This is a genomic window from Micromonospora sp. NPDC127501 (genome assembly GCF_040302185.1).
Classification (GTDB): domain Bacteria; phylum Actinomycetota; class Actinomycetes; order Mycobacteriales; family Micromonosporaceae; genus Micromonospora.
The window spans coordinates 171,287-282,234 of record NZ_JBEORJ010000002.1 but is presented as its reverse complement, the minus strand read 5'-3'; the positions used below and the strand labels follow the sequence as shown (position 1 = coordinate 282,234).

The 110,948-nt window shown below is 70.7% G+C and carries 112 protein-coding genes, 1 tRNA gene and 1 riboswitch (2 of these 114 running past the window's edge); of the genes, 64 read left to right on the top strand and 49 right to left on the bottom strand.

Annotated elements, in window-relative coordinates; genetic code table 11:
• Positions 1-164, bottom strand: partial view of a hypothetical protein gene (locus ABTW72_RS05295; RefSeq protein ID WP_350854572.1) — the 5' portion only. The gene continues 769 nt to the left of window position 1, outside the view; only the first 164 of its 933 coding nucleotides appear in the window; the start codon lies at positions 162-164; its stop codon lies beyond the left edge, outside the window.
• Entirely contained in the window at positions 158-724 is a 567-nt protein-coding gene (locus tag ABTW72_RS05290; RefSeq protein ID WP_350854570.1) for a hypothetical protein, read from the bottom strand. The genes ABTW72_RS05295 and ABTW72_RS05290 overlap by 7 nt, the downstream gene beginning before the upstream one ends.
• Before the next feature lie 797 nt (positions 725-1,521).
• On the opposite strand from ABTW72_RS05290, the gene ABTW72_RS05285 reads away from it, so the two are divergent.
• Positions 1,522-2,199 carry a prepilin peptidase gene (locus ABTW72_RS05285; protein ID WP_350855415.1) on the top strand — a complete coding sequence of 226 codons (678 nt, stop codon included), beginning with the start codon at positions 1,522-1,524 and terminating at the stop codon, positions 2,197-2,199.
• A gap of 136 nt (positions 2,200-2,335) precedes the next feature.
• On the opposite strand, the gene ABTW72_RS05280 is transcribed toward ABTW72_RS05285, so the two are convergent.
• Positions 2,336-2,965: a phosphatase PAP2 family protein gene (locus ABTW72_RS05280; RefSeq protein ID WP_350854567.1), complete on the bottom strand. Its 630-nt coding sequence runs from the start codon at positions 2,963-2,965 to the stop codon at positions 2,336-2,338.
• Between the two features lie 170 nt (positions 2,966-3,135).
• Between ABTW72_RS05280 and ABTW72_RS05275 the strand changes: the two genes are divergently transcribed.
• Positions 3,136-5,535 (top strand): glycoside hydrolase family 65 protein, encoded by a 2,400-nt coding sequence (locus ABTW72_RS05275; protein WP_350854566.1) that lies wholly within the window; start codon positions 3,136-3,138, stop codon positions 5,533-5,535.
• Positions 5,536-5,617: 82 nt separating this feature from the next.
• Here the strand turns inward: ABTW72_RS05275 and ABTW72_RS05270 are convergent, their stop codons facing one another.
• The gene (locus ABTW72_RS05270) at positions 5,618-6,082 is read right to left on the bottom strand and encodes a DUF8243 domain-containing protein (protein WP_112586282.1); all 465 of its coding nucleotides are present in this window, start codon (positions 6,080-6,082) and stop codon (positions 5,618-5,620) included.
• Positions 6,083-6,437: 355 nt separating this feature from the next.
• Between ABTW72_RS05270 and ABTW72_RS05265 the strand changes: the two genes are divergently transcribed.
• The 3 genes from ABTW72_RS05265 (at position 6,438) to ABTW72_RS05255 (ending at position 9,273) form a co-directional block, all read left to right on the top strand.
• The gene (locus tag ABTW72_RS05265; protein ID WP_350854564.1) at positions 6,438-7,598 is read left to right on the top strand and encodes a low temperature requirement protein A; all 1,161 of its coding nucleotides are present in this window, start codon (positions 6,438-6,440) and stop codon (positions 7,596-7,598) included.
• A gap of 27 nt (positions 7,599-7,625) precedes the next feature.
• Positions 7,626-8,522 carry a GNAT family N-acetyltransferase gene (locus ABTW72_RS05260; protein ID WP_350854561.1) on the top strand — a complete coding sequence of 299 codons (897 nt, stop codon included), beginning with the start codon at positions 7,626-7,628 and terminating at the stop codon, positions 8,520-8,522.
• Between the two features lie 139 nt (positions 8,523-8,661).
• Entirely contained in the window at positions 8,662-9,273 is a 612-nt protein-coding gene (locus ABTW72_RS05255) for a dihydrofolate reductase family protein (RefSeq protein WP_350854558.1), read from the top strand.
• 67 nt (positions 9,274-9,340) lie between these two features.
• Here ABTW72_RS05255 and ABTW72_RS05250 read toward each other — a convergent pair whose 3' ends face one another.
• The 4 genes from ABTW72_RS05250 to ABTW72_RS05235 all read right to left on the bottom strand — a co-directional run bounded on the left by ABTW72_RS05250 (position 9,341) and on the right by ABTW72_RS05235 (position 15,139).
• A complete protein-coding gene (locus ABTW72_RS05250; RefSeq protein ID WP_502892159.1) occupies positions 9,341-11,377 on the bottom strand; it encodes an ABC transporter permease in 2,037 nt (678 codons plus the stop codon).
• Entirely contained in the window at positions 11,374-12,810 is a 1,437-nt protein-coding gene (locus ABTW72_RS05245) for an extracellular solute-binding protein (RefSeq protein ID WP_350854553.1), read from the bottom strand. Before ABTW72_RS05245 ends, ABTW72_RS05250 begins: the two co-directional genes overlap by 4 nt.
• Before the next feature lie 450 nt (positions 12,811-13,260).
• The gene (locus ABTW72_RS05240) at positions 13,261-14,031 is read right to left on the bottom strand and encodes an IclR family transcriptional regulator (protein WP_350854550.1); all 771 of its coding nucleotides are present in this window, start codon (positions 14,029-14,031) and stop codon (positions 13,261-13,263) included.
• 205 nt (positions 14,032-14,236) lie between these two features.
• Entirely contained in the window at positions 14,237-15,139 is a 903-nt protein-coding gene (locus tag ABTW72_RS05235; RefSeq protein ID WP_350854548.1) for an SdrD B-like domain-containing protein, read from the bottom strand.
• A 645-nt stretch (positions 15,140-15,784) separates the two neighbouring features.
• On the opposite strand from ABTW72_RS05235, the gene ABTW72_RS05230 reads away from it, so the two are divergent.
• The 4 genes from ABTW72_RS05230 (at position 15,785) to ABTW72_RS05215 (ending at position 18,702) form a co-directional block, all read left to right on the top strand.
• A complete protein-coding gene (locus tag ABTW72_RS05230) occupies positions 15,785-16,039 on the top strand; it encodes a hypothetical protein (protein ID WP_350854546.1) in 255 nt (84 codons plus the stop codon).
• A 791-nt stretch (positions 16,040-16,830) separates the two neighbouring features.
• Positions 16,831-17,181, top strand: coding sequence for a hypothetical protein (locus ABTW72_RS05225; RefSeq protein ID WP_350854543.1), 351 nt, complete (start codon positions 16,831-16,833; stop codon positions 17,179-17,181).
• A 149-nt stretch (positions 17,182-17,330) separates the two neighbouring features.
• Positions 17,331-17,903 carry a barstar family protein gene (locus tag ABTW72_RS05220; RefSeq protein ID WP_350854540.1) on the top strand — a complete coding sequence of 191 codons (573 nt, stop codon included), beginning with the start codon at positions 17,331-17,333 and terminating at the stop codon, positions 17,901-17,903.
• 130 nt (positions 17,904-18,033) lie between these two features.
• Positions 18,034-18,702: a tyrosine-type recombinase/integrase gene (locus ABTW72_RS05215; RefSeq protein WP_350855412.1), complete on the top strand. Its 669-nt coding sequence runs from the start codon at positions 18,034-18,036 to the stop codon at positions 18,700-18,702.
• Positions 18,703-18,916: 214 nt separating this feature from the next.
• On the opposite strand, the gene ABTW72_RS05210 is transcribed toward ABTW72_RS05215, so the two are convergent.
• Both ABTW72_RS05210 and ABTW72_RS05205 read right to left on the bottom strand, forming a co-directional pair.
• Positions 18,917-19,090: a hypothetical protein gene (locus ABTW72_RS05210; protein WP_350854538.1), complete on the bottom strand. Its 174-nt coding sequence runs from the start codon at positions 19,088-19,090 to the stop codon at positions 18,917-18,919.
• Complete coding sequence (locus ABTW72_RS05205) at positions 19,087-19,305, bottom strand: flavin reductase (protein ID WP_350854535.1); 219 nt, start codon at positions 19,303-19,305, stop codon at positions 19,087-19,089. Before ABTW72_RS05205 ends, ABTW72_RS05210 begins: the two co-directional genes overlap by 4 nt.
• Before the next feature lie 371 nt (positions 19,306-19,676).
• Here ABTW72_RS05205 and ABTW72_RS05200 point away from each other — a divergent pair, with 371 nt between their 5' ends.
• The 4 genes from ABTW72_RS05200 (at position 19,677) to ABTW72_RS05185 (ending at position 24,445) form a co-directional block, all read left to right on the top strand.
• A complete protein-coding gene (locus ABTW72_RS05200; protein WP_203174052.1) occupies positions 19,677-20,078 on the top strand; it encodes a GntR family transcriptional regulator in 402 nt (133 codons plus the stop codon).
• A 1,367-nt stretch (positions 20,079-21,445) separates the two neighbouring features.
• The gene (locus tag ABTW72_RS05195; protein ID WP_350854533.1) at positions 21,446-22,480 is read left to right on the top strand and encodes a hypothetical protein; all 1,035 of its coding nucleotides are present in this window, start codon (positions 21,446-21,448) and stop codon (positions 22,478-22,480) included.
• Between the two features lie 664 nt (positions 22,481-23,144).
• Positions 23,145-23,963 (top strand): GTPase, encoded by an 819-nt coding sequence (locus ABTW72_RS05190; protein WP_350854530.1) that lies wholly within the window; start codon positions 23,145-23,147, stop codon positions 23,961-23,963.
• Complete coding sequence (locus ABTW72_RS05185; RefSeq protein WP_350854527.1) at positions 23,960-24,445, top strand: hypothetical protein; 486 nt, start codon at positions 23,960-23,962, stop codon at positions 24,443-24,445. Before ABTW72_RS05190 ends, ABTW72_RS05185 begins: the two co-directional genes overlap by 4 nt.
• 453 nt (positions 24,446-24,898) lie before the next feature.
• On the opposite strand, the gene ABTW72_RS05180 is transcribed toward ABTW72_RS05185, so the two are convergent.
• Positions 24,899-25,630 (bottom strand): hypothetical protein, encoded by a 732-nt coding sequence (locus ABTW72_RS05180; protein WP_350854524.1) that lies wholly within the window; start codon positions 25,628-25,630, stop codon positions 24,899-24,901.
• Between the two features lie 366 nt (positions 25,631-25,996).
• Here ABTW72_RS05180 and ABTW72_RS05175 point away from each other — a divergent pair, with 366 nt between their 5' ends.
• The 5 genes from ABTW72_RS05175 to ABTW72_RS05155 all read left to right on the top strand — a co-directional run bounded on the left by ABTW72_RS05175 (position 25,997) and on the right by ABTW72_RS05155 (position 31,478).
• Complete coding sequence (locus ABTW72_RS05175) at positions 25,997-26,881, top strand: DUF4747 family protein (RefSeq protein WP_350854521.1); 885 nt, start codon at positions 25,997-25,999, stop codon at positions 26,879-26,881.
• Between the two features lie 59 nt (positions 26,882-26,940).
• Positions 26,941-27,489: a hypothetical protein gene (locus tag ABTW72_RS05170; RefSeq protein ID WP_350854518.1), complete on the top strand. Its 549-nt coding sequence runs from the start codon at positions 26,941-26,943 to the stop codon at positions 27,487-27,489.
• Between the two features lie 1,009 nt (positions 27,490-28,498).
• Positions 28,499-30,067 carry a replication initiator gene (locus tag ABTW72_RS05165; protein WP_350854516.1) on the top strand — a complete coding sequence of 523 codons (1,569 nt, stop codon included), beginning with the start codon at positions 28,499-28,501 and terminating at the stop codon, positions 30,065-30,067.
• On the top strand, positions 30,064-30,261 hold the full coding sequence (locus tag ABTW72_RS05160) for an excisionase family DNA-binding protein (RefSeq protein WP_350854513.1): 198 nt from the start codon (positions 30,064-30,066) through the stop codon (positions 30,259-30,261). The genes ABTW72_RS05165 and ABTW72_RS05160 overlap by 4 nt, the downstream gene beginning before the upstream one ends.
• A complete protein-coding gene (locus ABTW72_RS05155) occupies positions 30,261-31,478 on the top strand; it encodes a tyrosine-type recombinase/integrase (RefSeq protein ID WP_350854510.1) in 1,218 nt (405 codons plus the stop codon). Before ABTW72_RS05160 ends, ABTW72_RS05155 begins: the two co-directional genes overlap by 1 nt.
• A gap of 20 nt (positions 31,479-31,498) precedes the next feature.
• Here ABTW72_RS05155 and ABTW72_RS05150 read toward each other — a convergent pair whose 3' ends face one another.
• The 3 genes from ABTW72_RS05150 to ABTW72_RS05140 all read right to left on the bottom strand — a co-directional run bounded on the left by ABTW72_RS05150 (position 31,499) and on the right by ABTW72_RS05140 (position 32,816).
• Positions 31,499-31,789: a DUF3349 domain-containing protein gene (locus tag ABTW72_RS05150; RefSeq protein WP_350854507.1), complete on the bottom strand. Its 291-nt coding sequence runs from the start codon at positions 31,787-31,789 to the stop codon at positions 31,499-31,501.
• Between the two features lie 101 nt (positions 31,790-31,890).
• Positions 31,891-31,962, bottom strand: a tRNA-Lys gene (locus tag ABTW72_RS05145).
• 353 nt (positions 31,963-32,315) lie between these two features.
• A complete protein-coding gene (locus ABTW72_RS05140; protein ID WP_350854504.1) occupies positions 32,316-32,816 on the bottom strand; it encodes a cupin domain-containing protein in 501 nt (166 codons plus the stop codon).
• Between the two features lie 715 nt (positions 32,817-33,531).
• On the opposite strand from ABTW72_RS05140, the gene ABTW72_RS05135 reads away from it, so the two are divergent.
• A complete protein-coding gene (locus ABTW72_RS05135) occupies positions 33,532-33,834 on the top strand; it encodes a hypothetical protein (RefSeq protein WP_350854501.1) in 303 nt (100 codons plus the stop codon).
• A 141-nt stretch (positions 33,835-33,975) separates the two neighbouring features.
• Complete coding sequence (locus tag ABTW72_RS05130) at positions 33,976-35,058, top strand: NAD-dependent epimerase/dehydratase family protein (RefSeq protein WP_350854498.1); 1,083 nt, start codon at positions 33,976-33,978, stop codon at positions 35,056-35,058.
• Between the two features lie 142 nt (positions 35,059-35,200).
• On the opposite strand, the gene ABTW72_RS05125 is transcribed toward ABTW72_RS05130, so the two are convergent.
• The 8 genes from ABTW72_RS05125 to ABTW72_RS05090 all read right to left on the bottom strand — a co-directional run bounded on the left by ABTW72_RS05125 (position 35,201) and on the right by ABTW72_RS05090 (position 41,826).
• Positions 35,201-36,385: a hypothetical protein gene (locus tag ABTW72_RS05125; protein ID WP_350855409.1), complete on the bottom strand. Its 1,185-nt coding sequence runs from the start codon at positions 36,383-36,385 to the stop codon at positions 35,201-35,203.
• Positions 36,386-36,400: 15 nt separating this feature from the next.
• On the bottom strand, positions 36,401-37,147 hold the full coding sequence (locus ABTW72_RS05120; protein ID WP_350854495.1) for a ZIP family metal transporter: 747 nt from the start codon (positions 37,145-37,147) through the stop codon (positions 36,401-36,403).
• Positions 37,148-37,201: 54 nt separating this feature from the next.
• Positions 37,202-38,392, bottom strand: coding sequence for a GNAT family N-acetyltransferase (locus ABTW72_RS05115; RefSeq protein ID WP_350854492.1), 1,191 nt, complete (start codon positions 38,390-38,392; stop codon positions 37,202-37,204).
• 68 nt (positions 38,393-38,460) lie between these two features.
• On the bottom strand, positions 38,461-39,153 hold the full coding sequence (locus ABTW72_RS05110) for a hypothetical protein (RefSeq protein ID WP_350854489.1): 693 nt from the start codon (positions 39,151-39,153) through the stop codon (positions 38,461-38,463).
• Positions 39,150-39,995 carry an ABC transporter ATP-binding protein gene (locus ABTW72_RS05105; protein WP_112698798.1) on the bottom strand — a complete coding sequence of 282 codons (846 nt, stop codon included), beginning with the start codon at positions 39,993-39,995 and terminating at the stop codon, positions 39,150-39,152. The genes ABTW72_RS05110 and ABTW72_RS05105 overlap by 4 nt, the downstream gene beginning before the upstream one ends.
• Positions 39,992-40,330, bottom strand: coding sequence for a PadR family transcriptional regulator (locus ABTW72_RS05100; RefSeq protein WP_112677569.1), 339 nt, complete (start codon positions 40,328-40,330; stop codon positions 39,992-39,994). Before ABTW72_RS05100 ends, ABTW72_RS05105 begins: the two co-directional genes overlap by 4 nt.
• A 103-nt stretch (positions 40,331-40,433) precedes the next feature.
• Positions 40,434-41,153: a PP2C family protein-serine/threonine phosphatase gene (locus ABTW72_RS05095; protein ID WP_112586332.1), complete on the bottom strand. Its 720-nt coding sequence runs from the start codon at positions 41,151-41,153 to the stop codon at positions 40,434-40,436.
• A 115-nt stretch (positions 41,154-41,268) separates the two neighbouring features.
• Entirely contained in the window at positions 41,269-41,826 is a 558-nt protein-coding gene (locus ABTW72_RS05090; protein WP_350854484.1) for a helix-turn-helix domain-containing protein, read from the bottom strand.
• 55 nt (positions 41,827-41,881) lie between these two features.
• On the opposite strand from ABTW72_RS05090, the gene ABTW72_RS05085 reads away from it, so the two are divergent.
• Positions 41,882-43,135, top strand: a complete 1,254-nt coding sequence (locus tag ABTW72_RS05085) for a benzoate/H(+) symporter BenE family transporter (protein ID WP_350854481.1) — start codon at positions 41,882-41,884, stop codon at positions 43,133-43,135.
• Positions 43,136-43,202: 67 nt separating this feature from the next.
• Here the strand turns inward: ABTW72_RS05085 and ABTW72_RS05080 are convergent, their stop codons facing one another.
• The 4 genes from ABTW72_RS05080 to ABTW72_RS05065 all read right to left on the bottom strand — a co-directional run bounded on the left by ABTW72_RS05080 (position 43,203) and on the right by ABTW72_RS05065 (position 45,436).
• Positions 43,203-43,574: a hypothetical protein gene (locus ABTW72_RS05080; protein WP_091395802.1), complete on the bottom strand. Its 372-nt coding sequence runs from the start codon at positions 43,572-43,574 to the stop codon at positions 43,203-43,205.
• A gap of 299 nt (positions 43,575-43,873) precedes the next feature.
• Entirely contained in the window at positions 43,874-44,125 is a 252-nt protein-coding gene (locus tag ABTW72_RS05075; RefSeq protein ID WP_030486188.1) for a hypothetical protein, read from the bottom strand.
• 81 nt (positions 44,126-44,206) lie between these two features.
• The gene (mscL, locus tag ABTW72_RS05070; protein WP_124823134.1) at positions 44,207-44,680 is read right to left on the bottom strand and encodes a large conductance mechanosensitive channel protein MscL; all 474 of its coding nucleotides are present in this window, start codon (positions 44,678-44,680) and stop codon (positions 44,207-44,209) included.
• 39 nt (positions 44,681-44,719) lie between these two features.
• Positions 44,720-45,436 (bottom strand): FadR/GntR family transcriptional regulator, encoded by a 717-nt coding sequence (locus tag ABTW72_RS05065; RefSeq protein WP_502892158.1) that lies wholly within the window; start codon positions 45,434-45,436, stop codon positions 44,720-44,722.
• Positions 45,437-45,615: 179 nt separating this feature from the next.
• Here ABTW72_RS05065 and ABTW72_RS05060 point away from each other — a divergent pair, with 179 nt between their 5' ends.
• Positions 45,616-46,767: an MFS transporter gene (locus tag ABTW72_RS05060; protein ID WP_350855406.1), complete on the top strand. Its 1,152-nt coding sequence runs from the start codon at positions 45,616-45,618 to the stop codon at positions 46,765-46,767.
• A 13-nt stretch (positions 46,768-46,780) separates the two neighbouring features.
• On the opposite strand, the gene ABTW72_RS05055 is transcribed toward ABTW72_RS05060, so the two are convergent.
• Positions 46,781-47,137: an STAS domain-containing protein gene (locus ABTW72_RS05055; RefSeq protein ID WP_091395791.1), complete on the bottom strand. Its 357-nt coding sequence runs from the start codon at positions 47,135-47,137 to the stop codon at positions 46,781-46,783.
• A 163-nt stretch (positions 47,138-47,300) separates the two neighbouring features.
• On the opposite strand from ABTW72_RS05055, the gene ABTW72_RS05050 reads away from it, so the two are divergent.
• Genes ABTW72_RS05050 through ABTW72_RS05025 form a run of 6 tightly spaced genes read left to right on the top strand, consistent with a single transcriptional unit; the run spans position 47,301 to position 52,898 of the window.
• Entirely contained in the window at positions 47,301-48,161 is an 861-nt protein-coding gene (locus ABTW72_RS05050; RefSeq protein WP_350854473.1) for an STAS domain-containing protein, read from the top strand.
• A complete protein-coding gene (locus tag ABTW72_RS05045; RefSeq protein WP_112586344.1) occupies positions 48,161-48,571 on the top strand; it encodes an STAS domain-containing protein in 411 nt (136 codons plus the stop codon). The genes ABTW72_RS05050 and ABTW72_RS05045 overlap by 1 nt, the downstream gene beginning before the upstream one ends.
• A complete protein-coding gene (locus tag ABTW72_RS05040) occupies positions 48,568-48,987 on the top strand; it encodes an anti-sigma regulatory factor (RefSeq protein WP_350854469.1) in 420 nt (139 codons plus the stop codon). The genes ABTW72_RS05045 and ABTW72_RS05040 overlap by 4 nt, the downstream gene beginning before the upstream one ends.
• Positions 48,984-49,997, top strand: a complete 1,014-nt coding sequence (locus tag ABTW72_RS05035) for a SpoIIE family protein phosphatase (protein WP_350855403.1) — start codon at positions 48,984-48,986, stop codon at positions 49,995-49,997. The genes ABTW72_RS05040 and ABTW72_RS05035 overlap by 4 nt, the downstream gene beginning before the upstream one ends.
• On the top strand, positions 49,994-51,355 hold the full coding sequence (locus ABTW72_RS05030; protein WP_350854467.1) for a sensor histidine kinase: 1,362 nt from the start codon (positions 49,994-49,996) through the stop codon (positions 51,353-51,355). The genes ABTW72_RS05035 and ABTW72_RS05030 overlap by 4 nt, the downstream gene beginning before the upstream one ends.
• Before the next feature lie 13 nt (positions 51,356-51,368).
• Positions 51,369-52,898, top strand: coding sequence for a SpoIIE family protein phosphatase (locus ABTW72_RS05025; RefSeq protein WP_350854464.1), 1,530 nt, complete (start codon positions 51,369-51,371; stop codon positions 52,896-52,898).
• 18 nt (positions 52,899-52,916) lie between these two features.
• Here ABTW72_RS05025 and ABTW72_RS05020 read toward each other — a convergent pair whose 3' ends face one another.
• Complete coding sequence (locus ABTW72_RS05020) at positions 52,917-53,744, bottom strand: DUF6597 domain-containing transcriptional factor (protein WP_350854461.1); 828 nt, start codon at positions 53,742-53,744, stop codon at positions 52,917-52,919.
• Positions 53,745-53,775: 31 nt separating this feature from the next.
• On the opposite strand from ABTW72_RS05020, the gene ABTW72_RS05015 reads away from it, so the two are divergent.
• From ABTW72_RS05015 to ABTW72_RS04990, 6 genes are all read left to right on the top strand, one after another.
• The gene (locus ABTW72_RS05015; RefSeq protein WP_350854458.1) at positions 53,776-54,360 is read left to right on the top strand and encodes a TIGR03086 family metal-binding protein; all 585 of its coding nucleotides are present in this window, start codon (positions 53,776-53,778) and stop codon (positions 54,358-54,360) included.
• Between the two features lie 258 nt (positions 54,361-54,618).
• On the top strand, positions 54,619-55,155 hold the full coding sequence (locus tag ABTW72_RS05010; RefSeq protein WP_350854455.1) for a PadR family transcriptional regulator: 537 nt from the start codon (positions 54,619-54,621) through the stop codon (positions 55,153-55,155).
• On the top strand, positions 55,152-55,853 hold the full coding sequence (locus tag ABTW72_RS05005) for an ABC transporter ATP-binding protein (protein ID WP_350854452.1): 702 nt from the start codon (positions 55,152-55,154) through the stop codon (positions 55,851-55,853). The genes ABTW72_RS05010 and ABTW72_RS05005 overlap by 4 nt, the downstream gene beginning before the upstream one ends.
• Positions 55,850-57,385: an ABC transporter permease gene (locus tag ABTW72_RS05000; protein WP_350854449.1), complete on the top strand. Its 1,536-nt coding sequence runs from the start codon at positions 55,850-55,852 to the stop codon at positions 57,383-57,385. The genes ABTW72_RS05005 and ABTW72_RS05000 overlap by 4 nt, the downstream gene beginning before the upstream one ends.
• Positions 57,386-57,490: 105 nt before the next feature.
• Complete coding sequence (locus ABTW72_RS04995) at positions 57,491-57,916, top strand: hypothetical protein (protein ID WP_350854446.1); 426 nt, start codon at positions 57,491-57,493, stop codon at positions 57,914-57,916.
• A gap of 2 nt (positions 57,917-57,918) precedes the next feature.
• Complete coding sequence (locus tag ABTW72_RS04990) at positions 57,919-60,036, top strand: bifunctional polysaccharide deacetylase/glycosyltransferase family 2 protein (RefSeq protein ID WP_350854443.1); 2,118 nt, start codon at positions 57,919-57,921, stop codon at positions 60,034-60,036.
• Between the two features lie 33 nt (positions 60,037-60,069).
• Here ABTW72_RS04990 and ABTW72_RS04985 read toward each other — a convergent pair whose 3' ends face one another.
• Together ABTW72_RS04985 and ABTW72_RS04980 are read right to left on the bottom strand one after the other, a co-directional pair.
• Positions 60,070-60,246, bottom strand: a complete 177-nt coding sequence (locus ABTW72_RS04985) for a hypothetical protein (RefSeq protein ID WP_350854440.1) — start codon at positions 60,244-60,246, stop codon at positions 60,070-60,072.
• Positions 60,247-60,266: 20 nt separating this feature from the next.
• Entirely contained in the window at positions 60,267-62,363 is a 2,097-nt protein-coding gene (locus tag ABTW72_RS04980) for a S9 family peptidase (RefSeq protein ID WP_350854437.1), read from the bottom strand.
• A 96-nt stretch (positions 62,364-62,459) separates the two neighbouring features.
• Between ABTW72_RS04980 and ABTW72_RS04975 the strand changes: the two genes are divergently transcribed.
• Positions 62,460-63,818: an FAD-binding oxidoreductase gene (locus ABTW72_RS04975; protein WP_350854434.1), complete on the top strand. Its 1,359-nt coding sequence runs from the start codon at positions 62,460-62,462 to the stop codon at positions 63,816-63,818.
• A 69-nt stretch (positions 63,819-63,887) separates the two neighbouring features.
• Here the strand turns inward: ABTW72_RS04975 and ABTW72_RS04970 are convergent, their stop codons facing one another.
• On the bottom strand, positions 63,888-64,319 hold the full coding sequence (locus tag ABTW72_RS04970; RefSeq protein ID WP_350854431.1) for a hypothetical protein: 432 nt from the start codon (positions 64,317-64,319) through the stop codon (positions 63,888-63,890).
• A 48-nt stretch (positions 64,320-64,367) separates the two neighbouring features.
• Positions 64,368-66,440: a SpoIIE family protein phosphatase gene (locus ABTW72_RS04965; protein WP_350854428.1), complete on the bottom strand. Its 2,073-nt coding sequence runs from the start codon at positions 66,438-66,440 to the stop codon at positions 64,368-64,370.
• A 291-nt stretch (positions 66,441-66,731) separates the two neighbouring features.
• Here ABTW72_RS04965 and ABTW72_RS04960 point away from each other — a divergent pair, with 291 nt between their 5' ends.
• Together ABTW72_RS04960 and ABTW72_RS04955 are read left to right on the top strand one after the other, a co-directional pair.
• Complete coding sequence (locus ABTW72_RS04960) at positions 66,732-71,102, top strand: HAMP domain-containing protein (RefSeq protein WP_502892157.1); 4,371 nt, start codon at positions 66,732-66,734, stop codon at positions 71,100-71,102.
• Positions 71,099-71,653: a response regulator gene (locus ABTW72_RS04955; RefSeq protein ID WP_091395745.1), complete on the top strand. Its 555-nt coding sequence runs from the start codon at positions 71,099-71,101 to the stop codon at positions 71,651-71,653. The genes ABTW72_RS04960 and ABTW72_RS04955 overlap by 4 nt, the downstream gene beginning before the upstream one ends.
• 14 nt (positions 71,654-71,667) lie before the next feature.
• On the opposite strand, the gene ABTW72_RS04950 is transcribed toward ABTW72_RS04955, so the two are convergent.
• A complete protein-coding gene (locus tag ABTW72_RS04950; RefSeq protein WP_007454492.1) occupies positions 71,668-72,003 on the bottom strand; it encodes an STAS domain-containing protein in 336 nt (111 codons plus the stop codon).
• A gap of 179 nt (positions 72,004-72,182) precedes the next feature.
• On the opposite strand from ABTW72_RS04950, the gene hemL reads away from it, so the two are divergent.
• From hemL to ccsB, 6 genes are read left to right on the top strand one after another with little or no spacing between them, the layout of a single operon-like run.
• On the top strand, positions 72,183-73,520 hold the full coding sequence (gene hemL / locus ABTW72_RS04945; protein WP_124854177.1) for a glutamate-1-semialdehyde 2,1-aminomutase: 1,338 nt from the start codon (positions 72,183-72,185) through the stop codon (positions 73,518-73,520).
• A 6-nt stretch (positions 73,521-73,526) separates the two neighbouring features.
• Positions 73,527-74,174: a histidine phosphatase family protein gene (locus ABTW72_RS04940; protein WP_091395739.1), complete on the top strand. Its 648-nt coding sequence runs from the start codon at positions 73,527-73,529 to the stop codon at positions 74,172-74,174.
• Positions 74,174-74,743: a TlpA family protein disulfide reductase gene (locus ABTW72_RS04935; protein ID WP_350854418.1), complete on the top strand. Its 570-nt coding sequence runs from the start codon at positions 74,174-74,176 to the stop codon at positions 74,741-74,743. The genes ABTW72_RS04940 and ABTW72_RS04935 overlap by 1 nt, the downstream gene beginning before the upstream one ends.
• Complete coding sequence (locus ABTW72_RS04930) at positions 74,743-75,561, top strand: cytochrome c biogenesis CcdA family protein (RefSeq protein ID WP_350854415.1); 819 nt, start codon at positions 74,743-74,745, stop codon at positions 75,559-75,561. Before ABTW72_RS04935 ends, ABTW72_RS04930 begins: the two co-directional genes overlap by 1 nt.
• Positions 75,561-77,204 (top strand): cytochrome c biogenesis protein ResB, encoded by a 1,644-nt coding sequence (gene resB, locus ABTW72_RS04925; RefSeq protein WP_350854412.1) that lies wholly within the window; start codon positions 75,561-75,563, stop codon positions 77,202-77,204. The genes ABTW72_RS04930 and resB overlap by 1 nt, the downstream gene beginning before the upstream one ends.
• Positions 77,204-78,175: a c-type cytochrome biogenesis protein CcsB gene (gene ccsB, locus ABTW72_RS04920; protein ID WP_350854409.1), complete on the top strand. Its 972-nt coding sequence runs from the start codon at positions 77,204-77,206 to the stop codon at positions 78,173-78,175. The genes resB and ccsB overlap by 1 nt, the downstream gene beginning before the upstream one ends.
• 36 nt (positions 78,176-78,211) lie before the next feature.
• Here ccsB and ABTW72_RS04915 read toward each other — a convergent pair whose 3' ends face one another.
• Entirely contained in the window at positions 78,212-78,430 is a 219-nt protein-coding gene (locus ABTW72_RS04915; RefSeq protein ID WP_350854406.1) for a hypothetical protein, read from the bottom strand.
• Positions 78,431-78,479: 49 nt separating this feature from the next.
• On the opposite strand from ABTW72_RS04915, the gene ABTW72_RS04910 reads away from it, so the two are divergent.
• Together ABTW72_RS04910 and ABTW72_RS04905 are read left to right on the top strand one after the other, a co-directional pair.
• Complete coding sequence (locus ABTW72_RS04910) at positions 78,480-78,818, top strand: Scr1 family TA system antitoxin-like transcriptional regulator (protein ID WP_350854403.1); 339 nt, start codon at positions 78,480-78,482, stop codon at positions 78,816-78,818.
• A complete protein-coding gene (locus tag ABTW72_RS04905) occupies positions 78,809-78,997 on the top strand; it encodes a DUF397 domain-containing protein (RefSeq protein WP_350854400.1) in 189 nt (62 codons plus the stop codon). The genes ABTW72_RS04910 and ABTW72_RS04905 overlap by 10 nt, the downstream gene beginning before the upstream one ends.
• Before the next feature lie 38 nt (positions 78,998-79,035).
• On the opposite strand, the gene ABTW72_RS04900 is transcribed toward ABTW72_RS04905, so the two are convergent.
• Entirely contained in the window at positions 79,036-79,512 is a 477-nt protein-coding gene (locus ABTW72_RS04900) for a MarR family winged helix-turn-helix transcriptional regulator (protein WP_091395717.1), read from the bottom strand.
• Positions 79,513-79,594: 82 nt separating this feature from the next.
• On the opposite strand from ABTW72_RS04900, the gene ABTW72_RS04895 reads away from it, so the two are divergent.
• Entirely contained in the window at positions 79,595-80,149 is a 555-nt protein-coding gene (locus tag ABTW72_RS04895) for a carboxymuconolactone decarboxylase family protein (protein WP_350854397.1), read from the top strand.
• A gap of 24 nt (positions 80,150-80,173) precedes the next feature.
• Here ABTW72_RS04895 and ABTW72_RS04890 read toward each other — a convergent pair whose 3' ends face one another.
• Complete coding sequence (locus ABTW72_RS04890; RefSeq protein WP_350854394.1) at positions 80,174-81,049, bottom strand: alpha/beta fold hydrolase; 876 nt, start codon at positions 81,047-81,049, stop codon at positions 80,174-80,176.
• Between the two features lie 71 nt (positions 81,050-81,120).
• Here ABTW72_RS04890 and ABTW72_RS04885 point away from each other — a divergent pair, with 71 nt between their 5' ends.
• The 3 genes from ABTW72_RS04885 to mqnP all read left to right on the top strand — a co-directional run bounded on the left by ABTW72_RS04885 (position 81,121) and on the right by mqnP (position 83,748).
• Positions 81,121-81,306, top strand: coding sequence for a hypothetical protein (locus ABTW72_RS04885; protein WP_350854391.1), 186 nt, complete (start codon positions 81,121-81,123; stop codon positions 81,304-81,306).
• 70 nt (positions 81,307-81,376) lie between these two features.
• The gene (locus ABTW72_RS04880) at positions 81,377-82,837 is read left to right on the top strand and encodes a menaquinone biosynthesis decarboxylase (protein ID WP_350854388.1); all 1,461 of its coding nucleotides are present in this window, start codon (positions 81,377-81,379) and stop codon (positions 82,835-82,837) included.
• Positions 82,837-83,748, top strand: a complete 912-nt coding sequence (gene mqnP, locus ABTW72_RS04875) for a menaquinone biosynthesis prenyltransferase MqnP (RefSeq protein WP_350854385.1) — start codon at positions 82,837-82,839, stop codon at positions 83,746-83,748. Before ABTW72_RS04880 ends, mqnP begins: the two co-directional genes overlap by 1 nt.
• A 21-nt stretch (positions 83,749-83,769) precedes the next feature.
• Here mqnP and ABTW72_RS04870 read toward each other — a convergent pair whose 3' ends face one another.
• A complete protein-coding gene (locus ABTW72_RS04870) occupies positions 83,770-84,756 on the bottom strand; it encodes a terpene synthase family protein (RefSeq protein WP_350854382.1) in 987 nt (328 codons plus the stop codon).
• 152 nt (positions 84,757-84,908) lie between these two features.
• On the opposite strand from ABTW72_RS04870, the gene ABTW72_RS04865 reads away from it, so the two are divergent.
• Complete coding sequence (locus ABTW72_RS04865; protein ID WP_091395700.1) at positions 84,909-85,538, top strand: UbiX family flavin prenyltransferase; 630 nt, start codon at positions 84,909-84,911, stop codon at positions 85,536-85,538.
• Positions 85,539-85,681: 143 nt separating this feature from the next.
• Here ABTW72_RS04865 and ABTW72_RS04860 read toward each other — a convergent pair whose 3' ends face one another.
• Positions 85,682-85,948 carry a BldC family transcriptional regulator gene (locus ABTW72_RS04860; protein WP_007454516.1) on the bottom strand — a complete coding sequence of 89 codons (267 nt, stop codon included), beginning with the start codon at positions 85,946-85,948 and terminating at the stop codon, positions 85,682-85,684.
• 270 nt (positions 85,949-86,218) lie between these two features.
• Here ABTW72_RS04860 and ABTW72_RS04855 point away from each other — a divergent pair, with 270 nt between their 5' ends.
• Genes ABTW72_RS04855 through cds1 form a run of 3 tightly spaced genes read left to right on the top strand, consistent with a single transcriptional unit; the run spans position 86,219 to position 88,683 of the window.
• The gene (locus ABTW72_RS04855) at positions 86,219-86,677 is read left to right on the top strand and encodes an Lrp/AsnC family transcriptional regulator (RefSeq protein ID WP_091395696.1); all 459 of its coding nucleotides are present in this window, start codon (positions 86,219-86,221) and stop codon (positions 86,675-86,677) included.
• Between the two features lie 51 nt (positions 86,678-86,728).
• Positions 86,729-87,559, top strand: coding sequence for an SDR family NAD(P)-dependent oxidoreductase (locus ABTW72_RS04850; RefSeq protein WP_350854377.1), 831 nt, complete (start codon positions 86,729-86,731; stop codon positions 87,557-87,559).
• A 32-nt stretch (positions 87,560-87,591) separates the two neighbouring features.
• Positions 87,592-88,683: an L-cysteine desulfhydrase Cds1 gene (cds1, locus tag ABTW72_RS04845; RefSeq protein ID WP_350854374.1), complete on the top strand. Its 1,092-nt coding sequence runs from the start codon at positions 87,592-87,594 to the stop codon at positions 88,681-88,683.
• A 122-nt stretch (positions 88,684-88,805) separates the two neighbouring features.
• Here cds1 and ABTW72_RS04840 read toward each other — a convergent pair whose 3' ends face one another.
• The 4 genes from ABTW72_RS04840 to ABTW72_RS04825 form a co-directional block, all read right to left on the bottom strand.
• Positions 88,806-89,426 carry a putative glycolipid-binding domain-containing protein gene (locus ABTW72_RS04840; RefSeq protein ID WP_502892167.1) on the bottom strand — a complete coding sequence of 207 codons (621 nt, stop codon included), beginning with the start codon at positions 89,424-89,426 and terminating at the stop codon, positions 88,806-88,808.
• Between the two features lie 102 nt (positions 89,427-89,528).
• On the bottom strand, positions 89,529-91,463 hold the full coding sequence (locus ABTW72_RS04835) for a DEAD/DEAH box helicase (protein WP_350855400.1): 1,935 nt from the start codon (positions 91,461-91,463) through the stop codon (positions 89,529-89,531).
• A 311-nt stretch (positions 91,464-91,774) separates the two neighbouring features.
• Positions 91,775-93,304, bottom strand: a complete 1,530-nt coding sequence (locus ABTW72_RS04830; protein ID WP_350854368.1) for a hypothetical protein — start codon at positions 93,302-93,304, stop codon at positions 91,775-91,777.
• A gap of 114 nt (positions 93,305-93,418) precedes the next feature.
• Positions 93,419-94,969, bottom strand: coding sequence for a C40 family peptidase (locus tag ABTW72_RS04825; RefSeq protein WP_350854365.1), 1,551 nt, complete (start codon positions 94,967-94,969; stop codon positions 93,419-93,421).
• Between the two features lie 239 nt (positions 94,970-95,208).
• Here ABTW72_RS04825 and mqnE point away from each other — a divergent pair, with 239 nt between their 5' ends.
• The 3 genes from mqnE to ABTW72_RS04810 all read left to right on the top strand — a co-directional run bounded on the left by mqnE (position 95,209) and on the right by ABTW72_RS04810 (position 97,224).
• A complete protein-coding gene (gene mqnE, locus ABTW72_RS04820) occupies positions 95,209-96,378 on the top strand; it encodes an aminofutalosine synthase MqnE (RefSeq protein WP_091395685.1) in 1,170 nt (389 codons plus the stop codon).
• A 23-nt stretch (positions 96,379-96,401) separates the two neighbouring features.
• Positions 96,402-96,839 carry a hypothetical protein gene (locus ABTW72_RS04815; protein ID WP_091395682.1) on the top strand — a complete coding sequence of 146 codons (438 nt, stop codon included), beginning with the start codon at positions 96,402-96,404 and terminating at the stop codon, positions 96,837-96,839.
• A gap of 73 nt (positions 96,840-96,912) precedes the next feature.
• Positions 96,913-97,224, top strand: coding sequence for a DUF4229 domain-containing protein (locus ABTW72_RS04810; RefSeq protein ID WP_350854361.1), 312 nt, complete (start codon positions 96,913-96,915; stop codon positions 97,222-97,224).
• Between the two features lie 95 nt (positions 97,225-97,319).
• On the opposite strand, the gene ABTW72_RS04805 is transcribed toward ABTW72_RS04810, so the two are convergent.
• A complete protein-coding gene (locus ABTW72_RS04805) occupies positions 97,320-98,657 on the bottom strand; it encodes a C39 family peptidase (protein ID WP_350854358.1) in 1,338 nt (445 codons plus the stop codon).
• Positions 98,658-98,867: 210 nt separating this feature from the next.
• On the opposite strand from ABTW72_RS04805, the gene ABTW72_RS04800 reads away from it, so the two are divergent.
• From ABTW72_RS04800 to ABTW72_RS04785, 4 genes are all read left to right on the top strand, one after another.
• On the top strand, positions 98,868-100,745 hold the full coding sequence (locus ABTW72_RS04800; RefSeq protein WP_350854355.1) for a M14 family metallopeptidase: 1,878 nt from the start codon (positions 98,868-98,870) through the stop codon (positions 100,743-100,745).
• Positions 100,746-100,879: 134 nt separating this feature from the next.
• Positions 100,880-101,021: riboswitch (cobalamin riboswitch) on the top strand.
• A 90-nt stretch (positions 101,022-101,111) separates the two neighbouring features.
• Complete coding sequence (locus ABTW72_RS04795) at positions 101,112-102,041, top strand: ABC transporter substrate-binding protein (protein WP_091395673.1); 930 nt, start codon at positions 101,112-101,114, stop codon at positions 102,039-102,041.
• A gap of 244 nt (positions 102,042-102,285) precedes the next feature.
• Positions 102,286-103,314, top strand: coding sequence for a FecCD family ABC transporter permease (locus tag ABTW72_RS04790; protein WP_238687154.1), 1,029 nt, complete (start codon positions 102,286-102,288; stop codon positions 103,312-103,314).
• Complete coding sequence (locus ABTW72_RS04785; protein WP_350854352.1) at positions 103,311-104,129, top strand: ABC transporter ATP-binding protein; 819 nt, start codon at positions 103,311-103,313, stop codon at positions 104,127-104,129. Before ABTW72_RS04790 ends, ABTW72_RS04785 begins: the two co-directional genes overlap by 4 nt.
• Before the next feature lie 16 nt (positions 104,130-104,145).
• Here ABTW72_RS04785 and ABTW72_RS04780 read toward each other — a convergent pair whose 3' ends face one another.
• The 5 genes from ABTW72_RS04780 to ABTW72_RS04760 form a co-directional block, all read right to left on the bottom strand.
• Positions 104,146-104,910 (bottom strand): VOC family protein, encoded by a 765-nt coding sequence (locus tag ABTW72_RS04780; RefSeq protein WP_350854349.1) that lies wholly within the window; start codon positions 104,908-104,910, stop codon positions 104,146-104,148.
• Between the two features lie 93 nt (positions 104,911-105,003).
• Positions 105,004-105,741, bottom strand: a complete 738-nt coding sequence (locus ABTW72_RS04775; protein ID WP_350854346.1) for an ABC transporter permease — start codon at positions 105,739-105,741, stop codon at positions 105,004-105,006.
• 10 nt (positions 105,742-105,751) lie between these two features.
• On the bottom strand, positions 105,752-106,711 hold the full coding sequence (locus ABTW72_RS04770; RefSeq protein WP_350854343.1) for an ABC transporter ATP-binding protein: 960 nt from the start codon (positions 106,709-106,711) through the stop codon (positions 105,752-105,754).
• On the bottom strand, positions 106,708-107,019 hold the full coding sequence (locus ABTW72_RS04765) for a transcriptional regulator (protein ID WP_350854340.1): 312 nt from the start codon (positions 107,017-107,019) through the stop codon (positions 106,708-106,710). The genes ABTW72_RS04770 and ABTW72_RS04765 overlap by 4 nt, the downstream gene beginning before the upstream one ends.
• On the bottom strand, positions 107,016-107,672 hold the full coding sequence (locus ABTW72_RS04760) for a transporter (protein WP_350854337.1): 657 nt from the start codon (positions 107,670-107,672) through the stop codon (positions 107,016-107,018). The genes ABTW72_RS04765 and ABTW72_RS04760 overlap by 4 nt, the downstream gene beginning before the upstream one ends.
• 135 nt (positions 107,673-107,807) lie before the next feature.
• On the opposite strand from ABTW72_RS04760, the gene ABTW72_RS04755 reads away from it, so the two are divergent.
• From ABTW72_RS04755 to ABTW72_RS04740, 4 genes are read left to right on the top strand one after another with little or no spacing between them, the layout of a single operon-like run.
• Positions 107,808-108,203 (top strand): type VII secretion target, encoded by a 396-nt coding sequence (locus ABTW72_RS04755; protein ID WP_112606247.1) that lies wholly within the window; start codon positions 107,808-107,810, stop codon positions 108,201-108,203.
• Positions 108,200-109,126 carry a WXG100 family type VII secretion target gene (locus ABTW72_RS04750; protein ID WP_350854334.1) on the top strand — a complete coding sequence of 309 codons (927 nt, stop codon included), beginning with the start codon at positions 108,200-108,202 and terminating at the stop codon, positions 109,124-109,126. The genes ABTW72_RS04755 and ABTW72_RS04750 overlap by 4 nt, the downstream gene beginning before the upstream one ends.
• 9 nt (positions 109,127-109,135) lie before the next feature.
• On the top strand, positions 109,136-109,480 hold the full coding sequence (locus ABTW72_RS04745; protein ID WP_112638726.1) for a YbaB/EbfC family nucleoid-associated protein: 345 nt from the start codon (positions 109,136-109,138) through the stop codon (positions 109,478-109,480).
• Positions 109,480-110,091, top strand: coding sequence for a hypothetical protein (locus ABTW72_RS04740; protein ID WP_350854331.1), 612 nt, complete (start codon positions 109,480-109,482; stop codon positions 110,089-110,091). Before ABTW72_RS04745 ends, ABTW72_RS04740 begins: the two co-directional genes overlap by 1 nt.
• Here the strand turns inward: ABTW72_RS04740 and ABTW72_RS04735 are convergent.
• On the bottom strand, positions 110,080-110,948 hold the end of the coding sequence (locus ABTW72_RS04735) for a HelD family protein (protein ID WP_350854329.1). 1,402 nt of this gene lie beyond the right edge of the window; only the last 869 of its 2,271 coding nucleotides appear in the window; its start codon lies beyond the right edge, outside the window; it ends in the stop codon at positions 110,080-110,082. The genes ABTW72_RS04740 and ABTW72_RS04735 overlap by 12 nt on opposite strands.

Here is a 110,948-nt window from a genome sequence, read left to right as displayed (position 1 = left end):
CCGGGCTCGTCGTCCCAGACGCTGCAGTCGGGTTGGTCGGGTGGGCAGCCCGCACCAGGGTCGGCACGCAGGGCGGCGGCCGGCGGGGCAGCACCGACTACCAGCAGGAGCGTGAGGCCGAGGCCCGCCAGCGCACGTCGGGTTGTCGCGCCCCGGCTCAGCACGGCTGGTCCCGGTGCGTCGCGCCGTAGTTGATCAGCCAGCGGCCGTCGGGATAGCGGGTCGCGGTGGCGGTGGACAGGTGTCTGCCGCCACCGCTGCCCGGGACCGAGCGCTTGTCCTTGGCGTAGACCAGCCGGTAGCCGGTCGTGTCCAGGCAGTCCTGGATCTCCACGGTCGCCGGCTTCGCGTCCAGGCTGACGGCGGTCACGGACGGGTCGGACTTGAACGTCCCGGTACGCATGGCACCGTGCTCCTTGGCCTCGCGAATGGACACCCGAACCCGAGTCAAAAGTGGATCACCGAGAAACCGGGACAGTTCCGGCGAACGCGGATCACTGCGCAGACCCGCCGTGCGCGAGGCCGCGAGATATCCGGAGTACGCGTCAAGTGCCGCCTTTTCGGCAGCCCGTCGTTCGACGTCGGAATCGGTCCCGGGTCCGTTGTCGCGGACTTCCGTCGGTCGTTCGACCGTTTCCCGTCCGCTGGCGCAGGCGGTGACCGGCATCGCCGCCACGCCCACCAGCAGGCAGATTGCCGCTCTTCTGAGCTGCCGTCCGCGCACCGTCGAGCCTCCTCGTGGTCGCCCGGGGTGGTGACGGTTCACCGCCGCCGGGCATGCGGAAGCGCGCCCGGATCAGCACATCCGGAGCTGTTCATCGCGCTTCTGCATTCACCGTTACGGATCTTTTACAAATTCGGGGTCCTGTGCCGTCCGATGGTGAAGGTGAGGCTTGCGTCACACCCAAGGGGCGAGCATAGGCTGACGCTCGCCGATGCAACAGAGGCAATTCAAGCGAACACTCAGCGTGATGACAGGTGGTGGTGGCGGGTGTCCACACTGCGCCCAGGGCAATGGGTGAGCGAACTGTCGTTATTGATGGGGCGTCGCCGGAGCGGATGCGTTCACCAAAGCTGCGCCACCGGTCGCGGGAGTGGGACATCGCGGTCTCATCCCGGCATTCGACCGACGTCGGCACCCTGTCGGCGGGTCGTCTCGTCCAGCGGCGCCCCTGACTCGGAAGCGGTCGAAAGCACCCGCGCGGGCTCGGGTCGGCAGGTCGCTTTCTGCGCCATCCGCTACACCGCAGCGAGCGTCCAATCACGATCCGTGTTCGCCTTCGTGGGGGAGCGGCTGGCCGCTACGGAGGCGACATGGCGCTGACCGGCCCCCCGGCGGCCATCCCCGGTCGGGAAGACCCACCCGATCGGAGCCCGGCACCCCCGCCGTCCGGTGCTGCGACGAAACCCGCAAACCAGGCAACGCCCGCTCCGCCGCGCGAACGACCGGCGGGCCTCGCCTCGGCGGTGGCACGCATCCGGGTCTCGACAGTGTTCGCGATCCTCGCGATCAGCCCGCTGATGCGGTTGGCCGCGCTGCGCTACGCCGTACCCCCGGATCTGCCCAGCCGGACCGGCTGCGACGCCTGCGCCGCGCCGGTCGGCCTGACCCGCCCCTGGCCGGCGCTGGGCCCGGCGGCCCGGTGCGGTCACTGCCGCGCCCGGGTCGGCCCACCGCCGGCCACCGTCGAGCTGGCAGTGCTCGCGGCGGCGGTGCTGCTGGCGCTCGCCGGTCCGCCGGGCGGAGCGCTGCCGGCGCTGATCTGGTGGCTCGGCTGGACCATTCCGGCGATCCTCGTCGACCTGGCCGTGCACCGGCTGCCGGATCGGCTCACACTGCCCGCGGCGGCCGGGACCTGGCTGCTGCTCGGCGTGGCCGCGCTCGACGCCGACCCGGGGCACTGGCTTCGCGCCGTCATCGGCGGCGCCGGGCTGGCGTTCTTCTTCGCCAGCACCGCGGTGCTGCTCGGCCGCCGCGGCTTCGGGCTGGGCGACGCCAAGCTGGCGCTCAGCGTCGGCGCGCTGCTCGGCTGGTACGGCTGGCCGGTGCTGCTGTTCGGGCTGGTACTCACCTTCGGGCTCTCCGCCCTGGTGAGTCTGGGCCTGCTGGCCACCCGCCGCGCCAACTGGAGCACCCACCTGCCGTTCGGCCCGTTCCTGCTGCTCGGCACAACGGCCGCCCTCCTACTGGCGACCTGACCCGCCCGCGCCGCTTCGCGTTCACCAAGATCGCGCTCGATCCAGGATCTAGTGGTGTCGGTCGCGATGGAGGCCACTACAACCAGGATCGAGCGCGATCTTGGTGGCGGGGACAAGGGGCGAGGGGCGTCGGTGGTCAGGGGCGCGAGCGGCTGGCCAGCTTGGGGACCGGGCTGTCGGGGCGGTTGGCCCGGCGGCGGAGGATCTCGCTGGTCGGGCGGGCCAGCAACGGGGTGATCAGCACGGCGACCAGGGCGCCGAACAGCACGCCCGCGATCACGTCGTGCGGGTAGTGCACGCCCACGAAGACCCGGGAGAACGCGCCGAGCGCGGCCAGGGGCAGCGCGATCAGGCCGAGTCGACGGGAGAGCAGCAGCGTGGTGACCGCCAGCGCCCCCGCGATGGTGGCGTGGTTGCTGGGGAACGACCAGTCGCCCGGGGGTGGGCAGGTGCCCGCGATGATCTCCCGAGCGATGGTCCGGCAAGGGCGTTCCTCGTCCACCACGGTCTTGAGGAACTCACTGCCCACGTACGCCAGGAGGGCCGGCACCGGCGCGATCAGGGCGAGTGCCCGGTCGTGCGGGCCGCCGGACCGGCGGCTCAGCGCGGCCATCACCAACAGCGCGCCGAGTAGCAGGATCACCCCCTCGGTGGCGTGTCCGACGAACCACTGCACCGGCTCTGGGCTGCTGGCGGCGGCGTCGACGACGTCGTGGTACCACTCGGCGCTGATCTCCGGAACGTCCATGCTGCTGTTGTCGAGCATGCATCACCTCACTTCACGTTCATACCCTGTTCACCTTGGGGACACCCTAGGAACGCGCCAGAGGGCATCGCTGCTGTCGAAGGTCAGTTGGTCTGTCAGACCTTCGTCCAGGATTCGCACAGCCGGCTCTGGTTGGCTGTTGCAGGACGTCGACATCGACAGGAGGTCTCGTGCAGACCGGTTCGGCCACCGATCAACCGCAGTCCACCGCCGCGACGGCGGATGACGAGACCTGGCGGATCCGGCGCACGGCGGCCGACGTGGACCGGCTCGGCGAAACCGAGTCGATCTTCGCGTTGGGCAACGGGTGGGTCGGCTGGCGTGGGGTGCTCGACGAGGGCGCACCGTGCGGGATGCCGGGCAGCTACGTCAGTGGCTTCCACGAGCGGCGCGAGCTGAGCTATCCCGAGGAGGGGTACGCGTTCCCGCCGGCCAGCGACACCGTCATCAGCGCGCCGAACGCCGCGCTGATCCGGCTCTGGGTCGACGACGAGCCGCTGGATCTCCGGACCGGGACGCTGCGCAGCCATGAACGGGTGCTCGACCTGCGTACCGGCGTGCTGCGCCGGGAGACCGAGTGGATTTCACCGGCCGGGCGGGGCGTACGCATCCGCAGCACCCGGTTGGTGTCCCTGCCGCGCCGGCCGGTGGCCGCCGTCCGGTACGAGGTCGAGCCCTTGAACACCGCCGTCGAGCTGCGGGTCTGCTCGGATCTACTGGCCAACGAGAAGGTGCCGGAGCGTTCGGACGACCCTCGGGCCGCCTCGGTGCCCACCGACCCGCTGACCGCCGAGACGTACCGTGCGACCGGCCTCGACGGGGTGCTGGTGCACCGCACCGAGCGCAGCGGCCAGCGCGTCGCGGTCGCGGTCAGTCACCTGTTGGAGGGCCCGGCCACGGTGACGACCAGCGGTGACTGCACCCCGGACCGGGTACGGCTGACCGTGACGGGTCGCCTGCACCCGGGGGAGCGGTTGCGGCTGACGAAGTTCGCCGCCTACGAGTGGACGTCGGTCGACGCGACGCCCGCCGACGAGTTGGCCGCCCTGGTCGCCGCCGAGGCGGACGCGGCGCGCGCGGACGGCTTCGACGCCCTGCTCACCGACCAGCGGGCCGCCCTGGACGCGGCCTGGCAGGTCGCCGACGTGCAGCTCGACGGCGATCCGGAGCTTCAGCAGGCCGTTCGGTTCGCGATGTTCCACCTGATTCAGGCCGGTCGCCCGGACTCCAACCGGACCATCTCGGCCAAGGGGTTGACCGGCAACGGCTACGACGGGCACGTCCTCTGGGACACCGAGAGTTACGTGCTGCCGGTGCTCACCTACCTGGCCCCGGCGGTGGCCCGCTCGGCGTTGAGGTGGCGGCACGCCCACCTTCCGGAGGCGCGGGAGCGGGCGACCGAGCTGCGGTTGACCGGCGCGACCTTCCCGTGGCGCACCATCGGCGGCCGGGAAAGCTCCGGCTACTGGCCGGCGGGCACCGCCGCGCTGCACGTCAACGCCGACATCGCCGACGCGGTGCTGCGCTACCTGGCGGCCACCGACGACCAGCGGTTCCTGGCCGAGGCGGGGCTGGAACTGCTGGTGGAGACCGCCCGGCTCTGGCACGGCTTCGGTCACTGGTCGGACGAGGGCGACTTCCACCTACACGGGGTGACCGGCCCGGACGAGTACGCGGCACTGGTCGACGACAACGTGTTCACCAACCTGATGGCGAAGCGCAATCTGCGCGGCGCGGCGGACGCCGCCGAGGCGCATCCCGAGCTGGCCGGCCGGCTCGGCGTGGACCGCGCCGAGGTGGCCGGCTGGCGGGCCGCCGCCGACGCGATGGCCATCCCGTACGACCGCGAGCGCGGGGTGCACCAGCAGGCCGCCGGCTTCACCGAACAGCCCGAGTGGGACTTCGCGAACACCGGCGACGACGACTACCCGCTGCTGCTGCACTTCCCGTACCTGGAGCTGTACCGCAAGCAGGTGGTGAAGCAGGCCGATCTGGTGCTGGCCATGCAGCTCTGCCCCGGTGAGTTCACCGCCGACGAGAAGGCCCGCAACCTGGCCTACTACCAGGCCCGGACGGTCCGCGACTCGTCGCTGTCGGCGGCACCGCAGGCCGTGCTGGCCGCCGAGGTCGGGCACCTGGATCTGGCGTACGACCTGTTCGCCGAGTCGGTCCTTCAGGACCTGGCCGACCTGGGCGACAAGACCGCCGACGGGCTGCACCTTGCCTCGCTGGCCGGCGCGTGGCTGGCGCTGGTGCAGGGCTTCGGTGGGCTACGCGACGACCGGGGGGTGCTCTCCTTCGACCCCCGGCTGCCGCGCCGGATCGACCGGTTGGCGTTCAGCCTGCGCTGGCGCGGCCACCGGCTGCGGGTCACGTTGACGCCGGCCGAGGCCCGCTACGAGCTGCCCGACGCCGCCGCGGATGCCGAGGTCGAGCTGTGGCACCACGGCGAGTCGCTGCGGATCACCGGCGCCGAGCCGGTCACCCGGCCGATGCCGCCGGTGCCCGACCCCGGCCCGGAGCCGCCCTCCCCGCCCGGCCGCCGCCCCACCCGCCGCTCAGCCGACTGAGCCGCCCCGACCGGCTCCGGGGCCGCCACGGCTTCGGCTCAGGTCGGCGCGGGCGCCGGCTCAGGTCGGCGCGGGCGCCAGCTCAGGTCGGGGCGGGACCGCCGGCCATCCGCTCGCGGACCGCCTCCAGCGCCTCGAAGGCGTACGCCCAGTTGTGGCACTTGAAGCTGCGCAGGCCGTCGATCGCGGTGTGACAGTCGGAGCAGCGCACCCCGGCGATCGCATCCGGGATCTCGGTGTTGACGTACTTGCGCTCGCCCAGGATGACCGTGGCGATCATGGCCTTGTCGTGCAGGCCGGAGAGCGCCGACGAGACGATGTCGTACCAGGTGACCCGCCGGCGGCACTTCGGGCAGTCGGGTTCGTCGCCGCTGACCCAGAGCGGGGCGCCGATGCTGCGTGCCGGCATGCCGAGCAGTTTCTCCAGCCGCCGGACGTCCGACTCGGGGGTGGTCCAGCGGTGTCGGCCGGGCAGTGATGCGGGCGAGTCGTACACGGCGCGGAACAGGTCGTGGTCGACCTGCACGGTCTCGCGCTGAGCCGTCATCGGCGTCCCTCCTCGTTGAGTCGGTGCCCCCACCGTGGTCAGCGGTGACCATGGGCGCAGCCGGATCAACGACACGAGGGGTCAGCGGGTCGTCGCCGGGGGTGCTGGACATCGAGTTTCGCGCCCGCCGCCGAAGGGATCCCGCACGACCGATCAGCCGTCACCTGATGTCACCACCAGACCCAACGTCGCCCGGACGTACGACTACTTCCTCGGGGCAGCCACAACTACCCGGCCGACCGGGCCGCCGCGGTACGCGGGGGTCGGCGTCCGCCGCTGACCTCGCTTTCGCCTCCGGTGGCCGGCCTCGGGTGGTACGACGGACGCAGGGCGTGCGCCAGCGGGAGGAGCGCCGATGGCGAGCAGACCCGAACGGCTGCTGCGGGGCGGTGACTCACCGCTGAGCGCGTCGTTCCTGGAGCTGTTCTTCGATCTGGCGTTCGTGCTCGCCCTCAGTCAGTTGGCCACCCACCTGCTGCACGACCTCACCCTGGCCGGCGCGCTGCGGACCGCCGTGCTGTTGACCGGGGTCTGGTGGATCTGGGTGCCCACCACCTGGTTCGCCGACTGGTACGACCCGGAGAGCCCGGCGGTGCGGTGGCTGTTGGTGGGTTCCGCGCTGGGCAGCCTGCTGACCGGGGTGGCGATCCCGCAGGCGCTGGACGGGCGTGGCCTGCTTTTCGCCGGGGCGTACGTCGCGGTGCACATCGCCCGGGGCGTGGTCACCGCCGTCGGGCTGCGAGGTCATCCGCGGCAGATCCGGACGCTGCGTATCCTCTTCTGGTTCAGCGTCTCCGCCGTACCGTGGCTCGCCGGTGGGTTTCTGCCGCAGTGGCGGGTGCCGCTCTGGCTGCTCGCCCTTGCCCTCGATCTCACCGGTCCGCGACTCCGCTGGCCCACGCCGGGAATGGGCCGGACCAGGCGGGAGGAGCTGCACCTGGCCGGTGAGCACTTCGCCGAGCGGTACCAGCAGATCATGATCATCGCGCTCGGCGAACTCGTTCTGGTCGCCGGCCTCTCGTACGCCGGCACCGACCTTGACGTCCCGCAGACTGTCGCGTTCCTGCTGGTCTTCGCCACCGCGGTGCTGATCGGTCTGCTCTACGTCACGCCCGCCGGCCAGCGCCTCGGCCCGGCCATCGAGCGCGCCGACCCGGCCCAGCTCGGCGTCATCACCGGATACCTGCACCTGGTGATGATCGCCGGGCTGGTGGTCACCGCCGTCGGGGCCGAACTGAGCATCGCCCACCCCATGGAGACCGGTGACACGACGGCGGTCCTGGTCATCCTGAGCGGCCCGACGCTGTTCCTCGCCGGGCGGATCCTCTTCTCGGCGGCGATTCACCGGCGATTCTCCTGGCCCCGGGTCGCCGCCCTGTTCGTGCTGGCCGCCGCGGCGGCCGTGCTGCGACTGCCGCTGGTGGTGGTCAGCGCGGTCGCCACCGGGGTGGCGCTCCTGGTGGTCGTTCTGGACCACGCTGGCATCGGGTCCTACCGCCGCCGAGCTGGCGCGTAGTCAAGAAGCCTGACTAAAGTCAGGTATATGGACTCGGCTCTCATCGCTGCGGTGCGGCGGTTCAACCGGACGGTCACCCAACGGGTGGGTGCGCTCGACGACGAGTACATGGCCCAGGGGCGCCCCCTGGGGCAGGCTCGTCTGCTCTGGGAGATCGGCCCCGCCGGTGCCGAGGTCGCCGCCCTGCGGGCCCGGCTCGGCCTGGACTCCGGATACCTCAGCCGACTCCTGCGCACACTGGAGAACGACGGCCTCATCGCCGTGGGGCCAGCCGACCAGACCGGCGGCGACGGCCGGGTACGTGTCGCCACCCTCACCGACGCCGGCCGGACCCAGTGGGCCGACCTCGACCAGCGGTCGGACGATCTCGCCGCCTCGATCCTCGAACCACTCACCGAACACCGCCGCGAACGACTCGTCGCCGCGATGGCGGAGGTCGAACGGCTGCTCATCGGCTCGATGGTCGTCATCGAGCCGTGCCCGCCGAGCGACCCGCGAGCCCGTGCGTGTCTGCGGGCCTACGCCCGCGACATCGCGCGACGATTCGACGACGGGTTCGACCCCGCACTGAGCAACCCGGTCCACGACGAAGCGCTCGTCCCGCCCAACGGGGTGCTCCTGCTCGCCACCCTCAACAGCGAACCGATCGGCTGCGGCGCTGTCAAACTCCACCCCGACGCGCCCGCCGAGATCAAACGCGTGTGGGTGGCGGACACCGTACGTGGGCTCGGCGTCGGGCGTCGGCTGCTGGGCGAGCTGGAACGGTACGCCGCCGAGCGCGGCGCGACAGCCGTCCGGCTGGACACCAACCGCAACCTCACCGAGGCGATCGCCCTGTACCGGGCGAGCGGTTACCGGGAGATCGAGGCGTACAACACCGAGCGCTACGCCCACCACTGGTTCGAGAAGCAGCTCAGGCAGTGAGGCGTCGCGCGGCGCTGGCGAAGGATCGAATGACCGAAGGTTTGTGGCCAGTTTTGATCTTGTAGCCGGGTGCCTCGCCGGGCAGGCTGATGGACGTCGTCGCCGAACAGCATCCGGCAGCCTGAACGAGGAGATCGTCGTGCGCAAGCTCGTGTATTACATCGCCGCCACCCTGGACGGCTTCATCGCCGGTCCCGACGGCGCCGACCCCACCGGCCCGGACGGCTTCTGGCCCATCCCGGACGACTACCTGCACCACCTCGTCTCGGAGTACCCGGAGACCCTCCCCGGTCCGGCTCGGCAGGCGTTCGGCATCACCGACCAGGGCAGCCGGTTCGACACCGTGCTGGAAGGGCGCCACTCGTACGAGGTGGGCCTGAAGGCCGGCGTGAGCGACGCGTACCCGCACCTGCGCCACCTGGTCTTCTCCCGCACGCTGGGCAGCAGCCCGGACCCGGCCGTCGAGGTCGTCGGCCAGGACCCGATCGCCACGGTACGAGAGCTGAAGCGGCACGACGGCAAGGACGTCTGGGTGATCGGCGGCGGCGCGCTGGCCGGTGCCCTCTACCCCGAGATCGACCAGCTGATCATCAAGCTTGCCCCGTTGACCATCGGCGCCGGCATCCCGCTCTTCGGCCGCGACGCCGTCTTCGCCCCGCGCACCTGGCGCCTGACCGACCACACCGTTCTGGACAGTGGCGCTCTCTTCCTCACCTACACGCGCACACAGACCGGAAACGAGTCCGCGTGAGCACGTACGTCAACTTCGAGCGGGCACTCACCATGGCCTGGTAGCGCGAGCGGTCGGCTGCCCCCGATCAGCCCTTCACCGCGCCCGCGGTGAGCCCTTCGGTCAGGAAGCGCTGCCCGAGGGCGTACATGATCACAACGGGGATGCTGACGAGCAGCGACGCCGCGGCGAGTTGTCCCTGCGGCACGACGTCTCCGGCGATCATCGATTGCATCCCCACCGGGAGCGTCTTGTACTCGTCCTTCGTGATGAACACGAAGGCGAAGAGGAACTCGTTCCAGGCGTTGGTCAGGGTGAAGAGCGCGACCGCCAGCAGCCCTGGCTTGGCCAGCGGCAGCACCACCCGGCCGAACGCCTGGATGCGGCTGCAACCGTCGACCAGGGCGGCCTCCTCCAACTCGATGGGGATCGACGAGAAGTACCCCACCAGCAGCCAGGTGGCGAACGGCAGCGTGAAGGTCGGGTACGTCACCACCAGGGACCACAACGAGTCGGTGAGCCGGGCGCCGATGAGCATCTGGTACAGCGGGATGAACAGCAGCGCGCCCGGCATCACGTAGGTGAGCAGCACCGTGACGGTGAAGCCCTGCGCCCCGCGGAACCGCAGCCGGGCCAGCGCGTACCCCGCCAGGGCGGCGCAGACCAGTGCCACAGCTGTCGACGCCGCGGACACCAGCAGGGTGTTGAGATACCAGCGACCGAACGGCTGGTTGTCGAACAGGGCGCCGAACTGTTCGAGCGTCCACGGCGTCGGCCACAGGTCGTCGGTACGCATGACGACCTGGCCTTCGGACTTGAAGGCCGTGACGGCGATCCAGTACAGCGGGCCCAGCACGAAGAAGAGCAAGCCGGCCAGAGCGGCCCAGGAACCCAGGCCCGACACCACTGACGACGAACGGCGACCACCTCGGGACTGAAGGGTCGAGACCACCCGGCCGACCCCCGCCGCGATCAGCAGAATCACACCGAGGACCACCGCCGCCTTCCAGAAGATCTGCGGTGACGCCCAGGCCAGCAGGCCGGTGACCAGCGCGGCGACGACCCACGGCAGCGCCTTCCGCGCCGTCTTGGCCCACCGCTGTGTCCCGACCCACCGCGCCGTCCGGCGTCGCCGGGGCAGTTTGATGTTGGTGTCCTGGCGCAACAACCGGACCAGGACGAACACCAGCCCGCCGATGATCGGCAGCATGACGAGCGTGACCGCCGCGCCCGCGCCGTACTGGAGCTGAAGGATGGCCTTCGAGTAGGCGATGAGCACGTACGGCGCTGTCACGTCGCCCGGGCCGCCCTGCGTCAGCAACCAGACCAGGTCGAAGTTGTTGAACGTCCAGATCGACGACAGGGTCACCGTCACGGTGATCACGTGGCGCAGTCCGGGCAGCGTCACGTGGGCGAACCGCTGCCACGACGAGGCGCCGTCGATGGTCGCCGCCTCGTAGAGGTCCGCCGGGATGGCCTTCAACCCCGCGAGGAAACACACGGTGAAGAACGGCACTCCCTTCCAGACGTTGACGAGGATCACCGACGGCATGGCCAGCGACGGGTCGGACAGCCAGCCCGCGGGCCAGCTGTCGACCAGGTGCGCGCTGGCCAGCAGTGGCCCGATCCCGGTGGCGGTGAGCAGCGTGTTGACGCTGCCGAAGATCGGGTCGAGCAGCGCGCGCCAGCTGAACGCCGTCACCACCGTCGGCACCACCCACGGCACCAGGAGCAACCCGGCCAGCACGGCTCGCCCACGGCGGCGATGGTGCAGCAGCAGGGCTGCGGCCAACCCCAGCACGACCTTGAAGACCTCGGCGTACGCGGTGAAGACGAACGAGTTCACCACGCCGGTGTGGAACTGATCGTCGCCGACGAGCGCGAGGTAGTTGTCCAGGCCGACGAAGACGCTGTCCTGCCCGTGCCGTTCCGTGGTGCTGGTGATGATCGACCGGGCGATCGGCACGAGAACGAGCCCGCCGACCAGCACGGCCATCGGCGCCAGGAACAGTGCCGCGAGTCGCCAGTCGCGACCCAGCCGCCGTTGGACCGCGGTGAGGGAGCCAGGTCCCGACGGCGGGGACTTCCTCGCCGTCGGGACCCGCGCAGGACGGACCGAGCTCACTGCGGCAGCCCCTGCTGGTTGAAGATCTGCACCATCTTCGCGTGGGCGGCCGTCACGGCCTGCGCCGGCGCCGTTCCCTGGACGACCTGCTGCATCATGTCGGTGAGGACGTAGGCCGACCCCACCGCCTGCTGGCCCGCGCTGGCCTTCTGCGGGAAGGCCAGGCCGTTCTTCGTGTTCAGCGGCAGCTTCAATTCAGTGATCTTGCGAAGCATGGGGAACGCCGGGTCGCCGCTGGTGAAGAACGGGTCGGCGTCCCAGACCTTCTCCCACGCGGGCATCACCAGGCCGGGTGCTTCCTTCGCCACCCCGAGCAGCGCGGGCGCGCTGACCAGGTACTGGGCCAGAAGCTTGGCGAGCGCGGGGTTCTTGGCGCCCTTGAAGACGACGAAGCCCTGCGACTGGCCGAGCAGCAAGGGGTTGTCGGTCGCCGGCCCGATGCAGTCGGAGAACACGTGGGTGTTCGCGTGCACCGGGTTCTTCTTGGTCCTGGAGTCCGCGTAGACGCTGAACTGGTTGCGGGTGTAACCGAGGATCCCGGCGAGCCAGTTCTCGTTGTTGCTGGTGTCGGTCCAGCTGGCGATCCCCGGTGGCAACATCCGCTTGTACTTGGGGTTGGTGTAGATGTCGCCGAGGAAGGTCACCGCCTGCACCGTTTCCGGTGAGTTGAAGGTGACCTTCCGGCCGTCGTTGGCGGCGATCGACCCGCCGTAGGCGTTGATCAGCGCCTCGATCATTCCGTTGCCGTCACCGGACCGGTTCACCGTCATGCCCCAGCCGAAGCGGCGCTTGGCCGGATCGGAGATTTCCAGGCAGAGGTCCCGCAACTCCTCCCAGCTGTAGATGTCCTTGGGGGAGATGCCCTTGTCCTGCATCCAGTCCTTGCGCAGGAACGACCCGATCCCGATGAAGTGGTACGGGATGGCGAACCACTTGCCGTCGAAGACGCAGAAGTTCTTGGCCTCGGCGCAGGGTTCGCCGTACTTGGCGGTCAGCGCCTTGACGACGTCCGTCACGTCCTCCAGGTCGCCCAACGCCTGGAACTGCGCGACGAACCGCGAGTCGGTCATGAACGCCAGGTCACGGGCCACCCCGCCCTTGACCTCCGCGTCGATCTTGGCCACCACGTCACCGGCGTCGGCCTGGACCAGACTGTTCTCGATCTTCGTTCCGGTGGTGTCGGCGAACTTCTTGATCGAGCTGTCGAGGGCTTCGTTCGCCGCCGTCGAGTACAGCTTCTGCGACAGCATGCCCATCGAGGAGCCCTTCATCGCCGCCGCGGCGTCGATCAGCTCCTGCGGAACCTCCGGCTGCACCCTGCTGGGCGATTCGGAGCTGCCCCCACACGCGGCCAGACCGGCCGCGCCGAGCACCCCCACCCCCACTCCCATTCCCAGAAAGCCGCGCCGGGACCACCCCGAGTTGTCCTCCATGGACGTTCGCCTCCTCTGTTTCCCGCGTCATCGCACGCCGAAGGCGTGCCTGTGCTCCAGGTGTCCCTATGACGGCGACCATGGACGCGTCGCCCGCATCGATCAGTGCGCTCGCGTACCCGTTGTTGCGGTTGACGGGGTAGCGACGGGCCTGCCCCTGCCGTCGCTCACTGTCGGGGGTCCGCTGACGCACGCGTCGTCTTGGCTGCCGAGCGAGCCGCGCGAGAGATTCCGCGTGCCGCTTGCCGGGAAGCGCGACGAGGTTGAGGCGATCGGCGACCGGGCCGAGAAAGCTGCGCTGACGTTGCAGTTCGGTCGGGCCACGAGACCACCACCGTTCGAGATTTCGAACTGAGTTCGAGATACCGTATCGAGTGGTCGCGACGCTAGAGCAGCGGCAAGACGGGTGTCAATGTTTCGATGTGGTTTCGAACCGAAAACGGGAGGCGGCTATCGAGGCTGGGCCCGGTAACCCATGCGAGCCGACAGCGCCGCCGCGCCCTCGCGAACCAGCCCGGTCCACTCCACGTGCGCCTCGGGCGTCCAACGGATGATCGGCGCGGACAGGCTCATCGCGGCGATGGTGGTGCCGGAGTGGTCCCGGATCGCGGCAGCGACGCAGCGCATGGCGGTGTCAGACTCGCCGATGTCCACGGCGACGTTCTCCGTCCGGACCCGTTCAAGATGCTCGCGGAGCCGGTCCGGGTCGGTGATGCTGTCCGGCGTCATGCCCGGCAGGGCACCCCTCATCAGGACGGCGTCCAGGCCCGCCTGATCGAGGCCCGACAGCAGAACCTTCCCGACCGCCGTGCAGTGCGCCGGCAGCCGCCGCCCGACAGCGGAGACCATCCGGACGGGGTGCGTGCTGTCGAACTTCACCAGGTAGATGACATCGGCACCATCGAGCACGGCCACATGGACCGCCTCGTCGCACGCGGCGGCCACGTCCCGCGCCACGCACTGCGCCTCGCGGACCAGATCAAGCCGGCCCGCGAACGCCGCACCGAGCTGGAACAGCGGCATGCCGAGCCGATACTGCACCGGCTGCCCCGGTACGGAGATCAGGTACGAGCGAGCCTCAAGCGTGACTAGCAGTTCGTGGACCGTGGTGCGGGGTAGGCCGAGCCGCTCCATCACCTGGCGGGCCGACAGCTGGGGGCAGTCCAGGAACAGTTCGAGGACGTCGAGCGCGCGGTTGACCGCCGGTACCACACGGGGCATGTCGATAGTCCCTTCGCAGCGCCGAACCCCTGTCAACGATCTCCACACGGGCCGGCACCTGAAGAGGATATCTACGTCAGCTCCCGGCGCCAGGTGCCGAACTTGTCGTCGAACGGAGCTGTCTGGACAGCGCGGCGATCGAGGGCCGCTGCTGTCGGTCCGGATCGCCGCCCGCCCGAAACATCTCGGGCGGGCGGCGAGGGGCTCAGTTCTCGGTGACCAGGCCGGCGTCGACCACGTACTCTCCGCCATGCACGGCCTCGAATTCGGCGCTGGCGACGAGCAGGGTCGGCTCGAACTGGTACGAGGTCACGATGTCCGAGTCCGTGGCGTCGTCACCCACGTCTGCGACAGTCCGGCCGTACGTGGCGGCTGCCTCCAGCCGGACCTCGTACAGCAGCTCCGTGCGGGCGGTGATCGACCAGGTTCCGTCCGGGTTGACGGTGGTCGAGCCACCGCCAATGGCCTGTCCCTGCCGATTCCACAAACTCACGTCCAACACGCCGTCCGGGCCACCGGCGATGGCCGGCTCATCCGCCTCGCGCTGCCCATCCCGGTCAAGGTCGTGCCACACGCTGCCGCGGATGACGCACGTGCCCGAGATCGCCACCGTGACGGAGCCGGTGTTGTTGTCGGTGTTCGCCTCGCGGCGCTGTGGGGTGATGCTCGTGGTGATGGGCACCCTGCTGCCCGGCGCCGCAGCGACCACGACGAACGGCACGAACAGCCGGCTCGCCCGACCGCCAGCCGCCAGTTGCGGATGCGAGCACGTGTAGCTCGTCGTGCTCACCGCCGTGCAGCTCCAGCCCGGGTCATCCACCGACGCGGTCGCGGTCCTGAGCCCGGCGGGCACCGCGACCGTGACGCTGATCGGGTCCGACGCCCCGGTGCCGTAGTTCCGGATGTCGATCTGGGCGCTGAAGGTCTCGCCCTCCGCCGGGTTCAACACGTTGGTCATCATCAGATCGACGAGCAGATCGGGCTGGAGTCGCCCGGCCGCCACCGCGTCGGCCGGAGCGAGTGCCGCCGCGCCCCCGACGAGGGCGAGGGTGGCCAGTGAGGTGGAGAAGGTACGTCGGATCGAGTGGGAAAGGGAACGAGGGCGCATAGGTTCCTCACGTCGCCGGTGACGGCCCTCCCAGGACGGTGAAGGCCGCATTGGAGATCAAGATCTCCACTCATCCGGCGTCTCCGATCGGCCTGACGTTACAAAGACGGCGCCCGGCCGGAGGAAGCAAGCTCGGCGACGGCAAACATCTGGGCGAGTGCCTCCAAGGCCCGCAGAAGCTCGCCCGCTGTCACCCAAGGCGTAGCGTCCCAGGGCGTCCCTCGGTTCCCGGACCGCTGGCTCACCGCCCGCGCCCTCGACAGGCCGGCTACTTCAGGTAGGGGTTCGAGCTCTGGGGATCCGGCACGTCAGATCGGGCGGTGCGGGACAACTCTCGCCCGGTGCGCACGGGCCGATCGTGGCACACCAACTGCGGCCCCACTCGACCTCCCTGTCCTGGACGCGGGTGTGGAACGTCCTCTGGTGTCGGTGGGCGCAGGTAGTTTGGCCGAGAGTGAGGATGTGGGTCCTACTCCCTATTCCATGTGGAGTTCGACCGGCTGCGGTGTGCAACGATGATCGGCATGTCGACTTCACGAAAGGGCAATGCCGCGTAGGCGCCCCGCACAACTGCGTTCCGACTCCGTGTACCGGCGACCGCTTGATGGGTCGACCTCTGTCGTCCCCGGGCTCTCGGGGCGGGGCATGAGAGCCATCGCCTACCTCGAACGCACCCGCCTCTGGGACCACGCCGTCACTGATGCTCTGCTGACGTGGTCCTGGTTCGTGGACCACCCATGGCATCGCCTGTGGGACCCCACCTCCGGCTGCGGGGTGATGGAGTGCTGTCCGAACCCGCCCGAGCTGCGCTGGATCTTGGACGTCGCCGTTGCGGCCCTGCCGCCGAAGGATGCCCGAACCCTCCGCAAGCAGATTGCGGTCCTCGATGAGCAATGGTGATTGCTTGTATTCGCTGCTGCACCAGCCCCGCTCACGGCAACAGCGGCCCCGCAAAGGGCCGCTGAGCTGCGGAGGAGTGGGCCGCCAGGGACTCGAACCCTGAATCCCTCTCGTGCCGGATGGATCATGGCGAACCGGGCGGATCGACGCGCTTACCTGGGCGAACTCTTCCGTTGTCTGACAGCCGTTTACAGCCCTTCTCGGCCTCAGTTGTGCCGGATCTGTGCCCGATGATCTTCGGCCCGCCCCCGCTGCTGCGCCCTCAAGCCATCCCGTCGGCCTTCGTCCGCACACCGTGGAGTGGGTGGGGCCTGCCCGGTCAAGGTGGAGCACACCACCGTCTGAACGACCTTGACCGGGCAGGCCCCACCTGCTCGGCTCTGCCCGGACGGAGGTTGTCGGGATGGCCGCCAACCATCCCAGAGCGCCTGAGCGCCCCGCCAGAGGCACGCCCTGGTCGTCGCCTTCAACACCGAAGCCCCGGATCTGCCACTCATCATGGCGGCCCGGGGCTCCTTCGTATGTCGCGCCGTCGGCGGGCTGCAACCGTTCGGGGTGCGCCTCGTGCGCTTGCGCTAAGAGGCGCGGGGTCCCCGATCGGCGACCGGTGTCGGTCGGCCCCTGGTCGACGGCTGCGGCGGCCTCGGTTGATGTTTGACATGATCGCGGCAATCGCGCGAGTCGCGGCATGCAGGATGCCCTACGGGCCGGCGATGACCGGGCACGTTCCCGGTCGGTGTAGCGGTCTGGCCACGTCAGGGGCACCGGCACGATGGAGGACAATCCGCACCATGGTTGACCTAGACGGGCTGACCAACGCCGAGTACCTCGTGCTCAGCCCACTGGAAGAAGACACGCCACGACCGCTCTGGGAGATCGCGGAAGCCTTCATCGACTGCGTGGCTGGCGAGCTGCCGACGACAGAGCAGGTGGCTGCCCTCCTTGGACCGGCGCTGGCCTCCTTAGCGGCACACGGCCTAATAGAGATTCGCCGCTTCGGCGCCTGGCCAGCCCCCTGGGAGCAAGGGGCTGATGTGGTCGAACTCGGCACCGATAGCCGATGCGTCGACATCTGGTCACGGACCCGGACCCATGATGTGTTGGTCGCACGCATCACCGAAGTCGGCACCGAATGGTTCTGACCTATCGCCGCTTGGCTCGTCCAGACTCAGCGTGATCATGTCAAGCGTCAGCTGAGGCCGGTTTGTCAACCATCATGCGAGACCAGGCAGATCAGAACCAACGCTGTCGGGCTCCACTTGATCCGTTGCACATCGGCTTCACTTGAAGGGTGACAGTCGATCGACTCTCCCGGGCTCGGCTGTCACAGTGCGTAACCGGCGTGCCGCCTTCGCTGGGGCGTCCGATCCTCGCTGCCGGTCAAGACGCGCTGTCAGCGGCAAATGAGGATGCTGCCGTCGGCAACGCACTCCATACTTCGATCATAATTACCGGCGGCGAAGCTCTTCCTGTGCTGGTTATCGACGGGGGGAACTTCTCCGACCTCGACGGCTTCGCCCGCGAGTTCTCGAGCCTGCTCTGCCACTACGCCTGGAACGGGAACCTGGACGCCTTCAACGACATCCTTCGAGGTGGTTTCGGCACGCCCGAGGATGGCTGGGTGTTCAGATGGATCAACTCCGACTTGTCCAGGGCGGCGCTCAGCCACCATGCGACGATCCGTTGGCTCGAACAGATTCTGCGCACCTGCCACCCGTCGAACCGGGCGAGCGTCCGAGCAAGGATCAGCGACGCCCAGCAAGGAAGAGGTCCGACGCTCTTCGACATGCTTGTCGAAATCGTCCGTGCCCATGGTGCCGGTGGAGAGGAGTTCGAGGACGGGGTCGTGCTCGAACTGATGTGAGAGCCGGCGCCAGCCGGCGCGCCTCGCGCCCAACGAACGCGTCCTTGCGACCGCTCGACACGAGACTCCATACGCTCGATCGCGTCCATCTGGCGCTGTGCCGCGACCGGCCCCGGTCACCGTGTAACGCATCAAGCGGAGTACGACAGATCAGAACCAACGCGTCGAATACCGGGCCGCTATCTGGCTGGGGGCGGGGGAAGGGCTTCGCCTTGGTGAGGTGCTGGGGATGGAAGACGGCCCGCGCTGCGCCGACTTCGACCGTGGAGAGCTACACGTCGTCCAGCAGTTGCGGCACTCGCCGGAGCACTTCGGCGGCTTCTACCTCTCGACACCCAAGAGCGGTTCCGCCGGCACCGTCGACCTGGACGCGGTGGTCACCGAAGAACTGACCGCACACATCAGCGACGTCGGCCCCGTCGAGTTCGAGCTTCCCGACATCACCACGGGGGAGCGGCGGACTCGACCGGTGGCCGTCCTGTTCACCTCGTCCCGAGGGAAGCTGCTGACCGACACCTACTGGTCGGAGCTGTGGGCGGACTGGCGCGAAGCCGCTGGTTGGCCGAAGGAAGGAACCTTCCACTCCCTGCGCCACTTCTTCGCCACCACGCTGATGAGCAACGGCGTCGAGCGCCAGGGGGTGCAGAAGGCGCTACGGCACGCCAACCTGCGGATCACGCTGGAAACCTACGTCCACTGGCTGCCGAAGAAGGACCGCCCGCGCGGCTTGGTCGGCAACCTCCTGCGGCAGGCAGACGGCAAGCGGCGGGAACCCTCCACCGGCCAAGATCGGATCTAGGTTGTGCCCTGGTTGTGCCCGATGATCTTTGGCTGGCGTTTTTGCAGCTCAGAAGGGGTGAAAGGTGGGCCGCCAGGGACTCGAACCCTGAACCTATGGATTGCCGGCGAGCCGGCCTCCTGCGGTGTGGTTCGAGGTCACCCGGGCTGCTGGCGTGCTTTTCGGTCCGGTTCGGCCTGCACGGTTGCTGTACTCCGCTGCTGTACTGCTGGCATCAGACGAGGCGCTGGATGCGGACCTTGGGGCGCTCGTTCATGAGGTGTCCGTGCTTGTGCTGGCGGACCTGCTCGTTCCAGACCTCCTGGTCGTAATCGGGGTCCGGCGGGATCCATTTGTGGGAGCCGTCGCTGTAGTGGTACTTCCCGTCGCCGGGTCGCAGGATGCTCATCGGGTCCAGCCGAGGAAGCGGTGGTGCAGGTGGCCGGCGGGGACTTGGGACAGGTCCTGGGCGGCGTCTACTAGTTGGGCGGCCAGGTAGAGGGCGAGTGACACGGGGGCGCGGTCGTACTCCGCTCGCAGCTCTCGGCGGCGGGTGTGACAGGGCCAGTCGGCACCGCAGCCGCCGCAGGTCCAGGCCGGCGTGATCGGGAGGTGGTTCGTCACTTCGGCTCCCCCCGCTCGGCCGACGGTTCCGATGACGAAGCGGATAGCCGGCCGTCCTCTGAGGGCCAGTGACCCCGGTTGATCGGGATTCGATGCCTCGTATGGCAGGGCAACTCGCCCCCGCATCGGCAGACCTTCCGCCATCGCTGCCATGACCAGACCGGTCGGTGCCGCCTTGCCAGGGTTAGCGCGACGGCCACTAGGTACTCCTCGTACGACACGCGAGGCACCAGGTCTCCCCTCGGGCGTTCTTCGATCTCACGGGCAGGTGGAGCCGGTCGCCGGCTGTTGTCCCAGCTCATGTCACCGTAACGACGTAGGACTGTAGATACAATAAGATGTAGAACTGTTGGACACGTAGCGTCACATTTGTGATCGACCCCAGCGCGGATCGCGCCGTGTTCCGGCAGCTCGCAGACCTCCTGCGAGACCGGATCGCGTCTGGCGACCTCGCGCCCGGGGCCTCGCTTCCCAGCGAGCTGCGGTTGGCTCAGGAGTACGGGCTGAGCCGCACGAGCGTCCGACAGGCGGTAGCGCTACTCCGGTCGGAAGGGCTCGTGATCGTGGAACCACCGCGCGGCACGTTCGTCCGCGCCGACGAGCCGACCGAAACGGTGACCCTCCTCAAGGGCGACACCGCCACCGCTCGGATGCCCACCCCCGCCGAACGGCGCGAGCTGGAGATCGGTGAGGGCATCCCGGTCATCGTGATCTTCCGGGCCGACGGCTCGCGCGAGGTATACGCCGCCGTCCGCATCCGCGTCGGCCGCTGACCCCTGCCGCAGCCGTCAGCGACCCCCGTTGGGGGGATGCGGACTCGATCTGTCAGCCACTGCCAGCCGGTGTCGGCCCGCGCCAACGAGCAGGTGCGCGACTTTGTCAGTTGACGTTCGGGAACGACCTGCATCAAGGCCCGCGCTGCCTTGTTGCTGCCTCGCTACCTGACGGAGAGGGTCTTCGCTGGCTGGCATGCCAGGAATCGGTGCCGTCGTGGTTGAAGTTTCGCTGCATGCTCGGCAAGGTAGGGCGGTGAGGCGATCTGAGCAGTACGGCGTTCAACTGGAAGTGCTACTTGCGCTGATCACCTACCTCGGGTTGACCGGCTGGCGCAGTCGGGCACCACATGGTCTATCTAGGGACCTCGGCCTTGACGAGGCCAAACTGACGGCGGCCCTCAACCAGTTTCCCGGTCTCTTTCGTAGGGGATCTTTGGTGGACACGGCGGCCGGGCGGCAACATTCGTACACCTTGCATGCAAGGTACGCGCTACGCCGGCCACGCCCCCGAAACACTGGCGACCTAGGCCCTCAAAATTCCGACAATCAACCGCGCTCGCTGAGCGACCCAACACCTACGCAGGACGGCAGGGGCGAAGAGCTAGACGCGGACACCCTTCGCGCGCTGCTGGACTTCGTAACGCAAGAAGCACGGGCAGAGCGAGACATGCGTCATCAGCGGTTGTCCCAGGTGTGGGTGCTGGTAGGTGTTGGCGTCGCCGCGGTTGCCAGCGTGGTCGGAGCGGTCATACAGGCAGCGTCTTAGCACTGACCTACGCATTACGAGTCGGTGGCCCGGTCCTGGTCCGCCGCCCCGTCCTCGTGCCCAACATGGTGCCCCGGTCCGCGATCGTCCGCTGATTCTCGCCGGTTTTGCTGCTCGCTTGGCTGCTCGGCGGGACCCGACGGCTCGCGCTACTTCTGGCTGAGACCGCGCAGCTAGTCCATCACGCCGCAATCTACGGTGACCCGCTCGTCATGACCACCATCGGGGGGAACCGGTTTCATGCTGTCGGCGAGTGATGTTCGGGGTCGAGTAGCGACGGTGGCCAGCTGCTGCCACGGTCTGTTGACAAAGCCCGCCAGCGGCCGCCAGGCCCTTCGCTGCTTCGTCGCTTCTCGCCTCGCCCCGGGTGGCCCCTCCCACTATGGCCTGGGGGCGGAAGACGAGGACCGTTCACCGCCGACGAGGGCGGTGAGTTCGGCCCGACGGGGCACTAGGGCGCCCGCCGGGACGTGCTGCGCCGGCCGGACCTGGCGGCGGCGTCCACATCGCCCGTCCTTTGCGCCTGCCCGCCAACCGGCCAAATCTGCCAAGGCCGGACGGGGCGTGACCCGAGGACTGGACGGCATATGGTTCTGTAGTGGCGAATCTCGGAAGCGAGCAGTTGCTATCACTCGTCCAGCAAGCTCTAAACGAACTCGACGACCGGGCGATCGATGTCAGTGCGCGCCGCGCTGCTCGCATCGCTTCCCTGCTAGGAGACACGGTCTTCGCCGTGTACCTCGGGCTGGAACTGAAGCCGCTCGGCGGTCATCCCCCGGCCAACGCCATCGACACCCGACGCCTTATGGCCAACCCGTCGCTGTGGGACGACCCGAACGGGCCCGTCGAGGAAGCGTTCACCATCTACGAAAGCGTGCGCGCCATCACCGATGGGCCCGATAAGGGCAAGATCGACGGCCGCGGGCTCGCTGAAGTCGACGCTCTCCTTACCGGCATCGGCGCCGACCAGGGACTAGATCCGCACCAGAAGATGCAGCTCACCAACCGCTTCCTGAAGATTCGCGAGCACGTTCGTCACACCGTCTTCGCCGCCCTCTGTGAATGGGAACGGCAGCTGACCTACGCCAACGTCAACGAGCGGATCTTCGAGCGCTTCCGCTCCAGAGTCGACGGACTGTTGGCTCAGGGCGCCCCGACGGTGTTAGACCAATTCAGCGCTGTCTACCGACGGCTTCAGGAGGCGACAAAAAATCCAGCGGCACCGCTGACCGAGGACCTGGCGCAGGCGGTCACGACGTGCCGGCGGATCCTGAAAGCCATCGCTGACCACCTTCTTCCCGGCGTTCCGGGTGCCACGACCGAGGCGGGTGTCTCGTTAAACGACGCGGCCTACCGGAACCGGATCTATCAATTCATCAAGGACAACGCCGAGAGCGAGGCGACCGCCGACACCGTCAAGACCGCACTCGGCGGTCTCTATGAGCGCTTCACCGCTCTGGACAAACTGGCCAACAAGGGAGTCCACGCAGAGCTGGGCGTCCACGAGGCTGAGCTGTGCGCCATAAGCACCTACCTGGTGGCGGGAGAACTTCTAGCCGTCGGCGAATCGCCCGGCAAGCCAGACGGGGCGCAGCCGAGCAGCATGATCCGGCAAGCGCAGAGCGTCGACTGACCTCCGCCCAACGGTCGGCCGATCCTTCACCTCTCCCGTCCCGGACGTCTCGCTTACAAGAGGAACATGCCGCTGGCGCGACACCCCGGCTGCCTGGAAGTGGCCCAAACTGGTCCATCTCCCTCATGTCTGGGCTACTTCCGTCTGAGCTCTGTGCGTCGCGTCCGTACGTGTCCGGGAACGGCCGCACGCTCGGAACCTCGTCCATGCCAGCCCTCGCCAGGGTGCCGCCGTCCGTCCCCGTTGCTGTCAGCGCTGCTGTCGACAGCCATCCCGCCGTCGACCGTGGTCCGGCCCCCGCTGGGGCGACCCGGTTTCAATCTCTTGGTTGCTGCCATCGGATGGCGATCCAGCTCGAGGCACAGGCATCTCGCGTGGTCGGTTACGGTTCGGGCTCGACCCGCATCAGAGCTTGTGCCGCCCTCTTGCCGCCTTGATCTCGGGCGTCTCACCACCTCAACGTACCCAGTCGGCCGGGCCGATGGCTGTCAGGCACTGACTCACCGAGCTGTCGCTGACTGTTACTCAGGGCAGCGGCAGCATGACTGTGATTGGTATCTTCGCCATCTCAACCAAGTCGCCGGCGTTTGGGACCACGCACTGACCGCTCGCGCTAGGTACGCTCTGCGGGGCAGGCGACGGTCATGAGACTGAGGAGCTCACTGTGGACCCTTGGGTCACCATCCCGTCAGGAGCGCTTGCGGCATACCGGTATCGCGAGGAGATCCGGAGCATTTGGGGGAAGACCCTAGAGAAGCTTGTGGGAAAGAAGTCGCACATCGTCTTCACAGGGATGCCGGGTGTCGGTAAGACTGTGCTCCTAGATCACTTGACGGGACGGGGTTTCGATCCGAAATACCTGCCGCCCGGCCGGTCGGTTAACGCCGAACGGGGCAAGGTCAACCAGAGTGGCAACAAAATGGCAATCACGGTGATCCCGGGTCAGTTGTCCCAACCGCGACTGGAGCACCTGGCTCAGGCATTCGATACGAAACAACCAGTTGACGGGGTTGTCCACGTCGTCTGCAATGGCTTCGCTGCACAAAGAGACCCATTCCAAGTCGAGTATCTTCGCGAAAACGGTATCGACACGCTGGAGAAGTATCGGGAGCACCATCGCCAACGCGAACTTGAGGACTTTGCCGCAGTTTCGAACGCTATCCGTGTAGCGGCCAAGAAGCATCGCAAGGCACCCTGGCTACTTGTCGCAGCCGACAAGCTCGATCTTTATGGCAGCGAGGCAGAGCGTTTGGCTGCCCGCCGATATTACGGATCAGATGGCGGTGCGTTCTTTGAGTTGGTCAATACGTTGCGTCATCGCGTCGGTACGGACAACATGACATACGACCTCCTACCCGCTTGTGCCTGGATCGAAGACTTCGAGTGGGCCGGGGAAAAGGTGTCACCCACCCTCGGCAATCAAGAAAGGCAGGGTCTTATCCTGCACCTTGCCAATGCCATCTACGAACGGTGCCGGCAGTGAGCAACGAACGGGACGACCAACGGATTGCGGAGGCGAACGATCTCCTGGGGCTAGCGGAAAGCATCCAAGAGCGATACGAGGTGTTAACGAGGCGGTGGATCCTTCTTAGGACTCAGATTGCGTTACTGACGATCCTCGTAGCGGCTGCCATAATTGGCGTCTACCTGTTTAGTGACATCCGAGACACGGTCCGCCAATACGTTCTAGCGGTCGGAATTCTATATCTGGTGCTCATTCTTGTGTTTGCCTTCATGGTGTATGAGCGACAGAGAGGCCCGATCGCGCGGGAAGCGCGCGCCTTAGCCCAGGTGGTCGCGATTCTGCACGAGATCGAGGCAAGCGCTTCCGATCTTCAGCAGTGGACGGCCCTAGAAAGGGCACAGTTCCGTATCCGACTCGCGCGGTTTGAGATCGAACCTTATGGCCTCCGCATGGTCGGGCCGAGCGCGAGAAACTCGCTTTGGCGCGGTCGGCGCAGCTGACAGCAGGCCTATCGCCACAAGCTTCTACTGTGGAACGGCCACGAACGCTAAGCGCGGCCGATTCGCCGCCAAGCCCCGACTAGGGTGTCCTAACGGAAGCAGCGGCAATCTGCGAGCTGCGGCAGCAGCGGTGCTGAGCCCTTCGAGGGGTCAACCTGAGTCCTGGACGCCCGGGGTTGCCCAAGCCTGTCGTCCCGCGGTTAGTTACCCAGCCCGGATGTCAGACGTTGAAGCGGAACCAAGAGCCGCTGCCTTGCTACCAGCGGCGACGTAGTTCGACGCCTGCTCACACGACGTCTCGGGCTGCCATGGTTGCTTGCTCGTTGACGACGTTTCACGGTGTCTTGTGCCCCGTGTGTGCCCCAGACCCGCCGTCGAGAGTCGCCCACCTAGCGTCGATAGTCCTTCTTGGCCAGGTCACCGCTGGTCCGACTCTGACTGCCTAGCGACGGCCTAGAGCTGCTCTTCGTCGTCGATGTCGAGTGCTGGCCGCTGCGGCACGTCATCGATTGCCCATCGTGTTTCGGCGGCGCGGAGCCGAGCAAAGGCCTCCGAACAGATCTCCGACACCAACTCAGGTGTCGGCGTGAGGTACGGATGGGCGGGAAGCGCCCGCACCTCCGCGAGCAGGAGGGCCTCCTCATCATCAAGAGTCAACGTCTGCGCATCATCACCGGCTAGGGCGAGCCTTATAGCTGCGGTCATGAGAGCGGCAGCAGCTTGTGCCCGCGGGACACACCGCTCGTCATAGAGGCCTGCATCGCCTGACTGGTCGTGGTGGTAGTGCCCCATGTTGATCTCATCATCGATCACCCCGTCGGCCCGGATTAACGTGAGCCAGACTTGCTGAACCACCGGCGTGGTGTAGAGCTTGACGCGCCCAGTGAGCTGGTTGCGGTGTACCCCCAGAGTGGCGAGGTCAGCGGCCCGATTGCGTCCCGCGTTAATGTTCTCGTACCAGACCTGGCGATCCTCAACATGTTCCGCCATATCGACAAAGAGCTGGTGTCGGATATCGCGAAGCTGATCCGCTCGGTGCCGTGCGTGACGTAGCTCATCCATCGTCAGCTCGCGCTCGCGTGTAGCTCGTTGAGACCAAGCAGCGCCTGCGAAAGTGAAGAGGCCACCGACCAGTGAGCCGCCGAGGGCAGTCAGCAATGTGGCCCACCAAGGCGTCGGCGTCATCCCGAGGATCTTGGCACCAGGTCCGCCTACTGTCCACGCCCGATTCGACACAAGAAACCGGCGTACAGGTCGACTCGTCGTCGCCCAGCAGGTCAGCCGCCTTACGCGGTGGCCTACCTGCTTTTCTCCGGGTGCTGCTGGTCGGTCGTCGGTTGACTCTGGTCGGCGTTTGGCGGCCTGGGGACGGCCCGGACGGCCCGGAGGCAGCCCCATCGCCTAACGACCGCCTGGCGGATGGTGCCCCACGCAACCCCGAAGCCAGGAAATCTCTGTCACATCTAGGACACTCTCTGGGATCCCCGCCTCGCGCTGAGATCCATAGATTGTTCGGACTGGGAGTGTTTCCTATCCCGAACGGAGACCTCTGTGACGAAGCAGCGCCGAGTAGTGTTCGCTCGTATCAACCGCCGTAACAGCACCCTCGACATGCGCCCCTTCGCTGAGGACATGCGGGCTCTCGCGGATAGCCGTCTGATGACCTTCCTCGCTCCGGCGACACCAGAGCGGCCCGCACGCACCTGGTACGCGGCCGACATGCGGTTGGCGATGGGCGACGACTTCATGACCGGCGTCTTGGGCTACTCCGTCATGGAGCAGAAGCGATCCTTCGACAACGACAGTTGGTCATGGATCAAGGGCGCTACCGAGGACTCGGACGCCGCCTCTCAAGACACGGTCGTCCCGTTTGCCGTCGACCTCCGAGAGCACAACCGCTGGGTGGCGTTCACGACCACGCACCGGATTCGCGCCGAGACCTTCCGCCCGGCGTTGGGAAAGGCGCTCTCGACGGCCGCGCAGAACTTGGGCCTTCTCCCAGCGGACTGGGAGTGTGACCCCGTTGTGTCTCAGGACACCGTGCAGGAGTGGATCAATCGGCACCCCTACGTCAAGCTCCTTCGGCGCACCGTCAAGTTCTCCAACCCGGGACGAGACTTGGACGAGGTGCGAGCCAAGATGCGCTCAATGCAGGCAAGAAGGGCAACGGAGGAGTTTGCTGCCTATCCATCCCAGGCACTCAACGTCGAGGCCGACGCCTTCTGGGACAAGCTCCAGGGGTTGGAAACCGGGGATGCCCGTGTCTTCATGAAGTCGCGCGAAGCCCAAGGCGTAGATGCCAAGTTCGACAGTGACCTCAAGACTGATGAGACCCGCATCGATGACTACGGTCGAGACCTAGAGCGCGGGATGGACCTTGTGCTGAGAGCCCTCGTGGTCTACGCAGACACTCGCCCGTCGCGCCCCGCCGGATAGACGATCAAGCCCGGGTATGTCACACCCGAAGCGTACGTTTGTTCTAACGCGAAGGGAGGGTGACGACCTTGGTTAGCTCGATCAACCGACATTTGTGGACCGCGCTGGACTTCAAGCTGAGCGAACTCCTGCGTGTTGACCTCGCTATCGGAGTGCTCTTCGGGGTGGCGGCGCTGGCATTGTCCTTCACCTACCCCGACGCGGTTCTACGGGCCGCACCAGGCGCCATCGGCGTCGTCGGAGTGATCGTCGGAGCCGTGGTCGCAGGTATCTCATTTCAGGCCGCCTTCATGGATCAAGCCTTCCTGAGGAAGATCCGAGCGATCGGTATGGATCCGGTCTACTTCCTGGCTCCCTTCCTCTTCACAGCCGTGCTCGGCGTCGTGGCAATGCTTGGCCTTATCGTCCTCGCGGCCCTCAGTCCGAAGGCACCCGAAGTGGCGATTGCCGTCGTCAGCACGCCTACTGCACTGATCACCACGTGGAGCATCGCAAGTCTGGTGCCGGGCATGGCAACTCTGGTCCAGTTCGTGGGCCTGAAGATGGACGCTCTTGACGTGCCGGACGAGATCGGCCACATGCCTCCGGGGCCGTCAAGGGGGCCTTGACATCGATGTTCGCCGCCCCGACCGCCGCGACGAGGCTGTGGTGGGGATGCGGCGCGGGCACCCCGGGCAGGCCTCCGCCTGCCGGCAACGCCGGCCCGAGGGGTCGCAGAGGCTCCGGGGTCAAGGGCGGCCCGCAGGGCCGTCGCGCAGCGATGCGAAGCACCCTTGAGGCTGGAGGGGCGGCCCCGCATCCTCCGCGCCGCATCCCCACCACGGCCGGCCGAGAGTCGCCCCACGGCGCGGCGGTGCAACGGCCGCCGCGCTCCGGCCGGCTGCCGGCCCATGAATACCAACCACACTCGGCGCTACCGTCTGCGGCGGCCCTGGGCTTCCCGCTCTCCGCGCCAGCCGCCGGGCGTCTTGCGTGGCCGCCGTGGAGCGACAGCGGAGCGTCGGACGCGCGCCCAGGCGGCGGCGCTTGCGGCCCGTCTCGGGCCGCCTTGATAGACGTACAGAAAGTCCTCCCACATCGGCTGGCGGCCGGCGGGTCCCGCCCCGACCTCCGATGTCACGGCGGGTTGACGTGTCGGCACGCGGTGCTACTCTGGCGCTCGTCGAGCACGCTAGCGCGGCCTTCCTGCCTAATCGCTGGGCTCGAACTCAGAGACGCTGAGCGGCCTTCCTGCCGCTGATGCGGGTCACGTCCCGCCAGCTGTCGATCGCACCGGCCATCGTGCCGGTCTCCCGAATCCGCTGAGCGGCCCAGCACGGCCTTCCCTGCCGTCCACGATGGCCCGGATTCGCACACCTCCACGGGTGGGGGCAGCCTGCGGCAACCCGCCGAATGCCGATATTCCAGGCTCCCCACTCGTGCCGGCCCCGATCACCGAGTCCATGAGCGCGAAAGGACATGACCATCGGCGGTACGTGGCATCACCACGAACCCGCCCTCCGGCGTCGGCCGCCCTTCCGGCGGTGCCAGGAGACACGACGAACACCACCAGCGGACCAACGTCCACGGCTGGTGGTGCTTCGTCTCCCGTCCCTGCCACCCCTAGAGGAGAAGACCGTGTCCAGCCAGCACACCCTGTACCGTCCCGGCGTTGCCAGCGGCCGTGACGCCCAAGCCCTGCATCGCGCCGCCACGCCGGAGTTCTCCGGCTGGCTGGAGCACACCGCTTCCGCCGGCGGCTGCTCCCGCCCGATCCGCCTCTCCGGCACTATCGCCGCCGTCGAGCGAGTCACCGGCCGCGTTTTGGTGGACCAGCACACCGACGAGCTGCCCGACCGGGCGCTGTACAAGGCGTGCGGCAACCGCCGCGAATCGCAATGCCGAGACTGCGCCTGGGTCTACCAGGGTGACGCCTACCAGGTCGTCCGCTGCGGCCTGACCGGCGGCAAGGGCGTACCCGATTCGGTAGGTCGGCACCCGGTTGTCTTCGCCACCTTCACCGCCCCGTCCTTCGGCCCGGTCCATCACCGGCACGTTCCCCGCCACACCTGTGCTACCCGGCGGCGCTGCGACTGCCGGCCCGCTCCCTGCCGCGCCCGCAGCACCGCGGGCACCTGCCAGCACGGTCAGCCCGCGGCCTGCTTCGTCCGTCACGACGCTGACGATCCCCGGCTCGGGCGGCCGTTGTGCCTGGACTGCTACGACCACGACCACCAGGCCGTCTGGAACTACTTCTCCGGTGAGCTGTGGCGACGCACCAAGCAGGCCATGGAACGGCACCTCGCCGTGCTGTGCCGACGTCGCGGCCTCCCGCAGGTCCAGGTCGTCACTGACTCCGGCAAGGTGCGCCGGGTGCCGCCCGTGCGGGTGTCGCACGGCAAGGTTGCCGAGATGCAGAGAAGGGCAGCCGTGCATTTCCACGCCGTGCTGCGCCTCGACGGCGTCGACCCCGACGACCCGGACGCTCTCGTGCCGCCACCGGCCGGAATCACTGTCGATGACCTGGACGCAGCCATCCGCGTCGCCGCCTCCCGGATCACCGTCACCACACCCGCACACCCGGACCGGCCGCACGGCTGGCAGGTGGTTTGGGGTGAGCAGCTCGACGTCCGACGGATCAACAGCCGTGGTGGCGAGCTGACCGACGGCAAGGTGGCCGCCTACCTGGCCAAGTACGCCACGAAGGCCACCGAGGCCACCGGCCACATCTCCACTCGGCTTACCCCGGCGACCATCGACGACTACGCCGACCCAGAAGGCGACCACCTCGCCCGCCTCATCGACGCCTGCTGGCACCTCGGACGGCCCACCGGAACCGACACCACCAGCGGCGCCGCAACGGCTGGCGACCGTCAAGACAGCCTTGACACTAAATCGAACGCCTATGCCGGCCTGCGACGCTGGGCGCACATGCTCGGCTTCGGCGGCCACTTCCTCACCAAAGCCCGTCGCTACTCCGTCACCTTCGGCCTGCTCCGAGACACCCGCGCCACCTACCGCCGCACGGAAGACGACGACACCACCGACGCCATCACCGTCGGCACCCTCACCTACATCGGGTCCGGCTGGCTCAGCGACGGTGACGCCCTGCTTGCCAACACCGCCGCGTGGCAGCGACGCGAGAGCCGACGTGTCGGCCGGGAAGAACTCGCCCACGCTGCCTGGCTCATCGGGGCCGCCGCATGAGCCGAGACCTCACTCCGCGCTGGTACTCGCCCGCCGAGGTCGCCGTCCTGCTCGGCTTCGGCATTTCCAAGGTCAAGATGAAGATCGCCACCGGCGAGCTGCGCTCCATCAAGGACGGCAAATACCGCCGCGTCCTCCCGGAGTGGGTGGACGAGTACATCCGTGATCAGGTCGAGCGTCAGGAGGCGGCCTGATGCCCGGACGTGCACGAGCTAACGGTGAGGGGTCGATCTTCCCGTACCGGAACGGCTTCGCCGCGTACGTCTGGGTTGAGAAGCCCGACGGCAAGCGGGGCCGGAAGTGGGTCTACGGAAAGACCCGCGAAGAGGTCCACGACAAGTGGATCAAGCTGCACGGGCAGGCCAAAGCCGGCCCGGTGGCGACGCGGTCCCCGACGGTGGGGGAGTACGCCGGCTACTGGTTGAGCGAGATCGTCAAGCCGAACCTTGCCCCGGGCAGCTACGTCACCTACGAGGTGGTGGCCCGGCTCTACCTCGTCCCGGGGCTGGGCCGGAAACGCCTCGACAAGCTCAGGGTCAGCGACGTGCAGACCTGGATCAACGAGGTCGGGCGGACCTGCCAGTGCTGCGCCCAGGGCAAGGACGAGCGGCGCAAGCCCGCGCAGCGTCGCTGCTGTGCTCTCGGCCGCTGCTGCCAGGATCTGCCCTCGGCAACCAGTGTCACCCACCTGCGGACCGTGCTCCGGACCCTGCTCTCCCAAGCCATCACCGAAGGGCTGATCACCCGCAACGTCGCGTCCCTGGTGAAGCTGCCACCGGTACGGAAGCGCAAGCGGAAGGCGTGGACGAGCGACGAGGCACGGTGCTTCCTGGAGTCGGCCCGCGCCGACGACGACCCGCTCTACGCCGCGTACGCCCTGGTCCTGGTGCTCGGTCTGCGCAAGGGCGAGATGTTGGGGATCACCTGGGCTGACGTCGACCTCGACGCGGGGGAGTTGACCATCGACCGGCAGCTCCAGCGGGTCGGTGCCGAACTGCTGCACCGGGAGACGAAGACGGCCGCCTCGGACGCCACCCTGCCGCTGCCGGACATCTGCACCGTGGCGCTGGGCCGACGCCGCGTCGCCCAGAACGCCGCTCGGGACGTCGCCGGACCGGCATGGCAGCCGTCCGACCTGATCTTCACCACCCGCTACGGCCGACCGGTCGAGCCGCGCAACTTCAACCGCTTCTGGGACCGGCGCTGCGACGCGGCGGGAGTCCGGCGGATCACGGTCCGGGACGCCCGGCGGACCTGTGCCTCGCTCCTGGCCGACCTGGACGTGCATCCACGGGTGGCGATGCAGATCCTTCGGCACGCGCAGTTCGCCATCACCATGGAGATCTACACGGTGGTGTCGTCGGCGGCCACCCGCGACGCGCTCAAGCGGCTGGGAGAGACCTTGCGGTGACGCCGTAGATGCTAAGCCGGTTACTCCTGAGTCTCCTGGTCATCGGCCACGTAACCCGCTGAGGCTAACAGTTCGCGCACCCGCTCGACGTCGGACGCGGGCGGCCGCTTCGGCCCGACAGCCAGAGTGGCGTGGTGGTTGACGTCGGCAGGGTGACCATGGACCAGTTCGGCGACGACGTCGGCGAGGTTTCGGTCAGAGAAGTCGGGCCACAGCACAACGAGGAGAGGTAGGTAGTCCGCATCAGGAACCCCGCCGGGGTACGCCCTACGCAGGATCTCAAGTTCACGTGCGAGATAGGGCGGCAGCACGCGAGCCAGTGTCGCACGAGCTTACGGCTGTACTTCGCTGCTGTATCGGCCCCGATCGTCGTGCCGGCAGCCCCGATCATGCCTGCTGACCTGCGGAGAAGTGGGCCGCCAGGGACTCGAACCCTGAACCTATGGATTAAAAGTCCACAGCTCTGCCATTGAGCTAGCGGCCCGCGCGCTCAGGTTACCCGACCGTCTGCTCCCCGGCTGATGTCCGCCCCCGGTCCAGGGGAGCGATGCTGATCTACACCCGCGGCGGTGTGAGCGCTGGGCGATCACCGTTAACGGTGCACGGCCGGGTGGCACGCTGAGACGGCCAACTGGCGAAGTGGTTGCCGTCTGCAGCTGCTGCAACATGTGCGGCGAACTTCGCACCGCTTTGTCCCCAGTATGGCTTTATCACCCCTCGACGGTGAACCGGCGAGGGGCCCCAGCCACGCACATGCGGCTCGGACCCCTTCCGCAGTCAGTCCGACGGATGCTGCTGCCCGGGCTCGATATCGTCAGAGCGCCAGCGGTTGGCTGGTCACAGGAACTCGCTGCGGTAGGTCGAGGCCAGCTCGGCACCGCGGCGGCGGCGTTCGGCGAGTTCGTCCGGTGAGAGCTGCGGTGGCGGTGCGTCCTTGCCCGCGACGACGTCGCCGATGCGGGTGAAGTATTCGTCCTGCCCGGCCGGGGTGCACATACAGAGCATGTGGGCCGGTGCACCGGAGGTGTTGCGGAAGTTGCGCGGTGCGTTGGCCGGGATGTTGATCGTGGAGCCGGCCCGCACGACGTGCTTCTCGCCGCGGAAGGTGAACTCGATCTCGCCCTCAAGGATCGTAAACATCTCCTCGAAATCGTGCCGGTGCGGCGGCGGCCCGCCGCCGTCGGGGACGCGCATGTCGATCAGGCAGTACGCGCCGTTGGTCTGCTCGCCTGTGATCAACATGCCGTAGGTGTTGCCCACCAGGGAGATGTAGGTCGTGTCGGGACCGTCGGGGTCCGCCACGGTCAGCGAGCGAGTGGGATCGTCGTCGGGAATCATCGAAATCGTCTCCTGGAGTGTGCGGTCGGTCGGTTGGTTCGATCGGCCGGGCGGCGGCGCGTCCCCCGAAGGCAACTCGACGGGGCCGCTCGTTTGATCCTCGTGGAGAGCACCGCCACCTCGCGTACTTTCCTGTGGCTGGCCCGGACTGCTCTGGCCGGGACTGCTACAGCCGCGGCTGCTGCGCCTCGGCCACCTGCACGCACCGGCGCAGGGCGGCCGCTATGTAACTGCGCCACAGGGGGGGCGAAGGGACCGGCGAGGATAGGGCGCCGGCCTGGGAGCGGCTTGAACTCGTAGGTCCAGCGGATGAGAGTGCCGTCCCCCGTCGGGGTTGAAGTTGAACTCGCCCCGCACGCCGCCAGCAAGGCGAGAGAGGACGTTCGTGAACCCGGTCAGCGCCGTACTCTCCCGCAACTGGCGCACCGCGGCACCGAACTCGTGACGTTCCACAGCTCAATTGCGCCCGGACAGTCCGGACAGCCCGTGTGGCGGGCGGCATCGACGTCCACTGCCACGGCCAGCGGACCGGCGTATGCCGGTGGGAGACCTACCTGCCATCGCTCAGTTTTGGTGGCAGGGCCGATTGACCTTGCACGTAGCAAAGCTGCAGCCGGAATTCCCAACTCCGAGGCGCTGGGTCGTGAGCTGGGGTGAATCCAGCGACCTCGCGCGGCGGTGCATGGGATTGGGTCGGTGGGGAACCAGGACCGGCATGGGATCGAGCCGCTTGCCAGCCGTGGCGGCCTCCGGCGAGGAGGTCGGGCCCGATGGCGTACGCCAGCCGGGTGGGGAGGTGCACGCCTGGTTGCCCGGCCAGAACCAGACGGTCTGTGGCCTGGCGCTGAGCCGGACCCGACTGCGTCGCTTCCCGCATGTGCGCTTCGATTACTCGGGTACCGACGTGCTCACCGAGGCGGACGCGGTGGGTTGGATCTGCCCACGCTGTCTGGCCGCCACCGCCGGTAGGCGGGGCAAGGAGAAGCACGGCTGGGTACGGGAGTCTCCTCGCCCTTGATCGACTCGGGGTCCCGGAAGTCGGGCTGTCCTGTGCGCTCGGATCCCGCGACTTTCAGGAAGTCGAGTGGATCAAGTGGCGGGGCGGGAGCCACCCGCTGGTGGGCGGTTGAGCTGCTGCTGGGCGGGTACGGGGTCGGGCATGCGGATCGTGGTGGTGGGGGCGAGCGGCAACGTCGGTACGGCGCTGCTGCGGCGGCTGCGCCGGGAGCGGGGCGTGGAACTGGCCGGGGTCGTTCGACGGTTGCCCGGGCCGGATGCCGGCGAACCGTACGACCAGGTGGAGTGGCACTCCTGCGACATCGGCGCGCCGAGCGCGGTCGGGCAGCTCGCCGAGGTGTTCGCGGGCGCGGACGCGGTGGTGCACCTGGCCTGGCAGATCCAGCCCAGCCACGACCAGCGGGTGCTGCGTCGGACCAACGTCGAGGGCAGCCGGGCGGTGATCAACGCAGTGGTCCAGGCCGGTGTGCCAGCCCTGGTGTACGCCTCGTCGGTCGGCACCTACGCGCCCGGCCCGAAGGACCACCCGATCAGTGAGCGGTGGCCGGCCACCGGTGTGCCCGGTTCGTCGTACAGCGAGCACAAGGCCGAGGTGGAGGCGCTGCTGGACGGGGTCGAACGGGATCAGCCGACGCTGCGGGTGGTGCGGATGCGACCCGGGCTGATCTTCCAGCGGGCCGCGGGCGTGGAGATCACGCGCTACTTCCTCGGCCCGTTGGCGCCGGTGCGCCTGCTGCGCTACGGCCGGATCCCGCTGGTGCCGACGAACCGCCGGTTGCGGATGCAGGCGGTGCACGCCGATGACGTGGCTGACGCGTACGCCCGGGCGGTGTTGGGTGATGCGCGCGGCGCCTTCAACGTCGCCGCGGACCCGGTGCTCACTCCGGAGCTGGTGGCCCGGCACTTCCATGGTTGGACGGTGCCGGTCGCCGCGCCGGTGCTGCGGGTGGCGGCGGCGCTGACCTGGCGGGCGCGGCTGCAACCGGTCGACGTGGGCTGGGTGGAGCTGGGTCTGAACGCCCCGCTGATGTCCAGCGAGCGCGCGGAGACCGAGCTGGGCTGGCAACCGAGGATCAGTGCGCTGACGGCGCTCAAGGAACTCTTCGCCGGGATGGCCGACGGCGACCACACGCCGAGCCCGCCGATGTCCGGCGCACGGGACCTGCCCGGCCGCCCCGCTGCCCTCCTCCGCGCCCGGCCTCCAGGCGAAGGAAACCCCTACTGACCCCACCCCAGCTTGTTGATCAAGAGCTTTCGGTCAACAAATGCCGCCCCGATGACCGAAACCTCTTGATCACCGGCGCGGGCGGCGCGGGCAGCGCGGGCAGCGCGGGCGCGAGCAGCGCGGGCGCGGGCGGGCCGCCGGGTTAGGAGAGCTTGGAGTTGGTCACTGTGGGGTTGCGGGCGCCCAGGAAGAAGATGCCGGGGAAGCCGCGGGTCTCGAACGTGGCGCTGGGGTTGCGGCGCAGGGTCGAGTTTTCGATCTTCATGGTGCCGGTGCGGTTGTTGCTCACGAAGAAGACCGCGCCGCCGCCCTCGTTGGCCTTGTTGTTCTCGATGATCGTGCCGGCGATCCCTACGGTGAACTCGTTGCCGTCGCAGTAGATCGCGCCGCCGCTGCCGCCGCCGGGCGTACCGGACTTGGCCGGGTTGGCGCCGCTGCCGATCGCCTCGTTGTTCCTGAGCAGGCTGTTCAGCACCACCCACGACACGCCGATGCTGCTCAGCGCCCCTCCGTTGGAACAGGAACCGCCGTCGAAGGTGCTGCCCACCACGTACACCGGCTTGTTCTCGTACTGGCTCAGCACCCGGACGGCCGCGCCACCCAGGTCCGGGCCGGTGCGGTCGCAGCGGTTGCGGACGAAGCGCGAGTTGACGACCTTCAGCCGCCCGCCGCGTACGAAGATCGCCCCACCGCCGCCGCCCTCGGCCTTCTCGCCGGTGGAGTTACCGTCGGCGAAGGTGAGGTTCTGCACGGTGAGCTGCGGGTGATCCTGGTTCTGGCAGTGCGAGGTGGTGAAGCCCTGGGCCTCGTCGCAGGTGTTCATGTAGAGGATGCGGCGCTGCCCCTGGCCGCTCAGTGTGACAGTGCCGCCGCCGTCCAGCACGATCTTCGGCCCGTTGGCGTTGCGGACCTTCGCGGTGGCGGCCATCTTGATCGTCACCGGGGCCGGTCCACAGTTGAACGTGATGACACCGCCGGCCGCGACGGCCTTCACGACCGCCGCGGAGGTGCAGCTCGCCGGGGTGCCGGTGCCGATGGTCCGGGTCGGCTTCGAGGTGTCCACCGCCCGCGCCTCGGCCGGCACGGTGGCCCTGCCGTTCGGGTTGCCGGCGGCGAGCACCTTGTTGGCGGGCTTCGGGCTGGCGCTGACCCCCGGGCCGCCGAAACCGTCGCGAGCCGCCGGCACTTCGCTCTGACCGCCGGTGGGCAGCGTCGTCGGCGAGGCGGTCGAGCCGGCCTCGAAGGCGGGGGCCGGGTCGTTGGGCGCGCAGGCGGGCAGGGTCGCGGTGGCGACACCGAGGACGAGGAGAGCGGCAAGCGACGTCATGCGCACCCCGTGATGCTAGTGGGAGAGCGCGAAGGCGGTCAGGAAGCCGGCGACCGTGATCAGGCCGACCAGTAGGTGCGCGTTCTCGAACGCCTCCGGGACCATGGTGTCGGTGATCATGGCGAGGATCGCCCCGGCGGCCAACGCGGTGATGGCGGCCAGCACCTCCGGCGGCGCACCACCCAGCAGCGTGTTGCCGACCAGCGCGGCGACGCCACTGACCAGCGCGATCCCGGCCCAGAGCAGGAACACGTACCGCCGGCTGCGGCCGGCCTGGCGCATGCCGGCGGCGCTGGACAGCCCCTCCGGAACGTTGCTGAGGAACACCGCCGCCACCGTGACCAGGCTGACCGTGCCGCCGCCGAGCAGGCTGGCACCGATCACCACCGATTCCGGTACGCCGTCGAGCAGCGCGCCGACGGCGAGCGCCGAGCCGGATCCAGGCTGCTCGCTCTCGGAGGGTTGCTGGTCGCCGGACCGCTTCCGGTGCCGGGCGCCGTGCCGGGCGAGAGCCAGGTTGGCCACTGTGTAGACCACCGCACCGACGGCAGCGCCGAGAGCGGTGGGCAGCAGCCCGCCCTGCGCGTGCGCCTCGGCGATCAACTCGAACGACACGGCGGAGAGCAGCACCCCCGCACCGAAGGCCATGATCGACGCGATGACGCGCTGCGGCACCCGGGCGAACCAGCCGACCGCCGCCCCGACCAGCAGAGCCGACCCGGCCAGCAACCCCCATCCACCCGCCTGTAACCACTCCGGCATTCGCGGGACCGTACCCACTGTCGCCGACGCGACAAACCCGATTGTGAGGAGGGCTCAGAAGTCGGCGAAGAGGTACGGCACCCGGCGGGGAAAGAGGCCGCGCAGCTCCGTGGCGGCGTCCACCGGCACCTCACCCAGACCGCGTAGCGGCAGCTCGGCTGGGTCCAGCACCCCGTACGCGAGGGCGGAGAGCCCGGCGGCGGTGAGCGTGGCCGTCGGCGCGCGGCCGGTGGTGTCGTCGACCAGTTCCAGCGCGCCGGTCGTGCCGTCGAGCAGGTGGCTGCCGGCCAACCAGCGGTCCCCGGTCAGCTCGATCCGCACCCGGCCCGGGCCGGCGGGCAGCCCGCTCAACGCGTCCAGTGACAGCAGCCGCGCCATCGGCGCGGACGAACCCGGCACGGCCGTACGGGCCTCGACGTGCACGTCCAGGTCGGTCAGCCACAGCTCGGGCAACTCGTCCGGTGGAACCTGGACGGTGATCCGCTCGATCTGGTCGACGTGCCGGGCGAAGAACTGCAACAGCAGCGCCCGCGCGAGCGGGTCGGTGACCAGCAGCTCGTTGCCGTGCAGCGTGCCGCCGTGTTCGTCGATCCGGTACGTCACCGCGCCGGTGACCTCCCCGCCGACCCGGGCGGTGAGCAGCCAGTACTCGTCACGGTCACGCATTCCGACCGCCCGGTAGTCCGGGAAGATCGCGAAACCGTGTCGTTCCTGGAGGTTGCGCTCGGTGAACGCCCGCCACGTCGGATAGCCAGCGGCGACGCGTTCCCAGCCGACCTCGCCGGGCGGGTCCACCTTGAGCAGCGAGCCCAGGTTGGCCGGAGTGAAGGTGACCCGCCGGGGCTTGGGCAGCCCGACGTAGCCGAACCGGGCGTAGAAGCTGGGCCGGAACGGATAGAGCGCGCTGAGCGGGTGGCCCTCGTCGCGCATCTCGTCGAGGAGTTGGTGCAGCAACGTCCGGACGTGCCCCTGCCGGCGGGCCAGCGGATGGGTCGCCACCCCGGCGACACCGGCCATCGGCAGCACCACCCCGCGTAGGTTCTGTCGCATCGGGATGGCCGAGACGGCGGCCAACGTGGTGCCGCTCTCCTCGGCGATCAGCGTCCGGTTGCCCTGGTTGTAGGGCAGGTAGTCGCGGAACTCCGCGGTCCGGGCGGCGCTGAGCGGCGAGGACTCGAAGGCGTACGCGGCCAGTGGGAAGCTGGTGGTGAGACGGTCGTCGTCGGTCACCCGGCGGATGGTCATTCGCCCATCTCAACCCGGCGCGCGGGTCGCAGCAACCGGATTGGCCCGATCCGCGGCCGGCACGGCGGTCAGCCGACCGGCAGGTGCCGCAGGTGGCGACGGCGGCGCAGGCGGACGCTGGCCACCGCGGCCACGCCCAGGACCAGCAGGGCGGTGACGACGAGCCCGTGCAGCAGGCCACGGGAGAGGTAGCCCTGGTCGGTGTTGTCGACAGTCCAGGTGGCGATCTCCCGACTCGACCAGAATGGCGTCAACCTCGCCCCGGACCCGGCCGGGTCGATCAGCATCTGCACCGTCACCACGGTGAGCAGCAGCAGCGTGCCCTCCAACTCGCGGGGCAGCAGCGCACCGATCAGCATTCCGAACGGCGCCGCCACCGCGACGGAACAGAGCAGCGCCGCCGCGAGGCCGCCGTACCGCAGGTCCGCGCCGTCGATCATCGGGAGCAGGAAGAAGGGTACGGAGATGGCCACCCCCACCGTCCACAGGCCGAGCATCCGACCGAGGTAGAGATGGTGTGGGCGGTAGCCGGCCAGCCGCAGCCTCGGCTCCAACTCGCGGGCAGCGGTCGTGGCGAACAGCGCGGCGGTGCTCACCGCCCAGCCCACGCCGAGCAGCAGCGAGCGGACCGACTGCCCGAGGTAGGCGTCCCGCCGGATCAGGTAGAAGGTCAACGGCATCAACAACAACAGCAGGAGTACGCCTCGACGCCGCAGCAGCTCCCGCACTGTCATCTCGGCGACGGTGACGAGCCGGTTCACGGGCGGCCTCCCTGGATGCCGGGCGCATGCCACCCGGTCTCGTGTGCCGGTGTCAGGTCGAGCACGATGTCCACCCGGTCGAGTTGGTTGAGCAGGTGGGTCACCACGACGATGGCCGTGCCGGCGTCGCGCAACCTGCTGAGCTGGTCCCAGAAGTTGACGTAGGTGCCCTGGTCGAAGCCCTGGTACGGCTCGTCGAGCAGCAGCACGTCGGGGGCGCTGAGCGTGGACATGGTCAGGTTGAGCTTCTGTCGGGTGCCGCCGGAGAGGTGGCGGGCCTGCACGTCGCCGCCCGCCTCCCAACCGAGCTGCCGGGCCGCCGCCCGACCGGCGCGGCGGGCCGGGCCCCGGGCCACACCCTGACCGGCGCCGACCAGCACGAAGTGCTCGTCGGCGAGCAGGAAGTCGGCGGTGCCGCCGGACTGCGGGCAGTAGCCGAGCCGCCCGGAGACGGTCACCTCACCGGCATCCGGTGACATGAGTCCGGCGCAGATCCGGAGGAAGGTGCTCTTGCCGCAGCCGTTCGCGCCGACGACGGCGGCGATCTGTCCGGCTCGGACGGTCAGCGTGGCGTCGCGCAGCACGGTTCGTCGCCCGTACCTCTTGGTGATGCCCGCCGCGTGCAGCCGGACCGGCCCGGGGCGCGGTCCGGGTGCGGTGCCGATGCTCTCCACGACCGCGCCCGCGTACTGCTGGGGTGGGCCGAAGACGACCCAGGGGTCGCCGCCGCCCTCGCGTAGGTGTGTGGCGGCCTCGGCGACCACGTGCCGTGCGGCGTCCGCCGCGACCCGGCGCTGGTGCAGCTCGGCTGTGAGCGTACGTAGCCAATCGTCGGCGTTCACCGGGTGACCCCCTTCGTGACGATGTCGTTCACCGGCTGGACGAAGGTGAGCCAGGCGCTGCCGCCGGCGCGGAGCGCCGCGTGCCCGTCGTCGGTGAGCCGGTAGTACTTGCGGGCCGGTCCGGCGCTGCCCTCCCGCCACTGCGCGGTCACCAGGCCGGTCTTCTGTAGGCGCAGCAGCACGGGATAGAGAGTGCCGCCCTGGATCGGCCCGACGCCCGCCGCGTCGAGGGCCTGGGCGAGCTGGTAGCCGTAGGACTCGCCTTTGGACAGCAGGGCCAGGACGCAGATGTCGAGCACCCCCCGCAGCCACTGCCCGCGCCGGTCGGAATCCACGCGTCGGACAGTAGCGGCGCAAGCTAGATGGCACAACCACCTACTGTGGCAGCGGAACCCGAACCAGTCGGTTCGGGTGAGCCGCCGAGTGAGCCGTAACGGGTCAGCGGGCGACGACGTCGGAGACCACGACGGTGACGTTGTCCGGCGCGCCGGCGTGGTGGGCCAGCTTCACCAACTGCTCGCCGCACTGCTGGCGGTCGGCGTACATGCCCAGGGCCGCGGCGATGGCCTCGTCCTCGACGTAGTCGGAGAGCCCGTCGCTGCACAGCAGCAGCCGGTCACCGGGGACCACTGTGAGCACCCCGACCGCGGGTGGGGTGTCGGCGCCCTGCACGGCCCGGGTCACCAGGGACCGCTGCGGGTGGTGGCGGGCCTGCTCGGGAGAGAGGGTGCCCTGGTCGACGAGCGCCTGCACGAACGTGTCGTCCCGGGTGAGCTGGGTCAGCTCCCCCTCGCGCAGCAGGTAACAGCGGGAGTCGCCCACCTGGGCCAGCACCAGCGTCTCCCCGGCCAGCAGCGCCGCGGTGAGCGTCGTACCCATGCCGTCCCGGCTCGGGTCGACGGTGATGGCGGCGTGGATGCGCTGGTTGGCGGTGCTGACCACGGCACGCAGCGCGTCGGCGGCGCCGTCGGGGTCGGTGGGCGGAGCCAGCTCGTCCAGGATCCGGATCACGATCTCGCTCGCCACCTCGCCCGCAGGCAGCCCACCCATGCCGTCGGCGACGGCGATCAGGCGGTCACCGGCGAGGGCGGAGTCCTCGTTGTTGGTGCGTACCAAGCCGATGTCGTTGAGGATGACCGAGCGGAGGATCAGCGTCATGGGGTCAAGCTTGCCAAGAACAACCGGCATTCGTCTCTACGCCTCCTGCCTAGGTCGAGAAATGATTGCGATTTTCGTCGACGGGGCCGACGGTCCGTGACCGTTCGGCGGGATCTCAGCGGCGCGGATAGCGCAGGAGCAGGCTCGCGGCGACCTCCTCGTCACCCACCGCCGCGTAGCTGTGTGGCACGTCCGACACCCAGCGGAGGTGACCGCCGGCCGGGGCGGTCAGCGGTGCGTCGGCCGGCCCGGCGCGCAGCACCCCGGCGAAGACGGTGACGTGCTCGGTCACCCCCGCCGGGTGGGCGGGGGAGAGCTGCCCGGGGCCGGGCGCGACCCGCATCCGGTACAGCTCGTAGGTCGCGTCGGTGTCGGTGAAGACCTCCAGCAGGGTGGCGGTGACCGCGGTGCCGTGCACTGTGGGCCCGGCGGACGGCTCCGCCAGCACTGCCGTCAGCGGTACGCCGAGCTGCGCGGTGACCGCCCAGAGCGTCTCCAGGGTCGGGTTGCGGGTGCCGTGCTCCAGGCCGGAGAGGGTGGCCTTTCCGACACCGGCGAGCCGGGCGAGTGTGGACAGCGAGATTCCCTGCTCCTCGCGCAGGGCGCGGACCCGGCGCCCGACGGCGGCGGGATCCACGTCGAGGCCCGGGCGGGCTGGTGGTGGGTGCGGCACCCGGCTATCGTGCTACACGCTTCCGTTCCGTAAACGGAACAGTCGGGAGGGTGGGGTGGCCGGACGCGTGCAACCGGTGCTGGCGGGGGTGGTGACCGCGCTGGTGGGCTTCGCCAGCTCGTTCACCGTCGTGCTGGCCGGGCTCCGAGCGGCGGGCGCGTCGGACGCGCAGGCCGCCTCCGGCCTGCTCGCTCTCTGCGTGGCGAGTGGGTTCGTCGCCGTCTGGCTGGGCTGGCGGTACCGGATACCGATGAGCGCGGCCTGGTCCACCCCGGGCGCGGCGCTGCTGGTGGCGACCGGGTCGCCGCCGGGCGGATGGCCGGTGGCGGTGGGTGCCTTCCTCGTCTCCGGTGTGCTGATCGTCGCGGCCGGGTTGTTCCCGCCGCTCGGCCGTGCGGTGGCCGCCATCCCCAAGCCGGTGGCCGGCGCGATGCTCGCCGGGGTGCTGCTGCCGCTGTGCACCGCCCCGGTCCGCGCGCTGGTCGAGCTGCCGGTGGTGGCCGGATCGGTGGTGGTCGGTTGGCTGCTGCTGCACCGGTTCGCCCGGCGCTGGGCGGTGCCCGGTGCGCTGGTCGTGGCGGTGGCGGCGATCGCACTGACCGCACCGCCGACCGGCCTGACCGGTGCCGCGCTGATCCCGTCGGTCACGCTGACCGCGCCGGCCTGGAACGCGTCCGCACTGGTCGGGTTGGCCCTGCCGCTGTTCCTGGTCACCATGGCCGCGCAGAACGTACCCGGCATGGCGGTGCTGGTCGGCTACGGCTACCGGCCGCCGTTCGGCGCCGCGCTGCGGACCACCGGCCTGGCCAGTATGCTCGCCGCCCCGGCCGGCGGGCACGCGGTGAACCTCGCGGCGATCACCGCCGCGCTGGCCGCCGGCCCCGACGCGCACCCTGACCCGGAGCGCCGATGGATCGCCTCGGTCACCGCGGGCGCTGGGCTGGCCGTGCTCGGCCTGGGCGCCGGCGTGGCCACCACGCTGGTGGCGGTCGCCCCACCGATCCTCATCGAGGCGGTCGCCGGGCTGGCGCTCCTGGGCGCCCTCGCCACCGCGCTCGCCTCGGCGGTGACCGACCCGGCGACCCGGGAGGCCGCCGTGGTCACCTTCGTGGTCACCGCGTCCGGGGTGACGCTGATCGGCGTGGGCGGCGCGTTCTGGGGCCTGGTCGCGGGCTGCCTGATGCTGCTGCTCTTCCGGCGCCGCCAACCCGCCGCGCCCGACCAACCCGCCCTCACGGCACCCGACCAGCCCGCCGCGCCGGATCAGCCGGCCCCCGCTGGGCAGGGAAGATCGACTCGGGTTTCATGAAGTCGGGTCGTCCCGAGGCTCCGGATGCCCCGATTTTCGTGAACCCGAGTCGATCAGGGCGTCGGGGTCACTCCTCGGGCGGCAGGTCGGCCACCCCGACGGCCAGGAGGACCCGGCCGTCGGCCACCGACCCGATCCGGTCGGCGGGTACGTAGACCGCGCCGGTACGGGTCAGGTCGGTCGAGACCTTCAGATAGCCGCTGTGCAGCAGCCGCGCCGCCAGATCGGCCGGTACGTCCGGCTCCTCGACCGCGGTCGCCTCGATCAGCTCGTCCAGGCTGCTGCCCGGGTCGGCGGTCGGTGTCTGGACGGTCACCGCGTTCGGGTCACCCCGCTGGACGAGGTCCACGGTGCCGACCTCGGTGCCAGCTGAGTCGATCACCGGCATCCCGGTGGTGATCCGCGAGATGGTCGCCTGCTGCTCGTCCTGCTGGTCCATCCCGCTGCGGTTCCCAGGGCGGCGCGCCGCTAAACGCCGCCACCCATCCACCCGGCGCTCGGCAACTGCGGCAGCGACCTGGAGGCGGCGGGCCTGGAGGTGACAGGTCCGGAGGCGGCAGGTCCGCAGGCGATGGTCCGGAGAGCGTTATGACTCTGGGGCATATTTATTCCTCAGAGTCATAACCGTCGAAAGCAGTACCGCCTCCACGGCCCGCGCAAGGTGGCGCGCGACCAACCCGGTGCCAGCGGCACGCAGCGCGCACGGCACCCTCGCGCCCGTGCACGGCGTGCGCCCGCTCAACTGTTCGGGAGGGTCCAGCCGCCAGGCGGGCGGGGGGACAGTTCCCGCCAGGTGTCCGGGCCGTCGAGCAGAGCCCGGACGGTGTCCTCGGCCTCGTCCGCACTGCCGTACTCGTAGAAACGGGAGATGCCCTCGGCGCCGCCGGCCCGCTGCTCGACGTGCCACCGGTCGGCGTCCACCCGCAGGAAGACGTCCCGCCGGGCCAGCCGCCCCCACTTCCCGTTCCACCAGTGCTTTCGCTGCTCCATGGCGGGACTCTATCGAACACACGTACGAGAAGGTGCGGCCCCTGCGGGAATCCCACAGGGGCCGATGTGCATCCGTTCGGGTCAGCGCTGCGTCGGCGGCTCCGGGCGGCGGCCCAGTACGTCGTCCAGCGCCCCACGCTGCTGGCCGGGGGTGGTGTGGCCGGCGGAAACCAGGGCGTCCCGGATCTCGGTGAGCAGCTTGACCTCCTCGCTCGGCGCCGAGGGCGGCGGCTCCTCGCCCCGCTTGCGCCGCTCGGCCAGCCGGTTCATCGGGTAGACGACCAGGAAGTAGAGCGCCAGCGCGGTCAGCAGGAAGGTGATCACCGCGTTGACGAACGCCACCCAGTCGAACGGGATTTCCCGGAACGTGGGGACCGAACCGGTGAGGCCGTTCTTGTTCCCGGTGATCAACACAATGATCACCCGGACCAGCGGTTCGAGGAACGACTTGGTGAGCTGGGTGACGACGCCCGTGAACGCGGCGCCGATGACGACACCGACCGCCAGGTCGACGACGTTGCCGCGCATGATGAAGTCTTTGAAGCCCTTGAGCATTCGTACTCCCGAGGTGTCCGCTTTTCTGTCGGGCACAACCTATGCCCGTTCGGCGGGTTCCAGAAAAGCGCCGGCTTCGAGCGCCGCCTGGCCGGGATCGCCGGCCCGGATCGCCTCGACCAGCCGGGTGTGGTCGACGTAGCGCTCGGGGGTGAGCTCCCCGCCCATGGCCTGGGTGACAGTGCTGCGCAGGGCTGTGCCCACCGAGGCGTACAGCTCGGCGAGCATGGCGTTGTGCGCGGCGGCGACCACCGCCGTGTGCAGTGCCGCGTCGGCCTCGACGAACGCGTCGACCCGGCCGCCGTGCCAGGCGGCCTCGCGCTGGGCGAGCGCGCCGTCGAGCGCCGCCAGGTCCTCCGGGGTGCGCCGCAGCGCGGCGAGCCGGGCGGCCTCCACCTCGAAGGCGCGGCGTACCTCGATGACCTCGTTCATTCGGTCGTCGCCGAGTCGGCGGGCGACCACCGGTGCCAGTTCGTCGGTGGACACCACGTAGGTGCCGGAGCCCTGCCGGCACTCCAGCACCCCGGCGTGCACCAGGGCGCGGACCGCCTCGCGGACCGTGTTGCGCCCGACGCCCAGCGCGGCGACCAGTTGTGGCTCGGTGGGGATGCGTCCGCCGACGGGCCATTCGCCGCCGAGGATCCGGGCGCGGAGTTGCTCGGTGGTCTGCCGGACCCGGTGGCCGCGGGGAGGCACGGCGGGCTGGCCGCGGGGCGGTGCCGGCGGCGCGGAGGGGAATTCAACCGACGGTGGCACTGGTTACATCACCGGTCCCAAATTCATCCCATGATTGTAGGTTAAGGGTCATGACCCCGCCACCAACCGCCGCTCCGGCGCTGCCCGTCCCCGTCGTCGTCGACCCTCGCCCGACGCGGGACCCCGGCACCGGCCGGCGGACGCACCCGGCGACCGGTGGCGCGCTGGTGCTGGTCGGGATGCTGCTGGTCGCCCTCAATCTGCGCGCCGTGGTGACGAGCCTCGGCGCACTGCTCGACGAGGTCCGCGACGGGCTGGGCCTCTCCGGTGTCACCGCCGGCCTCGTCACCACCCTGCCGACCATCGCGTTCGCCGGCCTCGGCGCGCTCACCCCGTGGCTGGTCCGCCGGGTGGCACCGGCCCGGGTGCTGGTGGTCGCCATGTTCGCCCTCGCCGTGGGCCAGGTGCTCCGGGTCGTCACCGACTCGGCCTTGATCTTCGTGCTCACCAGCGCGCTGGCGCTGTCCGGCATCGCGGTCGCCAACATCCTGCTGCCGATGCTCGTCAAGCAGCACTTCCCGCACCGCACCGGCCTGGTCACCGGGGCGTACACGATGGCGTTGACAGTGGGCACGACGGTGGCCGCCGCCTCCGCGGTGCCGATCGCGCACGCCTTCGGGTCGTGGCGGGCCGGGCTCGGCGTCTGGGCCGCGATGGCCGCGGTGGCCGTACTCCCGTGGGTGCCGCTGGCGCTGCGGACCCGCGCCGCGGCGCGGCGGGCGACCCCGACGGCGGTGGTCGCCACGCCGACGCGGGTCCGGCCGGCGCGGACCCGGCTCGGCTGGGCGATGGCCGTCTACTTCGGGGCGCAGTCGCTCAGCGGGTACGCGATCATGGGCTGGCTGGCCCAACTGTTCCGCGACGCCGGTTACCAGCCGGAGTCGGCCGGGCTGCTGCTCGCCGGGGTGACCGCGCTCGGCGTGCCGATCGCGCTGCTGATGCCCACCCTGGCCGGCCGGCTGGGCACCCTGCGGCCGCTGGTGCTCGGGCTCACCACCGCGTCGGCGCTGGCCTACCTGGGGTTGGCGCTCGCACCGCACGGTGCCGCGCTGCTCTGGGTCGCCCTGCTGGCGATCGGTCAGGGTGCGTTCCCGATGATCCTGACCGCCATCGGCCTACGCGCCCGCACCGCCGAGGGCACTGTCGCGCTCTCCGCGTTCGCGCAGAGCACCGGGTACGTGATCGCCGCCCTCGGCCCGCTGATGGTCGGCATCCTCTACGAGGCCACCGGCGGCTGGACCGCGCCGATCGGATTCCTGCTGGGTGCCCTCGCCGTGCAGACGACGGCGGGCATGGCGATCGCTCGTCCCCGTTACGTCGAGGACGAGTGACCCACGCGGACGGTCAGGAGGAAGCCGGCGTCGATTCGCCGGCGACTGCCTCATCCACCGTCGGGTAGGTGTGCAGCACCTCGACCAGCCCGCTCACCTCAAGGATGCGCAGCACGCCGCGCTGCGGGGCGGCCAGCCGGACCACGCCGCCAGCCTCGTCGCAGCTGTTCTTGGCGCGGACGAAGACCGACAGACCGGTCGAGTCGCAGAACGAGACGTCCGCCAGGTCGAACACCAGCCGGTTGCGGCCCTTGTCGAGCAGGTCGGTGATCTGGTCCTGCAGCTGCGGTGCAGTGGCCATGTCCAGCTCGCCCGCGACCGCTACGACGACCACGTCGCCGCGTTGTTCCGTGTGCACCGTCAACGACATTCGCCAGACCTCCTGTTATCGGGGGAACGGTATCCCACGACCACGGTCGGAGGTAGAACGGGAGCCGTGATCCGGTGGCCATCGTCATTCCGTTGCTACGGGGCAAGTAGTTGGACAGGCCCCGGTGATAGAGTCCGCCCGGTCCAGGTCAAGGGGGTTCGAAATGGCGTTGAGCACCGAAGAAAGTGGTCGGCTCGCCGAGCTGCTCAGCGGGCAGGACGAACGGGTCACGACTCGGTGGACCGAGATCGTCACCAGTTCGTTGCGAGGCCGGCTGAGCCAGGCAGAGCTGCGCCGACAGGTCCAGGACCTGCACCGCGCCATCGTCTCCACCGGCGAGCAGGGCATCATCGACCTGTCCGCCGACAGCGCCGCCGAACTGCGCGCCGCACTCTCCGAGCTGTCCCGTGGCCGGGCCCGGCAGGGCTTCTCCGCCACCGAGACCACGGTCAGCATCTTCGCGCTGAAGGACGTGCTGGCCGAGCTGGTGCAGGAGAGCGGCGGCCCGAACGCACTACAGGACTACGTCGCCTTCTCGAAGCTGGTCGACGAGATGGGCCTGTTCACCTTCGAGAGCTTCGTCCGCACCCGGGAGAGCCTGATCGCCGACCAGGCCGAGCAGCTGCTCGAGCTCTCCACGCCGGTGGTGAAGCTCTGGGAGGGCGTCGTCGCCGTGCCGCTGGTCGGCACCCTCGACTCGGCCCGGGCCCAGGTCGTCATGGAGCGGCTGCTGCAGACCCTGGTCGACACCAGCTCGCCGTACGCGATCATCGACATCACCGGCGTGCCGGCGGTGGACACCCAGGTCGCCCAGCACATCCTGAAGACCGTGGTGGCCGCCCGGCTGATGGGCGCCGACTGCATCATCTCCGGCATCCGCCCGCAGATCGCGCAGACCATCGTGGCGCTCGGCATCGAGTTCGGCGACATCGCCACCAAGGCGAGCCTCGCCGACGCGCTGCGCCACGTGCTGCGGCTCAACGGGGTGGAGACCGCCCGACGCCAGCCGCGCCGGGACGCCTGATGGAGAGGGTTCCGATCCTCAAGATCGGTGACATCCTGCTCGTCTCCATCCAGCTCGACATGTCCGACCAGACGGCGGTCCAGCTCCAGGAGGACCTGGCCGAGCGGATCGTCGCGACCGGCTGCCACGGCGTCATCATCGACATCACGGCACTGGACATCGTCGACTCCTTCGTCGGGCGGATGCTCTCCACCATCGCGTCGATCTCCAAGGTGCTGGACGCGGAAACGGTGGTGGTCGGGATGCGTCCGGCCGTCGCCATCACCCTTGTCGAACTCGGGTTGTCGCTGAACGGCATCCGTACCGCGCTGAACGTGGAGCGCGGAATGGAGCTGATCGCGGCGGCCCACGCCGACGAGCTCGACTACCAGCTCGACGACGATCCGGACGCCGAGACGGCCACGCCGTGACCGCGGACGTCGACCTGGGCCAGCCACAGGCACAATCGGTCCGGAGCGATGAGGACGTGGTGCGCGTCCGGCAACTGGTCCGCGCCGTGGCGGTGGCCGTCAAGCTGTCCCTCGTCGACCAGACCAAGGTGGTCACCGCGGCGAGCGAGTTGGCCCGCAACACCCTGGTGTACGGCGGCGGCGGTTCGGTCGAGGTGACGATCGTGGACAACGGCCGACGCAAGGGCGTGCAGATCGTCTTTGCCGACTCCGGGCCGGGCATCGCCGACCTCGACCTGGCCATGACCGACGGCTACACCAGCGGCGGCGGCCTCGGCCTCGGGCTCAGCGGGTCGCGCCGGCTGGTCGACGAGTTCGAGATCGAGACGTCAACGGAAACCGGCACGCGGATCACGGTCACCAAGTGGTCCAGGTGAACGCCGACGCGGTCACCGACAGTGGCATCTGGTTCCGGGTGGAGGCCAGCAGCGCGGCGAGCGCCGTCCGGCGTGCCGCCGAGCGCCTCGGAGCGCAGGTGGAGATGGGTCAGGCGCGCATCGCCGACCTGGCCATCGTGGCGGCCGAGCTGACCAGCAACCTGGTCAAGCATGCCGACGAGGGCGTCCTGCTGCTCCGGCCGGTACGCCGCGCCGGGCAGGCCGGTGTGGAGCTGGTGGCGATCGACTCCGGGCCCGGCATGGCCGACCTGACCGTCTCGTCCCGGGACGGGCACTCCACCACCGGCACGCTCGGCATCGGTCTGGGTGCCATCGTCCGGCAGGCCAGCTGGTTCGACGGCTACTCGCTGCCCGGCCGGGGCACCGTCCTCGCCGTGCAGGTCTGGCCGGCCGAGGCGGCACGGCCGTCCTGGGCCGGCGCCCTCACCCGTCCGCTGACCGGCGAGACGGTCAGCGGCGACGGTTACGCCGTGCGGGTCGTCGACGGGCGGCACCAGGTGCTGGTGAGTGACGGGTTGGGGCACGGCCCGTTGGCCGGGGCCGCCACCGACGCCGCGCTGGCCGCGTTCCGCGACGCGCCGGCCGGCCCACCGGCGATGGTGGTCGGTCACCTGCACCGCAGCATGTCGCACACCCGGGGCGCTGCGCTCGCCGTCGGCGAGCTGATGCCGGAGGCCGGCGTGCTGCACTACGCCGGCCTGGGCAACATCGCCGGAGTGGTCGTCGAGGGTGACGGCCGCCGTCGAGGGCTGGTGTCGCTGCCCGGCATCGCCGGCCACCAACGGCCGACGATCCGGGAGTACGACTACCCGTTCGGTCCCGGTGCCCGGCTGGTGATGCACAGCGACGGGGTGGTCGACCGGTGGCGGATGGCCGACTACCCGGGGCTGGCGGAGCGATCCCCGCTGGTCATGGCGGCGACCCTGCTCCGTGACGCCGGTGTGCGACGTGACGACGCCTGCGTACTGGTCGCGAGGTCGTGGGCATGATCGGGGAGCCGGCCGCGCTGCCGCTGCTCCAGATGGCACTGCGGGTCGAGCAGGACATCTTCGTCATCCGTCAGCGGGGGCGCGAGGTGGCCGCTGTGGTCGGCCTCGAACACCAGGACCAGGTCCGGATCGCCACCGCGCTCAGCGAAGTCGCCCGGGACCTGCTGCGGACGACCGGGGGAGCGGACGTCTCCTTCCACGTCGACGGGGGCGCCGACGGCCGGTTCCACCTGCGCGCCGACCTGGCCCCGGTGTCCCCGCTGCCCGACGGTCGTTACCAACCGCAGTCCGGCGCGGTGTCCCGACTGGTCGACACACTGAGCGTGTCGACCGTCGAGGGGGTTACGGTCGTACGGATGTCCCGACGAGTCCCGGCCAACGCGCCGACGCCGACCCCGGAGCGGCTCGCCGAGTTCCGTACCGAACTCGGCCGTACCGCGCCGGCCAGTGCGCTGGACGAGTTGACCGCGCAGAACGGGCAGCTGATCGCCGCACTCGACGAGGTGCGTAGTCAGCGCGACGAGCTGGCCGTGCTGAACGAGGAGCTGGCCGAGACCAACCGCGGCGTGCTGGCGCTCTACAACCAGCTCACCGAGGAGTTGGAGGAGACCAACCGGGGCGTCGTCGCCCTCTACGCCGAGCTGGACGAGAAGTCGGCCCAGCTCCGCGCGGCGAGTGAGTCGAAGAGCCGGTTCCTGGCCAACGTGAGCCACGAGCTGCGCGCGCCGGTCACCGCGATCATCGGTCTGGGGCGGCTGCTCACCGACTCCGCCTCCGACCCACTCACCGACGAGCAGGGCCGCCAGGTCGATCTGATCCGCTCCTCGGCGGCGGACCTGCTCAACCTGGTAAACGAACTCCTCGACCTGGCCAAGGCGGAGTCCGGCCGGATCGAGCCGGAACTGGCCGAGGTCGACCTGCGGCCGGTCTTCGGTCAACTGCGCGGCACCCTGCGCGCGCTGGCCACCCGCCCGGGGGTGGAGCTGGTCGTGGAGGAGCCCAGCGGGCCGGCAGTGCTGCGCACCGACGAGGTGCTGCTCGGCCAGGTGCTGCGCAACCTGCTGCACAACGGGTTGAAGTTCACCGAGCGCGGCGAGGTACGGCTGCGGGCCAGCCAGGACGGCGACCGTTGGCAGTTCGAGGTCAGCGACACCGGGCCGGGCATCGCTCCCGAGCTGCACGACCGGATCTTCGAGGAGTTCTACCAGATCCCCGGAGCCACCCGGGTCGGCGGCACCGGCCTCGGTCTGCCGTACGCCCGGCGGTTGGTGACGCTGCTCGGCGGGACACTGGAGCTGACCAGCGCGCCGGGCGAGGGCAGCACATTCACCGTCTCCCTGCCCACCGGCGGGGCGTGACGGCGTGGACGGCATGCCGACAACCATCCTGGTGGTCGACGACAGTCGTACCAAGCGTTACCTGCTGGTCAGTTGGCTGACCCGGGCCGGGTTCACCGTGCTGGAAGCCGAGAACGGTGCCGAGGCGTTGGCTCGGGTCGAGGTGGACCGGATCGATCTGGTGGTCCTCGACGTCCGGCTGCCCGACCTGAGCGGCTACGAGGTCTGCGAACAGATCAAGGCGCGACACCCGGCGATGCCGGTGATCCACGTGTCGGCGCACGCCGTGGACGTGGCCGACCGCGCCCAGGGGCTGACCCGGGGCGCTGACGCGTACCTGACCGAGCCGATCGAGCCCGAGGAGCTGATCGCCACCACCCGGGCGGTGTTGCGCTACTACCAGGCCCGGCAGCGCGCCGAACTGCTCGCCGAGCGGCTGCTCGGGTTGGCCGACACGACCGTCGCGGTGCATGCGGCGCCGACCTTCGCGCGCCTGCTGGAGGCCGCTGCCGAAGGCGCCGCCGAGATCTTCAAGAGCCCGGCGGCGGTGATCGCGGAAACCTTCGACGGTGACTGCCTCGCCGGCATCTGCGCCGGTCCCGGCGCGGTGGCCGCCGTGGTGCCGTGGGTCGTCGACGACACCGGGGTGCCCACCGGTGCCACCGTGCGGGTGGAGACCCCGGCGAACTGGGCGCTCGTCGACTGGCCGACTGACGACACGGTGACCATCGCCGCCGCCCGGCTGCGCGAGGACCGGGCCCCGCTGTACGTGGTGGTCCCGACCGCCACCCAGACCGCGCGGACCCCGGTGCTCAAGCAGCTGGCTCAGGCGGTGGCGGCGGCCGTGGAGGGGCAGCGCTCCTTCGACGAGGAGCACCGGATCGCGGTCACCCTCCAACGCAGCCTGCTCCCGCGTGGGCTGCCCACCGTGGCCGGCCTGGACCTCGCGGTGCGCTACGAGCCGGCCAGCGCGCAGACCGAGGTGGGCGGCGACTTCTACGAGCTGGTGATGCTCGACGGGCACCTGCTGCTCGCGATCGGGGACGTCGCCGGCCACTCGCTGCACGCGGCGACCGTGATGGCCGAGCTGCGGCACGCGGTGCGGGCGTACGCGGTCGAGGGCCACCAGCCCGGCGAGATCCTGCACCGGGTCAACGAGCTGATGCGGACCCTGCTGCCGAACGAGGTGGCGACGCTCTGTGTGCTGCTGCTGCACCCGCCGACCGGACACGTCCGGTTGGCCAGTGCCGGGCACCTTCCGCCGCTGATGATCATGGACGGCAAGGTCGAGTTCGTGCAGCACTCCGCGCCGCTGCTCGGCGTCCGCGCCCCGCGCCCGGCCGACCTGGAGTTCGTGATCCCGGCCGGGGCCACGCTGGTCTTCTACACCGACGGGCTGATCGAGCGACGGGACGCCACCATCGACGAGGGGCTGGCCGCGCTGGCCGGGGTCGCCGCGACGGTCGACGGTGACCTGGACCAGTTCTGCGCCCGACTGCTGGTGGAGTTGGCCCCACCGGAGATCCAGGACGACGTCGCGGTGGTCGTCCTGCGGCGTCGCTGATCGATCTGTCAGCTCTCCTCAGCTCACCGAGCGGGCGTACGCGGCGGGGGACACACCGGCCACGGCGGTGAAGTCACGGACCAGGTGGGCCTGGTCGCTGTAGCCGAGGTCGGCGGCGAGGTCAGCCCAGCTCAGCGGGCCACCGGCGGCCTGTTCGACCGCCTCCTGGAGCCGGTAGCGGCGGATCACCCACTTCGGCCCGACCCCCACGTACTCCAGAAACAGCCGCTGCAACCGGCGGACCGGAACGCCGTGCCGCGCGGCGAAGTCGTCGACGCGCAGCACCGTCCGGTCGGTACGGATCGCCTCGGCCAGTCGGACGGCCTCCTCGGCCATCGGGTCCGGCTCCGGCTGCCAGGCGGTGAGGAGGGTGTCCAGCGCCCGGCAGCGCTCGTCGTCGCCGGCCGCTGATGTGGGTGCTCCCGGGAACGTGCCCGCGCCCACCGGGACGTCCGGATGCGTCAGCCGGCCGGCGGGCAGCGGCACCCTACGGCCGGTCAGCTCACTGACCGCGCGCCGCCAGAACGGGTGGAAGCCGCCGGGGCGGAACTGCACCCCGGAGACCCGGCCGCTGCCGATGAGCGTGATCCGGAACAGGTCGCGGCCCACCCCGGCCACCTCGCCGGACTCGGGTCCGTCGTCGTCCCGCCGGAACACCACGTTGACCGCCGGGTGTGGCACGACCCGCTGCTCGAACGGGTCGCTCAACACCCAGTCGATCAACCAGTAGTGCTCGACCCACTGGCGCAGCGACTCCGCCGGCAGGTGTCGACGGAAGCGCACCTCGCGCAGCAGGCGCCCGGGGTCGAGAATTCCCCGGCTGTCGCCACGCGGTCGCTGTCGCATTTGTTCAAGACCACCCTCATACGCTGGCCCTATGTCCACTCAGACTAGCGAGCTGCTGGCGGCCGCCGCGCCGCGAACCGTCGATGTCGTACGGGGTATCTCCGACGACCAACTGGACCTGCCCACGCCGTGCCAGGACTACCTGGTCCGTGATCTGCTCAACCACCTCTTCCAGGTGGTGGTCAACTTTCAGGACCTGGCCGAGAAACGGCAGGTGGAGTGGGCCGAGAAGCCCGACCACCTGGGCGACGGCTGGCGGGACCGCTTCGAGGCGGAGACCGGCCGGTTGGTCGCCGCCTGGTCGGATCCGTCCACCCTGGAGGGCGTCTCGCCGGGCATGGGTATGCCGCAGCCGGTCATCGGCGGCATGGCCCTGCTGGACCTGACGGTGCACGGCTGGGATCTCGCGGTCGCCACCGGCCAGCCGTACCACCCGGCCCCGGAGGCGGTGGCCGAGCTGCACGCGCTGGTGGAGCAGTTGGGCCCCACCGCCCGCAAGATGGGCGTCTTCGCCGACCCCCCACCCACCGCCGCCCCGACCCCCGCCCTGACCCCCGACCTGGCCCACCTCCTGACCCAGACCGGCCGCACCCCCACCTGGCCCCAAACCCCCTGACCTCCCCTCCCCACCCCACCCCCGGACAGCAGACACAAGATCGCGGAGATGGGAAGCCTGCCCTCGTCGATCATGGAATTGTGGTGCCTGTTTTGGCTTGCCACGAGCGGTTTGTCACCCACCACAACTCGATGATCGACGGGGCGGGGGGCCGGGCCGGGCCGGGCCGGGGCGGGCCGGGCCGGGGCGGGGCGGGGTGGGGTGGGGCGGGGGTTGGGGTTGTTGACTTGGGTATTCGCTGGGTGAATAGTGGGCGGGGTGTCCACGCCGCATGTTCTGCTCGGGTTGCTCGCTGGGGGCAGCCGGCACGGGTATGAGCTGAAGCGTGCGCACGACGAGCGGCTGCCGCGGGCTCGGCCGCTGGCCTTCGGGCAGGTCTATGCCACTCTCGGCCGCCTCGAACGTGACGGGCTGGTGGCCGCCGCCGGGCAGGACCGGGTGGGCGGGCCGGATCGCACCGCGTACGCGCTGACCGACCAGGGGCGGGTCACGCTGGACCAGTGGCTGTCCACGGTGGAAGCACCCATGCCGTACGTGGCCAGCACGCTCTTCACCAAGGTCGTGGTGGCGCTGCTGGTCGCCGATGTCGACCGGGCCCGGTCGTACCTGATCGCCCAGCGGGCCGCGCACACCGCACGGCTGCGTGAGCTGACCGCGGTCAAGGGCGACCCGGCCGCCACCCTCAGCGACGTGGTCGCGGCCGATTTCGCGATCGCCCACCTCGACGCGGATCTGCGGTGGCTGCACGCCACCCTGGGCCGGGTCGCCGACTGGCACCGGGAGGTGCATCCGTGACGCAACTCCAGGCTCGCGGCGTGGTTCGGGCGTACGGCCCGACGCCCGCGCTGCGCGGCGTGACGCTCGAGGTGGCCGAGGGCGAGATCGTCGCCGTCACCGGGCCGAGTGGCTGCGGCAAGTCGACCCTGCTGCACTGCCTGGCCGGGATCCTCCGGCCGGACGCCGGCGAGGTCACCTGGCGCGGGCACCGCATCGACACCTGGTCGGAGGCGGCCCGGTCCCGGCTGCGGCGTACCGAGTTCGGGGTGCTGTTCCAGTTCGGTCAGTTGGTGGCCGAGTTGACCGCCGCCGAGAACGTCGCCCTGCCCCTGCTCCTCGCCGGCACGGGGCGGCGAGAGGCACGGACGGCGGCGCTCACCTGGCTGGAACGGTTCGGGGTGGCCGAGGTGGCCGACGTGCGGCCGGGTGAGATGTCCGGGGGTCAGCAGCAGCGCTGCGCCACGGCGCGGGCGCTGGTGACCGAGCCTCGGGTGCTCTTCGCCGACGAGCCGACCGGCGCACTGGACACGCTCGCCGGCGAGCAGGTCCTCACCCAGTTGGTCCGGCTCGCCCGCGAGCAGCGCACCGCCGTCGTGCTGATCACCCACGAGCCACGGATCGCCGCGTACGCCGATCGGGAGATCGTGCTGCGTGACGGCCTGGTGGACCACACCGGCCTGGGGCTCGACGTTCCGCTGGCCGGCGGCGCCCGGTGAGACCGACGACGCTGCTCCGCCTCGCGCTCGCCGGCACCCGCACCGACACCGCCCGGGTGGTGCTCACCGCGCTCAGCGCCCTGCTGGCGACCCTGGCCGGGCTCGCGGCGCTCACCGTGTTGGCCATCCCCACCCCCGCGGCGACGGATGAGAACCAGAACAGGTGGTCGGAGCATTATCACAACGCACTGTTGGCGCAGCCCGGGTTACGCGGCGGCACGGCGCTCGCGCTGCTGATGCTGATGATCCCGGTGCTGGCGCTGGCCGGTCAGTGCGCCCGGCTCGGCGCACCGGCACGGGACCGCCGGTTGGCCGCGCTCCGGCTGGCCGGCGCCACTCCCGGGCAGGTCACCCGGCTGGTGGTGCTGGAGACCGGCGTGGCCGCTCTGCTCGGCACGCTCGTCGGGCTGGCTGTCTATCTGGTCGGCCGCAATCTGCTGCACCGCCCGGACGCGCAAGGCCAACTGGCCCTGCCCACCGACGTGCTGCCGTCGACCGGCGCGCTGGCCGGCGTGGTCCTCGGTCTGCCGGTCGTGGCGGCGCTGGCCACCGCCCTGATGCTGCGAACGGTCACCACCAGCCCGCTCGGGATGACCCGCAAGGCCGCCCGCGAGCGTGGTCCGGGTCCGTGGGCGGGGCTCCTGATCGGGTTCGGTGTGGCCTCGTTCGCGGTGATCCGCCCGGTGGTCTATCGATTCGCCGACGACGACGAGTTGATGGCCTGGCTGGTGCCGGTGTTGTTCGCGGTGGGCGCGCTCGCGGCGATGATCGGCGTGGTGATCGGCACCGGCTGGCTGTCGTACCACTGCGGGCGGTTGTTGCGTCGGCACGCCCGCGGTCCGGCTGCCCTGCTCGCGGCGGGCCGGCTGATGGCCGACCCGTGGGCGGGCAGCCGCACCTTCGCGGCGCTGCTCGCCGCCCTGATCTTCGGCGGGGGCGCAGCCGCCCAGCGGGCCTACTTCGGGACCAAGGACCAGCTTGAGCGGGAGCAGAGCCGGTTCGCCGGGTTGGATGGCGGCACCAACCCCTTTTATCTGTCCACGATGGATTACGTCGACGGCGCGATCGCCGTGGCCATCCTGATCGCGACGGGCGGGCTGATCGTCGCGCTGGTCGAGGGGATCGTCGCCCGTCGACGCGCCTACGCCGCGTTGGTCGCCACCGGGGTGCCCCGCGCCACGCTGAGCCGCTCGGTGGCCTGGCAGGCGTTGGCGCCGGCCGTACCGGCGATCCTGCTCGCGCTCACAGTGGGCACGCTGCTCGGCCGAGGGCTTGCCGAGGAGGAGGTGTCCGCGGGCGGCGGGTCGGCGACGATCTGCGAGGCCACGGCAGCGCTCTGTGAAGATCCTGCCACCAGCGCACAGTACAACCGGATCGTGCACATTCCCGAGGTGCAGGGGGCCGTTCCCGTACCTCTGGAGCACCTGGCGTGGCTCGGCGCCGGCGCCCTGGCGGCGGTGCTGGTGACGATCGGTGTCGGCCTGCTCTTCTTGCGCGTCAGCACCGCCCTGGACGAGTTGCGCACGACCTGAGTCGATGTAACACCGCTGGTGGCGGTGCCGCTGTGTGCAACGGAGGCCCGGCCCATCGGGTCTCCGACGCCGGTTGTCGGCGTGGTGACGGTGGGAGTTTGCCAGATGCACAGTCAACCGGGCTCTGTCCCGCCGGTGTTCGTCGACGGCACCGGGCGTCGCCGTCGGCTGACCGTCATCGCGGGCACCGCCATGGGCGTTGGCCTGCTCACCAGCCTGGTTCTGATCGCCGCGGGGCTCTTCCTGGACACGTCGGTGCCGCTGCCCGGCTGGTCGGAGGACTCCCGGGGGACGCGCCCGGTGGAGGCCGGCGTGGACGGGGTCAAGCCGCCCCGGGTGGCCAAGTCGCCCTCGCCGTCGCCGGCGGCCCGTACGTCGGCGCCGCTGCCGCGCGCCACCCCGACCAGCGATCGATCCCCGACCACGGCCGCCACGGCCACCGGGACGCCATCCGCCACCGACCAACCGGGCCGTGGCGACGAGCACCGCAGGACCGCCAAGCCGAGCAGGCCGCCCGGTAAGCCGCAGTGACGATGGCGAGACACGTGGCCCGGCGAGACCCTCGGGCGCACTGGCTGCTGCTCCTGCTCGGGCTGCTCCTGCTGCTCTCGGCGCTCACCGTCAACGGCCTGCTCAGCGGTCTCGCGGGCGGCTCGGGAAACGCCACCGCACAGCCCGCGTCGGACGTGCCGGCCGCCGTCAGTTCGGGTGGCCCGGTGCTACGGCTGGATCGTGCCGAACCGGTCAGCCGGGCGTTGCCGGACCGCACCATCGCGCTGACCTTCGACGACGGGCCGGACCCGCGCTGGACGCCACAGGTCCTCGACGTGCTGCGTCGGCACGGCGCGCACGCCACCTTCTTCGTGGTGGGCGCCCGGGTCAACGAGCACCCCGAACTGGTCCGGCGGATCCTCGCCGAGGGGCACGAGATCGGGTCGCACACGTTCACCCACGCCGACCTCGCCGAGGTGTCGCCGTGGCGGCGTGACCTCGAACTGTCGCTGACCCGCAAGGCGGTCGCGTCGGCCACCGGTCGGGAAGTGACCCTGCTCCGGCCGCCGTTCTCCTCGGTGCCGACGGCGCTGACCGGGTCCGAGTACGCCGCGTTGCGCGCCGCAGCCGGTGCCGGCCACGTCGCGGTGCTCACCGACCTGGACACCAAGGACTGGCAGCGCCCCGGCACCGACCAGATCGTGCGGGCTGCCACCCCGAAGCGGGGACAGGGAGCGGTGGTGCTGATGCACGACGGCGGCGGTGACCGGGAGCAGACCCTCGCCGCGCTGGACCGCCTGCTGCCCGCGCTCGGCGATCAGGGCTACCGGTTCACCACCGTCTCCGCCGGCATCGACGCCGCACCGTCGATGGTCCCGGCGGGGACTGGTACCCGGCTGAGCGGCACCGCACTGCGCTGGACCCAGACCGGTGCCCGCTGGTCCGCCGAGGTGATGAACTTCCTGCTCGCCACAGCACTCGTGCTCGGGGTGGCGCGTCTGGCCGTGCAGGTGTTCTGCGCCCAGCGGCACGTGCGCCGCGTCCGCCGGCCCCACCGGGACCGTCCCGAGGTGCGGGTACCGGTGTCGGTGATCGTGCCCGCGTACAACGAGGCGGCGAACATCGCCGCCACGGTTCGTTCCCTGCTGGCCAGCGCGTACCCGGCGTTGGAGGTGATCGTGGTGGACGACGGGTCGGACGACGGCACCGCCGACATCGTCGAGCGGATGCGACTGCGCGGGGTACGAGTGATCCGGCAGGCCAACGCCGGCAAGCCAGCGGCGCTGAACACGGGCATCAGGGCGGCGCGGGCGAACCTTCTGGTGCTGGTCGACGGCGACACCGTCTTTCAGCCGGACACCGTGCACCGCCTGGTGCAGGGCTTCGCCGACCCGTCGGTGGGCGCGATCAGTGGCAACACCAAGGTCGCCAACCGGCGTCGGCTGCTCGGTCGGTGGCAGCACCTGGAGTACGTGATCGGCTTCAACCTCGACCGACGGATGTACGACGTGCTGGAGTGCATGCCGACCATCCCCGGCGCGATCGGCGCGTTCCGCCGCGAGGTGCTGCTGCGGGTGGGAGGGGTGCCGTCGGACACGCTGGCCGAGGACACGGACCTCACCATGAAGGTGCTCCGGGCCGGCTGGCGGGTCGTCTACGAGGAGTCGGCCATCGCCTGGACCGAGGCCCCGTCGTCGTTGCGCCAGCTCTGGCGGCAGCGCTACCGCTGGTGCTACGGCACCATTCAGGCGATGTGGAAGCACCGGCACGCGCTGCGCGAGTCGGGTGCCGGAGGCAAACTGGGCCGACGCGGCCTGCCGTACCTCACGGTGTTCCAGATCGTGTTGCCGCTCACCGCTCCGGCGGTCGACGTGTTCGCCGTGTACGGCCTGCTCTTCCTGCCCTGGTCGACCCTCGCCCTGGCCTGGGCGGGACTGCTGCTGCTCCAGGCGGCCACCGCCGCGTACGCGCTGCGACTGGACCGGGAGCGGTACGGCCCACTGTGGACACTGCCGTTCCAGCAGTTGGTCTACCGGCAGCTTATGTACCTGGTGGTGGTGCAGTCGGTGGTCACCGCGTTGATCGGCAACCGGCTGCGCTGGCAGCGGATGGTGCGGACCGGCGAGGCGGCGGTGTTGGTCGGGACCGGCCGCGGCTGACGCCACCTCGACGCGGCGTCAGCCGTCCGCCGGTCAGGTCGGGGTGTGGAAGAGGCCGGCCGACCAGGAGATCAGCAGGCCGACGGCGGCCGAGCAGCAGCAGACGAGCAGGGCGGCGGCCACGACCGCGAGGATCATCCAGGCGGACGCGCGCCGGGCCGCACCCGGCGGCGCGCCGGCCTCCGCCCCGTCCTCGTCCTCGTTGGTCATGGCCGCCCTCCCGATCGCCGTCAGGCGTGGCCGATGCGGTCCAGGATCCAGGCGTTGATGAACGCCTCCTCGCGCCAGGAGTCGTAGCGACCGCTCGGGCCGCCGTGCCCGGCACCCATCTCGGTCTTGAGCAGGTAGTCGCCGCCCGGGGCCACCGCCCGCAGCCGGGCGATCCACTTCGCCGGCTCCGAGTAGAGCACCCGCGTGTCGTTGAGGCTGGTCACCGCGAGGATCGCGGGATAGTCCACGGCGGCCACGTTCTCGTACGGCGTGTAGGACTTCATGTACGCGTACACCTCGGGGTCCTCAAGTGGGTTGCCCCACTCCTCCCACTCGGTGACGGTCAGTGGCAGCGACGGGTCGAGGATCGACGTGAGCGCGTCCACGAACGGCACCTGCGCCACGATCCCGGTGAACGCGTCAGGTGCCAGGTTGGCCACCGCGCCCATCAGCAGGCCACCGGCCGAGGCTCCCCGGGCGACCAACCGGTCGCTGGCCGTCCAGCCGGCCTTCACGAGGTGCCGGGCGCACGCCACGAAGTCGGTGAAGGTGTTCTTCTTGGCCAGCAGCTTGCCCTGGTCGTACCACCGTCGGCCCAGCTCACCGCCGCCCCGGATGTGCGCCACCGCGAAGACCACGCCCCGGTCCAGCAGGGACAGCCGGGCCACCGAGAACCACGGGTCCATGCTGGCCTCATACGAGCCGTAGCCGTACAGCTCACAGGGTGCCGAGCCGTCCCGGGGGGTGCCGACGCGGCAGACCAGTGAGATCGGCACCCGGGTGCCGTCGTCGGCGAGCGCCCAGTCGCGGTGCTGCTCGTACTCGGCCGGGTCGTACGGTCGCCCGTCCGGCCCGGGCAGCACCGGCTTCTGCTTGAGCAGGACCATCTGCCGGGTGACCAGGTCGTAGTCGTACACCGAGTCGGGGGTGATCAGCGAGGAGTAGCGCAGCCGGACCTGGCCGGTGCGGTACTCCGGGTTGGCGTCCAACCCGACGCTGTACAGCGGCTCGGGGAAGTCGATGTCGTACCCGTCGTCACTGCCCACCGGCAGCACCCGCAGCCCGGTGAGCCCGTCGGTGCGCAGCGACACCACCAGGTGGTTGGCGAAGGCGTCGACCGCCTCCAGCCGGGTGCCGGGGGTGTGCTCGATCAGCGGCACCCAGTCGCCCGGTACGTCCGCCGAGGTGAACGCCAGCGCGAAGTCCTCCGCGCCGTCGTTGTGCAGGATCAGGAAGCGGTGGCCGTGGTGCTCCACCGTGTATTCGACGCCCTGTCGGCGGGGGGCGATCACGGCCGGCGCGCCGGTCGGGTTGCCGGCGGGGATCACCAGCACCTCGCTGGTCACCTTGCTGTGCACGTCGATGAGGATGAACTTCTCCGACCGGGTCAGCTCCACCCCCACCCAGAACCGCTCGTCGTCCTCCTGGTGGACCACCACGTCGTCGGCGGCGGCGGAGCCGATGGTGTGCCGCCAGACCCGGTTCGGCCGCCAGGCGTCGTCGACAGTCACGTAGAACAGCACCGAGGCGTCCGTCGACCAGGCGGTGCCATAGAACGTGTCCGGCACCTCGTCCGGCAGCAGTTCGCCGGTGGTCAGGTCCTTCACCCGCAGGGTGAAGCGCTCGTCACCGGAGAAATCGGTGGAGTAGGCCAGCCAGCGACCGTCCGGGCTGACGTCGAACGCACCGAGCGAGAAGAAGTCGTGCCCCTCGGCCAGCAGGTTGCCGTCGAGCAGCACCTCCTCGCCGTCGAGCGGGGCTCCGTCCGCACTGACCGGCGGGTCGGTCTCACCGTCGCGGACCGCCCGGCGACACTGCACTCCGTACTGCTGTCCCTCGACCGTCCGGGTGTAGTACCAGTGCCCGCCCTTGCGGGTCGGCACGGACAGGTCGGTTTCCTGGGTGCGCCGGCGAGTCTCCTCGAACAGGTCGGCGCGCAGGTCGGCCAAGTGTGCCGTGCGCGCGTCCGTGTACTCGTTCTCGGCGGTCAGGTAGGCGATCGTCTCCGGGTCGTCCTTGGCGGCAAGCCAGGCGTACTCGTCGACGACGGTGTCGCCGTGGTGGGTGCGCTCGCTGGGCACCCGCTTCGCCGCGGGCGGGGCAGTCTCGGTGGTCACGGCGGCCACGTTACCGGCCGGCAGGCGCAGCGCGCCGGACCAGCGGCATCCCGATACCCGCCACCACGGCTTTCGAACACATGTACGATGGCCGGCATGGCGGCAGCAGCGAGTTCCCTCGGCCGGTCCGGAGCCCTCGAGATAACCCGGCGGTTGGCGGCGATCTGCGGTCCACCCTTCTCCCGGCTGGCCGGGCCGGCCGACGAGGTGGCAGGCCGGCCGGCGCGTTGGGTGGCCGTTCCGGGCGGTCCGCACGCCGCCGCCGAGGTGCTGCGGCTGGCCGCCGTGCACGACCTGACGGTGGTGCCCCGAGGTGCGGGCACGAAGATCGACTGGGGGGCCGCCCCCGTTCAGGTCGACATCCTGCTCGACACCGGCCGGCTGGCCGGCATCGGTCACGAGCCGGTCGACTCGCTGGTGACCGACGTGGGGGCCGGCACTCCACTGCGGGCGGTGCAGGCCACCCTGGAGCGCACCGGGCAGCGGCTCGCCATGGACGCCCCCTCGCCCGGCGCGACGGTGGGCGGCGTGCTGGCCGCCGGCGAGGCCGGCCCGCTGCGCCACCGCCACGGCAGCCCCTGCGACCAACTGCTCGGTGTGCGTTACCTGGCCGCCGACGGCGAGCTGATCAGCGTCGGCGGTGGCGCGCCCGGGCTCGACCTGGCCCGCCTGCTCTGCGGCTCCCAGGGCGCGCTCGGCGTGCTGGTGTCGGCGAGCCTGCGGGTGCAGCCGGTGCCGGCGAGCAGGCTCTGGGTGTCCCGCCCGGTGTGGACCCCGTTGGAGGTGCACGACCTGGTCCGGACGATCCTCGCCGCCCGGCTGGAGCCGTCGGCCATCGAGCTGGACCTGCCCGGAGGCACCCCCCGTCCCCGTACGCCGTACCCGTCCGGTCATCCGGCGGCCACCGCCCGGGAGCGCCATCCGTCGATGTCCGGCCGGGCCGGTGCCCCGTCCCGGGCCGGCAGCCTGGTGGTGCTGCTGGAGGGCGGCCCCGCCGACGTCACCGAGCGTGCCGAGCGGCTGGTCGGCCTGCTGCACGGGGAGGCGACGATCGCCCACTCCGCGCCGACGTGGTGGCGCCGCTACCCGTTCGCGCCCGGCGACACGGCGCTGCGCCTGGAGGTGCCGATCGGCGACCTGCACGCTGCCGTCTACGCGCTACGCGACGCGGCCGGAGCGCCGGTGCCGGTGCGTGGCTCCGCCGGGCTGGGCGTGGTGCACGCGGCGCTGCCAGGGGCACTGGCAGCCGATCGGGTGGCGTCCATTCTGGCCGCCGTCCGAGGGGTGCTGCTGGCCCGGCAGGGCCGCTGCGTGGTGGTCTCCGCTCCGGCGGCGGTCCGCCAGGCGGTCGACCTCTGGGGCGAGCTGGCCGGCCTGGCCCAGTTGCGGGCCGCGAAACGGCACCTGGATCCGGAGCACCGGCTCGCGCCCGGGCGGCTCCCCGGCGGCCTGTGAGGCCTGGCCCGCCATGTGAGCCGTCGGCGCGCCCGGGTGAGCCCCGCCGGCCGGTGCGGCCCGCCGAGATCAGTCCAGCCACCACCGGTGCATGTCCAGCAGCGGCGGGGTGAAGCGGGCCACCAGCACCAGCAGGCCTCCGACCGCGCCGGCCAGCAGCAGTGACCGGGTCGTCCGGGGCAGAGCCTCGCGCTCCCGGGCGGCCAGCGCCACCGCGACGATCGCCAACGGCGGGGCGAGCACCGCACCCGTCAGGTAGAGCACCGCGACCACGGCGTAGAGCCAGAGGAACGGGTTCAGTCCAGCCATCCCGAACGGGACCATGTCCTTCGGGTCGTACGCGCCGGACAGCATCTCGGCCGGCCCGACGCCGGCGCTCGTCATCCGACCGACGTAGAGCAGCAGCACGGTGAGGAAGGCGCCGATGGTCGCGAACTGCGCGACGATCAGGGCCCGGACCGCCCGCCAAGGGTACGACGTGACCTGCGCGACGCTCGTCATGGCCGTCAATCTACCGAGCGGCCCCGACGGCCGGGGGCCGCGTTGCGGTCAGGTCGCGTCGTTGCGGAGCACCAGGACGGCGATGTCGTCTCGGGGTGGCTCGACCGAGAAGTTGATCGCCGCGGCGCGCAGCCGGGCGGCCACCACGTCGGCCGAATATCCGGCCAGGGGTGCGGCGGCGTCCCGCAGTCGGTCGGTGCCGAACAGCTCCCGGCCACGCCGCCGCTCGGTGACGCCATCGGTGTAGAAGATCAGCGAATCGCCCGGGGCGAGCGTGATCTTCGCCGTCGGCGAGGTGATCGTGTCGAGCAGGCCGAGCGCGGTACCGCCGGTGCCGACGAACTCGGCGCCGCCCGCCGCGGCCAGCAGCACCGGCCGGTCGTGCCCGGCGAGGTGCAGCGAAACGTCCAACTGGTCACCCTCGCCCTGCCCGACCGCTGCCAGCGCCAGCGTGCAGTAGCGACCGCCACCGCGCTCGACAAGTGTCTCGTTGAGCCGCGCCAGCGCCTCCGGTAACGGTTTGCCGTCGCCGACCAGCACCCGGATGACGTCCCGGACCAGCCCGGTCACCGCGGCGGCCTGGACACCCTTGCCCGAGACGTCTCCGATCACCACCAGCCAGCGCCCGTCGGGCAGCGGCACCACGTCGTAGAAGTCGCCGCCCACCTCGGCGTCGTCGCCGGTCGGGACGTACTCGGCGGCGAAACCGATCCCGTCCACCAGCGGCAGCACCGGCGGCAGCAGAGACTGCTGGAGCGTCTGCGCCACGCGACGGCGTTCGGCGTGGATGCGGGCGTTCTCGATGGCCAGCGCGGCCCGTCGGGCCACGTCCTCCAACACGGCCACCTCGTCCGGGTCGTGCCGGTGCCGCTGGTGCCGCCCCACCGCCAGGGTCCCGAGTCGCTGCCCGCGGGCGATCAGCGGGACGGCGAAACCCTCCATCGGCCCGCCCAGGGGGATCTGCGCCGCGCTGCGGGACGCCTCGCGGAGGCGGGCCTGGATCGAGTCCGGCCCGGTCTCCGCCAGCACCTTGTGCAACTGCGGAAGCATCGACTCGTCGGCGTGGCTGGCCGCCGCCAGTCGGAGCCGACCCCACTCGTCGGTGGTGTGCACCGCGCACCACTGACCGAGTCGCGGCACCACCAACTGCGGCACCAGCGCCATGGTCAGGTCGACGTCGAGCGACTGGGCCAGCAGTTCGCTCGCCTCGGCCAGGAACGTCAGCCACACCTGCCGGCGGACGTCGGCCCGACGCAGCCGGTCGTTCTCCAGGTGCAGCGACAGCCGCTCGGCGGTGAGCACCGCCAACGGTTGGGCGTACGCCGAGGGCGCGGCGTCCAACTCCAGCTCCCCGGCGTACGGGCGGTGCACCGTCAGTGGCACCCGGAGCAGGTCGCTGCCGGGGCGGGGCGGTCGACCGAAGCGGGCCAGCACCTGACTGCCCTGCCCGTCGCCCCGGTCCAGGCGGATCGTGCCGCCGGCCGCGCCCACCATCTCGGCGACCCGGCTGAGCAGGCTGGTGGCGAAGTCGGGCAACGGGTTGTCCCCGTACAGGTCGGGGGCGGTCTGCATGAGTTCGCTCATCGCGCTGGCGCTCGGCGCGGACCCGTCGGTGCTCGTCCGAGGGCCGGCGTTGGCCGGTGTCGATTCGCCGATGGTCCCGCTGGACGGCTGGTCGGCGCCGGGGCGGTCCAGCCGGAACCAGACGCCCTTCCCGGTGGGCAGGTACGTGGTGCCCCAGCGGCTGGCGAAGTGGTCGACCAGCAACAGGCCCCGGCCCCGCACGGAGACCTCGTTGATCTCGGTGGAGTCGTTGCGGTCGCCGACGGTCAGCTCGTCACCGGAACCGGGGGCGAAGTCGGAGACGGTGACGGTCAGCCCGATCTCGTCCGCGACGACCTCGATGTCCAGTTCGGTGCGGGCGTGCTCGACGGCGTTGGTGGTCAGCTCGGTGGTGAGCAGCAGCGCCTCGTTGGCCAGCTCGTCCAGGTGTGACTCGGTCAACACCGAGCGGACCACGGCGCGAGCGGCGGCCGGCGTACGGCGGTCGGCGGGCAGCCGCACACGCCGGACGGCCCCGTCCCGGGCCCCGGCCGTCGCGGGCCCCGCCTCGGCTGACACCCCCGTATCCTCCACCGTCCCCCTGCCGGGTGCCAAGCCGATCACCGATCGCGGGCTGTCGCGTCGGTCAGCGGCACCGGCGGCAGCGAGCGGGTTGGCGCGCCGAAACGACCGGTCCGGGAGCTGGGCGAGGTTTGCGGCGCGCCGTGTCGGCCCGATGCCGATTGGGCGGGTCGACGGGCGATCGATGCCACCTGGCGGGTCGCGCACCCTGGCACCACGGCGCGCGCGGGCACAATATGGGGTGCCGGTGTGCCCGCACGGACCGGCGACCCCCGAGTTGAGCGAGGAATGATGACCACGTCGAAGCAGTCGGTGGCGGATCCGTCCGCGCCCGACCACGAGGCGCTCCTCGGTGAGTTGGCCGAGGCACTGCGACGGATCGGGCGCGGCGACCTGAAGGTCCGGCTTCCCCGCCGGGCCGGCGCGGCCGGTGAGGTGGCGGACGCCTTCAACGAGGTGGTCTCGCTCCAGGAGCGGCAGTACCTGGACCTGCGGCGGATCAGCCGGATCGTCGGTCGCGACGGCCGGCTCACCGAGCGGCTCGACGACGAGGGGCTGGACGGCTCCTGGGCGGAGGGGCAGCGGGCGATCAACTCACTGATCGACGACCTCGGTCGACCGACCACCGAGATCGCCCGGGTGATCGTGGCGGTCGCCGACGGTGACCTGTCCCAGCACATGGCGTTGGAGATCGACGGCCGGCCGCTGCGCGGTGAGTACCTGCGCATCGGGCGCACCGTGAACACGATGGTGGACCAGCTGTCGTCGTTCTCCAACGAGGTGACCCGGGTGGCCCGTGAGGTGGGCACCGAGGGCAAGTTGGGTGGCCAGGCCGACGTGCGGGGCGTCGCCGGCACCTGGAAGGACCTCACCGACTCGGTGAACACCATGGCGTCGAACCTGACCGGCCAGGTGCGGTCGATCTCGCAGGTGGCGACGGCGGTGGCCAAGGGCGACCTGTCGCAGAAGATCACGGTCGGCGCGCGTGGTGAGGTGGCCGAGCTGGCCGCCACGATGAACTACCTCACCGACACGCTGCGGCTCTTCGCCGAGCAGGTGACCCGGGTGGCCCGCGAGGTGGGCACCGAGGGCAAGTTGGGCGGCCAGGCCGAGGTGCCGAACGTGGCCGGCACCTGGAAGGACCTGACCGACAGCGTCAACTCGATGGCGTCGAACCTGACCGCCCAGGTCCGTAACATCGCGCAGGTCTCCACGGCGGTGGCGCGCGGCGACCTGTCGCAGAAGATCACGGTGGCGGCGCAGGGCGAGATCCTGGAGCTGAAGGACACCGTCAACACGATGGTGGACCAGCTGTCGTCGTTCGCCGACGAGGTGACCCGGGTCGCGCGTGAGGTGGGCATCGAGGGCAAGTTGGGCGGTCAGGCCCAGGTGCGCGGCGTCTCCGGCACCTGGCGGGACCTCACCGAGAACGTCAACCAGTTGGCCGGCAACCTGACCAGCCAGGTCCGCAACATCTCCCAGGTCTCCACCGCCGTGGCGAAGGGCGACCTGTCGCAGAAGATCACGGTGGACGCCCAGGGCGAGATCCTGGAGCTGAAGAACACCGTCAACACGATGGTCGACCAGTTGTCGTCGTTCGCCGACGAGGTGACCCGGGTGGCCCGTGAGGTGGGCACCGAGGGCAACCTGGGCGGTCAGGCGCAGGTGAAGGGCGTCTCCGGCACCTGGCGGGACCTGACCGACAACGTGAACTCGATGGCGTCGAACCTGACCAGCCAGGTCCGCAACATCGCCTCGGTCACCACGGCGGTGGCGAAGGGTGACCTGTCGCAGAAGATCACGGTGGACGCGCGGGGCGAGATCCTGGAGCTGAAGTCGACTGTCAACACGATGGTCGACCAGTTGTCGTCGTTCGCGGACGAGGTGACCCGGGTCGCGCGTGAGGTGGGCACCGAGGGCAAGTTGGGCGGCCAGGCGCAGGTGCGTGGGGTCGCCGGCACCTGGCGGGACCTGACCGACAACGTGAACTCGATGGCGTCGAACCTGACCGCCCAGGTCCGCAACATCGCCCAGGTCTCCACGGCAGTGGCCAAGGGCGACCTGTCGCAGAAGATCACGGTGGACGCGCGGGGCGAGATCCTGGAGCTGAAGTCGACCGTCAACACGATGGTCGACCAGTTGTCGTCGTTCGCGGACGAGGTGACCCGGGTGGCCCGCGAGGTGGGCACCGAGGGCAAGCTCGGCGGTCAGGCGCAGGTGAAGGGCGTCTCCGGCACCTGGCGCGACCTGACCGACAACGTGAACTCGATGGCGTCGAACCTGACCAGCCAGGTCCGCAACATCGCCTCGGTGACGACCGCCGTGGCGAAGGGTGACCTGTCGCAGAAGATCACCGTGGACGCCCAGGGCGAGATCCTGGAGCTGAAGTCGACCGTCAACACGATGGTCGACCAGTTGTCGTCGTTCGCCGACGAGGTGACCCGGGTGGCCCGCGAGGTCGGTATCGAGGGCAAGCTCGGCGGTCAGGCGCAGGTGAAGGGCGTCTCCGGCACCTGGCGCGACCTCACCGAGAACGTCAACCAGCTCGCCTCGACGCTGACCACGCAGTTGCGGGCCATCGCCCAGGTGTCCACCTCGGTGACCCGGGGCGACCTGACCCAGCGGATCGCGGTCAAGGCGCAGGGCGAGGTCGCCGAGCTGAAGGACAACATCAACCAGATGATCGTCACCCTCCGGGAGACGACCAAGAAGAACGCCGAGCAGGGCTGGCTGGACTCCAACCTCGCCCGGATCGGCGGCCTGTTGCAGGGCCAGCGCGACCTCGGCGAGGTCTGCCGCATGATCATGACGGAGGTGACCCCGCTGGTCGACGCCCAGCTCGGCGCCTTCTTCCTGGCCGACGACGCCGACGGCAGCATGCGGCTGCGGCTGACCTCCTCGTACGGGTACGTGGCGCGGGGGCACGACGTCACCTTCGGGCCGGGTGAGGGGCTGGTCGGGCAGACCGCGCTCTCCCGTCGCACGATCCGGGTGAGCGCCTCCCCGAACAGCCGACTCACCCTGCGCTCCGGTCTGGCCGAGACGCCCCCGTCCGACCTGGTGGTGCTCCCCGTCCTGTTCGAGGGCGAGCTGCTCGGGGTGATCGAGTTCGCCAGCGTGTCGGCCTTCTCCGAGCTGCACCTGTCGTTCCTGGAGCGGCTGGTGCTCACCATCGGCATCGCTGTCAACACCATCCAGGCCAACCGGCGTACGGAGGAGCTGCTGGCCCAGTCGCAGCGGCTGGCGCACGAGATGCAGGAGCAGTCGGCGGAGTTGCAGCGCACCAACGCGGAGCTGGAGGAGAAGGCCACTCTGCTGTCCGAGCAGAAGGGCAACATCGAGACGAAGAACCGGGAGATCGAGCTGGCCCGGCTGGGGCTGGAGGAGAAAGCGCAGCAGCTGACCCGGGCGTCGGCGTACAAGTCGGAGTTCCTGGCCAACATGAGCCACGAGCTGCGGACCCCGCTGAACTCGTTGCTGCTGCTGGCTCGTCTGCTGGCCGAGAACTCGGAGCAGAACCTCAGCCCGAAGCAGATCGAGTTCGCCCGGACCATCCACGGGTCCGGCTCCGACCTGCTGCGTCTGATCGACGACATCCTCGACCTGTCCAAGATCGAGGCGGGTCGGATGGACGTCGAGCCGACCGAGATCCGTTTCACCGAGCTGCGCGGCTACGTCGAGCAGGCGTTCGCGCCGCAGGCCGAGGAGAAGAACCTGGACTTCCAGGTACGGGTGAGCAAGGATCTGCCGCCGGCGTTGGTGACCGACGCGCAGCGGTTGCAGCAGATCCTGCGCAACCTGCTCTCCAATGCGGTGAAGTTCACCGACAACGGTGCGGTGACGCTGCGGATCGCCCCGGCCGCGGAGAACGCGGTCTTCGACGTGCCGGCGCTGACGAACGCCCAGCAGGTGATCGCGTTCACCGTGATCGACACCGGGATCGGCATCTCCGACGACAAGCTGTCGATCATCTTCGAGGCGTTCCAGCAGGCCGACGGCACGACCAGTCGCCGGTACGGCGGCACCGGCCTGGGCCTGTCGATCAGCCGCGATCTGGCCCGACTGATCGGTGGCACCATCACCGTCTCGTCCGCGCCCGGTCAGGGCTCGACCTTCACCCTGTTCGTGCCGCAGGTGCTGGCCCCGGACGCAGTGGTCGCGCCGCAGACTCCGTCGCCGCAGCGCGCCGGGCTGCCGTCGTCGCTGCTGATGCCGCCGCTGGAACTGCTGCCGGAACGGCCGGAGGCGCCGGTCACCCGTCAACTGGACGGCGCCACGGTGCTGATCGTGGACGACGACGTCCGCAACGTCTTCGCCTTGACCAGTGCGTTGGAGCTGCACGGGATGACCGTGCTGTACTCGGACAACGGGGCGGACGGTGTCCGTCTGCTGGCAGAGCATCCGGAGGTGGACATCGTGCTGATGGACGCCATGATGCCGGACCAGGACGGTTACGAGACCACCCGCCAGATTCGCCGCAACCACCGGTTCGCCGACCTTCCGGTGGTCTTCCTGACCGCGAAGGCGATGCCGGGTGACCGTGAGTCGGCGCTCGCGGCCGGGGGCAGCGACTACATCACCAAGCCGGTCGACCTGGACGACCTGATCGAACTGATGTCGTCCTGGATCAACGGCAGCCGGACCGAGGAGACTTCGTGACCCAGATGGCCAAAGCGCTGCTCGTGGACGACCGGCGGCAGAATCTGACGGCCCTGGAGGCGATCCTTCAGGGCCTCCCGGTCCAGTCCGTGGCGGTGGAGAGCGGCGAGGCGGCGCTCAAGCAACTGCTGGTGGACGACTTCGCGGTGATCCTGTTGGACGCGCAGATGCCGGACATGGACGGCTTCGAGACGGCGAGCCACATCAAGCGCCGCGAACGGACCCGGCACGTGCCGATCATCTTCCTCACCGCCGCCGACCGGGACGCCCAGCTCGCCCTTCGGGGTTACCAGGTGGGCGCGGTGGACTACCTCACCAAGCCGTTCGACCCGTGGGTGCTCCGGGCCAAGGTGTCGGTTTTCGTCGAGCTGTGGGTGAAGACCCGGCAGCTCGCCACCCAGTCGGATCTGGTCCGGGAGCGCGACACGCAGTGGCGGCGGCTCACCGACGCGGTCGACGAGGCGACCGCCCAGCTCCGCTCGGACGACCCGGAGGTCCGCGACCGGGCGGTACGGCTGCTCGAACAGGCGCGTTGGGGCAACACCGCCTGACGCGGCGGGGCGGCTCAGCCGGTGGGCTGGTCGTTGCGGATCATCAGGGCGCTGCGCAGGCCGGTGATGTCCAGCACGCGGATCAGAAAGTCGCCCACGTGCGTCAGCATCAGCAGGCTCTGCGCGTGGCTGGCCTTGCGGCTGAGCACGACCAGGGTGCCCAGGCCCTGCGAGTCGCAGAAGGTGACGCCGCCGAGGTCGAGAACGATCCGCGGGGGTGGGTCGGCCAGCACCTCGTTGACGACGGTGGAGAGCTGGGCCGCCGTGAGCATGTCGATCTCACCGGCCAGGCGCAAGACTGCTTCGTCGCCCGTCCGGTGTAGCGTGATGGACAGTTCGGCACGATCCACCGGGTCAGCCTAGCGCGATCCGACCGACCTGGCCTGTCGAGGCCGCGAGCCGTCGCCGTCCAGGCCACGAGGCCCCCCGTGTCGGCGCTGCTGACCGGCGCGGGTCACAGGTGAGCCGGGTAACCCCACCACGGGGGGGCTGCTGGTTGACCGTCCGGCGCTGTCACAATGGCGGCATCGTGACCGACATCTTTCCCGCCGGATCCGGCCGCTACCCAGCCGACGCGCCGGCCTCCGAGGCCCTGTTCGACCGCGCCCGCGCCATCGTGCCGGGCGGGGTGAACTCCCCTGTGCGCGCCTTCCAGGCGGTCGGCGGCACCCCGCGTTTCATGGTCCGTGGCGAGGGCCCGTGGCTGTACGACGCCGACGGCCGCCGCTACGTCGACCTGGTCTGCTCCTGGGGTCCGCTGATCCTCGGGCACGCCCACCCGGAGGTGGTGGAGGCCGTCCAGGCAGCCGCCGCCCGGGGCACCAGCTTCGGCACGCCCACCCCCGGTGAGGTGGAGCTGGCCGCCGAGATCGTCGCCCGGACCCCGGTCGAGCAGGTCCGCCTGGTCAACTCCGGCACCGAGGCGACCATGTCGGCGATCCGGCTGGCCCGCGGCTTCACCGGCCGCTCGAAGATCGTCAAGTTCGCCGGCTGCTACCACGGCCACGTCGACGCGCTGCTCGCCGCCGCCGGCTCCGGCGTGGCCACCCTGGGCCTGCCCGACTCGCCCGGTGTGACCGGTGCGGCGGCCAGCGAGACCATCGTGCTCCCGTACAACGACATCCGGGCCGTCGAGGAGGCGTTCGCCGCCGAGGGCCAGCACATCGCCGCGGTGATCACCGAGGCCGCCGCCGGCAACATGGGCGTGGTGGCCCCCCGCGACGGCTTCAACCAGCAGCTCGCCCGGATCGCGCACGCACACGGCGCCCTGCTCGTGGTGGACGAGGTGATGACCGGGTTCCGGGTCTCCCGCGCCGGGTGGCACGGCCTCGACGCCTCCGACGCCGACCTGTGGACGTACGGCAAGGTCATGGGTGGTGGCCTGCCCGCCGCGGCGTTCGGCGGGCGCGCGGACATCATGGCGCGACTCGCGCCGGCCGGCCCGGTCTACCAGGCCGGCACCCTCTCCGGTAACCCGCTCGCCTGCGCCGCTGGCCTGGCGACCCTGCGGCTCGCCGACGACGCGCTGTACCAGCGCCTCGACGAGACGGCCGCGGTCGTGGGCAAGCTGGCGTCCGACGCGTTGGCCGCCGCCGGGGTCCCGCACCGACTGTCGTACGCGGGCAGCATGTTCTCGGTCTTCTTCACCGACGCCGACGTGGTCGACTACGACAGCGCGCGCACCCAGCAGGTGCCGGCGTTCAAGGCGTTCTTCCACGCGATGCTCGCCGCCGGCGTCTACCTGCCGCCGAGCGCGTTCGAGTCGTGGTTCGTGTCGGCGGCGCTGGACGACGCCGCTCTGGAACACATCGCCGACGCGCTGCCCACGGCGGCGAACGCGGCGGCAGCGGCCGGTCACGGGGGGTAGAAGACCTTGAGCAAGACGGTGGTCCACGTGCTTCGGCACGGCGAGGTGTACAACCCCGACCAGATCCTCTACGGCCGGCTGCCCGGTTTCCGCCTCTCCGAGCTGGGTGTGCAGATGGCCAAGGCCGCTGCGCAGGGCCTGGCCGAGCGGGAGATCGTGCACGTGGTGGCCAGCCCGCTGGAGCGCGCCCAGCAGACCGCCGAGCCGATCGCCGCCCAGTTCGGGCTGCCGGTCGGGGTGGACGAGCGGCTGATCGAGAGCGCCAACTGGTTCGAGGGCAAGAAGGTCTCCCCGGGTGACGGGTCGTTCCGCGACCCGCGCAACTGGTGGGTGCTGCGCGACCCGGTGACCCCGTCCTGGGGTGAGGCGTACCGGGTGATCGCCGAACGGATGTTCGCCGCCGTGCACGCCGCCCGGGTCGCCGCCGAGGGGCGCGAGGCGGTGCTGGTGTCGCACCAGCTCCCGATCTGGACGTTGCGTCGTTACGTCGAGCGCAAGCGGCTCTGGCACGACCCGCGCAAGCGGCAGTGCGGGCTGGCGAGTCTCACGTCGTTCCACTTCGACGGCGCGAAGGTGGCGGGCATCGGCTACAGCGAGCCGGCCGCGCACCTGATCGCTCTCTCCGCGACAGCCCGGACGGCCAAGGGGGCCTGATGAACGCCCGGAGGTGGACCGCCGGTCTGCTCGCCACCGTCGCCGCGGTGGCGCTGGTCGGCTGCACGTCGTCGAAGGCGCAGGAGAAGACCTGCACGACCACCACCGACGGGATCTTCGAGTGCGCACCGGACCAGCGCTCCGCACCTCCGAAGGTCGCCGGTGAGCTGCTGCTCGGCGGCAGCTACGACGTCAGCGAGGCGCGCGGTCAGGTCGTGGTGGTCAACTTCTGGGGTTCCTGGTGCGCGCCGTGCCGCGCCGAGGCGGACGACCTGGAAGCCGTCTACCAGGCCACCAAGGGTTCCGGGGTGAACTTCCTCGGCATCAACGTCCAGGATTCGCGGGACAAGGCCAAGGCGTTCGAGAAGGGCCGGGTCACCTATCCGAGCCTGTTCGACCCGTCCAGCAAGACGGCACTCGCGCTGGACATCCCGCCGAACAGCGTGCCGGCAACGGTGGTGCTCGACCGTGACGGTCGGATCGCCGCGGTGATCCGGGCCGCCGTCAAGCAGGAGGGCCTGCAACCGATCGTCGAACGGATCGCCGCCGAGAAGCCGGCGCCGAACTGATGGGTGAGACCTTCGAGGAGTTGGCCCTCAGCGGGCCGCTGCTGCTCGCCATCGGCGCGGCGGCGCTCGCCGGCCTGGTCAGCTTCCTCTCCCCGTGCGTGCTTCCCCTCGTCCCGGGTTATCTGTCGTACGTGACCGGCCTGGCCGGCGCCGACCTGGAGGGCCGGCGGCCGGAGGTCGATCCCACGCCGGCCAGCGGGGGTGTCGCGGTCAAGGAGCGGGTCGCGCGGGCCGGCGCGGTCAAGGGTCGGGTGCTCGCCGGGACGCTGCTCTTCATCGGCGGCTTCACAGTCGTCTTCGTGGCCACCGCGATCCTCTTCGCCAGCATCGGCCGGGTGTTCTTCGACTACAAGCGCGAGTTGCAGATCGGCGTCGGCCTGCTGATCATCGTGGCGGGGTTGAGCTACCTGGGGATGATCCCGGCCCTGCAACGGGAGTTCCGGATCTCCCGGTTGCCGTCGGCCGGCCTGCTCGGCGCACCGGTCTTCGGGGCGGTCTTCGCGCTCAGTTGGGTGCCCTGCACCGGCCCCACGCTCGGCGCGGTGATGGGCATGGCCACCGCCAGCGGCCAGAGCGACCGAGCCGTGGTGCTCGCCGTGGCGTACTGCCTCGGGTTGGGGATACCGTTCATCGTCTTCGGGCTGGGCTTCGAACGCCTGCTCGGGGTCTTCCGCGCCGTCCGGCGCAACAGCCGTTGGGTCACCCGGGTCGGCGGCGCCCTGCTCATCCTGATCGGTCTGGCCCTGGTCACCGGCGGATGGCAGAGCTTCGTGATCTGGCTGCAGACCACCGTCGGGGTGGGCGAGGTGAGCATCTGATGACGGTCGTCGACGACCGACCGGAGACCGCGGCGCCCGCGCCACGCCGCCGGCCGAACCGGCTGCTGGCCCTGCTGCGCAACTCGTGGCGGCAGCTCACCAGCATGCGTACGGCGCTGATCCTGCTCTTCCTGCTCGCGATCGCCGCCATCCCCGGCTCGGTGCTCCCGCAGCGCGGGATCAGCCCGGAGAAGGTCAACGAGTACTTCGTCGACCACCCGGACTGGGCCCCCCGACTGGACCGGATCGGCGCGTTCGAGGTCTTCGGTTCGGTCTGGTTCTCCGCGATCTACCTGCTGCTGTTCACCTCCCTGATCGGCTGCATCACGCCCCGGCTGCGCGACCACGTCCGCACGCTGCGGTCCCGGCCGCCGGCCGCGCCGAAGCGGATGGCCCGGTTGCCGCAGCACACCGTGCTGCCCGCCCCGCCCGGTGGGGCGGCGGCGATCGCGGAGGTGCTGCGCAAGCGCCGCTGGCGCGTCGAGGTACGCGGCGACGAGGTCTCCGCCGAGAAGGGCTACCTCAAGGAGACCGGCAACCTGCTGTTCCACACCTCGCTGATCGCGGTGCTGATCGGGGTGGCGCTCGGCTCCTGGTACGGCTGGAGCGGCAACCGGCTGCTGGTGGCCGGCGCGGACAACGCGTTCTGCAACACCCGCCAGCAGTACGCCGAGGCGAAGCTCGGCCCCCAGGTGGGCAGCGCCGACCTGCCCCGCTTCTGCCTGCGGCTGGACGATTTCGAGGCCCGGTTCCTGGCGTCCGGCCAGCCGGAGTTCTTCAACGCCACGGTCACCGTCGACGGCCCGGACGAGCCGACCCGCAGCGCCGACTTCTCGGTGAACTCGCCGCTGCGCCTGAAGGACGCGAGCGTCTACCTGCTCGGCCACGGGTACGCCCCGGTGATCCGCTACACCGACCGGTTCGGCAACAGCCAGATCAGTGACGAGCCGTTCCTGACCACCGGCGACATGGGCCTGACCAGCGAGGGGCTGGCGGCCTTCCCGGACGCGAACGTCGACCCGGCGACCGGCCAGCGCGCACCGGATCAGCAGATGGCGTTCACCGGCATCTACCTGCCCACGGCGCCCGAGCAGGCGCCGTTCGTCCGCTCGCAGTACCCGACCGAGCGCAACCCGGCGCTGAACCTGGTCGCCTACCGGGGCAACCTCGGCCTGGACGCCGGTATCCCCGGCTCGGTCTACCAACTCGACCAGCGGCAGGTGCGGGCCGGCAAGGTCAAGGAGGTCGGCACCAAACTGCTCCGCAAGGGCGAGACCTGGAAGCTGGACGACGGCACGACAGTCGAGTTCCTGGGCACCGAGCGGTACGTCACCCTCTCCGTCCGGCACGATCCCGGCTCGACGATGCTGCTGGTCAGCTGCGGCGTCCTGCTGGTCGGGCTGATGGGTTCGCTGTTCGGGAAGCGCCGCCGGGTGTTCTTCCGGGTGGTGCCGGCCGACCCCGGGGAAGGATCTCCGACGAGCGGTAGTAGCTTGGTGGAGGTCGGTGGGTTGCCGCGTACCGACTATCCAGGGTTCGCCGACGAGTTCACCCAGCTGGTCGCCGCCGTCAGCGGTGCCGAACGGGCTGGTGATGGCGCTGACTCCGCTGAGCGGGCCGGCGTGCGAGAAGGAGCCGAGTGATGTCCGCACTCTCCGACAATCTGGTGACCTTCGCGATCCTGGCGTACCTGGTCGCGATGATCGGCCATGCAGTCGAGTACGCGCTGGGCAACGTGCGTACCCGGGTCGCCACGGCGGCTCCGGTGCGCGAGTTGGTCGGTGCCGGCGGCGGTGTCGTCCCGACGCCGCCCGCGCCGGTCCCGTCGCCGCCCACGGTCGACCGTTCCGCAGGGCGGGCCCGGCTGGCAGGCCTGTTCGGGGTGGGCGCCACCGCGGTCGCCGCCGTGCTGCACCTGGCGGCGCTGGTCACCCGTGGGCTCGCCGCGGACCGGATGCCCTGGGGCAACATGTACGAGTTCGTGCTCACGGTGACGTTCATCGGGGTGGCCGCCTGGTTGGTGGTGCTCTGGAAGCGACCGTCGCTGCGCAAGCTCGGGCTGTTCCTCACCCTGGTGATGGTGCTGCTGGTCGCCACCGCCGAGCTGGTGCTGTACGTGCCGATCGTGCCGCTGGTGCCGGCGTTGAACTCGTACTGGTTCATCATCCACGTCTCGACGATCGTCTTCGCGTCCGGCATCTTCCTGCTCGGCGTGGTGCCGGCGGTCGGCTTCCTGATGCGCAGCGGGTACGAGCAGGGCAAGCGGAGCTTCCCGTACACCCTGGCCAAGCGGCTGCCCGGCGCGGCCGGCCTGGAGCGGCTGACCTTCGCGCTGCACGCCTTCGCGTTCCCGATCTTCACCTTCGCGGTGATCGCCGGTGCCATCTGGGCCGAGGCGGCCTGGGGTCGTCCGTGGGGTTGGGACCCGAAGGAGACCTGGGCGTTCATCTCCTGGGTGGTGTACGCCGGCTACCTGCACGCCCGGGCGACGCCCAGCGTGAAGCGCAACGTGGCCACCTGGATCGCGGTGCTCGGCTTCCTCACCATGCTGATGAACCTGTTCGGCGTGAACATCTTCTTCACCGGCCTGCACTCGTACGGTGGGCTGGACTGACACTGGCAACGCGGTGCGGGCCGGTGACGGATTCCGTCAGTGACCGGCCCGCGTCCACCGGATGGGTTGCCAGGCCCGCAACGACCGCTCGACCTGGATGGTGACCTGGTAGGACACCTCCGGTAGATCGGCCAGCTCGATCCGCTCACCGCGCATCGCCAGTTGGGCGTGCAGCTCCCGGGCGACGGCGTCACGAAGCTCGACCAGCAGGGGCGACAACCCGTCCGGGTCGCCGACGACGTACGCGTCCGACATGAATCCACTCTGCTCCCGCGTCCCGCCGTTCGGCCAGGCACCGTGAGATGTGTCCGCCGGGCTTGACCCGGCCCCGACCGGCGATGTGGGTGTCCCGCCCGAGCAGTTGCGGCACCTGGTGGCGTGCGCCCGCCGCCCGCACATCAGGGTGCACGTGCTGCCCCAGGGCGTGGGTCTGCACGCCGGCCTCTTCGGGCCGTTCATCCTCGGCCGCACCGTCGACGGCAGTTGGCTCGGCTTCCTCGACAACCAGACCGGCGGCACCGCCGTGGACGACATCAACGAGGTGGCGACCCTGCTCGGAAGGTGGGAGAGTCTGCGCAGTGACGCGCTGCCCCGGCAGCAGTCGATCGACCTGCTCGAGGAGATCGTGAAGCCATGGATCTGACCGGAGCCCGCTGGCACAAGTCCACCCGGAGCGGCAACGACGCTGGCGCATGCGTCGAGGTCGCCGACAACCTGGCCGGCCGGGTGCACGTCCGCGATTCCAAGGACCGCGACGGCGGCCTACTGACCTTCACCCCGGCCGCGTGGCGGGCCTTCGTCGAGCTGGTCCGCACCCACTGACCGGCCACTGAGCCGCGCAGCCGGCCGGCAGCCCGTGATCAGCCGCCGAACCAGCCGGGTACGTCGAGCCGGAACCAGTTGGCCGAGGCCATGGCGCGCAGGTCGTCCTCCAGGGCGGTGACCCGTTCCGGGCCGAGTGTGTCGGCCCACTGTGCCCGCAGCCGATCGAAGATCTCGGCCGAGCGGCGTAGCCCGTCGGCGCCGCGCGGGGTCACCCGGATCAGCCGCCGTCGGGCGTCGGAGGGGTCGTCGACCCGCTCCAGGTAGCCGACGGCCACCAACCGGTCGACGGTCTTGCCCGCGGCCTGCTTGGAGATGCCCAGGCGCTGGCCCAACTCGGTGGCGGTGGTGCCGTCCGCCCCGACCGCCTGGAGCACGAACCCGTGCAGCGGCCGCAGCTCCGGATGCCCCTCGCGGGCCAGCTCGGTGTGCAGGTCGTCGATCAGCGTCCGGAAGCCGGCCAGCAGCAGCAGCGGTAGCGCGAAGCCGGGGCGCGCGGGATCAGCGGTTGCCATGTTCGACAACCACGTTTACTATTTCGTCAACCACGTTGACTATCTTACGTTCCCCGATCCGGGTTCTGGAAAGCAGGTAACCATGTCCGTCTTCACCGCCCACACCGCCGAGACCGCGCCCGCCGCCGCCCGTCGGTCCATCGAAGGAGTACGCGGCCGGTTCGGCTGGTTGCCCGCCCCGGTGGCGCTGATGGCCGATTCGCCGCAGTTGCTCAGCGGTTTCCTCACCGCCAACGCGGGCTTCGAGCAGACCGATCTCACGCCGCTGGAGCGGGAGGTGGTCGTCCTGGCCGTCGCCACCACCAACGAGTGCCACGTCTGCGTCGCGCTGCACACCGGCACGCTCACCCGGCTCGGAGCGACCCCCGAGCTGATCGCCGCGCTACGCGGTGGCTCGGTGCTGCCCGACTCGCGCCTGGAGGCGCTGCGCCGCTTCACGCTGGCCGTGCTCGACCACCGGGGCGCAGTGCCGGACGACGAACTGGACGACTTCCTGGCTGCTGGCTTTCAGCCCCGACACGCGCTGGACGTGGTGCTCGGCGTGGGCGCGTACACCATCTCCACCTTCGCCAACCGGCTCACCCGAGCGCCGCTCGACCCGCCACTGGCCGCCCACGCCTGGACGCCGGCTGCCTGACCGGAGGCGCTGGCGAGTCGCTGCTCAGGCCGCCCCGAGGAAGTTCCGCAGCAGGGCGAGCATCTCGTCGGGGCGCTCCTCGTACAACCAGTGCCCGCAGTCCTCGATCACCTCGCCGCGGACCGTGTCGGCGTACCGGCGAACCTGCTCGGCGACCTGCCCGCCGAGGCTCGCCGCCGCCCCGACGGCCAGCACCGGCATGGTCAGCTTCGTGCCGCGGTACGCCGCGTTGTCCGCGACGTCCTGCTCGAACGCCCGAAAGTAGGCGAAGCTGGCCCGCAGGTGCGCCGGGTCGCGCAGGTGGCTGGCGAACTCCTCGATGTCGGGCGCGGCGATGCTGCCCTTGCGCACCATCAGCGCGTCGGTGAACTTGTCCACCCAGAGCGACTCCCGCCCGTTGACCAGCGCCTCCGGAAGCCCGTTGCCGAGGGAGAAGTAGCCGAAGTTCCACACCCCGGGCCCGGCCGAGGTGAGCGCGGGGAACGTGTAGATGCTCTCGTCGGGGATCGGCGCCTCGCTGAGCACCAGCCGGCTCACCCGCTGCGGATGGGCGGCGGTGTACGCGTACGCCACCATGGTCCCCAGGTCGTGCCCGACCAGCCGGAGGTCACCGGCCAGGCCGAGCTGATCGAGTAGTCCGTGCAGGTCGGCGGCGACCGTCTTCTTGTCGTACCCGTCGTCCGGGGCGTCGCTGCCCCCGAAGCCGCGCAGGTCGGGTGCGACCACGTCGAAGGAGCGCCCCAACTCGGGCAGCAGGTGCCGCCACATGTACCAGCACTGCGGATACCCGTGCAGCAGCACCAGTGGCGGGCCGGCACCCCCACGGACGTAGTTCATGGTGATCTGGCCGACCCGAGCCCGCCGCTCGGCGAACCCCGCCGGAACCCGTTCCACGTCCATCGTCGCCTCCGCCCGCCGTCCGCCCGCCCGGCTACCCGCTCAACCGCCCGCCATGCCCCGAGGTGCGGGCCATGAGCGTTGATCCACTCGCCTTCTGTGAAGCCGTGGTGTCCGGCGGCCTGGGGCACCGCGGTTTCCTGAAAGCCGAGTCGATCCAGACCCGCCGCCCGCCGCCCGCCGCCCGCCGCCCGCCGCCCGGGCCTGCCGCCCGGGCCTGCCGCCCGGGCCTGCCGCCCGGGCCTGCCGTCCGCCGCTGACAGGGGCGATCGCGAGCGTCACAGCACCCGGCTTGGGCCGTGCGGGACCCGGTGCGGGAGACTGGGCGACATGGCGGCTCGTGGCTTCCCGTACACCGATCTCAAGGACTTCATCGCGGCGCTGGAGCGCGCGGGGGAGTTGCGCAGGATCGACGTCCCGGTCGATCCGACCCTGGAGATCAGCGAGGTGGTCACCCGCACGGTGCGGGCCGGCGGCCCGGCGCTGCTCTTCGAGCGTCCGACCCGGGGCGAGATGCCGGTGGCGATCAACCTGTTCGGCACCGAGAAGCGGATGGCGATGGCCCTCGGCGTCGACTCGCTGGACGAGGTCGGTGCCCGGATCGGCGCGCTGATCAAGCCGGAGTTGCCGGTCGGCTGGTCGGGCATCCGAGAGGGCCTCGGCAAGGTCATGCAGCTCAAGTCGGTGCCGCCGCGCAAGGTGAAGACCGCCCCCTGCCAGGAGGTCGTCTACCGGGGCGAGGACGTCGACCTCAACCGGCTGCCGGGGTTGCAGGTCTGGCCCGACGACGGCGGGATCTTCCACAACTACGGGCTGACCCACACCAAGCACCCGGAGACCGGCAAGCGCAACCTCGGCCTGTACCGACTCCAGCAGCACGGCCGCAACACCCTGGGCATGCACTGGCAGATCCACAAGGACTCGACGGCACACCACGCGGTCGCCGAGCGACTCGGGCAGCGCCTGCCGGTCGCGGTCGCGATCGGCTGCGACCCGGTCGTCTCGTACGCGGCCAGCGCGCCGCTGCCCAGTGACATCGACGAGTACCTGTTCGCCGGGTTCCTGCGCGGCGAGCGGGTGGAGATGGTCGACTGCCTCACCGTGCCGTTGCAGGTGCCGGCGCACGCGCAGATCGTGCTGGAGGGCTACCTGGAGCCGGGTGAGCGGCTGCCCGAGGGGCCGTTCGGCGACCACACCGGTTTCTACACGCCGGTCGAGCCGTTCCCCGTGCTGCACATCGAGGCGATGACCATGCAGCGCAAGCCGGTCTACCACTCGATCGTCACCTCGAAGCCGCCGCAGGAGGACCACGGCCTCGGCAAGGCCACCGAGCGGATCTTCCAGCCGCTGCTCAAGCTGATGATCCCGGACATCGTCGACTACGACCTGCCGGCCGCCGGCGTCTTCCACAACTGCGCGATCGTCTCGATCCGCAAGCGCTACCCGAAGCACGCGCAGAAGGTGATGAACGCGATCTGGGGCGCGCACCTGATGTCGCTGACCAAGCTGATCGTGATCGTCGACGAGGACTGCGACGTGCACGACTACAACGAGGTCGCCTTCCGGGCCTTCGGCAACGTCGACTACGCCCGCGACCTGCTGCTCACCGAGGGTCCGGTGGACCACCTCGACCACTCGTCGTACCAGCAGTTCTGGGGCGGTAAGGCTGGCGTCGACGCGACCCGCAAGCTGCCCACCGAGGGTTACACCCGCGGTTGGCCGGAGGAAATGAGCATGAGCCCGGAAGTCACCGCCCTGGTCGACAAGCGCTGGAAGGAGTACGGGATCTGATGGCCGTCATCGACGCACCGGCGGCGAAGCCGGGCCGGACCAAGTCCTTCCTGAAGCTCGTCGCCGTCGAGCACTCCGTCTTCGCGCTGCCGTTCGCGTTCCTCTCCGCGCTGGCCGCGATGCAGGGTTCCGGCGGGCGGGTACGGTGGCTCGACCTGCTGTTGATCACCGTGGCGATGGTCGGGGCGCGGACGTTCGCGATGGCCGCCAACCGGATCCTCGACCGCAAGATCGACGCGCGGAACCCGCGTACCGCCGGCCGGGAACTGGTCACCGGAGCGGTGAGCGTGCGGACGGCCTGGACCGGCGCGGCCGTCGCACTTGTGGTCTTCCTCGTCGCCGCCGCCCTGCTCAACCCGCTCTGCCTGGTGCTCGCACCGCTCGCCGTGGTGCCGCTGGTCGTCTACCCCTACGCCAAGCGGTTCACCAACTGGCCGCACGCCATCCTCGGGATCGCCCAGGCGGTCGGCCCGGTCGGCGCCTGGTTGGCGGTCACCGGCACCCTGGACGGCTCCGGGCCGGCCTGGCTGCTCGGCGCGGCCGTGGGGCTGTGGATCGGCGGCTTCGACCTGATCTACGCCTGCCAGGATTCCGAGATCGACCGGGAGATCGGCGTGCACAGCTTGCCCGCCCGGTACGGTCGGCGCTTCGCGCTGCACGCCTCCACCGTCGCGCACGTGGTGACCTTCGCCCTGTTCATCTGGTTCGGTGCGCTGATCGGTCTCGGCTGGCTCTGGTGGATCGGACTGGCGCTGACCGCTGTGGCGTTCGGCTACCAGCACCTGGTGGTCACCCCGACCGACCTCAGCAAGGTCAACCGGGCGTTCTTCACCGCAAACGGGTTCGTCGGCATCGCGCTGTTCCTCTTCGCCCTGCTCGACCTGGTGGTCCGGCTCGGCCTGCGGCCCTGAGGCTGGGTGGTCCAGCTCGGCCTACGGCCCCGAGGCTGGCGGGGTGGTGCTGACCGGGTAGCGGGCGCTCTCGAAGGTCCAGTCGATGGTTCCGCGCACGGCGTTCGCGATCCCGTCGAGATGGTCGGCGACCGCCTCGTCCAACGTCGGGCCGAACGACGGCACCGCGGCTCGCAACGCGGTGAAGCGCCGCATCGCCTCCCGCCAGTGCTCGGCCGCCCGTTCCACCGCCTCCGCCTCCGGCACGCCCAGTTCGGCCTCGATGGCGAGGACCAGGTTGTGCCCGCCGGCGGTCACCCGGTCCCGTTCCAGCGAGGCCAGGTCGTTGTACCAGGACAGCAGGTCGTTGCCGGTGCGGGCGATCTGACGCAGCAGCGGGTGGTGGTAGACCGGGTCCGGCAGTGGCCGGCCGCTGACGAACTCCACAAGCGGGTACGACACCTCCGCCGCCGAGGTCGACCGACGTAGCTCGACGTACTCGTCCACGCTGGGACGGCGGCCGACCTCCTTGTTGACGGCCTCCTGCCAGGTGCCGTCGAGGTGCCGGGCCACCGCGTCGGCGAAACGCTGCCGCCACCGGGCCGGCATCCGGCGGCGCGGCTCCCGCCAGGCCAGCACCAGCAGTCGCCGCAGCGGGCCGGTCAGCCCGGCCTGCCGCAGTCGGGTGCCGTCGTGCAGCAGCGCCACGGTGCCGTTGCGCAGCGCCCGGATCTGCTCCGGCATCAACCGATTCGGCCCGTCGCAGGCGTCGTCGACCAGGAAGAACCAGGTGAACAGCGCGGCCAGCACCCGCAGGTCGGCTTCGGTCGCCGCCGGGTAGAGCCGTGCGGCGTACCGGGCGAAGGCGCCCCGGGACAGCCGGCGCAGCGCCGCGTCGTCCAGTGGAAGGCCAAGCCCGGGCAGCAGACCGAGCAGCCAGCCCTGCACACGGTCAGCGTGTGGTGGTGGAAGCCGGGGCGGGATCGGACACTCGGCACGCAGCGCCCGGAGGATCTCGCCGGTCGTCACCGATGCCTCCTCCTCGAGATGGTTCCGGTGCGAATCGCCAGCGGCAGCATGTCAGGTCGGTGGGAACCGCAGGTGCCCCGTCCGACATGTCGGACCGGACCCAACCCGGGGGTGCCCACCAGCGGATCAGCCGGACCAGGCAGGCTGGGGGCATGCGGGAACCATGGGTGGTCGGGGTCTCCGGTGCCTCCGGTACGCCGTACGCGGCGGCCGTCATCGGCGGACTGCTCGACGCGGGCGAGCCGGTGGACCTGATCGTGTCCCGGGCGGCACGGCTCACCGTGCTCGACGAGACCGGCCGGCCCTTCCGTGACGGGCACTGGGCCGAGGACCTCGCCGCCTGGCTGGACCGGGACCTCACCACGGCGGATGTGCGGCACTGGCCGGCCGGCGACCTGGCCGCCGGGCCGAGCAGCGGCTCCTACCGGGTACGCGGGATGGCGGTGGTCCCGGCCAGCACGGCCGCCTGCGCGGGAATCGCGATCGGGCTCTCCAAGGACCTGTTGCAGCGCGCCGCCGAGGTCAACCTCAAGGAACGCCGTCCCGTGGTGCTGGTCCCCCGGGAGACACCGGTGACCCGCAGCCACCTGGAGCACCTCATCGCCCTGCACGACGCGGGCGCTGTGGTGCTGCCGGCCAGCCCAGGCTTCTACGGCGCCGGCGCGGCGGCCAGCGCGCAGCAGCTGGTCGACTTCGTGGCCGGCAAGGTGCTGGACGCGCTCGGCGTCCCGCACACCCTGTTCCGGCGGTGGTCCGGCCAGCTCGGCGCAGCCCGAAGCTGAGCCGTCCGGCTCGTGCTGAGTCGTCCGCTCGCGCTGGGCACGGTTGTGCTGCTCAGTACGAGCGGCGCTGCCGCCCGGCGGTTGGCCGAAGCGGGACGCGGACCGGACTGGTGTCCGGTCCGCGTGGCGTTGTCCGCACCAGTTCAGTACATGCCGGCGTTGGCCGGACCCGGCCCCGTGGATGCCGCCGGCCCCACGTTGCGTGGTTTACCGACCTCATCCACCTCGTCCAGCATGCCCTCCCCCTCAAGCAGGGCTCGCACCTCGGATTCCCGAAACCGGCGATGCCCGCCTGGAGTCCGGATGCTTCCTATCCGGCCGGCCGCCGCCCATCTCGTCACAGTTTTCGGGTCTACCCGAAACAGCGCGGCGACCTCACCCGGTGTCAGCAGGCGATCTCCAGTGTCCACAGCCCCCTCCTCGCGTCGACGAAGCCCCCGGCTGAACACACTGCCCCCGGCTGGTGCGTAGCCCAGAGCCGTCATGAGGGACGTATGGCAATTACAGCACCAGGGACATGGCCTGTCCGCCCAAACGCGAAAAATGCACTGAGTGGGGAGTTAGTAATGTTACTGGTGCTACCTCTGCCCTGACCGGCGGTTTATGAACAGTGACTCACCGCTCAGTCCAACGGGTGCCGAAGGCCGCACGTTACGTGTCAGCAGTTAAGGTCACTCTCTGTGGATGCCATCGACCTGAGCCTCGTCGACCTGCTGCGCGGCAACGCCCGCCTCTCGTACGCCGAGCTGGCCCGACAGGTGGGCCTCTCGGCCCCGGCCGTGCACGAGCGGGTCGGCAAGCTGGAGAGCAGCGGCGTCGTCCGGGGCTACCGCGCGGACGTGGCCCCGGAGTCGATCGGGCTGGGCGTCACCGCGTTGATCGGCATCGTCGAGGACTCCGGTGCCGACAGCGACGACATGCTCGAGTCGCTGCGGGTGCTGCCCGAGATCGAGTCCTGCTACTTCATGGCCGGCGTGGAGTCTTTCCTGCTCAAGGCGCGGGTCGGCACGATCGCCGAGCTGGAGCAGTTGATCGTGCGGTTGAACCGGACGCCGGGGGTGGCCTCCACCCGTACCGCCATCGCGCTCTCCACCAAGTGGGAGAACCGCCCCCAGCCGGTCGGCCCGCCCGCGGCCTGACCGCCCGCGTACCCCTGGTGTCGCACCGGCGGCCGGCGGTAGCGTGCGCCGATGACGGAGCCGGCGCGTCCCGTGGCCGTGGTGACCGGCGCTGCCGGCGGCCTGGGCCGCGCCATCGCCACCGCGCTGCACACCGACGGTTGGTCGGTGCTGCTCACCGACCTTGACCCGGTGGCGGTGCAGAGCGCCGCGGCGCCGCTCGGTGGCTGGTCGGCCGCCCTGGACGTCCGGGACGAGGACGCCTGCGCCGCCATCGCCGCGAACGCGGCAGGCCGGGGCGACCTCGCCCTCTGGGTCAACAACGCCGGCATCCTGGTGACCGGGGCGTCGTGGGAGCACGACGCCGCGACCCGCCGTCGGGTGCTCGACGTGAACACCCACGGCGCCATGAACGGCACCCTCGCCGCGCTGACCGTGATGCGCGGGCAGGGCCACGGCCACGTGCTCAACGTCGTCTCGTTGGCCGGGCTGGTCGCCGCGCCCGGCGAGACGGTGTACGCGGCCAGCAAGCACGCCCTGCTGGCGTTCAGCCTCGGCACGCTGTCCGACCTGCGGATGGCCGGGTACCGGCGGGTGCACGTCTCCTGCCTCTGCCCGGACGGCATCTGGACCCCGATGCTGCACGACCGGCTGGACGACCCGGGGGCGGTGGCCTCGTTCACCGGGTCGATGCTGACCGCGCAGCAGGTGGCGGCCCGGGCGGTCCGGCTGGCCCGCCGGCCACGTCCGGTGGTCAGCCTGCCCCGCTGGCGGGGAGCGCAGGTGCGCCTGTTGGACGCCCTGCCCAGGTTGGCCGTCGCACTCACCCCGCTCGTCGGGGCCGCCGGCCGCGCCGGTCAGCGCCGCCAACGCCGCAGGTCAACGCCGCAGGACCGGCGCTGACCACAGCTCGCCCGCTTGCTAGGTTTCCGAACGTGACTCATCTCGACCGGTGCGACGAATCCAGCCGAACCTGGGTGACCGAGGCGATCGCCGCCGTCGAGGCAGACGCGAACCGGTCCGCCGACACCCACCTGCTGCCGTTCCCGCTGCCCCGGGAATGGGGGATCGACCTCTACCTCAAGGACGAGTCGTCACACCCCACCGGCTCGCTGAAGCACCGGCTGGCCCGCTCACTGTTCCTCTACGGGCTCTGCAACGGCTGGATCGGGCCGCGCACCACGATCGTCGAGGCGTCGTCGGGTTCCACGGCCGTCTCCGAGGCGTACTTCGCCCGGATGCTGGGCCTGCCCTTCATCGCGGTGATGCCCGCCTCCACCTCGCCCGAGAAGATCACGCAGATCGAGTTCCAGGGTGGCCGGTGCCACCTGGTGGACGACCCGGCGAGCGTGGTGGTCGAGGCCCGGTGGCTCGCCGAGGACTCCGGCGGGCACTTCATGGACCAGTTCACCTACGCCGAGCGGGCGACCGACTGGCGGGGCAACAACAACATCGCCGAGTCGATCTACGCGCAGTTGGAGCTGGAGCGGCACCCGATCCCCGCCTGGGTAGTGGTGGGCGCCGGCACCGGGGGCACCAGCGCGACCATCGGCCGCTACGCCCGGTACCGCCGGCTCGCCACCAAGCTCTGCGTCGTCGACCCGGAGAACTCGGCGTTCTACCCGGCCTGGCTGGCCGCCGACTGGTCGGTACGCACCGGGAAGGGATCCCGCATCGAGGGGATCGGCCGGCCCACCGTGGAGGCGTCGTTCCTGCCCTCGGTGGTGGACCGGATGGTCCAGGTGCCGGACGCGGCCTCCCTGGCCGCCATGCGCGCCGGATCGGCGCTGCTCGGTCGCCGGGTGGGCGGGTCCACCGGCACCAACCTGTGGGGCGCGTTCGGCCTGATCGCCGCGATGCTCGCCGAGGGCCGGACCGGCTCGGTGGTCACCCTGATCTGCGACCCGGGCGACCGGTACGCCGACACGTACTACGCCGACGACTGGGTGGCCGCCCAGGGCCTCGACCTGACCCCGCACCTGGCCACCATCGACCGCTTCCTGGCCAGCGGAGCCTGGCCCGCCTGAACCGGTCAGCGTGGCTCTGGTCCGCTCGAAGCGGTCACCGCAGCCTGGCCCGCTTCGGGGCCGTCAGTGGGACCTGACCCGCCGGCGGCCCATCGGCCGGCCCTGGCCCGTCGGGATGCTGGTCAGCGCGGGTCGATCCGTTCGGCCAGCCCGGGGTAACGCACCACGTAGCCGCTGTCGTCCAGATCGATGTCTGCCGTGAAGGTGCCGCTGGCGAAGCGCACCCGGCCCGGCCCGAGCCCGGTGTAGATCTGCTCGGCCGGCACCACCTCCAGGCCGGGCAGCAGCACCCAGGCAACGGTGATCCGGTGTGCCACGTCGGCCGGCTCGGCCGCCATCCGAAGCCGGTGGACCGGCAGGGTGTTGAACAGCGGCGAACCGCTCAGGTCGACGTCGAGGGCGTCGGCCAGCCGGTCCGGGTCGTCCGTACCCGGCAGACCGGCCCGGCGATGACCGGCCGCGACCAGGGCCGCGTCCAGGTCACCCTGCTCGGCGGTGGTCACCCGCCAGCGGCCGGCGGCCCGCTCCAGGGTCACCCGCCGCAGCCAGCCGAGACCCTCGGCCTCGACCTCGACCCGGGTGGTGGCCCAGTCCGGCGTGGTGGTCAGCTGGTAGCGGGCGGTCCACGGGATCGGGTCCACGGCGAGCAGAGTGCCCCGGGCCGCCAACCCGCGGCCGTCATCGAGCAGGACCTGCTCGCTGCCGGCGGTGTCAGTCCGGGACCAGAAGATTGACTTCGGCATGGTCGGCATGAGCCGGACGTTACGCGACCCGCCCGGTATCGGCAGGGCATGCGCGAACGCCGCCGCGAAGCCTGGGCTTCACGACGGCGTTCGGTGGATCAATCAGTGGGTACGCGCTGCCGGTCGCCCGCCGAAACCGCGCCGATCGTCACGCGGGCGGTCCTCGCGGGGCCGGTCGTCGCGGGGCCGGTCGTCCCGGACCCGGCTCTCCGGGCGGAACCCACCCCGAGCGTCCCGGTCGCCGAAGCGCCGCTCGCCCTGCGGCCGGTCGCCGAAGCGCCGCTCGCCGGTCGGTCGGTCGCCCCGACCGTCGCGGTCACCGAACTGCGGCCGGTCGCCGAACCGACGCTCGCCCTGCGGCCGGTCGCCGTACCCGCGGGTGTCCCGATCGGCGTAACGCCGCTCGCCCTGCGGCCGGTCGCCGTAGCTCCGGTCGCCCTGCGGCCGGTCGCTGTGCTGCCGGTCGCCGAAGCGGCGCTCACCCTGCGGGCGGTCACCGTAGCTCCGGTCACCCTGCGGCCGGTCGCCGAAGCGGCGCTCGCCGGTGGGCCGGTCGCCGTAGCGGCGCTCACCCTGCGGCCGGTCGCCGTAGCTCCGGTCACCCTGCGGGCGGTCGCTGTAGCTCCGGTCACCCTGCGGGCGGTCGCCGAAGCGGCGCTCGCCGGTGGGCCGGTCGCCGAAGCGCCGGTCACCCTGCGGGCGGTCGCCGTAGCGGCGCTCGCCTCCGGTGCGGTCCCCGAACCGACGTGGGCCGCCGGAGCGGTCGTCGAACCGGCGCGGGCCGCCGGAGCGGTCGCCGTAGCCCCGGGGCTCCGCCTCGACGCGGACCGGGACGCCACTGGGCTCGCGGGCGCCGACCAGCTCGGCCAACGCCGCGTCCCCGACCCGGACCCGGGTCTCGGCCGGCGCGACGCCGGCCTTCTCCATCATCGCCAGGGTGGTACGGCGCTGCTTGGGCAGCACCAGCGTGGCGACCGCGCCCGACTCGCCGGCCCGGGCGGTACGCCCCGCGCGGTGCAGGTAGTCCTTGGGGTCCTTCGGCGGGTCGACGTGCAGCACCAGGGTGACCCCGTCGACGTGGATGCCCCGCGCCGCCACGTCGGTGGCGACCAGCACGTTCATCCGGCCCTCACGGAACTCGGCGAGCGTCTTGGTGCGCATCCGCTGCGTCTTGCCGCCGTGCAGCCCACCGGCGCGTACGCCGACGGCCGCGAGCTGCTCGACCAGCCGGTCCACCCCGAGCTGGGTACGGGCGAAGACCATGGTCCGGCCATCCCGGGCGGCGATCGAGGCCGCCACCGGGAACTTCTCGTGCGGCGGGATCAACAGCATGTGGTGGTCCATGGTGGACACCGAGGCGGTGGACGGCGCCGTGGAGTGCGTGACCGGGTCGGTCATGAACCGCTTGACCAACGCGTCGACGTCACCGTCCAGGGTGGCCGAGAAGAGCAGCCGCTGACCGTTCGCGGGCGTCTTCGCCAGCAGATCGGTCACCTCGGGCAGGAAGCCCATGTCGGCCATCTGGTCGGCCTCGTCGAGCACCGTGACCTCGACGTCGTCGAGCTGGCAGATGCCCCGCTCGATGAGGTCGCCGAGCCGGCCCGGGGTGGCCACGATGATCTCCACGCCGCGGCGCAGCGCGTCGATCTGACGGTCGTACGGGACGCCGCCGACGGCGGTCTTAAGGAAGATGCCGACGGACTTGCCCAGCGGCACGAGGGCGTCGTTGACCTGCATGGCCAGCTCGCGGGTGGGCACCAGGACCAGGGCGCGCGGACGCATCGGCCGGGCCCGGTTGCGGTTGGCCAGCCGGGCGATCATCGGCAGCCCGAAGGCGAGCGTCTTGCCCGAACCGGTCTGCCCGCGGCCCAGCACGTCGCGGCCGGCGAGCGCGTCCGGAACGGTGGCCCGCTGGATCTCGAACGGGCTGGTGATGCCCTGCTGCGCCAGCGCGCGGACCAGCGGCTCGGGCAGGCCGAGGGAGGCGAAGCTGATCGGTTCGGCGATCTCGGTCGGCTCGGCCTGCGCGGTCGCCACCGGCGCGGTGTCGGCCTCGCTCGGCAGGACGTCGAGCTGCTCCCGGGCGGTGTCGGTCGCCGGGACTGAGTTGAAAACGGACGTAACGGTGCTGGGGTCAGCAGAGGTGGTCAACAAAAACCTTTCGAGCGGGGCGCATCTTCGCGATGGCCTGCCGCGGCTGTACCGCCGGATCGCCCGCAAGATCGCCCAGGGGCGCACACCACGCGCGCCGGGTCAGTGATCTCAGCCAGTGTACGGCGGTCTGGCGAAGCCGCCAGCCGGTTGACCGACCGTAGTGGGCGGACTCACCATCGCCGGCACTCGCTGGCTCACCCCTTGAGCACGCTGCCCACCAGACCGTCCAGGGCGTCGCCAGCCAGCAGAACGACCATGACACTGATCGCCACCAGCAGCCCCAGAGCGGCGGCCAGGACGATCATCACCCGGGCGTTACTGGACCGCTCGGCCGGCGTGTCGGACCAGCCCTGGGCCAGGATGTGCCCGGTCAGCGACCCGGAGGTCTCCACCGCGTTGGCCGGTATCGCGACAGTGGTGAAGCCGGCGCCCTCGCCGTTGCCGTAGACGGTGCCGGCCAGGTCGGTGCGACCGTCGTGCCGCCCACCACGGGTGCCGGCAGCGTCCCGTCCGGCGGACCCAGCCGGTGGGCCGCTCGGTGACGCGGTCACCCGGGAGTTTCCGCTGTTGCCGGTCGGCGAATGGGTCCCGGCGGTCGACGGTGGCCAGCTCGGCAGCGCTGGTGCGGGCACCTCCGGCGGCGCGGAGGCGGTTGCCCCGGCCCATCCGGCGCCGGACGTCGGGCGGGTCGCCCCACCGGGGGACGGCCACCCGGCCGGTGGTGCGGAGACCGAGGCGCTGGCCCGTACGCCGGGCGTGTCGGTCATCGCCGGCGGCGGCGGGAACGGCGGTGCCGGCATCGGGCCGGGCGGGGCCGGTGGTGCCGGCACCGGCGGACCGGGTGGCGGCAGCGGCGGGGTCGGGACGGGCGGCGTCGGCGGGCCGGGAATGGGCGGCACCGGCGAGGGCGGTGGGATGGGCGGGCCGGGAACGGGCGGGACCGGACCGGGCGGCGGCGTGGGTCGAGGACCCGGCGTCGGCACCGGACCGGGCGGGTACGGACCCGGGGCCGGCGCGGGCTCCGGTTCCGGTGGCGACGGCTCGGTCGGCCCGGGGCCGGGTGGCGTGGGGTCCGGCTCCGGCTCCGGAGTCGACGGCGTCGGGGGTTGGGCCGGCTCGGCACCCACCGGCGCGGCTCGATAGACGCCGGGCGCGCTCTCGCGACGGTCCGGGGTGCCCAGGTCGCTGGCAGTGCCCCGGCTGCTGCTCGGAACCGTGGCGCTGGCCCGGGCCGGCGCGGAGGAGTCGCTTCGCTGGCCCGGCAACGACACGTCGGCTGGGCTGGCCGAGCCGGTCGCACGGTAGGTGGTCGCGGTGACCGGAGCGCTGGCCGGCAGGTCACTGCGGAGCGCACCGGCGGTCACGACGCTGGCGCGTGCGCGTACCGGTGCGGCCGCCGGGCTCTGGCGCTCGTCGCCGCCGGCGGATGCGTCGTCATCGGCCTCGGTCGAGGCGTCCGCGACGACCGCTGCCGTGCCGCTGCCGACCGGGCCGCTGCCAGCCGGGGCGGCGTCGCTGTCAGCCGGGGCGGCGTCGCTGTCAGCCGGGGCGGCGTCGCTGTCAGCGGAGCCGGCGTCCGCCGAGCTGGTGTCGCTGGCTGTCGAGCTGGTGGCGGCCGGGCTGGCGTCGCTGGCGGCCACCGGGTCGGCGGTGTCCGGCCCTGGTGGGCCGGTCTGGTCGACCACGGGGTCGACAGTCTCCGCCGGATCTCTCTGCTCGGCCATTTCCGCCCTCCGCGCCATGCTCGCACCCGAACCCGTGACGTCGAGTCGGATGTGCCTGGTTGTCACGGTGCCACAGATCTTCCCGAGCGGACAGCCGGAGCCGGTCGTGGCGGATCAGCCCGTGGCGCTGGGGCTGCTCGTCGCGCTGCCACTGCCCGTCGCGCTCGTGCTGGCCTTCGGCGTGGTCGTCGGAGACGCGCTGGTCGGCGCGTTGCTCGGTGCCGAGGGCAGGGTCGTCGGAGTGTTGCTCGGGGTGTTCGACGGCTTCGGCGTGGTGCTGCCGGTCGGGGTCGGCGTCGGGGTGGTCGTCAGCGTCGGCGTCGGCGTGGGCGTCGGCTTGGTGGTCTTCGTGGGCGTCGGTGTCGGCGTCGGCTTGGTGGTCTTCGTGGGCGACGGTGTCGGCGTCGGCTTCGGGGGTGAGACGGGCGGCGTCGGATTGGTCACGACCGGGGGTGCCGGCACCGCTCCGATCACCCGGGTCGCGGCGTACAGCCGGGACCAGCGGACGACCGAGATCTTGACGACGTCCCCCGTGGTGGGCGCCTGCACCATCTTGCCGTTGCCGATGTACATGCCGACGTGGTGAATCGTCGTCCAGCTGCTGCCCGAGGCGAAGAAGAGCAGGTCGCCGGGGAGCAGCGCGCTCTGCGGGACGGTGCGGCCCCGGGTGGCGGCGTACTGGTCGCGGGAGACCCGGGGCAGGTCGAAGTAGTCGGCGCCGGGGGACCGGTACGCCGCCCACATCAGGCCGGAGCAGTCGAACTGGTTCGGGCCCTCCTCGGACCACTTGTACGGGTCGCCGAGCTGGGCGAGCGCGTACCGGACCGCAGCCAGTGCCCGGGGGTGCGCGGCCATGCCGCTGATGCTCTGGTTGGAGACGTAGCCGGCGCCGATCTGCTGCTCGGCGGCTTCCTGCTGACGTTCGATCTCGATCAGCGCGGCGGCGTTGTCCCGGCGCAGCTTGAGCAGGCTCGCCTCGGCGGTGCGGAGCGCCGCCTCACCGGCGGTGAACTCGGCCTCGGCGGAGGCGAGCATTTCCTTGGCCTGGGTGTGCTTCTGGTACGCGGCCTGCTCGCCGGCGCGAGCCCGGGACAGCTCCCCGGCCACGCCGGTGGTGCCGCCGTCGACCTTCTCGCCACGGGTGATCGCCTGGAGGCGGCTGAGCCCACGGATGTCCCGGGCGAAGTCGCCCGGCGGCAGCGCGGCGGCGGCCTTGACTGCCTCGGCGGCGGCGGTGTCGGCCGTCTGCTGGGCCCGGAGCAGCGCGTCCTGCGCGGTCGCCAGCGCCTTGCCGGCCGCGTCGACCTGCGCCTGCGCGTCGACGCGTTTCTGCCGGCTCACCAGCAACGCCTCGCCGAGCGCGCCGACCTGGGTCTCACCGGCGGAGATCGCGGTGGCCAGTGGGCCGTTGCCGATGTTGACCACCGGCGGGGCGGGCACGCCGGCGACCGGCGCGCCGCCGGGCAGCTGAAGCGAGCCGGTGACCGCCGGGCGCGAACCGGTGTCCGGCACGGTGGTCGGCACGCCGGGCTCCGCGTACGCGGGGGTGGCCAGCACGGCCGCGGCGATCGCGCCGAGCAGGGCGGCCCAGAGCTTCGGACGCAGGACCGGCGAGATCACCGGGCTCCGTCGTCGCTGCCGTCGCCCGCGCCCGCTGTAGACCATGCCGCTCCCCGTCCAACCGCTCGTCGCCGCGCTCGGTGGGCGCGACCGCCGGGACGGTACCAGTGTGTGTGTTCCGCCCCACCTTGTTACTACCGCACCTCGCCACTCATGTCGATGCGTTGCCGGGTTACGGGAGGCTGAGAGTCTGGTGAAGTGGGTCGCTGCCGGCGACCGTGCCGCCGGGTCCGTCGGCACCGCGACGTACGCTCGATCCGGACCGCAGGTGGAAGGGACGTGCCATGGACGCCGGACTCAAGCGTGAGCTCGAAGCGAAGGTGTACGCCGGTGAGCGGCTGACCCGGGAGGACGGGGTCGCCCTCTACGAGAGCGACGACCTGACCTGGCTGGGGCGGCTGGCGCACCACAAGCGCACCGAGTTGAACGGCGAACGGGTGATGTTCAACGTCAACCGGCACCTCAACCTGACCAACGTCTGCTCGGCGTCCTGCGCGTACTGCTCGTTCCAGCGCAAGCCGGGCGAGAAGGACGCGTACACGATGCGCATCGACGAGGCGGTCCGCAAGGCCAAGGAGATGGAGGACGAGCAGCTCACCGAGTTGCACATCGTCAACGGCCTGCACCCCACGCTGCCCTGGCGGTACTACCCGAAGGTGCTGCGCGAGCTGAAGGCGGCGCTGCCGAACGTCAAGCTCAAGTGCTTCACCGCGACCGAGGTGCAGTGGTTCGAGAAGATCAGCGGCCTGAGCGCCGACGAGATCCTCGACGAGCTGATGGACGCCGGCCTGGAGTCGCTGACCGGTGGCGGCGCGGAGATCTTCGACTGGGAGGTCCGGCAGCACATCGTCGACCACGCCTGCCACTGGGAGGACTGGTCGCGCATCCACGCCCTGGCACACAGCAAGGGCATGAAGACCCCGGCGACGATGCTGTACGGCCACATCGAGGAGCCCCGGCACCGCGTCGACCACGTGCTGCGGCTGCGCGAGTTGCAGGACGAGACCGGTGGCTTCGCGGTCTTCATCCCGCTGCGCTACCAGCACGACTTCGTCGACTCGGCGGACGGCAAGATCCGTAACCGGATCCAGGCGCGCACCACGATGGCCTCGCCGGCCGAGTCGCTGAAGACGTTCGCCGTCTCGCGGCTGCTCTTCGACAACGTGCCGCACCTGAAGAACTTCTGGGTGATGCACGGGCTGTCGGTGGCTCAGCTCTCGCTGAACTTCGGCGTGGACGACCTGGACGGCTCCGTCGTCGAATACAAGATCACCCACGACGCCGACTCGTACGGCACCCCGAACACCATGCACCGCGACGACCTGCTGCACCTGATCTGGGACGCCGGCTTCCAGCCCGTCGAGCGGGACACCCGCTACAACGTGGTCCGGGAGTACGACAAGGCCCCGTCGCTGGCCGAGCGGCGCGCCGAGCCGCAGCAGGTCTGGGCCTGAGCCACCACGTACCCTCGCAGTCGATGACCGAGCAACGAGGACCTGAGCAGCAGAGTGGGTTTCCCCGCCGGGACGCCGAGGGCCGCATCCGTACCCTGGGCGACCTGCTCGGGGTGTGCCTGGCCGGCCTGGTCATCGGCGTGCTCGCGTTGGTGCTGTTCGACTGGGCGTTCGCCTCGATCGGCGCCGGCGACTTCGGGCACACCAACGGTTGGCTGGCGGTGATCCTGCCGGCCTGGCTGTTCTGGGACGACTTCCGGGCCTGGGAGTTCGGCGCGGCGCGGGTGGTGGCGGCGGTGGTCGCCGCTGCCGTCGGGGTGTTCGCCGGGCTGCTGATCGCCGGTCTGGGCGCGGGGTTGCCGCCGCTGCTCTCCGGCGCGTTGGCGGCGGGGGCGTTCACCGTGGCGTACGCGGCCCTCTGGTTCCCGGGTGTCCGCTGGCTGGCCCGACGGACCGGCTGACCACGACCGCCCGTCGGGCGGCTCGACCCTTCCGCCGGCAGTGGCGGGCGACGGAGAGAACGGAGTGGTGCAGGTGAGCGCCGCGCTCAAGTACACGCTGGGCCGGATCGGGCTGTTCGTCGCCGTGCTGGCCGGCCTCTGGCTGGTCGACATGAACGTGTTCCTGAAGCTGATGCTGGCGTTGGTGTTCTCCGCCGCGCTCTCCTTCTTCCTGCTGCGTGGTTGGCGGGACGAGATGGCCGGGGAGATCGCCGAAGCAGCCGAGCGCCGCCGCACCGAGAAGGAACGCCTCCGCTCCGCCCTGGCCGGCGAAGACCAGACCCCCACCCCCGACCCTCCCACCACCCCCGACCCTCCCACCCAAGCCCCCGACTCCCAGCGTTGATCAAGAGGTTTGCGTCACCAGGACGGCTTCCGGTGACGCAAACCTCTTGATCAACATGTGCTCAAGCGGGGCGGGGCGGTGAGCGGGGCGGTGGGTTACCAGTTGGTGGAGCCGGGGACCTTGGGCCAGGGCTTCGAGATGGGCTTGATCAGGTACGCGATGCCGCCGGAGCCACCGGAGACGCCGCCGCTGGCGTTGGTGCGCTTGGTGCGCAGCCAGATCTGCTCGAACTGCGCACGCTTGTAGACGTTGCGCACCACGTCGTTGCTGGACGAGGCCGGGTCGTTGACGATCACGTCGCCGTCGGCGGTGAAGCCGACCACCACGAACAGGTGCCCGGAGGTGCCGTAGTTCGCCCCGTCCAGCTCACTGGCGAGGAAGGACTGGCTGGTCACGACGGGGATGCCGGCGGCGATGAAACGCTCCAGCTCGTCCAGCGAGTGCAGCCGGGTCACCCGGCCCTCCAGTCCGGGGAAGCTGGCCGCGTACGCGGTGTTGAACGGCCAGTTGCCCGCGCCGTCGTACGCGTAGTCGTAGGTCATCCGCGCGGCGTGGTTGACCGTCGGGTCGGGGTAGGTCGGGTCCACCCAGGAGGTGTCGGCCGCCGACGGTTTGCGTCCCCAGTACTCGACCACCATTTCCGTGGAGGTGGGTGAGCACCACGCCTCGCCGCCGCCGTCGTACTCCGGGTAGTGCCCGGAGTGCACGTTCTGCGAGTAGCGCGGCACCGGCAGTTCCCGGCCCCAGGCGATGTGCCCGGCGCTCGGCGGCACCGTGAACCGGTCCGGCACCGTGGAGCTCATCGCGCCCAACATCCGGACCACCGGGGCGGCGCTCTGCCCGGGTGCGCGGTAGAGGGTCAGCTTGAGCTGGTACGACCGCAGCAGCACCCCGGCGGTGGCGTCGTCGATGCTGAAGGTGTCGGTCCAGATCGTCGACCAGGGGTCGCCCTGCCGGTTGACGCTGGTCCGCTTGATGTCGGTGTCGCCGGACGCCCAACGACCCAGGACGTACCACGGGGTCTGGTCGCCGCTGGTGTAGCTGCCCTGCATTTCCACCTGGATCCAGGTGCCGGCGGGGGTCTCCGCGTTCCAGGAGGCGATCAGCTCGGTGGCGTCGAACCCGACCCGGGTCACCGGCGAGGTCCAGGTGCCGTACTCCCAGGTGCGGGTGGCACCGGTGTGCGGGTCCGCGTACTCGATGGTGCCGGCCGGGCGGGCCAGGGTGACGCCCGCTCGGGCGCCGGGCACGACGCGGGTTCCGGCCCGGCTGCCCCGGTGCCAGTCGGCGGGCCCGGACCAGTCCTGGTAGGTGATCTGCTCGTCGTGGGCGGGGGCGGGCGGGTGGGCCGCCAGCGCGGGCGCGGCGCTGGTGAGCAGGGTGAGTGCGGTGACGCCGGCGAGGGCGGCCGCGCGCAGGCGGGATCTGGCCATGGGTGCTCCGCAGTGTCGAGGGGGCATCGTCGCTGGTCAGTTTTCCGCTTGGAGGGAAGTTTCGCCAGACGTTGATAGGTGGAAAATCATTGCCGCCATGATGATCCGCCTGGGATGGACAACGCAGCGATCAATGTTGATATGACCATGTGACAGGTGGTGAAGTGTCCTTCACCGAGCGGGATCTCCCGCCCATCGAGGAGGTAGTCCATGGCCCTCCGCACGCCCATCCCCCTCCGCCGTGTCCTGGTGCTCGCTGTCGTCACCGGGCTGGGCATCGTCACCGTCGCCGCCGGTCCGGTCGCCGCCCGACCGGCACCGGACCGCACCGCCGAGCAGGCCGCCGCCGGCTACCGGGTGCTCGGGCCCCGGACCCTCGCCGACCGCAACGCGGTGGCCCGCACCGGAGCCGCCATCGACTACTCCGAACACGGTGTGCTGCACATCTCGGCCACCGCGAGCGAGGCCGCCGCGATCGGCAAACTCGGCTTCCGGCTGGAACCGCTCGCCCCGCCACCCAACGCCGAGCGCGGCGCCGGCGACTTCGGCACGCAGGCCTTCCCGCCGGCCGACTCGAACTACCACGACTACGCGGAACTGACCGCCGTCGTGAACCAGGTCGTCGCCGACCACCCGGCGATCGCCCGCAAGATCAGCATCGGTTCCTCGTACGAGGGCCGCGACCTGATGGCCGTGAAGATCTCCGACAACGTCGGCACCGACGAGAACGAGCCGGAGATCCTGTTCAACTCCCAGCAGCACGCCCGTGAGCACCTGACCGTCGAGATGGCGATCTACCTGCTCAACCTCTTCACCGACAGCTACGGCAGCGACTCCCGGATCACCAACATCGTCAACGGCCGGGAGCTCTGGATCGTGCCGACGGTCAACCCGGACGGCAGCGAGTACGACATCGCCACCGGGTCGTACCGGTCCTGGCGCAAGAACCGGCAGCCCAACAGCGGCTCGTCCAACGTCGGCACCGACCTGAACCGCAACTGGTCCTACAACTGGGGATGCTGCGGCGGCTCGTCCGGCAGCACCTCGTCGGAAACCTACCGGGGGCCGTCGGCGTTCTCCGCGCCCGAGACACAGGCGCTGCGCAACTTCGTCAACGGCCGGGTGGTCGGCGGGGTGCAGCAGATCAAGGCCAACATCGACTTCCACACGTACTCGCAGCTGGTGCTCTGGCCGTACGGCTACACCACTGCGAACACCGCGACCGGGATGAACGCCGACCAGTACAACACCTTCGCCACCATCGGTCAGCAGATGGCGGCCACCAACGGCTACACCCCGGAACAGTCCAGCGACCTCTACATCACCGATGGAGACAGCCTCGACTGGATGTGGGCCACCCACAACATCTGGGCGTACACCTTCGAGATGTACCCGGGCTCGTCCGGTGGCGGCGGCTTCTACCCGCCCGATGAGGTGATCCCGGCGCAGACCTCACGCAACCGGGAGGCGGTGCTGATCCTCAGCGAGTACGCCGACTGCCCGTATCGGGCCATCGGCAAGCAGGCGCAGTACTGCGGCGGCGGTGGCGGCACCACGGTCTGGTCGGACACCTTCGAGACCGCCACCGGCTGGACCATCAACCCGGGCGGCACCGACACCGCCACCCTCGGCGCGTTCGAGCGGGGCACCGCCCAGGCGACCACGTCCTCCGGAGCCAAGCAGCTCACCCCGTACGCCGGGTCCAACGACCTGGTCACCGGCCGGCTCGCCGGCTCGGCGGCCGGTGACTACGACCTCGACGGCGGCGTGACCAGTGCCCGGTCCCCGGCGGTGACCCTGCCGTCGTCCGGCACGCTGACCCTCTCGCTCGCCTGGTACCTGGCCCACGGCTCGAACGCCTCGTCGGCGGACTACCTGCGGGTGAGCGTGGTGCACAACGGCGGCACCACGGCGCTGCTCACCCAGGCCGGCGCGGCCAGCAACCGCAACGGGACTTGGGCGGTCGCCAACCTCAACCTCACCCCGTACGCCGGCCAGTCGGTCCGCGTGCTCGTCGAGGCTGCGGACGCGTCCGGGGCCAGCCTGGTCGAGGCGGCTGTGGACAACGTCACCATCACGTCCTCCTGATCGGGTGGGGCCCCGTCCCGCCCCGGCGGGGCCCCACCACCCGTTCCGAAACCTCAGGATCTCGGACATATGCCTCCCCGCCCCGCGTGGTGCGGGTGTCCGAGGTATCGACGGCTGCCGACCAGCCCTTGATCGATCCGGCACGTCCTGGCGGTGCGCTACCGTCTTAGCGACCAGTCCGCAGCGAAGCCGGTGCGAAACCCGGCGCTGTCCCGCAACTGTGATGCCCCACCGGTAGGTGGGGACGAGCCAGGTCGCCTACGGATCGGTCGCGATACGCGCTCTCGAGGAAGGGCGCCTCGTGGGCGGGCGTACGAAAGTCCCTGTCGGCGAAGCACCACACTCCTCGACCGACAGGAGGCCCCCATGTTCAGACGTACCCCTCGGCTCTTCGCGGCGACCCTCGCGGTCACCGCGCTCGCCCTCGGCGCCTGCGCCGAGAAGGCCGACGACCAGCCGAGCGCCGGCACCGCGGCCGCCGCCTACCCGGTCACGGTCGGCGCGCTCACCCTCGACAAGCGCCCCGAGAAGATCGTCGTGCTGTCGCCCACCGCCACCGAGATGCTCTTCGCGATCGGTGCCGGCCCGCAGGTGACCGCCGTCGACGACCAGTCGAACTACCCGGCCGACGTGCCCAAGACCGACCTCTCCGCCTTCCAGCCGAACGCGGAGGCGATCGCCGGTAAGAACCCTGACCTCGTGGTGCTCTCCGACGACCGCAACAAGATCGTCGAGCAGCTCGGCAAGCTGAAGATCCCGGTGTACCAGACCCCGGCGGCGACCACGCTCGACGACTCGTACCGGCAGATCACCGAGCTGGGCACGCTGACCGGGCACGCGGACCAGGCCACCGACGTCGCCACCCGGATGAAGGACGACATCGCCAAGCTGGTCAAGGACCTGCCGCAGCGCACCGAGAAGCTCACCTACTTCCACGAGCTGGGCCCGGAGCTGTACAGCGCCACCAGCAAGACCTTCATCGGCTCGCTCTACAGTCAGGCCGGCCTGACCAACATCGCCGACCCGGCCGACGCGGACGGCAAGAACTTCGGCTACCCGCAGCTCTCCCAGGAGTTCATCGTCAAGGCCGACCCGGACTTCGTCTTCCTGGCCGATGCGAAGTGCTGCCAGCAGAACGCCGACACGGTCAAGGCCCGCAGTGGCTGGGCCGGCCTCACCGCTGTGAAGAACAACCAGGTCGTCGCCCTGGACGACGACGTCGCCTCCCGCTGGGGCCCGCGGGTCGTGGACCTGCTCCGGGTCATCATCGACGCGGTCGCCAAGGTGCCCGCGTGACCGTCGTCCGTCGGTGACCGGGCCGCGAAAGGTGTCCGATCCGGCACCAACCGGCCGGCCCGCCGAGCCGCCGCCGCCGTCTGAGCGGGCCGAGCCTCCTGCCGAGGCCCGGCCCGCCGGGCTGCCGTCCTCCGGGGGCCGACCCTCGGGCCTGCCGTCCTCCGCGGCCCGGCCCGCCGGGCTGCCGTCCTCTGCGGCCCGGCCCGCCGGGCTGGCGTCCGGGGGTCGGCCCGCCGGCCTGCGCATGCGGTGGTTGGTCGCGGGGTTGGTCGCGGTGCTCGTCGCGCTCGTCGTCGGGGTGTCGCTCGGCCCGGTGAGCCTGCCCCCGGGCAGCGTCGCCGCCGAACTGCTCAACCTGTTCCCCGGGGTGCACCTCGACAGCGGGCTGACCGAGCGTGAGATCGCGATCGTCACCGAGCTGCGCCTGCCCCGGGTGGTGCTGGGCCTGCTCGTCGGCGGTCTGCTCGCCCTCGCCGGTGGTTGCTACCAGGGCGTGTTCCGCAACCCGCTGGCCGACCCGTACCTGCTCGGCGTGGCCGCCGGCGCCGGCCTCGCGGTCACCGCGGCGATCGCCCTCGGCGGCGCCGGCCGGCAGGGCACGCTCTCCGGGTTGCCGATGACCATTCCGCTGGCCGCGTTCGCCGGTTCGCTGCTCGCCGTCACGATGACCTACGTGCTCGGGGCGGCCGGTGGGCGACGCGGATCACCGGCCATGCTGATCCTGGCCGGGGTGGCGGTCTCCGCGTTCCTCTCCGCCGGGCAGACGTACCTTCTGCAACGCCACGCCGACAGCATCCAGCCGGTCTACTCCTGGTTGCTCGGCCGGCTGGCCACCGCCGGTTGGCACGACGTGCTGCTGGTGCTGCCGTACGCCGCGTTGACCACTGTGGTGGTGCTGCTGCACCGCCGCGAGCTGGACGTCCTCGCGGTCGGTGACGACGAGGCGAGAAGCCTGGGCCTGCACCCGCAGCGCACCCGGTACCTGTTGATCGCCGCCGCCTCGCTGGGCACCGCGGCGGCGGTCTCCGCGACCGGCCTGATCGGCTTCGTCGGCATCATCGTGCCGCACACCGTCCGGCTGCTCGCCGGGTCCAGCTACCGGGTGATCCTGCCGATGTCACTGCTGTTCGGCGGCGCGTTCCTGGCGCTGACCGACGTGGTGGCCCGCACCGTCGCCGCTCCGTCCGAGCTGCCGATCGGAGTGGTGACCGCCCTGCTGGGCGGCCCGTTCTTCGTCCTCGTGCTGCGGACCGCCCGGCGAGTGCTCACGTGAGCCGCGAACCCGCCAGCCGCGAACCCGCCACCGGCACGCCGGCCGTCGAGGTGCGCGGGCTGCACGTCGCCCTCGGTGGCACGCCGATCCTGACCGGCGTCGACCTCACCGTCGCCGTCGGCGAGTGGGTCACCGTGATCGGCCCGAACGGCGCCGGCAAATCCACCCTGTTGCGCGCCGTCGGCGGCCTGCTGCCCGCGCCGAAGGCGATCACTCTCTTCGGTACGCCGAGCGCCGCGCTGCGCCGACGGGACCGCGCCCGGATTGTGGCCACTGTGGCACAGTCCCCGGTGGTGCCGCCCGGCATGTCGGTGCTGGACTACGTGCTGCTCGGCCGCACCCCGTACATCCCGACCCTGGGCCGGGAGTCGACCGCCGACGTCGACGCCGTGCACGAGGTGCTGGGGCGGTTGGACCTCGCCGGCTTCCACCGTCGCGAACTGGCCACCCTCTCCGGCGGCGAACGGCAGCGGGTGTTCCTCGCCCGCGCGCTCGCCCAGGGCGCGACGCTGCTGCTGCTCGACGAGCCGACCAGCGCGCTCGACATCGGCCACCAGCAGGATGTGCTCGAAGTCGTCGACCAGCTACGCCGCGAACACGGCCTGACCGTCCTGGCCACGATGCACGACCTCTCCCTGGCCGGTGAGTACGCCGACCGGATGGTGATGCTCGCCGCCGGTCAGGTGGTGGCCGCCGGGACTCCGCCCGAGGTGCTGACCGAGGAGCTGCTCGCCACCCACTACCGGGCCAGCGTCCGGGTGGTCCCCGGCGCCCACGGCCCGTTGGTGGTCCCCGTCCGCCCCACCCGTCCCTGAGCACGCAGGCTCTGGGTCATGGGCCCAGGTCGATGACGGAGAAGAGGGCGCCCTGGGGGTCGCGCAGGGCGGCGAAGCGGCCCGCCGGGATGTCGCGGGGCGGGACCAGGATCGTTCCGCCCAGTTCGGCGGCGCGGGCCGCGGCGGCGTCCGCGTCGGCCACCGCGAAGTACACCGTCCAGTACGCGGGCAGGTCGGCCGGGAAGTCGTCGGCCAGCGGCGGCATCATCCCGGCGACGATCTGCGTTCCGAGCCGCCACCCGGTGTACGTCATGGCGCCCACCGCCTGGTCGTCGGGCTGCCAGCCGAACACCAGCTCGTAGAAGACCTTCGCGCCCTCGGGGTCGGGGGTGACCAGTTCGTTCCAGCTCATCGCGCCCGGCACGTTGAACACCTCGGCACCGGCCATGGCCAGCGGCTGCCAGACGCTGAACGTGGCGCCGGCCGGGTCGGCGAAGACCGCCATCCACCCCCGGTCGAAGACCTCGAACGGGGGTACGACGACCTGCCCGCCGGCCCGTTCGACCCGGCCGGCGACCAGTTCGGCGTCGTCGGTGGCGAGGTACGTCGACCAGATCGGGACCTGGTCCGGGATCGCGGGCGGGCCGGCGCCGGCCACCGGCTTGCCGTCGAGCAGGAAGACCGTGTAGCCGCCCGCCTCGGGCTCCGGGGTGACCTGGCCGGTCCACCCGAACAGCTCCGGGTAGAAGCGCCGCGCGTCGGTCAGGTCCGGGGTGGCCAGGTCGGCCCAGCAGGGCGTACCCGGCGGGACGGTGCTCACGTCAAGACCCCTCTCGGCCCGGGCGACCACGGCGGCCCCCTGCCGAATCCTGGCACCGTCCCGCCGCAGCCCGGGGCGGAAACGGACGAATCGTCAGCTGAACCGGCGACCCTCGTCCCGCCGGTACGCCCAGCCGGCGAGCGCGGCGAGCAGCACCACCCAGACACCGAGCATGATCAGTGCCAGCGGCTCCACGTCGTAGTCGGCCACCGCCGCCCACATCAGCTCGGCCGCGCCCCGGGTGGGCAGGTACGGCGCGATCGTCTCGATGAACCCGGGCGCGTCACCCGGCGCGGAGAGCAGCCCGCCGCCGAACGCAAGCGGCAGGAAGAGCACCTGCGCCACCACGATCGCCGCCTTGCTCGGCAGCGAGTAGCCGATGGCGAGCCCCAGCAGGGTGAACGGCACCGAGATGACGGCCACGGTGCCGAGGGCCAGCAGGAACGCCGTCGGCGTGACCTGGGCCGCGGTCAGCGTCGCGCCGATCACCACGACCGGGATCAGCGAGAGGTAGGTCAGCGCCAGGCCGGCCAGCACCCGGCCGGCGAACCGCGGAGCCGGCCCCGCCGGCAGGGTCCGGGTGTACGGGTTCCAGGGCTGGTCGCGATCCTCGGCGACGCCGACGCCGTACTGGAAGATGTTGGCGCTCATCACCGAGAAGGTGACCATCGACGCGGTGGCGTAGGTGGCACCGACCGCATCGTCACCGGCGAACGGCACCACGAAGAAGATCATGGCGGCGGCCGGAAAGAAGGCGCTGCCGAAGACGGCCACCGGAATCCGGATGATCTCCAGGAGTTGGTAGCGGGCGTGGACCAGGGCGAGCTGCACGGCGGCCTCCTCAGACGGTGGTGGGTCGGCCGCCGCCGGCAGCGGCGGTGGTGGGTCGGTCGGCGCCGGCTGGCACGTCTCCGGTGGTCGCTGCTCCGCCGGTGACGTTTCCGCTGGTGATGGCGAGGAACGCCTCCTCCAGCGACGTCGGCCGTACCTCCAGTTCGGTGAACGGGGTCTGGGCCGTGACCAGCGCTCGGACCAGCTCGTCGGCGTCGGTGGTGAGCAGGTGCAGCCGACCGTCGACCCGTTCGCTGCGGACCACCCCGGGCAGGTCGGGCAGGTCGTCGGCGACCAGGCTGACCCGGCGTACGCCCACGATGCCGCGCACCGCGTCCACTGTGTCGTCGGCGAGCACCCGGCCCTGCCCGATGACCACCACCCGGTGGGCGAGCGCCTCCACCTCCTCCAGGTAGTGGCTGCTCAACAGCACGGTGCCGCCGTCCTCGTGGAATGCCCGGATCGCCTCCCACAGGGTGTGCCGGGCGGCCACGTCAAGGCCCGTCGTCGGCTCGTCGAGCAGCACCAACCGGGGCCGGCCGACGAACGCCAACGCCACCGCCAACCGGCGGCGTTGCCCGCCGGAGAGCCCACCGGTCTGCCGTCGGGCGAGGTCGGCGAGACCGAAGCGGTCGAGCAGCTCCGCCCGGGGCACCGGGTCGGGGTAGTGCGCGGAGACGAAGTCGACGACCTCGCCGACCCGCAGAGTGCCGGGCAGGCCGGTCTCCTGCGGGGTGACCCCGATCTGCCGTCGGCTCGCCGGGTCGCGGGGGTCGCCGCCGAACAACTCGACCCGCCCGGAGCTGGGGCGGCGCAGGCCCACCAGCAGGTTCATCAGGGTGCTCTTGCCGGCGCCGTTCGGCCCGAGCAGGCCGACCAGCTCACCGGCCCGGACCTCCAGGTCGACGCGGTCGAGGGCGAGGACGTCGCCGTACCGGCGGCTGGCCTGGTCGGCGCGGGCGAGGGTCATGGCTGCTCCTTCGACGGGACGGGGTCGAGCAGGGCGCGGATCGCTTCGGTGTACTCCTCGAACGCCAGCCGACCTCGCCGGCTGAGCCCGACCAGGGTCGCCGGGGTGCGTCCCCGATGGGTCTTGCTGATCTCCACGTAGCCGGCGTCCTCGAGTTTGCGCAGGTGCACCGAGAGGTTGCCGGCGGTCATCGCGAGCAGTTCCTGTAGGCGGGGGAACGCGATCTTGTCGCCGACGTTGAGAGCGGAGAGGGTGGCGACCACCCGCAGCCGGGCCTGCGCGTGGATGACCGGATCCAGCTCGGTCACGGCTGCTGTCGCTGTCGCTGTCGCTGTCGCTGTCGGCGCCGGGCGAGCGCGCCGGCCGCCAGTATTCCGCCACCGCCGGCCACCGCCACGACGAGCGGGTGCCAGCCCGGCCCGGCGATCGCACCGACCAGGTTGATCACGCTGATCCAGACGCCGAGGCGGAACAGGTCCTGGTCCAGCCAGACCGCTCCGCCGGCCATGTGCAGCGCACCGGTCAACCCGACGGCGGTCGCCGACCAGAGCAGCGCCGCCAGGTCGTGCGGCAGGTGCTCGGAGATCCGGCCGAGCCCCGCGTAGACGCTCACCGAACCGAGGGCCCAGGCGTACCCGTACCACTGCCCACGGCGGGCGGAGTCACCGGTCACCTGGCCGTAGGCCCGCACGCTGACCACCGCCTGGATCGCTCCAGCGGTCGCGAGCAGTACGAAGAGGACGGTCAGCGGGAGCCAGCTCGGCAGGTGGACCAGCGCCCGGTCACCGGGGGTGAACCGGAGGAAGAACAGGCCGAAACCGATCAGCCAGGCGACACCCCACGGCCAGTAGAGCAGGCGGGCGTCGGGATCGAGCCGGCGTGCCGTCGCCGACCGCTGGTCCTGGATCAGCCGGAGCGCCGCCGCGGCGTCGGTGGGTGGTGAATCATCGTCTGGGTCCACGCAAACTACTTTAAGACACAAAGTCGAGCGGGGTGACCCCGTCATCACTGGCGGGACCCCCCGATCGCGGTCAGCAGTGCCTATGGTGGTCAGTCGTGACGACTGATCCGTCGCACAGGCCACAGGGGAGGGTTCGTGTCAAGCCCGAGCAATGAGTTGGAGGTCCAGCCGGAGGCTCTGACGGCGTTCGCCGCTGGGTCCAAGGATCGGGCGGCCCGTTTCCGCGAGCTGCACCGCGCCTTCGGCGACGGGCACGTGCCACGGCACGCCTTCGGGGTGATGCCGGCGTCCTTCAACCTCGCGGCGACGTACGCCGAGCAGTTCGAGGCGTGCCTTCAGGGGCTCGCCGACGGCGCCGAGATGATGGCGGACATCGCCGAAGGGCTCACCGACACCGCCGCCGCCTACACCGGCACCGACGTGGCCAACACCGATCTCTTCGTGCCCGGCCGCCCGCCCGCTCCCGACGTCATCGCGCCCGGCCCCTGGTCGGGTGGCACCGGCGCTCCGAACGGTTCGGTGCCGGCGTGAGCACCGAGGCGTTGCAGCGCAACAAGACCTACTTCGAGCAGATCGTCTCGGGCACGCCCGAACCCTTCAAGCCGCTCTCCAACGCGGTGCTCTGGCCGTTCGAGCAGCTGCTGGAGCTGGTCGCTGGCGAACCGGACGACCTGATGCGGGCCGCGCAGCTCTGCCTGGACACCGGCGCGGCGGTCCGGGAGATCGCCGGTGACCAGATCGCCGATCGGGCCCGGTTGCGCGGCGCCTGGACGGGCGACGCCGCCGAGAGTTTCCATGCCTCGATGGAGTCGGTGGAGGCGGCGATCGAGGAGCTGGCCCAGGGGCTCGACGGCACCAAGGAGGTGCTGGTCGAGGCGGCGAACGCGGCGGTGGACGCGTTCAATCTGCTGGTCGAGCTGATCCTCGAGTTCCTGCTCTGGTTCCTCACCGAGGTGATCATCGCGGCGGTGGCCGCGGCGCTGAGCGCCGGCGTCTCGTTGGCCGCCACTGTGGTCCGGGTGCTGGCCCGGCTGGCCACCACGGTGGGTCGGATGGTGAAGATCGTCGCCCGGTTCGCCGAGGTGCTCACTCGCCTCGCGGCCCGGCTGGGCAAGGTCGCTGGGCAGCTGCGCAAGTACGCGGACACCGTCATGGAGCTCAAGCAGCGGAAGAAGCAGTACAAGCTGCTCAGTAAGGGCGGCTGGACGCCCGAAGGGCGTGCCTTCCAGGTCGAGAAGTTCAAGACTCTCTTTCCGGGCAAGTTCGTCATCAACCAGGTCTCGCCGGTCAACATCCCCGGTTTCGGCGGCGCTCTACTCGACACCGGCGTGGGCCTGCACGACATCTCCGACGGGCAGAAGGACCGCAACTACCTGGTGGACGGCACGTACAGCGAGGACCTGGGCCCGTACACAGTGGGTGTGCAGAATGTCTTCGACTCCATCGTGAACTGAGAGGCAGCCATGACCTTCCCCGCCCTGGACCGCATCGAGGCGCTGGCTCGCAACCTGGACGGATGGCAGCGGCAACTCGCCGACCGGATGGCGGAGCTGGAGCAGACCAGCGCCGAGGGCGTGAGCGACTCCGGTCTGGTGCGGGTCACCGCCGCGGCCGACGGAAAGATCGTTTCCACGGAGCTGAACGCCCGCGCGATGCGACTTGACTCCTACAGCCTGGCCGAGGAGTTCACCGCAGCCGCCAACCGGGCGCAGGAGGCCGCAGCGGCCCTGGTCCGGGAGTTGGTCGGCGAGGTCATCGGCGACCCAGGCGCCGGTCCGCGCCGATCCGCCGACCACGAGGGGCGCTGATGGCGGCCGACGAGAGTCAGGCACGGTACGTCGAGGGGATCACCCGACTGCTGGCGGCCGGGGAGCAGGTGCGCGCGGTGGCCCAGGTGCGAGAGGGCGGCGGGCTGACCCCGGCGCCGCCCCCGAAGCCGTCGACGCCACCCGCCGCGGGTGGGCCGGGCTTCCTGGGTGTCTTGCTCAACGTGCTGTCACCGAACATCACCTTCGGTCGGGCGGACAACGCCGTGGACTGGCTCTTCTTCGGGGTCGGAGGTCGAGGCGAGCCCGGTTCCCAGGCATCCGTGCTGCACCATGCCCTGACCGTGGCGACGAAGGGCTCCGGCCTGCGAACCCTCGTGCTGGGGGTCACCGACCAGCGGCTGCTGCTCGGCGCGACAGCACCCGTCGGGCTGCTCTCCCGCTCGGCGGAGGACGAACGGGCCCAGGCCGACATCGAACTGCTCGGGTCCGTCCCACGCACGGCCGTCACCGCCCGGTTCGGCAGGTACCGGTTGAACTGGAAGCGGCTGCGGATCGACTTCGCCGACGGGTCGTGGCTGTCGTTCCACGTGCCGCTGGCCGACTCCGGCCGCCCGCTGCGGGAGGTCGCGGCCGCCCTGTCAGCCGGCTGATCCGTCGACGAGCGGTGCGGGCAGCGGCGCAACGTGCAGCACCGCCAGCCGGGACACCGCCCGGGTGAGCACCACGTACAACCGGTGCAGCCCGCGCGGCTCGGCCGCGACGATCGCGGCCGGCTCGACCACCACCACATGGTCGTACTCAAGGCCCTTGACCAGCGTCGCCGGCACCACGGTGACCCGCTCCGCGGCCGCCACGTCGTCGGCGGTCGCGGTCTCCACACCGGCCTCGGCCAGCGCCGCGCGGAGGCCGTCGACGGCGTCGTCCGCGGCGATCACACCAACCGATCCGTCGTGTGCGAGCGCCGCGCGCACCTCGGCCACCGTCGCCGAGGTCAGGTCGGTCACCGTACGCACGTCCAGGCCGCCGTCGTGGCGCAGCGACTCGGCCGGCGGTACGTCCACCGCGAGCGCCGGGAGCAGCAGGTTCGCGAATGCGACGACTGCGGCGGGCACCCGGAAACCGACTGTCAAGGGGACCACCACCGCGTCCGGCTTGCCCAGGTGGGCGAGGGATTCCCGCCAGTCCGTCGCCGCCCACGGCGCGGTGCCCTGGGCGAGGTCACCGAGGAGCGTGACCGAGCCGTGCTCGCTGCGCCGGGCGATGGCCCGACACTGCATCGGCGACAGGTCCTGCGCCTCGTCCACCACCACGTGCCCGAACCCGGAGAGCCGTTCCAGCAGCCCGGTCGCCTCGTCGATCAGCACCGCGTCGGCAGCGGTCCAACGGGTCGCCTTCGGCGTGCGGGCGGGCTTCGCCCAGAGCAACTGCGCCTGCTCGGCGTCGCTGAGCAGCCCGTCCGCCGCGGCGGCGAGCCGGGTCGGGTCGGAGAACAGGCCGTGCACCAGGC

Excerpts from the sequence above, each read along its gene's own strand:
- ABTW72_RS05270 (WP_112586282.1), bottom strand. The coding sequence starts at position 6,082 with ATGACGGCTCAGCGCGAGACCGTGCAGGTCGACCACGACCTGTTCCGC.
- mqnE (WP_091395685.1), top strand. The coding sequence starts at position 95,209 with ATGGACGCCGGACTCAAGCGTGAGCTCGAAGCGAAGGTGTACGCCGGT.
- ABTW72_RS04890 (WP_350854394.1), bottom strand. The coding sequence starts at position 81,049 with ATGGACGTGGAACGGGTTCCGGCGGGGTTCGCCGAGCGGCGGGCTCGG.
- ABTW72_RS05055 (WP_091395791.1), bottom strand. The coding sequence starts at position 47,137 with ATGTCGTTGACGGTGCACACGGAACAACGCGGCGACGTGGTCGTCGTA.
- ABTW72_RS05045 (WP_112586344.1), top strand. The coding sequence starts at position 48,161 with ATGGAGAGGGTTCCGATCCTCAAGATCGGTGACATCCTGCTCGTCTCC.
- ABTW72_RS04740 (WP_350854331.1), top strand. The coding sequence starts at position 109,480 with ATGGCGGCCGACGAGAGTCAGGCACGGTACGTCGAGGGGATCACCCGA.
- ABTW72_RS04885 (WP_350854391.1), top strand. The coding sequence starts at position 81,121 with ATGAGCGTTGATCCACTCGCCTTCTGTGAAGCCGTGGTGTCCGGCGGC.
- ABTW72_RS05265 (WP_350854564.1), top strand. The coding sequence starts at position 6,438 with ATGGCGAGCAGACCCGAACGGCTGCTGCGGGGCGGTGACTCACCGCTG.
- ABTW72_RS05030 (WP_350854467.1), top strand. The coding sequence starts at position 49,994 with ATGATCGGGGAGCCGGCCGCGCTGCCGCTGCTCCAGATGGCACTGCGG.
- ABTW72_RS04995 (WP_350854446.1), top strand. The coding sequence starts at position 57,491 with ATGCACAGTCAACCGGGCTCTGTCCCGCCGGTGTTCGTCGACGGCACC.
- ABTW72_RS05285 (WP_350855415.1), top strand. The coding sequence starts at position 1,522 with ATGCGGTTGGCCGCGCTGCGCTACGCCGTACCCCCGGATCTGCCCAGC.
- ABTW72_RS04905 (WP_350854400.1), top strand. The coding sequence starts at position 78,809 with ATGGATCTGACCGGAGCCCGCTGGCACAAGTCCACCCGGAGCGGCAAC.
- ABTW72_RS04895 (WP_350854397.1), top strand. The coding sequence starts at position 79,595 with ATGTCCGTCTTCACCGCCCACACCGCCGAGACCGCGCCCGCCGCCGCC.
- ABTW72_RS04795 (WP_091395673.1), top strand. The coding sequence starts at position 101,112 with ATGTTCAGACGTACCCCTCGGCTCTTCGCGGCGACCCTCGCGGTCACC.
- ABTW72_RS05245 (WP_350854553.1), bottom strand. The coding sequence starts at position 12,810 with ATGGAGGACAACTCGGGGTGGTCCCGGCGCGGCTTTCTGGGAATGGGA.
- ABTW72_RS04825 (WP_350854365.1), bottom strand. The coding sequence starts at position 94,969 with ATGGTCTACAGCGGGCGCGGGCGACGGCAGCGACGACGGAGCCCGGTG.
- ABTW72_RS04990 (WP_350854443.1), top strand. The coding sequence starts at position 57,919 with ATGGCGAGACACGTGGCCCGGCGAGACCCTCGGGCGCACTGGCTGCTG.
- ABTW72_RS05120 (WP_350854495.1), bottom strand. The coding sequence starts at position 37,147 with ATGCCGGAGTGGTTACAGGCGGGTGGATGGGGGTTGCTGGCCGGGTCG.
- ABTW72_RS04805 (WP_350854358.1), bottom strand. The coding sequence starts at position 98,657 with ATGGCCAGATCCCGCCTGCGCGCGGCCGCCCTCGCCGGCGTCACCGCA.
- ABTW72_RS05130 (WP_350854498.1), top strand. The coding sequence starts at position 33,976 with ATGCGGATCGTGGTGGTGGGGGCGAGCGGCAACGTCGGTACGGCGCTG.
- resB (WP_350854412.1), top strand. The coding sequence starts at position 75,561 with ATGACGGTCGTCGACGACCGACCGGAGACCGCGGCGCCCGCGCCACGC.
- ABTW72_RS05015 (WP_350854458.1), top strand. The coding sequence starts at position 53,776 with ATGTCCACTCAGACTAGCGAGCTGCTGGCGGCCGCCGCGCCGCGAACC.
- ABTW72_RS04800 (WP_350854355.1), top strand. The coding sequence starts at position 98,868 with ATGGCCCTCCGCACGCCCATCCCCCTCCGCCGTGTCCTGGTGCTCGCT.
- ABTW72_RS05140 (WP_350854504.1), bottom strand. The coding sequence starts at position 32,816 with ATGATTCCCGACGACGATCCCACTCGCTCGCTGACCGTGGCGGACCCC.
- ccsB (WP_350854409.1), top strand. The coding sequence starts at position 77,204 with ATGTCCGCACTCTCCGACAATCTGGTGACCTTCGCGATCCTGGCGTAC.
- ABTW72_RS04900 (WP_091395717.1), bottom strand. The coding sequence starts at position 79,512 with ATGGCAACCGCTGATCCCGCGCGCCCCGGCTTCGCGCTACCGCTGCTG.
- ABTW72_RS04960 (WP_502892157.1), top strand. The coding sequence starts at position 66,732 with ATGATGACCACGTCGAAGCAGTCGGTGGCGGATCCGTCCGCGCCCGAC.
- ABTW72_RS04790 (WP_238687154.1), top strand. The coding sequence starts at position 102,286 with ATGCGGTGGTTGGTCGCGGGGTTGGTCGCGGTGCTCGTCGCGCTCGTC.
- ABTW72_RS05235 (WP_350854548.1), bottom strand. The coding sequence starts at position 15,139 with ATGCGCCCTCGTTCCCTTTCCCACTCGATCCGACGTACCTTCTCCACC.
- ABTW72_RS04850 (WP_350854377.1), top strand. The coding sequence starts at position 86,729 with ATGACGGAGCCGGCGCGTCCCGTGGCCGTGGTGACCGGCGCTGCCGGC.
- ABTW72_RS05260 (WP_350854561.1), top strand. The coding sequence starts at position 7,626 with ATGGACTCGGCTCTCATCGCTGCGGTGCGGCGGTTCAACCGGACGGTC.
- ABTW72_RS05240 (WP_350854550.1), bottom strand. The coding sequence starts at position 14,031 with ATGCCCCGTGTGGTACCGGCGGTCAACCGCGCGCTCGACGTCCTCGAA.
- ABTW72_RS04815 (WP_091395682.1), top strand. The coding sequence starts at position 96,402 with ATGACCGAGCAACGAGGACCTGAGCAGCAGAGTGGGTTTCCCCGCCGG.
- ABTW72_RS04880 (WP_350854388.1), top strand. The coding sequence starts at position 81,377 with ATGGCGGCTCGTGGCTTCCCGTACACCGATCTCAAGGACTTCATCGCG.
- ABTW72_RS05160 (WP_350854513.1), top strand. The coding sequence starts at position 30,064 with ATGAGCCGAGACCTCACTCCGCGCTGGTACTCGCCCGCCGAGGTCGCC.
- ABTW72_RS05180 (WP_350854524.1), bottom strand. The coding sequence starts at position 25,630 with ATGACGCCGACGCCTTGGTGGGCCACATTGCTGACTGCCCTCGGCGGC.
- ABTW72_RS05280 (WP_350854567.1), bottom strand. The coding sequence starts at position 2,965 with ATGCTCGACAACAGCAGCATGGACGTTCCGGAGATCAGCGCCGAGTGG.
- ABTW72_RS04770 (WP_350854343.1), bottom strand. The coding sequence starts at position 106,711 with ATGACCCTCGCCCGCGCCGACCAGGCCAGCCGCCGGTACGGCGACGTC.
- ABTW72_RS05135 (WP_350854501.1), top strand. The coding sequence starts at position 33,532 with ATGGGATCGAGCCGCTTGCCAGCCGTGGCGGCCTCCGGCGAGGAGGTC.
- ABTW72_RS05155 (WP_350854510.1), top strand. The coding sequence starts at position 30,261 with ATGCCCGGACGTGCACGAGCTAACGGTGAGGGGTCGATCTTCCCGTAC.
- ABTW72_RS04745 (WP_112638726.1), top strand. The coding sequence starts at position 109,136 with ATGACCTTCCCCGCCCTGGACCGCATCGAGGCGCTGGCTCGCAACCTG.
- ABTW72_RS05060 (WP_350855406.1), top strand. The coding sequence starts at position 45,616 with ATGCTGCTGGTCGCCCTCAATCTGCGCGCCGTGGTGACGAGCCTCGGC.
- ABTW72_RS04865 (WP_091395700.1), top strand. The coding sequence starts at position 84,909 with ATGCGGGAACCATGGGTGGTCGGGGTCTCCGGTGCCTCCGGTACGCCG.
- ABTW72_RS05020 (WP_350854461.1), bottom strand. The coding sequence starts at position 53,744 with ATGCGACAGCGACCGCGTGGCGACAGCCGGGGAATTCTCGACCCCGGG.
- ABTW72_RS04985 (WP_350854440.1), bottom strand. The coding sequence starts at position 60,246 with ATGACCAACGAGGACGAGGACGGGGCGGAGGCCGGCGCGCCGCCGGGT.
- ABTW72_RS05230 (WP_350854546.1), top strand. The coding sequence starts at position 15,785 with ATGAGAGCCATCGCCTACCTCGAACGCACCCGCCTCTGGGACCACGCC.
- ABTW72_RS04935 (WP_350854418.1), top strand. The coding sequence starts at position 74,174 with ATGAACGCCCGGAGGTGGACCGCCGGTCTGCTCGCCACCGTCGCCGCG.
- ABTW72_RS05050 (WP_350854473.1), top strand. The coding sequence starts at position 47,301 with ATGGCGTTGAGCACCGAAGAAAGTGGTCGGCTCGCCGAGCTGCTCAGC.
- ABTW72_RS05125 (WP_350855409.1), bottom strand. The coding sequence starts at position 36,385 with ATGACGTCGCTTGCCGCTCTCCTCGTCCTCGGTGTCGCCACCGCGACC.
- ABTW72_RS04830 (WP_350854368.1), bottom strand. The coding sequence starts at position 93,304 with ATGGCCGAGCAGAGAGATCCGGCGGAGACTGTCGACCCCGTGGTCGAC.
- ABTW72_RS05075 (WP_030486188.1), bottom strand. The coding sequence starts at position 44,125 with ATGGAGCAGCGAAAGCACTGGTGGAACGGGAAGTGGGGGCGGCTGGCC.
- ABTW72_RS05210 (WP_350854538.1), bottom strand. The coding sequence starts at position 19,090 with ATGAGCATCCTGCGACCCGGCGACGGGAAGTACCACTACAGCGACGGC.
- ABTW72_RS05080 (WP_091395802.1), bottom strand. The coding sequence starts at position 43,574 with ATGGACCAGCAGGACGAGCAGCAGGCGACCATCTCGCGGATCACCACC.
- ABTW72_RS04970 (WP_350854431.1), bottom strand. The coding sequence starts at position 64,319 with ATGACGAGCGTCGCGCAGGTCACGTCGTACCCTTGGCGGGCGGTCCGG.
- ABTW72_RS04840 (WP_502892167.1), bottom strand. The coding sequence starts at position 89,426 with ATGCCGAAGTCAATCTTCTGGTCCCGGACTGACACCGCCGGCAGCGAG.
- ABTW72_RS04975 (WP_350854434.1), top strand. The coding sequence starts at position 62,460 with ATGGCGGCAGCAGCGAGTTCCCTCGGCCGGTCCGGAGCCCTCGAGATA.
- mscL (WP_124823134.1), bottom strand. The coding sequence starts at position 44,680 with ATGCTCAAGGGCTTCAAAGACTTCATCATGCGCGGCAACGTCGTCGAC.
- mqnP (WP_350854385.1), top strand. The coding sequence starts at position 82,837 with ATGGCCGTCATCGACGCACCGGCGGCGAAGCCGGGCCGGACCAAGTCC.
- ABTW72_RS04915 (WP_350854406.1), bottom strand. The coding sequence starts at position 78,430 with ATGTCGGACGCGTACGTCGTCGGCGACCCGGACGGGTTGTCGCCCCTG.
- ABTW72_RS05225 (WP_350854543.1), top strand. The coding sequence starts at position 16,831 with ATGGTTGACCTAGACGGGCTGACCAACGCCGAGTACCTCGTGCTCAGC.
- ABTW72_RS04930 (WP_350854415.1), top strand. The coding sequence starts at position 74,743 with ATGGGTGAGACCTTCGAGGAGTTGGCCCTCAGCGGGCCGCTGCTGCTC.
- ABTW72_RS05025 (WP_350854464.1), top strand. The coding sequence starts at position 51,369 with ATGCCGACAACCATCCTGGTGGTCGACGACAGTCGTACCAAGCGTTAC.
- ABTW72_RS05095 (WP_112586332.1), bottom strand. The coding sequence starts at position 41,153 with ATGACGCTGATCCTCCGCTCGGTCATCCTCAACGACATCGGCTTGGTA.
- ABTW72_RS05115 (WP_350854492.1), bottom strand. The coding sequence starts at position 38,392 with ATGACCATCCGCCGGGTGACCGACGACGACCGTCTCACCACCAGCTTC.